We start from the raw sequence: 113,177 nt of genomic DNA on the forward strand, positions 1-113,177 counted from the left end.
TTCGATGGTCTGGGACAGCTCGACTTCCTTGGCGGCGTCGAGCAGCGGTGTGCGCGCGATCTCGTCGAGATACATGCCGACCAGGTCGCGATCGGCGATCTCGCCGCCTCCGGCGCGAACACTGCTTGCCGCGTCGGTCTCGCCGGCGGCGGACTTACGACGGGCGACGGCACGGGTTGCCATGCGTGCTCCCTTGCGGTGGTGGGCTGGCGGTCGTCCTGGACACTCGATTCACCCTCCCGGGTGCCCTGCATCCGAAGGAAACAACGACTGGAATCCGGACAGAATTCCCAAGCCGACCCCTTCTTTTTGTGATCATGCAGTACCCTGTGCCGCCACATGGGGAGGGCGGATGGGTCCGGAGTTCACAGAGGTGCAGGTCAGAACAGGAGTCGAGGCCGACCTCGGCGCTCTCACCGACCTCTACAACCACTACGTGCGCGAGACCCCGATCACGTTCGACACCGTCCCCTTCACCCCGGAGGAGCGCCGCCCGTGGCTGCTCTCCCACCCGGAAGACGGCCCGCACCGCCTGATGGTTGCCACGGCGGGCGGCTCACAGCGGATTCTGGGGTACGCCACATCCGGTCCCTTCCGCGCCAAGCCCGCGTACGCCACGTCGGTGGAGGTGACGGTCTACGTCGCCCCCGGCGCCGGTGGCCGCGGGATCGGCACTCTGCTGTACAACGCCCTCTTCGAGTCCCTCGCCGGCGAGGATCTACACCGGGCGTACGCCGGGATCGCGCAGCCGAACGAGGCGTCCGCGCGGCTGCACGAACGCTTCGGGTTCCGGCACGTGGGCACGTACCGCGAGGTCGGCCGCAAGTTCGGCCGCTACTGGGACGTGGCCTGGTACGAGAAGGAGCTGTGATTCCGTGCCGTCGCGGGGGGGGCCGGCCGGGTCCGCCGGAAAGCGGTGACCGCACGCCCGTCGCAGTCACGGGCCGGGTCCACCGGGGAGCGGTGACCGCTCGGTCGCCGGGCGGGTCAGCCGATCTGGAGTGAGCGCTTGGCGAGTCCCAGCCAGAAGCCGTCGATCACCGTGCGCTGCGAGGAGAGCTCCTCGTGCGCCGCGCCGAGGGTGACGAACAGGGGCGCGAAGTGCTCGGTGCGCGGGTGGGCCAGCCGGCCCGCCGGGGCCTTGTTCTCGAAGTCGAGCAGGGCGTCCAGGTCCTGGGCGTCCAGGGCGCGCCGGCCCCAGTCGTCGAACTCGGCCATGACCGAGGACACCCGGCCCTCCTGGCTGAGCGCCCGCAGGTTGTGCGTGAAGAAGCCGGAGCCCACGATCAGCACGCCCTCGTCGCGCAGCGGCGCAAGCCTGCGGCCGATCTCCATGAGCCGGACCGGGTCGAGCGTCGGCATGGAGATCTGCAGCACCGGGATGTCGGCGTCCGGGAACATCTCCACCAGCGGCACGTAGGCCCCGTGGTCGAGGCCGCGGTCCGGGATGTCCTGGACCGGCGTACCGGGGGCGCGCAGCAGCTTGCGTACGGACTCGGCGAGCGCGGGCGCGCCGGGGGCGTCGTACCGGACGCGGTAGTAGTGCTCCGGGAAGCCCCAGAAGTCGTACACCAGCGGGACGGTCTCCACCGCGCCGAGGGCGAGCGGGGCCTCCTCCCAGTGGGCGGAGACCATCAGGATCGCCTTGGGGCGCGGCAGGTCGGCGGACCAGGCGGCGAGCTGGCCGGGCCAGACGGGGTCGTCGGCGAGCGGCGGGGCGCCGTGGCTCAGGTAGAGAGCGGGCATGCGCTCACGCGTGGGGCGCTCATCGGTGGTGGCGGACATGGCGGCGGCTCCCTGACTGATACTTGAACTCTAAAGCTCTCCCTCGAGACTACTCCGCACTTGTTTAAGCTTCAAGCAGGAGCCTCGTACAGTGGAAGCATGAACACGGCACCCGCGGAAGAGCCGCGCTGGCTCAGTGACGAGGAACAGCGCATCTGGCGCGCGTACATGCACGCCACGACCCTGCTGGAGGACCACCTCGACCGCCAGCTCCAGCGTGACGCGGGCATGCCGCACATCTACTACGGCCTGCTCGTGCAGCTCGCCGAGGCGCCGCGCAGGCGGCTGCGGATGACCGAGCTGGCGATGAACGCGAAGATCACCCGCTCCCGGCTCTCGCACGCGGTCGCGCGGCTGGAGAAGAGCGGCTGGGTACGGCGCGAGGACTGCCCCTCCGACAAGCGGGGGCAGTTCGCGGTGCTGACGGACGAAGGGCGCGAGGTGCTCGCGCGGACCGCACCCGGCCATGTCGGCGCCGTCCGCCAGGCCCTCTTCGACCGGCTGACCCCGGAACAGCAGAAGTCCCTCGGCGACATCATGCGGATCGTCGCCGAGGGACTCCAGCCGCAGGAGGCGGGCGCGGACCTGCCCTGGTTGCGGTAGGGGCTGCCTGCCGCTGCTCACCGGGCCGGCCGTGACCGGCGGGACGCACCGGTCGGGGCTCGCCGCGTCCGTACGCGGGTCCGCCGGGTCGGCTCAGGGGTGTCCGCGGGGGCTCGGCGAGCTTCGGCGGGTGGCCGCGGAGGCGGGTCCGCCCCGGTTCCGCTGAGCTCGGAACCGGGGCGGACCCCAGGACGCGTACGGGCGAGGCGTCCCCACCCCGCGCCCGTACGCGAGGCACTCACGGCGACCGGGTGCGAGCGGCATCCGGTCGTACGAGGTGTCAGTGGGCGATGACCGGGACCTTGAACTCGTCCTCGACGCCCTCGCCCGCACCCTCGCCCGACACGGACGTGGTGTCCGGACGGCCGGTGTTGATGAAGGTCGCGGCCACCGTCGCGGCGACCACGAGGATGCCGACGGCGAACCAGATCGCGTTGGTGTAGCCGTGCACCTGGCCCTGGAGCTGCACCAGCTGCTGCTGGGACTTCGAGCCGGCGCCCGCGATGTGGTCCTTGATGTAGGACGTCGTCGCCGACGCGGCGATCGTGTTCAGCAGGGCCGTACCGATCGCGCCGCCCACCTGCTGCGAGGTGTTGACCATCGCGGAGGCGACACCGGCGTCACGCGGCTCGACGCCGTGCGTGGACAGCGACATGGCGGGCATGAACGCCGTACCCATGCCGAGGCCGAGCAGGATCATCCCCGGCAGGATCGTGCTGGAGTAGTTGGAGCCGATCTCCAGCTGGGTCAGGATCAGCATGCCGAGCGCGGCGACCAGGAAGCCCGGCGCCATCAGGAAGCGCGGCGGGACCCGGGTCATCAGCCGGGTGCCGATCTGCGTGGAGCCCACCATCATGCCGCCGATCATCGGCAGGAAGGCGAAGCCGGTCTTGACCGGCGAGTAGCCCTTCACGATCTGCAGGTAGTAGGTCAGGAAGAGGAACAGGCCGAACATCGCGATGATCGCGAGGCCGAGCGAGAGGTAGACGCCTCCGCGGTTGCGCTCGGTGATGACGCGCAGCGGCAGCAGCGGTGCCTTGACCCGGGACTCGGTGATGACAAAGGCGGCCAGCAGCACGGCCGAGGCCACGAACAGGCCGACGGTCACGGAGTCGCCCCAGCCGTCGGACTCGGCGCGGGTGAAGGCGTAGACGAGCGTGACCAGACCGAGGATGGACAGGATGACGCCGGGGATGTCGAGCGGCGAGCGGTTGCGGCCGCCGGCCGGCTCACGGATGACGTAGTACGCGCCCGCGGCGGCGATGATCGCGAACGGGATGTTCACGAAGAACGTCCAGCGCCAGTCGAGGTACTCGGTGAGGACACCGCCGAGGATGAAGCCCACGGCGCCGCCGCCACCGGCGATCGCGCCGTAGATGCCGAACGCCTTGGCGCGCTCCTTGGGCTCCGTGAACATCACGGCGAGCAGGGAGAGCGCGGCGGGCGCGAGCAGCGCGCCGAACGCGCCCTGGAGGGCACGGGCGCCGAGCATCATCGCCTCGTTGGTGGCCGCGCCGCCGAGGGCGGACGCGCCTGCGAAACCGATCAGGCCGGCGACGAAGGTGCGCTTGCGGCCCCACAGGTCGGCGATGCGCCCGCCGAACAGCAGCAGACCGCCGAAGGCCAGCGCGTAGGCCGTGATGACCCACTGCCGGTTGCCGTCCGAGATCCCGAGGTCCTGCTGGGCGGAGGGCAGCGCGATGTTCACGATGGTGGCGTCGAGGACGACCATCAGCTGGGCCAGCGCGATGAAGCTGAGCGCCTTCCAGCGGTTGGAATGGGCGTCGGCCAGATCCGCCTTGGCGGTGGCCCGGACTGTTTCAGACATGGGGGTACCCACTTCGGTACTTCGTAGCGAAAAAAGGGATCGTCGAGCTGAGTAAGGGTCGGGGCGTCGCCGGTGACGGCCCCGGGGCGTTGTCAGGAGAGTCGGCTCATCGACGGTGACGGCCGAAAGCATGGTGTGAGGAGTGACCGGCGCCGGGCGCCGGACTCATCGGTCAGGCGCGTCGCAGATCCTCCACGGTCGCGGCCACCCCGGGCAGTACGGAACGGGCCGGCGCCCGCATACCGTCCAGGAAAAGCTGCAGATGACGGTGCACGAACCGGTCGATCCCCTGGCACGCGGTGCCGGGCAACGGCCGGGTGAGCTGGGTCAGGGCGATCATCAGGTCGCCGAACTCGACGTCGGGACGCAGGGTTCCGGCCTTGCGGCCGCGCTCCATGAGCAGCTCCACCAGTTCCGTGAAGCGGTCCCGGGCGGCGACCAGGTCCGGGTGGTCCTGGTCGAAGCCCCTGGAGAGCATGGGGCACAGGGCGCCGATGCGCTCGTCGGCGGCGGCGTGCACGAAGCGGCTCAGTGCCTCGAACGCGTCACCGTCCCCCGCGAGCGCGGTCTCGATCTGTTCCGAGGTGCGGTCCATGACCGAGCAGACGACCTCACGCACCAGTGCGTCGCGGTCGGGAAAGTTGCGGTACACCGTGGCGTTGCCGACGCCGGCCCTGCGGGCGATCTCGTCGAACGGCACTTCCGGGCCGAACTCGACGAACATCTCCCGGGCGGCGCCGACGATCCGCTCCCGGTTGCGCAGGGCATCGGCACGCGGCCGGGTCGCTCGGCGCTGCGTGGGGGTGGCGGTCTCCACGGCGTACTCCTCCAGTAGGTCCAGTGCTCCGGATGGGCTCCGGAGGTGCTGCTCGCCCGGATGACTCCGGGTGGTGCGTCCGGCGGGTGCCGGGTGGTCCGTGTGGTGCTTTCCGGCGGGTGCCGGGGTCGTGCCCCTCCCGGACGACTCCGGGTGGTGCTCGCCCGGCGGGTGCCGGGGTGGTGCTCGCCGCGGTGACTCCGGGCCGGGGTTGCCGGCTCCGGAAGGGACTCCGGGTCTCGCGCGTCCGTCGCGGCGGGTTCCGTCGCGGTCCGGGTACCCGGCGCGGCGGTGATCCGACGCCCCTCCGGGTGCCCGGGGCGATCCGGGGACGCGTTCCCCGTTTCGCTTGGACACACAGCTAAACGGGGAAACGATCCCCGGTTATTTCCCAGGTCCAGTGTGACCTGCGTCACATGTCCTGCGGGACGGAAACCCACGTTCGGTCCCCTCCGGCGAGCGCCCCCGCACCCCGCGAACGAGGGTGATCGCAAGGGTGCAGCCGGAGCCGGCGGCTGCCGGGGAGCGAAGGGGCCCATGCATGCAGCCGACCAGCCGTCGGATACGCCCGCGCCGTGTGGCCGCCTTCGCCTCGGTGACCGCCCTGACGCTGGCGGTCAGCACCTCCGCCGGCACCGGGCACCTCACGGCGGGCTCGACCGCGTCGGGCTCCATCGCGCTGGCCCGCTCCACGGCGCTCGGCCCCTGCATGATCACCGGCGCCGCCGGCGTCCAGATGTCGGAGGGCATCCCCACCCCGGCAGGCTACGCCCGCTCCACCGGCACCGTCCGCGCCCTCAACCTCATGGTCGACTTCTCCGACGCCCCCGGCCAGGGCAGCGCGCTCGACCGGCTGGCGGAGTTCTTCCCCAAGACCCGGGAGTGGTTCCGCACCAGCTCCTACGGCCGCCTCGACTACCGCCCCGAGGCCCCCGTCCGTGACTGGCTGCGGATGCCGAGATCCTTCAAGGACTACGGCATAGAACGCGGCGCCCCCTTCGACCCCGGCTACCGCGACCTCGTCCAGGACATCGTGGCCGTCGCAGACCCCAGGGTGGACTTTCGCGCGTACGACATCCTGAACGTCCTGGTCACCCCGAACGCGGGCCCCTCCGCTCTGGACACCGTCCTGTCGGTGACCTTCGCGGGCAACACCGAGGCACCCGTCGCCGACGGCGTCCCCGTCGCCAACGCGTCCTTCGTCTACAGCCGCCAGGACGACGGCTCCGGCTCCTACGGCGACACCGGCTACCGCGTCCTGCCGCACGAGAACGGCCACACCTTCGGCCTGCCCGACCTCTACACACAGGACGGCGGCGGCGCGGTCGGCCACTGGGACATCATGAGCGAGGACTGGGGCGCCGACAACGACCTGCTCGGCTGGCACAAGTGGAAGCTGGGCTGGCTCGACGAGTCCCAGGTCCGCTGCGCCGCGACGCCCGGCACCAGCGAGTACACCCTCACCCCGCTCGCCAGGCCCGGCGGCACCAAGCTGGTCGTCGTCCCCCTGAGCGCGAAGACCGGGTACGCGCTGGAGCTGCGTACCCGCGCGGGCAACGACGAGACCGTGTGCCGCCCCGGCATCCTCATCTACAAGGTCGACGCCGACGTGGACACCGGCAACGGCCCCGTCAACGTCTTCGACTCCCAGCGCGACAGCGGCGGCTGCACCCGCAGCCCCAACGTCCACGCCGAACTCTCCGACGCCCCCTTCACCCCCGGCGAGTCCTTCCAGGACCCGAAGACGGGCGTCCGGATCACGGTCGCGGGAGCGGACCTGACGGGAAACCACCGGGTGTACGTGACGCGGCGGTGAGGGGGACGGGAGCGGTGACAGCAGGCGTGGGGGCGGCGGCCGTAGGGACGGCAGCCGTGGAGGCGGTGGCCGTAGGGAGGGCATCCGTGGAGGGGGCAGCCGTGAGGAGGGGAGCCGTAGGGAGGGCAGCCGTGGGGGCGGCGACTGAAACCCGTGGCCGGGCGTCTTCGACCTGCTGGGGCGACCGGGCAAGCATTACGGTGTCTCATCCGAGATCCGCAACGGAGAGCTTCCATGCCATCGAACGTCTCGCCGGCACTCGACACCCCCGTACCCGCCGAGGCCGTCGCCCCCCTGATGCGCGGCATCGCCGTACTGCGGCGGCTGACCGATGCCGACGGGGCGTCCAGTCTCAGCGGTCTGGAACGGGCCACGGGGCTCGCCCGGTCCACCGTCGACCGGATCACGGCCACCCTCGCGCGCATGGGATACGTACGCCTCGACGGCCGTGACGCCGTCCTCGCGCCACGCCTCATGGAGCTCGGCAACGCCTACCTCGCCGCGCTGCGCCTCCCCCGCCTGCTCGGCGCCCACGCGGACGCGCTCGCCGACGAACTCGACGAGTCGGTGTCGCTGGCCGTCGGCGACCTCGACGGCATCCGGTTCATCCACCAGGCCACCCGCCGCCGCGCGATGTCCCTCAGCTTCCGCATCGGCGACCTGCTCCCGGTGGAGCGCACCGCGCCGGGCCCGCTCTTCGCCACCGAGTGGGGCCCCGCGGAATGGGCCCACTGGCACGCCCGCCGGGCCGCCGACCCGGAGGACCGCGGCTTCCCGGCGGTACCGGCCAGGAGCCGCCCGATCGTCGACGCCGACGACGACGACCGCGACGGCACGGACCACCGGGCGGCACAAGCGCCCACCGACACCCCGGTGAACGGCACCGCGCCCCGGCGCGACCCCGCCCTCGGGGACGACTTCGAACGGCGTACGGCGGCGGCCCGGGAGTCCGGCTGGTCCCTGGACGACCAGCTCATCGAGCAGGGCCTGGTCGCCCTCTCCGTGCCGGTGTGCGATCCGGGCTCCGGCCGTATCGCCTGCGTCGTCAGCGTGGTCAGCCACACCAGTCGGCACACCGCCGCGGACCTGCGGGACACGCTGCTCCCCCGGCTGCGGACCGCCGTGGAGGCGATGGAACGGGAGCTGCGGATCGCCGCCGAGGCGGGGGAACGGGGCCTGCGGACCGCCGTCGAGCCCGAGGAACGGGGGCCGCGGACCGGCGTGGAGGCCGGGGAACAGGAGCTGCGGACCGCCGCCGAGGCCGGGGAACAGGGGGCGCGGACCGGCGTGGAGGCCGGGGAACAGGAGCTGCGGCACACCCCGTCCGCCGGGCCGGCCGCACGCACCGGACTCGCCACGTGGACGGGGGCCTCGAAGCAGGAGCTGGGCCGCGACTTCATCGAGTCGCTGGCCCGCGGGCTGACGGTGTTCACGGCGTTCGGGGACGGCCGCGCGGAGCTGACGCTCTCGGAGGTCGCGCAGGCTACGGGGCTCGCCCGGGCCACGGCCCGCCGCGCCCTCATCACCCTGGAACACCTCGGCTACGTCACCGCCCGCGACCGCTTCTTCGGGCTGACCCCGCGCGTCCTCGGCCTCGGCTATCCCCCGCTGTCCCGGCTGTCCCTCCCCCAGATCGCGACGCCTCACCTCACCGCCCTGTCCCAGCACCTCCAGGACTCGGCGTCGCTGGCGATCCTGGCGGGCGACGACATCCAGTACACGGCACGGGTCGCCACCCGCCGCGTGATGAGCGTCAACGTCACCGTCGGCACCCGGCTGCCCGCGTACGCGACCTCGCTGGGCCGGGCGATGCTGGCGGACCTCCCGGACCCGGTGCTCCCGGAGGCAGCCCGCCTGACCCCGCGCACGATCACCGAGCCCGCGCAGCTACGGGCGGCCCTGGACCGCGTACGCGCCGAGGGGTACGCCCTGGTCGACGAGGAACTGGAGGAGGGCCTGCGCTCCATCGCCGTACCGGTACGCGACGGCGGGGGCCGGGTCGTGGCCGCCGTGAACGTCGCGATGCACAGCAGCCGCCGCACGGCGGAGCAGTGCGTGACGGAGGTACTCCCCGAACTCCACACGGCGGCAACCCGAATCGAGACGGACCTGCGGGTGGCGGGGAGGTTCCGGCGGGTGTCTCGGGTTTAAGGGGGTGTGGGTGTGGGGGTGCGCGTCCGTGGCCGGGGGCGGACGCCCGGGTGGGGACGCGCATCGGGCGGGCGGGGCGCCGGGCGGGGGCGCGCCGGGCGGGCGGGGGCACGCCAGGTGCGTGAGGCTGACGGTCCGGCGGTAGGCACCGGCGGACGGGGCCTCATTCCGTAGATGCCGTCGATTCCGTTGATGCCGTGGATTCCGCCGACTTTGTGGATTCCGCCGACTCTGTGGATTCCGTCGCGCCGATGTCCTGTCGGGTGGTTATAAGGGTCCGTTGCCGGGGGTGCCGCGGTAGGGGCGTCCTGTGGGGTCGTTCGGTGGGGCGGGGGTGCCATGGGCACCGGGGCTGCCGGGGGCGCCGGAGTTGCCGGCCGGGGACCGCCCGGAGGCGTCCAACCCCGCGAGGACGGCCGAGGCGGCGAGCCGGGGCAGCAGCAGCGTCCAGAACCGGGTGAGGGTGTTCCGGGAGAGCCACCGCTCGTCGCGGGCGCCGAGGGTCTCGAAGCCGACGACGGCGGCGACGATGGTGGACGCGGCATCCCGCGCGGACACGTCCTTGGCCAGCACGCTCTCGCGGTCGGCGCGGCCGAGTATGTCGATGACGTACTCGTGCCAATGGCGATGCAGATGATCGCCACCGGTGACGGAATCCGCCCCTCCGGTCAATGCGAACCCTGCTCGGAGCACGACGTCGTGACTCAGCCCGTGGAGCAGGGCGTGGGAGGCGTCGACCAGAACCTGAAGGGACCCGCCGCCAGGGGAATCGGTTCCGCCCCCTCGCGGCGGGCCGGCCGACCCGGCCGTATGCGGTGCTCCCCCGCCTCCGGAGCCCTCACCTACTCCCGTGATGCGTTCGAGGCGTTGGGCGGCGGCCCGGCCCACGGCGTCGGCGAGGGCCGCCTTGCTGGCGAAATGGAAGTGCAGCGCGCCGTTGCTGACTCCGGCCCGGGCACTGATGGCGGCCAGGGTGACCACCTCGAAACCCTCCTGGTCGAAGAGCTGGGCGGCGGACTCGATCAACGCGTTGCGGGTACGGACCGCGCGCTCCTGCTTGGCCATCGGGGCTCCCATTCTCACCGGAGACTCGATGAGGGTAACAAACCGTCCATGCGGTTTAGGCTGCGGGGCCTCAATCTCCACTCGAAGGTCGATGGGCCTCCACTGGACCCCCGCAGAAAACGCCCCGCTCAGCGCCGCGAAGGACAGGCGGCGACACGGAAGGAACAGACTTGGACATGGCTCAGGGTGGGGAGGAGGGCGCGGGGCCCGGGGCGCGGGAGAGCGGCGGTGCAGCGGAGGCTGGTGGGGCGATTGGGGCTTGCGTCGTGGATCCCGTAGTGGCCCCGGCGGTGGTGCGGCACGACGACTACCGGCGGCACGCGCGCACCAAGGCACCCCGCCGGCTCGGTCGATGCACCGCATGGCCCCGCCCAAGTCAGGGGGTCTTCAACGACCTTGGCGTCAGCGGCGCACACGCCTCGGACTGCCCCCTCGACCGGAGCCGCCATCCGCTAGGCTAGTCGCCGGGTCTCCACGGAGATCCGCACGCCTTCGTAGCTCAGGGGATAGAGCACCGCTCTCCTAAAGCGGGTGTCGCAGGTTCGAATCCTGCCGGGGGCACATGGGTGATGGCCCCGGGCCGATCATGGTCCGGGGCCATCACCATTTCCCTTTGGCATCAAAGAGGGCGGTCACGCGCAACCGGCCGTCGGCATGAGCAAGCGATCCGTGTGGCTGATCATCTCGCGCTGAGTGTCCTGTACGACGTGCGTGTACGCGTCCATGGTTATGCCGTTCTGACCGTTCCCAGGAATCTGCATCACGACGCTGCATCGGCTCGGTCCTGCGTGCCACGACTGACGCCACTTGGGCGCTCGCGGCCGGTGATCTTCCTGCCATTCGTACACCTTGAGGGCGCCGAACTACCGCCCTGTGCATACGACTTTGAGCCCCTCCACGGCGGTCACCCTCAGAGACGCCAGCCCCACTAAGGTTGACTTATGACGGAGGCAGGGGAAGTCGCGCGCAGGCCCAGACAGCTCAACGAGTTGACGGATTTGTACGGCTTTCTGGATGAGGTCAGGCTGCGTCCAAGCATGTGGGTGCGAGGCCAGTCGCTTCTTCATCTGGAGTCCATGCTGATCGGCTACACAGCGGCCCTCGGAGTGCACGCCATCAACGAGGATTGCAACCTTGAAACCGGGAGCCTAGGGCCGTTCGCCCAGTGGGTCTGGAAGTGTCTGGAGATGGCCTACCCCAGCGCGCTGGGTTGGGCGGTCGAGATCGAGCGCAGGGCAGAGGAGATCGACGTGCCTGCCATGGAGCTGTTCTTCGAGTTGCTGGACGAGTTCCGCGCCGCCGACCACAGTGCCCCCCAAGGTGAAGCAGGACAGACAGGTCTCGACCAAGTCTGACTCGAAGTAGGGCAACCAGGCAGCGATCACCGAGCAGTGCAGGCTGAAGCAAGCCCCCGGCCTGGCGATTGAGATCATCTAGGGATGGCAGAGGCACGGCTCCCCCGATGGACTCTTCAGCAGATCCGCGAGGTATCGGGGGACCGAGAGGCTGTCGCCCTGGATCCCGATCGGCCGGTGATGTGGGTCGGCTGTAGCAAGGCCCACGAGATGCCACACCCAGAGATCGTTATCGGGTTTCGCAGCCTGTGTCTGGTGAAGCCTACCGATGACGACGACTGGTACATGGGCAGCCTGTACGACGACAGCAGCATCGACTGTTGGCAAGCCTACGACGACCTCTACGAGGCACTACGCGGCCTCTGAGGAGCTTGCATCACAGCAACACTCAGCTCGGCGTGCTGCCCAGGCTGAGGGTGCTCTGCGGTAGTGATTACCTCTGGTGAGAGGTCGCGCCGTGCTTTCGTGTCGGGCAGTACCTCGCGCTTTCGTCGGCGAAAGCGCAGAGCATCTCGATGAACTCACGGTATTCGTCGGGGGTGCCGCGTTCGTTGCTGGGTGGTCCATCGATCCACTGCTGCCAGAGTCCGTCCGGGGCAAGGAACCTGGCCGCGTGGTCGGTCTGGAGTCTGGCGTCGAGCAGCAAGAGCGCGCCGAGAGCGTCCGTCTGGTCGTAGGAGAGGTCAGGGCGAAGCAGGTAGCGGTCGAGGTAGGCGCTCAGGATGTCGGCGTCGGCCGAGGTACCGAAGGAGGCCAGGGCGACGCAGTACGCCTGGCCCGCCCAGGGCCCTTGACTGGCGAGCAGGAGTTCGCCGAGACGTTCCCGAAACTCGGTTCTGCCGGCGACGGCGATGAGCCAGGCCGCCGTCGTGCACTCGCGCCATCCTCGGTCGAGCAGCACACCCAGCTCACGATGGCTGATGTCACCAGCAGCCCTGCCCAGCTTCCGCATGAACTTGTCCCGCTCACGCCCACTCATAGCGAGAAGAGCGCCACCGAGCTTGAGATACCGAAGGCCGGGCGTGACATACCGGCGGATCAGCTTGAGTTGCTCACGCTCCTCACCGGTGCGACGCATACCGGCATCCTCGTACTGACGAAGCTCCCAGACCAGTGATCCGGCCGACGCGGTCGAGTTGACAGCAGCCCGGTCAGGTATCGAAGCCCTGGCTCAGCGGCACCGACACCCCGACAAGAGACGACACCAGATGTCAGAGACCCCGGTCTTGGTTCCAACGATTCACGTGCATCGCGTAAAAGACGTTGCCGATGCCGGCGGTGAGAATGAGGAGCCAGAAGTGGACCCACAGCGACTGACGCCGGCGTCTGAAGCCCGTACCGCCGACGACTGCTGCGGAAGACGCCACGGCGGAGTTGTTGTTGTGGATGATGATCGTCGGAGGCTGCCCGTAGGGCTGGGGCTGGGCAGGTTGCTGGTCCGGCGCTGTCGCCATTGGCGTCGTCTCCTCGATGTGCTGGGCGTGCAAACGTGAGACGCACCGTAAGGGTGCCGAAGTGATCACCGACGGGGAACCAGCAGCCCATCACCCTGTTGGGGGATGTGGGCCACGGCCCGTCTCGGTTTCCCTCTCATCCAGCACGGTTCACGACCGGTCGGCCCAGGAGGCTGAAGTGGGCTGCACGCCCAGGTCGATTACGTGAAGCAGAGCCGTTCCGGCGTGTGGGCGTCATGTCATCATCGGGTGATGTTGACCGAGGAGGATGCGCGTCGGCTGGTGCTTGCCGAGGTCGAAGTCGTAACAGGGAGCGTGGAGTTCGAGCTTGGGATTCTGCGGGTGGAAGACCTGCCGTTCGGGTGGATCTTCTACTGGGGCGCGGTCCGGGACGGTGAGAACGGAAGGCGCCCCCGGCTGGGAGGCAACGGTCCCTTCCTGGTGGACAGGGAGAACGAGCGGCTGGTCCGAACCGCCACCTGCGCCCCCGTGAGTCGTCAGATCGCCGACTACGAACGCCGGCTGCGACGCGAAGCCCACGCCCGGAACATGGCAGCGAAGCGAGCCGCGCGGCAGCGTGAGGCCGAAAACGCCGAGAGCGACTGAGCCTCAGTTGTCCTGTCCCGGTGGAGTGTCCACTGCGCTGCGCAGCGTCATTACGGCGTCGTCCGAACGTAGTTGAGGAGCGCGGTGGCCCTCTCCCGCGTCCTTCGGATCGGCCGTTCCCCCGCCCGGTTGTCCCCGGGCCTCTGCGGGATTGTGCGCGATCTGTAACGGGGGGATCCCTTCGGCTTCTTCTGTCGTCCTGGGTGGTGGCGCCTGGTCATTCAGGGGCGGCTAGGGACTGCGGGAATCGGGGGCGGACATGGCACGGCATGGCAACGCGCGGGGCTGGTACGGCAAGGTCGTCGGGGCGGCGCTCGGGGTGACCCTGCTCGCCGCCGGTGCCTCGGTGTGGACCGCGCAGGCCGGTGCGGTCGGCGGTTCCCCGCGCAAGCCCGCCGCGTCGGACACCGCGGGCAACCACGGCAAGCCGGTCGCGGTGAGCATCGTGCACGCCTCCGACAAGGGGGCCCGCGGCGTCAACATCACCATCGACGACGGCCCCGACCCCGAGTGGACCCCCCAAATGCTGGACGTGCTGCGGGAGTACGGGGTCAAGGCCACGTTCTGCATGGTGGGGACGCAGGCGCAGGCCCACCCGGACCTGGTGAAGAAGGTGGTCGCGGCGGGGCACCGGCTGTGCGACCACTCCGTCTCCCACGACACCTCCATGGACAAGCGGTCCCAGACCTACCAGTCCCAGCAGATCCTCGACGCCGAGCGCATGATCACCAAGGCGTCCGGCGGTGTGCGGCCGATGTACTACCGGGCGCCCGGCGGCGCGTTCACCCCGTACAGCCGCAAGCTGGCCGCCTCCCGGGGGATGCGCCCACTGGGCTGGAACGTGGACACCAAGGACTTCGAGCGGCCCGGTACCGACGCCATCGTGGCCACCGTCGAGCGGGAGTTGCCCAATGGGCCGACGCTCCTCTTCCACGACGCGGGCGGCGACCGTTCCCAGACCGTCGAGGCCCTGCGCCGGATCCTCCCCCGGCTCAAGGAGCAGGGGTACTCCTTCGGCTTCCCCGTCCGCTGAGCCCCCGGCCCGCCGGCCGTCCGGCCTCCCTCCGTACGGCGTCCGCGCGGTGCGGCCTGCTCCGCGCCGGTCCCGGTTCCGTGCCGGTTATCCTGCGTCGTCCTGGCCGGGTCAGAGAGGTCCCCATCATGAGCAGCAGCACGTCGCCCTTTCCCGCGCGGATCGAGTTGGCCGGGGAGGGGCTCGTCCTGCGTGACTGGACGGAGGGCGACATCGCCGCGATGCCGGGGCTGTTCGACCATCCCGACATCGCCTACTGGACGCCCATCGTCTCGCCCTTCGACGAGGTGGCCGCCCGGACGCGGCTGGCGAAGGACCGGCAGCTGCGTGCGGAGGGTACGGCGATCCTGCTCGCCATCACCCTCGACGGTGGCGCGCCGCTCGGCGAGGTGATGCTGCGGCGGGCCCCCGAGGGTACGGAGATCGGCTACGCCGTCGGACCCGCCCACCGCGGGCAGGGGCTGGCCGTGCGGGCGGTGCGGGTGATGGCCGCGTACGCCTTCGAGCAGCTCGGTTCGGAGCGGGTGATCCTGGAGCTGGAGGCCGAGAACGACGCCAGTGTCGCCGTGGCCACCAAGGCGGGGTTCCGCCTGCTCGACGTTCCGCTCATCACGGGCGAGGAGAAGGGGCGGCCCTTCGCCCTCCAGACGTGGGGCCTCGACCGGCAGTCGTTTGAGGACGGCGGTCCGGGCTCCCGCCGAGGGTGACGGCCGGTTCCGTTGTCGTAGGCGGGCAGTACCGTCCTGGCATGGCGGTCACCATCGATCTCACCCTCGACTGCGCCGACGCGCAGCTCCTGCGGCGTTTCTGGAAGACGGCTATCGGGTACGTCGACGAGCCGCCGCCCGCGCCCTTCGCGACCCGTGAGGAGTGGCACGCGGGTTTCGGGCTGCCCGCCGACGACTCGGTGGACGACGGGGCCTGGCTCTGCGACCCCGACGGCGTCGGGCCCCGGCTCTGCATCCTCAAGGTCCCTGAGCCGAAGACGGCCAAGAACCGGCTCCACATCGACGTCCGGGTGCCGGGGCACGGCGGTCCCGAGGAGCGGTGGGCGCGGATCAGGGGCGAGTCCGAGCGTCTGGTGGGCGCGGGCGCCTCCGTCCTGGAGGAGTTCGACGGGCATCACGTCGTGATGGCCGACCCCGAGGGCAACGAGTTCTGCGTCGGCGCCACCCCGGCGTGACGCCCCGCACGCCGGGGTGAGCGTGCCAAGCCGCACGCCGGGGGGCCTGCCGCCCCGTACGCCGGGTGAGCGTGCCACGCCCTACGCGCCCTCACGGGGCGTTTCCCGCAAGGTCGCGTGCGTCCGGCTGAGGGAGCAGTCTCAGGCACCTGTCGAAGGCGCGCGGGTAGAGCCACGGGCTGTGGTCGTCCGCCGTGAGGGCGTCGAGGGCGGCCAAGGTGTCCTTGGCTGTCTTGCACCCGGGGTGAGCCGCGGCGAAGGCTGCCACGCGGGGGCCTTGGGCGGGCAGCCAGGTGGCGATCGTCCGGGGGTCGCCGTCGTACCACCAGGAGAACCTGAACTCGTCCCAGAGCAGATCGGTCGCCCAGTCGAAGGCGAGGCGGACCAGGCCGGCGTCCGTGCCGGGGCCCGAGAGGCCGGAGATGTGTGCCAGCCAGGGGTCCAGGTCGCCGGTCGCGTGCGCGATGCCTTCGAGGAGACCGGTGATGTCCCCGGCCGCGCCGCCGTCGGTCAGCGCGATGCCCAGCAGGGCCCCGAAGGCCCGCAGTGTCACGGCGCGCTCGGGCACCGGCCAGTGCGCGAACCCGGCGCCGTCCGCACCGAGATGGCCGATCTCCGCGGCCGGGTCGACGGCCTCGCCGTCCGGTCCCCAGTGACGCAGCGCGCGGGGCATGAGGCGCCGCCACAGTACGGAGTACTGGTCCGGGTCCCAATGGCTGGGGACCTCGCGCATGAAGCAACCGAGGAGGTCGTCCGGTACGGCGTCGGGGTCACCGCCGAGGAGGTGCAGCTCCGACTCGGGGTAACAGTGGGTGCAGCCGTCAACCGGGGCTTCCAGCAGGGGCGTTGCGGCGAAGATCCGGTCCGCCTCGGTGAGCGCCCGGCGCCATGCCGCGAGTGGATCGGGGGTGTGGGGAACGGTCATCGGGCGACCTGCCGTGGGACTCCGTCCGGGCGCGCCCGGCGAAGAGCGGGACTCTAGCAGCCACCGGGCCGACCGGTGCCGTACGCCCTGGGGGGCTCCGGTGACCGGAGCTGCCGAGCCGGTGACCCGGCGTCCTCCGAACGGCGTGAATCGGCCATCGCCGACAACGCGGAGTCCCGGTCGTCCGTGGCCGGACGCCGGGGCTCCGCGCGGGGGAGATCAGGCCGCCAGCGACACGCCGGCGCCGGGCTCGACGCCCGGGTACGCGGCGGTGATCAGGTTGAGCTGGCGCTGCATGTACCAGGTGTTCAGGCCGAAGACGAAGGCCAGCCACATGCTCGCGGCGGGGCTGCACGTCACCGGCAGGCCGGCCGCGCGCTGGGCCTTGGCTATGGCCTTGCCGGTGTTGTGGAAGGAGACCAGCGGGGCGATGAGGGTCCAGCCCAGGAAGATCATGACCAGCACGCTGCCGGCGGGGTTGAGGGCCTGGCGGTTGTCGAACTCCTTCAGCTCCTTGTGGATCTTGTAGTACCAGACCAGCTGGTAGATGCCGAGGGTGATCAGCGGCAGGCCGAGCCACGCGGCGACGGGGCCCCGGCGCTTCATGGCCAGGCCGGTCAGGTGCGCGACGGGCGCGGGGGCGGCGGGGGCGACAGTGCCACCGGCCGGGTTCGCGGCACTCAGGCCGGCGTCGGTGGTGGGCTGGATGTCACTCATGTGGCGGGCTCCATTGGCTGGTGCTGGGATCAGCTGGAGCAGCATGCCAGGGGCGTGAAGATGGCGTGAAGTAGTTGTGGCTTCAAGTGACGGTTCGTCACCCGATCGTGATCAAGCTCGACGCATGCCCGGCCGGGCGCCGGACGGGTCGTGCGGCGGCCGGAGGGCACCGGAGAACTCGCACCACACGATCTTGCCGGGATTCCGGTGCGCCACACCCCACTTGTCCGCCAGCGCCGCGACCAGGAGCAGCCCCCGCCCCGACTCCCCCGCCGGCGCCGTCACCCTCGGCTCGCCGCCGCCGCTGTCGTGGACCTCGACGCGCAGCAGGTCGCCGCACGGAACTAGCCTCAGCCGCAGGCCCCGGCCGGGCGGTACGCCGTGCACCAGGGCGTTCGTGGTCAGCTCGCCCGCGCAGAGCAGGATGTCGTCGTACGCGCCCGGCGGCACTCCCCAGTCCGACAGCGCGGCCCTCGTGAACTCCCGTGCGGCCGGCACCGATCGGCGTTCACGCCGGTAGAAGCGCTCGCGAGGGCTGTGAGCGGTTTCGTTGTTCACGTGACGAGAGTGACGCTCCGTGGTCATGATGGAGCAGTGAGTGGACCCGTACAGATTTCTTGTACGGGTTCCCCGCGGTGGACGTACGTGCCGTGAGGGGGAGTTGGACCGTATGAACTCCAGGAAGCGTTCGCGCAAGAACGCGTCAGCGATGAAGATGGTCGGCGCGCAATTGGGTGTCCTGCGGCGGGCCGCCGGTTTCACCCAGCGTTCGCTCGCCGAGCGGGCCCTCGTGGACGAGGAGACCATCGCCTCCATCGAGCAGGGCAGGCGCCCGCTCAAGGAGGACTTCGCCGGTCTGCTCGACCAAGTCCTCGACACGAAGGGCGTCTTGTCGGCCGCCCTGGAGCACATGCCCGAGGTGGACCTGTTCCCCCGCTGGGCCGAGGAGTACATGGATCTGGAGCGGGAGGCCATCGCCATCTCGTCTTACGAGAACCAGGCGTTCCCCGGCCTTCTGCAGTGCCCGGCCTACGCCCGAGCGATCTTTCGGAACGAGGTGCCGCCCCTCACCGAGGACGAGGTCACTCAGCGCGTCACAGCTCGCGTCGCCCGCCAGGAGATCCTCGAACGCGCGGACCCGCCGACTGCTTGCTTCATCATCTCCGAGGCGACCTTGATGGACCGGCTCGGTGGCGCCCCCGTATACACCGAGCAGTTGCGGCGCCTCCGCGAGTCCGCCGCACTGTCGGCCGTCACGCTCCAAGTGATGCCGCTCGGGAGGGACTTCCACGCCGGGCTTTCCGGGCCCTTCGTCCTCATCGAGACCCCAGACCACCAGCGCATCGCGTACGTCGAAGGCCAGCGCAGGGGATGGCTGATCGCTCAGCCCGACGAGGTGTCCCTCCTGGAGCGCAAATATGCGATGCTGCGGACACAGGCACTCAACCCGGCGGAGTCCATGGGCCTGTTGGACCGATTGCTAGGAGAGCGATGAGCACCGCACTGCAGTGGGTCAAGTCCAGCTACAGCACAGAGCAGGGCGGCAACTGCATCGAGGTCGCCACCCTCCCCTCAGCCGTCCACGTCCGCGACTCGAAGACCCCCGACGGTCCGGTCTTCCGGGTCGCGCCCGCCACCTGGACGGCGTTCCTCACGCTTGCCCGCGGCTGACAGGGCGAGCGTCACCGCGACCGACGCGGCGGCCATCACCGTCATCCCCGTGGCCGCCGAGGTCAGTTGGGCAACCGTGCCCGCCAGCGCCGCGCTCACTCCCTGCATCGTGACCATGCCCGAGGAGTGCAGTCCGAGGGCGTGACCGCTCAGTTCGTCCGGCGTGAGCGCCATCAGCCGTTCCTGCTGGATCAGGCTCGCGCCGAAGCCCACGGAGGCCACGGCGACACAGGCCGCCGCCACCGCCGTCCCCGGGCGCAGTACGAAGAGCAGGTACGGGCCCGCGAGCAGGAGCAGGAACGGGATGCCGAGCCGCGCGCGCACCCGGGGCGGCAGGAAGCGGCCGACCGTCACGTCCCCGACGAGCATGCCGAGGGCCCCCATGGCGAACAGCAGGCCCGCGTGGGCCGGGGCGTACGGGACGAAGAGGGATTCGCAGCCGACGACCAGGCCGTTGGGGATCCACAGGAGCAGGTAGACGCGCCGGCGCGGGCCGGACGACCAGAGCCGGGCGTTGGTGCGCCAGGTCTCCCGCACGGAGGGGCGGCCCGCGGTCCGGGGCTCGCGGCGGCTCAGCCCGAGGCGGGAGACGAGCGCCGTCACCAGGTACAGCCCGGCGGCGACGGCCAGCGTGCTGCGCGGCGAGAGCACGGCCACCAGGACTCCGCCGGTCGCGTACCCCAGGATCTGGGTGAGGCCGTTCATCATGTTGAAGACGGAGCGGCCCAGCAGGTAGCCGTCCCTGGTCAGGATCTCGTTCAGCAGGCCCCAGGTGACGCCGCCGCCGAGCGAGGCGACCAGGCCGAGGCCGAAGACCAGCACGAGGGCGCCCCACACCGGGAGTCCGGGGATCGCCAGGACCGCCGTACCGGCCGCGAAGGCGAGTGCGATGCCGGTCAGGGTGGCGCGGGGCCGCAGCCGGTCCGCCGCCGAGAGCAGCGTGGTCGCGCCGAGCACCTGGGCCAGCGACGGGCCGAACATGCTGAGGGCGGAGAGCAGCGGCGAGTCGGTGGCCTCGTACACGAGTGTGCCGAGGGCCAGTCCGCTGACCGTCTGGCCCGCCGACCTGAGCGCGGAGGCCAGGAAGAGCGGGGTGAACTCCGGGGTGCGGAAGAGGTCGGAGTAGGTGCGCATGGGCGGAGTCTGGGACGGGCCCCGGGCAGGCCGTTACTGTTTCGCGCCTGGGCGAAACCGACGGGACGGGGGCGGGCGTGGGCTGGTGGCAGGTGAACGCCGACACCCTGGCCGGGAGCCGTTTCGTGCTGTCGCCGCTGGCCGAGACCTTCGGCTCCCTGAAGGTCCTGCACGCGGGCGTGGGGGCGCACCCCGGTGAGCACGCCTGGCTGGACGCCCATCTGCCCGCGTACCGGGAGCGGCTGGCCGCCGATCCCGTCACCGCGCTGCTCGTCCGCTCCGGACTCGGCCCGGAGTGGATCGCCGACTTCCTGACGCCGACGCCCCGGGGGCGGGCCGCCGGGCGCTCCCCAGCGTCCGGGGCGGGCACGGCGAGGGCGGGCGGGCTGTCCGGGGACGCCGAGGACTTCGAGGACGAGGTCGTACGGGTGCGGGAGGCGTCGCCGGTGGCGGCGCGCGCCCACCTCCGGACGGCGCTGCGCGGTCCGCTGCCGGCCGCGCTGGAGCGGGACGACCTGCCCGCGCGCGCGGCCGACCTGCTCACCTACGTGTGGACCGAGGCCGTACGCCCGTACTGGGAGCGTCGCCGGCGCGTCCTGGAGGCCGACGTCGTCTCCCGCACGGCGCAGCTCGGCCAGGGCGGGTGGGCCGCGGCGCTGGACACGCTGCGGCCCGGGACGCGCTGGCTCGGCGAGAACCGGCTCCAGGTCAACCGCCACGAGTACCCGCCCCGCGAGATCTCCGGCGCCGAGCTGTTCTTCGTGCCCATCACGGCGCAGCGGCACGGCTGGGTGTCGTGGGAGGAGCCGCACCGGTACGCCGTCGTGTACCCGTGCTCTGGGGCGCTCGTGCGGACGGGGTCCGCGTCGGTGCCGGAGAGCCTGGGCGGGCTGCTCGGTCCGGCCCGGGCGGGTGTCCTCGTCCTGCTCGGCTCCCCGATGAGCACGAGCCAGCTGGTCGCGGTGACCGGGCAGGGCCTCGGTTCGGTCGGGCGCCATCTGCGGGTGCTGCTGGACGCGCGGCTGGTCGAGCGGCGGCGGGCGGGGCGGTCGGTGCTCTACTACCGGACGCCCGCGGGCGAGGTCCTCGTGCGGGCCCAGCGAGAGGGCTGACCCCCGGCGGGTGCGGACGTGTCACCTGGCGGGGCTAGCATCCCAGGATGACTACTCCTGACACTTTCGATTCTGTGTTCGACGTGGAGATCGGCGCCCTCCAGGGCGGTTCCGCGGACCTCTCCCAGTACCGCGGCAAGGCCGTCCTCGTCGTGAACGTCGCCTCCAAGTGCGGGCTCACCCCGCAGTACGCGGGTCTGGAGCGGCTGCACGAGCGGTACGCGGACCAGGGGTTCACCGTGCTCGGCGTGCCCTGCAACCAGTTCCTCGGGCAGGAGCCCGGGTCCTCCGAGGAGATCGCCGAGTTCTGCTCGGCCACGTACGGCGTGACCTTCCCGATGACCGAGAAGGCCGAGGTGAACGGCGACGGCAGGCACCCGCTGTACGGGCTGCTGGTGGACACCGCGGACGCCGAGGGCCACACCGGGGACATCCGCTGGAACTTCGAGAAGTTCCTGGTCGGGCCCGGCGGCGAGGTGCTCGCGCGGTTCTCGCCGCAGACCGAGCCGGAGTCGCCCGAGCTGGTGGCCGCGGTGGAGAAGGCCCTGCCGTAGCCCTAGTGGCCCGCGTAGCCCTCGCGCCCTCCGTCGTGTCCGCCGTGTCGACCTTGCCCCTGGGGCAGGGGTCATCGTGCTCCCACCGGGCGGAGGGCGCCCGGTGACGGAGGACAGGCCCGTGCCCCAGGAACTGCTCACGATCGGCGCGTTCGCCGCCCGCGCGCGGCTCTCGCCGAAGGCGCTGCGGCTGTACGACCGGCTCGGACTGCTGACCCCGGCGCACGTCGACGAGGTCAGCGGCTACCGCTACTACCGCGCCGACCAGGCCGAGCGGGCCCGTACGGTCGCGCTGCTGCGCCGCCTCGACATGCCGCTCGCGCGCATCGCGGAGGTCGTCGAGGCGGACGGGGCCGAGGGGTCGGAGCGGCTCGCCGCGTACTGGGCCGACGCCGAGGAGCGGTTCGCCTCGCAGCGGACGCTCGCCGCGTACCTCCGTGGACGGCTGTCGGGAAGGGATTCCGAGATGTACGGAACGTTCGTGGTCGAGACGGTGGAGGTACCCGAGCGGGTGGTGCTCACGCAGACGCGGCACACGCTCGCCGACGAGTTGCCCGCGTGGATCGGGGCGTCGCTCGGGCGGCTGGAGGAGGGGGCGCGCGCGTGCGGCGGGGTGGTCGCGGCGCCGTTCGTCGTCTACCACTCCGAGGTGTCGCAGGAGAGCGACGGGCCCGTCGAGTCCTGCGTGCCCGTGGCGGACGAGGGGGCCGCTCGGGAGTGGGCGGAGCTGCACGGGCGGGCTTGGGGGACGCGGGTGCGGGTCGAGCCCGCCCGGCGGCTCGCGTACGCCCGGATCACCAAGGCGCAGGTCGCCTATCCGCAGATTCTCGCCGCGTTCGAGGCGGTCGAGGTGTGGATGCGGGAGCGGGGGCTGGAGTACGGGGGTCCCTGCCGGGAGGTGTATTTCGCCGACTGGGACTCGGCGGGGCCCGAGGACGCGGTGTGTGACGTGGCGTTTCCTGTCATTCCCCGTGGGGACGGTGGGACCGGTGCCGGTGACTCCGTCGCCCCGTGACGTCCGGTGACCCCGGGGTGACGTGACGCCGGAGTTCTTCGCCCCCTCCGCCCCTGCCCGTCCCGACACGGGGCTCCGCCCCGGAACCCGCTCCTCAAACGCTGGAGGGGCTGAATTTCGGCCCCGGGGCTCCGCTCCCCGAACCGCGGAAAGGCGATTCGGGTCAGCGGAGTTCCTCCGGGCACGGGGTGCCTCGGGGGAGCTGGTAAGGGGCCGCCAGGCGGTAGGTGCCCGGGGACGGGGCCAGGAGTTCCGTCCACTTGTCGCCGGCGGCGTCCTCCTCTGCCTCCATGAGGCAGCCGTGGACGTTGTCGAAGGACTTCGGCGTCCCTTCCTCCCGGTGCTTGGACTCCTCCGTCTCCTTGGGCGCCTTGATGCTCCGTCCCTCGGCGTCGACGAGCCCCAGCCACGGGGAGTACGGGATCCGGATGAGCACCCGGCCCGGCTTGCGCACCTCGATCGTCAGCTCGCCCTGCTCGGCCCGGTCCACGACGGCCGGCGGGTCGGCCAGCGGCGTCGGGTCGGTCACCTCGAAAAGCTGCCAGTTCGCGTCGCCCCAGATCTGCTTCAGGTAGGGCATGCCCCGCTGGACCAGTTCCCGCTCGCGCTCGCCGCCGTCGCCGTCCGGCTCGTCCTTGGGCAGCACCACGTAGTGGACGGCCCAGCGCTGTAGCCACTCGTGGTAGTTCGCCGAGTTGAGGGTGTCGTCGTAGAAGAGCGGGTTGCGCTCCATGTCCGCCTGCCGGTTCCAGCCGCGGGCGAGGTTCACGTACGGGGCGAGCGCCGAGGCCTCGCGGTGCGAGCGCGCCGGGACGACCTCGACGCGGCCCCGCTCGGCGCCGACCTCCTGGAGCTCGTTCACCAGGGGCGCCAGTTCGCGGGCCCAGGACGCCGTGGGCGTGGTGTGCACGATGTCGTCGACCGACTTGAAGCCGATCCAGCCGGTGAACACCGCGGAGGCCAGGACGATCGCGTACCACTTGCGGCTGCGCGGTGCCGTGAACGGCAGCGCGGCGATCAGCGCGACCCCGGTGAAGAGCATCGCGAGACGCGTGATGTTGGAGCCGATCTGGGAGTTGATCAGCCAGACCAGCAGCACGGAGAGCCCGTACACCGCCGAGGTGATCCGTACCGTCTTCCACTCCTTCGGCACCAGCGCGAAGACGCCGACGGCGGAGAGGAACGGCAGCACGACCGAGCCGAAGCCCATCGGCTGGGTCCCGGAGAACGGGAACAGCCAGGCGGACACCGCCACCACGAGGGCCGGGGCGATGCCCAGCGCCCACGCGCCGGGGCGCCGCTTCTGGAGGAAGAGGGCGACGGCGACCAGTCCGACGAAGAGACCGGCGACGGGCGAGGCGGCGGTCGCGAGAGCGGCGAGCGGAGCCGCGCAGAGCGCCTTCGCCCAGCGCTTGTAGCGCCAGCGATGGGGCCAGCAGAAGACGACGGCGGTGGCGCCGAGGCCGAACACCATGCCGAGGCCGAAGGTCACCCGGCCCGACGCGGCGTTGCACAGCAGCGCGAAGACGCCCGCCAGCGCGGGCCACAGCGGGTTCCGTACCGCCCGGCTGCGGATCAGGATCATCGTGAGCAGCGCGGCCGAGACCGTCCCGGCGATCATCATCGTCGTCCGCACACCGAGCACGGACATCAGATACGGCGACACCACGCTGTACGACACCGGGTGCATGCCGCCGTACCAGGCCAGGTTGTACGCCGAGTCGGGGTGCCGGCCCACGAACTCGGCCCACGCGTCCTGGGCCGCGAGGTCCCCGCCACTGTTGGCGAACGTGAAGAACCAGACGAGATGGAGGACCCCGGCGAGCAGGGTCATGAGGGCGACGGGGTGCCGCAGTGCGAAGTCGAGACGGCCGCCGGACGGGCCGGCCGGAGCGGACCCGGGGTCCGGGTCGGAGGCCGCCTCGGGAGCGGGCTCGGGGGTCGCGGGAGCGGTGTCCCGGGTGGGACCGGCGTCCGCGCCGGGCCGGTCCTGACGGTCGGCGGACAGCGGTATTCGCGGGCCGGAGTCTGGGTCCGGCTTGGCGTCGTCGGCGTGTGTCGGCTCCGCTGTGGCCACCTGAAGGCACTCCCCGTGTCCCGTTCCGCATTCTCGGCCGGGACCCCACGGCCCACGACCCGCCCCGGTTCGCGACGCTAGCACGCACCCCGCCGGGGAGCGCCCGGGTGGGCCGCTGCCCGGCGGGCACGGTGCGTGCGCGGTGCTGCGCGGACCTCACCCCGGCGTACGTCCGCCCGTGCTCGGGCCCGGGCGCCGGGCAGGCCCGGACGGGTGAACGTCCGGGCCGTCCGACCGTGTCAGGTCACCCGCGTCAGCTTGGCGCCGAAGCCCGGTTCGGCGAGGTCCGACTGCAGTGCGACCGGGATGTCCACCGCGTGGTCGGAACCGTCGCCCACCGTCAGCTCGCCGACGACCGTGCCGGCCTTCCCGGTGTGCGGGACGCTCTCCTTGCCGGGGCCGATCGACAGCTTCGTGCGCAGCCCCGGCCAGCCGACCGCCTTGAGGTTCTTGGTGGCGACCACAGGGGTCCTGCCGCCGAGCCGGTCGTCCACGTACCCGACGACGTCGCCCTTCTTCACCACCGTGGCGGAGGTCAGGCCCTGCTGGACCTTGTCGATGAGCTTCTGGCTGTTGGTGAGGGCCAGTTGGAGGCTGTCCCAGACCCGGCCCGTACCGGCGTTCTGGCCGAGGACCGCGCCGTACACGGTCTGCGTCCTGCCGTCGACCGTCTTGGTGGCCGCCCACACCAGGTTGCCGCCCGCGGGGGTCGACGAGCCGGTCTTGAGGCCGATCACGCCGACCTGCTTCACCAGCAGGTCGTTGTTGTTGTAGATCGGTTTGTCCAGGCCGGGGATGTCGGCCCTGGCCATGCCGACGATGGTCCGGAAGACGTCCTTCTGCATGACCGCCTTGGCCAGCTTGAGCTGGTCGGTGGCGGTGCTCACCGTCGTCTTCTCCAGACCGCTCGGGTCCGTGTACGTCGACTTCGACATGCCCAGCTTCTTCGCCGCGGCGTTCATCTTGCCGACGAAGGTCTCGCTGTCGGAGTCCCAACGGGCGAGCAGCCGGGCCGCGTTGTTCCCGGACGGGATCATCAGCATCTGGAGCAGCTGGCGCTCGGTGAACTTCTGGCCCTTGGAGACCGCGGCCGTCGACTCGTCCTCGTTCTTGGACTCGTCCTCGGCCTTCTGGTCGACGGTGATCTGCGGGCCGCCCTCGTTCCCCTTGAGGGGGTGCTCCTCCAGGATCACGTACGCCGTCATGATCTTGGCGACGCTCGCGATGGGGGCGGGCTTCTGCTTGCCGTCGGTGCCGAGGCTGCCGACGCCCTCGACCTCGATCGCCGACTGGCCCTGACCCGGCCACGGCAGGTCGAGGTCGCCACCCTCGAAGGTGTGCGTCTCGTCGGCGGTGAGCGCGAGGCCCGGCGCCGGGAGCGGCCGTACGGCCTGTGCTACCGCAAAGACGACGGCGAGCAGCAGGACCAGCGGGGTCCAGATCTTGAACCGCCGCACGATCGTGCGGACCGGGGTCTCCGGGGGCGGCGGCGTGTTCGTCAGCTCGGCGAGCAGGTCCAGCGGGGGCTTGGGCGGCAGCGGCTGCTGCGTGGTCCGCTCCGGGCCCACCTGCGGGACGGCCGCGGTGGCCTCCGCCGGGGCGACCGGGGGCTTCGCCGTCGCCGGTGCGGACGCCGCGCGGGGCTTCGCGGCCGGGGGCTCGTCCAGCGGCTTCAGCGCCACGAACTTGCTGGTCCGCTCGGCCGGGGGCTCCCCCGAGGGGGCACCACCCGGCTTGCCGCCGGGTTCGGTGGCGGGCTTGGCGCCGGGTTCGGTGGCGGGCTTCGTGCCGGACGCGGTCTCCGGCTTCGTACCGGGTTCGGTGGCGGGCTTGGCGCCCGCTGCCGCGGCGGGCTTCGCCCCGGACGCGGTCTCCGGCTTCGCACCGGACTTGCCGGTCGGGGTTCCCGGCCTGGCGTCGCCCAGCTTCAGCATGGTCGTGGGCTGGTCCACGGGCGGGGCGGTCGGGCGTACGGCCTTGAAGACGGCGGTGGCCTGGTCGACCCGGGGCCCGTCGTCCCCGCCCTCCCCGGCACCCTTGGCGTCCTCGGGGGCCTTGGCGTCTCCGGGGACCTTCGCGTCCTCGGTGGCCACGGCGGTCCCGGCACCCTTGGGAGCCTCGGCGTCCCGGGGAGCCTTCGGGTCTCCGGAGACCTTCGCGTCCTCGGGGACTACAGCCGTCCCGGCGGCCTTCGGACCCTTGGCGTCCTCGGGAGCCTTTGCGTCTCCGGGAGCCTTCGCATCCGCAGAGCCCTTGGCGTCCTCGGGAGCCTCGGCGTCCTCGGGCGTCTCGGCGCCCTTGGCGTCCTGCGGAGCGACGGGCGTCGCCGCACTCCTCGGGTCCTTGGCGGGTCCGGGAGCCTTGGTGCCCTTCGCGTCCGCAGGCGCGACGGCGGCCTCGGCGTCCCCGGATGCCTTCGCGTCCTCGGGCGTGTCGGTGTCCTCGACGTCCCCCGGGGCGACGGCGGTCTTCGCGTCCGCGACGGCCGCCTCCGCGGCACGGGCGGCGGCGGTCTTGTCGGCACCGCGCTCGTCGGCGGCGGGCTCGGCGGAGGTGTCCTCGCCGGAGGCGTCCTCGCCGAAGGCATCCGTGTCGGGGGTCTCCGGGGTCTCCGGGGTGTCCGCGTCCGCGGGGTCGTCCGCGGTCGCCACCCACGCGGCGACCGCGGCCCGCAGCCGCGCGTCGCCCGAGGGGCCCTTCTCGCCGGCCTCCGCCGGAGCCGCGGACTCCGCGGGCCCCGCCGGCTCCGGAACCGCCTCAGAGGCGCTCTCCGGGGCTCCGGGCGCCTCCGAAGCGCCCTCGGACCGCTCGGCCTCCTTCAGCGCCCGGGTCGAGAAGACCGCCGTCGCCTGGTCGACCCGTACCGTGGCGGCCCGTTCGCGGGCCACCGCCATCCGCGGGTCGGCCGGGGTCGACGCCGACCCCCGCGTCGGACCCGGAACCGCGGCCGGGGTCCCCGACGTCGCTTCTGCCGACGACGCCGACGACTCGTGCTGCTTCGACCTGTCGGGGGACTCGCCCGCCACCGATGCCTCCTCCGTGCGCCGCCCAGCGACGCCCAACCGAACCGTGAACCCTCGAACCGCCCGCCGGACACCGCTGTCCGAACCATGTACCAGTGTCCTGTGTGCGGGCCCGCCCACACCGGTAGACGAGAACGACATATCTACCGGTTCCACTACGAAGCGGTCACGCACCCTCGACAGACCAATGTGAGAGGGGTCACCCTGTCATTCATCCACGCGGGGAGGCATGGATGGGCAGGAGCCGCAGAACACTTCCGGAGGAGCTTCTGTTGCTGGCGCTGGACCCGACCACGGGTACCACCGCACAGCCGCAGTCGCTCGACCTCGGTCTGGCCGGAGCACAGCTAGTGGAGCTGGCGCTGGCCGGACGGATAGCCCCAGACGGGGATCGTATCGCCGTGGTGGCACCACGGCCGACTGGAGATCCGACACTGGACTGTGCGTTGGAACTGCTTCGCCGACGCGGAGCACCCGTACGCGCGGTCAACTGGATTGGCGGACCCCGCCTGGGGCTGCGCCAGACCTATCTCTCGCATCTGGAGAGGTGCGGCATGGTCCATGCCGTGGCCGGCCAGATGTGCGGGGTGCTTCCGACGACTCGCTACCAGGCGACGGACACGGAGATCAGCCGGGAGATCAGGGCCCGGCTGGACAGTGCGATCCGCACCGGCGTACCGCCGGACCCGCGGACCGCGGCGCTCGCCGCACTGGCCCACGCGGTCGGTCTCGGCAAGCACCTCTACCCGGGGAACGAGGGACGATCGTCCCGATCCAGGCTCCGGGACCTGATCAGGCACGACCCCATGGGCGGCCTCGTGGCACACGCGGTCATGGACGTCCAGAACGGCGTGGGCGCACAACCACGCCGCAGCCCGGCACCGGCAGGCCGTCCGGCCACCGCCGGCGTCAGGTCCGCACCGGAGCCCGCCAGGGGCGTCCCGATGCAACCGCGCCACGGTTCCATGGCGCGCGCCGTGGTCCACTGAGCCGCAGTACCCCGGCACCCGGCACGACCAGCACCACCTCCGCACGTCCAGCACGTCAGCGCCGCACCGCAGTCCCCACACGACCCGGTTCGGGAGCCGCCGGTCCGCGCGGGGCGGTGAGGCCGTACGTCCGTCCGCCAGGACGCCCGTCACGGCCCCACCGCCCCGCGCGGCCGCATGTACGGGTGCCGCGGGGACCGGGCTCGTCCCGAACTGTCGTGTACGCAGCGCATATCCACTGTTTCCCAGCGGTAGAAAGCACCTTGGTGGCAGTCTGCTCAACAGCAGATACGCAAAGTAGAGGCACGCAGCCGGAGGTGCACGTCCCGTGGCGTCCAATGTCAATCCCACCGTCCGGCGCCGCCGGCTGGGCCAGGAGCTGCGGCGGCTCCGCGAGCTCAAGGGCATGACCGCCGAAGAGGTGGCCGAGCGGCTGCTCGTCTCGCAGTCGAAGATCAGCCGCCTGGAGAACGGGCGGCGCAGCATCAGCCAGCGCGACGTCCGCGACCTGTGCGGGGTCTACGAGGTGGACGACCACCGGATCGTCGACTCGCTGATGCAGATGGCCAAGGACTCGCGCCAGCAGGGCTGGTGGCACTCCTTCGGCGACATCCCCTACAGCGTCTACATCGGCCTGGAGACCGACGCCGCGTCCCTGCGCGTCTACGACCCCCAGGTCGTCCCCGGCCTGCTCCAGACCCGGCCGTACGCGGAGGCGCTGATCGCCGGCGCGCTGCCGGAGACCGCCCCGGCCGACATCGACAAGCGCGTACAGGTGCGCCTGCGCAGGCAGGAACGAATCTCCGCGCCGGACAACCCGCTGCGCCTGTGGACCGTGCTGGACGAGGCGGCGCTGCGCCGGACCGTCGGCAACCGCTCCCTGATGCGGGACCAGTTGGAGTACCTGGTCGAGCAGTCGCAGCTGCCGCACGTCACCGTGCAGGTGATCCCCTTCGACATGGGCGCGCATCCCGGTCTCAACGGGCAGTACGCGATCCTGGAGTTCCCGGACGCGGCGGACTCCAGCGTCGTCTACATCGAGGGCGTCACGAGCGACCTGTACCTGGAGAAGGCGAACGACGTCCAGAAGTACAGCGTCATGTACGAGCACCTGCGCGCGCAGGCGCTGAACGTGGAGCAGTCCCGTCAGTTCATCGCGGACATCGCGAAGGACTACGCGCGCTGAGTCCGGCGCCGGGGCCGCGGAGGCGGTCCGGGACGCCCTGAGAGGGGTCCTCCGGCGTGAAGGTGCGGAACAGTACACCTTCGCCGGACCGGGATGGAAGACCCCCCTGGAATATGCCATCCAGTCGAGTGAATAGTCGCTTCGCCAACCGATGTTGGCGAGTAGCGTCGATCACGCCATCGAGCAACAACGTTGGCGCAAACCGGCCCGCGGGTTCCGCCAGGACCCCGCAGCCCGGTGACAGCAACTCAACGACTGGCTACCGGAGCAAAAATGGCAATCCAGCAAGGCGCCACGGACACCTGGACGAAGTCCTCGTACTCCACGGGCAACGGCGCGTGCGTCGAGGTCAAGTCCCCGCTCGTCGCGGCGATGGCCGTCCGGGACTCCAAGGTCCCCGAGGGTCCCACCCTGGCGTTCCCCGCGAACTCGTGGAGCGCGTTCGTGACGGAGGTCGGACGGGGAGCCTTCGACCTCACCTGATGCACCGACACCCACAACCGCACCGACCAACTGGATACGCACCACCGACAGAGCCCTCTCGTCCGGCCCGCCGTCCTGGCCGAGGGGGCTCGGCCTTTCCCGAGGCCGCGGCGGCTACCTGAGCCGGTCGACGTAGGTGTCCGTGCCGGGCACCGTGGGGACGAAGGGGGCGAGCAGCTCCACCCGTCCCAGCCCGGACGCGGCCACCTCGTCGTCCAGCCCCGTGAACCATGCCTCCCAGCACTCCCGTGGGTCGGCTTCGAGGAACCACAGCAGGGTCAGCCGGGTGTCGACGCCCTCGACCTGCTTGACGTAGGTCATGCGGTCGCCGGGCAGCGGGGTCGGCCGGAAGACGGTGACGAGGGCGGCCGGGGAGCCGGCCAGCCGCCCGGGGAGGTGGCGGACGCGCAGCCAGTCCAGCAACTCGGCGCGCTGCTCGGCGGATTCGGCGTCGACGACCTGAAGGACCAGGCCCGCGTACGGGTGGTCGAGGGCGTGGAAGTCGCGGGGGCCCGAGGCGCCGTCGCGGTAGACCGTGGCCTCGTGGTCCTGGAACGCGGTGAAGACGTGGGTGCGCTCCCGGTAGACCCGGTGGTCGCGGTTCAGGCGCTTGTTGATGCCGACGGTCCACCGCATGTGGTCGTCGTAGCGGCCCTCGGTGACCCAGTACGTGGACAGGTAGCAGCCGGCGGTGACGGGCTGGGCGACGGCGGACTTCTCGGGTCGGCGCAGGAGTTGGAGGTCGCGGGTCGCCACCCAGCGGCGTCCCGCGAACATCCAGGGCATCGCCATCGCGCCGGCGTAGTAGTGGTCGTCCTCGTACCAGCGGTTGTAGGCGTGCTCGTGGCCCGGGTGCGGTTCGACCATCGTGATCAGGGCGTGGCCCGGGTGGACGCCGTACGGGCCGAGGGCGGCCAGTTCCGCGTACACCTCGCTGCGGGTGTCCTCGCTCATGTCGCTCCCCTTTCCTGCGCCGGTCCCGCGCGGGACTTCCTTCCTCGGTCGGCAGCCCATACTCTGACGCCCCGTCAGACAATGCGCCAGAGCCGGGAGGCCTCCGATGCCGCTGCTCGCGGGCAGGACCGTCGTCGTCTCGGGAGTCGGCGCCGGGCTCGGACACCAGGTCGCGGCGGCGGTGGTGCGCGACGGGGGCAACGCGGTGCTCGGCGCACGCACGGAGGCGAACCTCGCCAAGACGGCCGCCGCGCTCGACCCGGACGGCGCCCACACGGCGTACCGGGCGACGGACATCACCGACGAGACGAGCTGTGAGGCGCTGGCGGCGCTGGCCCGGGAGCGGTTCGGGCGGATCGACGCCGTGGTCCATGTGGCCGCCTGGGACAGCTACTTCGGGGGGCTGGAGGACGCCGACTTCACCACCTGGCAGTCGGTCATCGACGTGAACCTGCTCGGCACCCTGCGGATGACCCGCGCCTGCCTGCCCGCGCTGAAGGAGGGCGGCGGCTCGGTCGTCGTCATCGGCACCCAGTCGTCGGTGGCCGCCCCCACGCAGGTGCGCCAGGCCGCGTACGCGGCGTCCAAGGGCGCCCTGACGAGCGCGATGTACTCGCTCGCCCGGGAGCTCGGCCCGTACCGGATCCGGGTCAACACCGTGCTGCCGGGCTGGATGTGGGGACCGCCCGTGGAGGCGTACGTCCGGTTCACCGCGCACACCGAGGGCGTGCCGGAGTCGGTCGTGCGCGAGCGGCTGACCGAGCGGATGGCGCTGCCCGAGCTGGCCACGGACGGGGACGTGGCGGACGCCGTGGTGTTCCTGGCGTCCGACAGGGCGCGGGCGATCACTGGGCAGTCCCTGCTCGTGAACGCCGGCGAACTCATGCGCTGATCGCGGCTGTCGGCTCCTGTTCCGGCCGCACGGGACCCGCATCCCGTACGCCTGTCTCCTTGTCGCTGGTCCGTCTGGCGAAGTGCCCGCTCATCGTGTGGTTCACGTCACGAGCACGACAACATCCCTACAGGTCAAGAGCAAGTAAAATCGTTCTGCTTTCTGATCTGTGTTCATATCCATGACCAACTAGGGCTTGACCGGCCGGTCGAACCGGCGGTTCAATCCCCCAAGTCCCCGCACCCGCACGGGGGCTCCGCCCGCCCCCCGACGATCCCGGCTCCGCCCGGGCGGGGGACCCATGCGTACTGGCGAAGTGCCGTCCGGTATCTGCAGATTCAAAGGCGGACCCCTGGAGGGGGCACATGAACGGTCTCGACTGGGCCGTCCTGGTCGCGTACTTCGGCGTGATGACCGCGATCGGCATCTGGTCCCACAAGCGCGTGGACGACGTCAGCGACTTCTTCACCGCGGGCGGCAAGATGCCGTGGTGGCTGTCCGGCATCTCGCACCACATGTCGGGCTACAGCGCGGTCATGTTCACCGGGTACGCCGGCATCGCGTACACCTACGGCATCACCTCGTACGTCACCTGGTCGCTGCCCATCGCCATCGGCATCGCGATCGGCGCCAAGGCCTTCGCGCCGCGGCTCAACCGGCTGCGCTCACGACTGCACGTCGCCTCGCCGCTGGAGTACCTGAAGGACCGCTACAACCTGCCGACCCAGCAGGCGCTCGCCTGGTCCGGCATCCTGCTGAAGATCGTGGACGTCGGCGCCAAGTGGGCCGCCATCGCCACGCTGCTGAGCGTCTTCACCGGGGTCTCGCTCACCCAGGGCATCCTCATCACCGGCGGCATCACGGCCGTCTACTGCACGATCGGCGGGCTGTGGGCCGACGCGCTGACCGAACTCGGCCAGTTCGTCATCCAGTTGCTGGCCGGCGTCGCGATGCTGGTCATCGCGCTGAACAAGATCTCCGACCAGGGAGGTCTGTCCAAGGCGCTCGACTCGCCGAAGCTGGACGGTCACGCGAACGGCTTCGCGGGCCCGTACATGACCGTCTTCTTCATCGCGTACCTCTTCATCAAGCTGTTCGAGTACAACGGCGGCATGTGGAACCAGGCCCAGCGCTACATGGCGACGGGCAGCGCCAAGGAGGCCACGCGGTCCGCGTTCCTCTCCGCCGCGCTCTGGTTCGTGTGGCCCCTCATCCTCTTCATCCCGATGTGGCTGTCCCCGCTTCTGGTGACGGCCGAGAAGCCGGACGGCTCCGACGCCTACGGGCTGATGACCGAACAGCTGCTGCCGCACGGCCTGCTGGGCCTCGTGGTCGTCGGGTTCTTCTCGCACACGATGGCCATGTGCTCCTCGGACGCGAACGCGATCGCCGCCGTGTTCACGCGGGACATCATGCCGGTGCTGTCCAAGGCGGCGCGGGCCTGGGACACCCGGGCCGGACTGATCGCCGGGCGCGTCACCACGGTCGCCTTCCTCGGCCTGTCCATGGCGGTGGCCACACAGGTCAACTCCCCCACGTTCAAGGACATCATCACGGTCGTCATCAAGTGGGTGGCCGGCCTCATGGGGCCGATCGCGATCCCCTTCATCCTCGGCCTGCTCCGGCCGTTCCGTAAGTCCGGTCCGACGGCGGCGCTCACCAGCTGGGCCTGCGGACTGATCGCGTTCTTCCTGATGAACTACCACCTGGACTTCTCGCAGCGCACCGACGTGAAGCTGGAGTACCAGGTCTCCGTGCCGATGGCGATCTCCCTCGTCCTCTACGTCCTCATCGGCTTCCTCAAGCCCGAGGACACCCCCGAGCGCGACGCCCTCATCGAGATCATCAACACGGACGACGACGGCTCCGGAGCGGCGGCGGCCGCCGTTCCCGCCCCGGCACAGGCGGCGGACGGGGTGGTGGGCACGCCCGTCAAGGACTGACCGGGCGCCCGGCCGGCGGTCGTCCGGTCAGGCGCGCGGATAGCGGGCTAGCCAGCCCGGCGACGAACCGGCGGGCCCGTGCAGCGCGGGCCCCTGGGTCATCTCCATGGCGAAGTCGTCCGCCAGCACCAGCATCGTGGGACGGCCCTCCAGCTCGGCCAGCCAGGCCGGCGGGAGGGCCGTCTCGCCGTGCAGGGCGCCGAGCAGCCCCCCGGTCAGCGCGCCGGCCGCGCCCGAGTGCCCGCCGTGGTTCACGGCGAGGGACAGCCCGTGCCGCACGTCCTCGCCGACCAGCGCGCTGTACACGGCCACCGCGAGCAGCCCCTCGGCCGTCCCCTCACCCGCGAGCTCCTCGACCCTGCCCGGGGACGGCATCCCCTGCCGTACGGCGCCCAGGGCGTGCTGGAGCGCGTCGGTGACGGGCTGCTGACCCGGGCGCGCGGCGAGCAGCGCCAGGGCCCGCTGCACGGCGGCGTCCAGGCTCTCGCCGCGGGCCAGGGCGTGCACCACGACCGCGTACGCCCCCGCCGACAGGTAGGCCACGGGGTGCCCGTGCGTCTGCGCCGCGCACTCCACGGCCAGCTGCATCACGAGCTGCGGCTCCCAGCCGACGAGCAGCCCGAAGGGCGCGGACCGCGCCGCGGCCTCGGCCCCCCGCTCCCCCGGGTTCTTGGGCGCGTCCAGCGTGCCCATGGTGTCGTCGCCCAGGCCGAGCAGGCAGGCGCGGGCCGGAGCGCGCCGGGCGTACAGCCACTCCTCGCGGGCCAGCCAGCCGTCGTCCTTGCGGCGCTCGTCGGGACCCCAGTCGCTCTGCGTCGCGGCCCAGCGGCGGTAGGCCCGGTGCAGGTCGGTCGGCGGGTGCCAGGCGCCGGTGTCGCGGCGGACCTGCGCGCGGATCAGGCCGTCGAAGGTGAAGAGCGTGAGCTGGGTGAGATGCGTGACCGAGCCGCGTCGGCCGTACGCGGGGGCGAGATCGACGGCTCCGGCCGCGCCGTGCGCCGTCCGGATCTCCTCCAGGCTCAGCGCGTCGAGGGGAGCGCCCAGGGCGTCCCCGAGGGCCGCCCCCAGCAGGGTCCCGCGCACCCGGCTCCGGAAGTCCTGCTGCTCCCTGCGGCCCCAGACGGCACCGGATGTCGCACCCACCACGCCCTCCTCCGGTCCGCATCGCTCAGCACTGTAATCGAACGGGAACGGTCGGTTCAGGGCAGAGCCGATCGATCGGTCACCCGCACCACAACCGTTCGGGTCCCTCGCGGGTCCAGATGAACGACAGACCTATCCGGACCGAACTTTCGGAGTCATTCGTGCCTCACCCCAAGAGCCGTCGCGGCGTCGCACGGTGCGCGGCGCTGGCCGCTTTGCTGACCGCGCCCCTGGTCCTGTCCGCCGGTCCGGCCGCCGCCGCCGCGCCGAAGACCCCCGTGGTGGACTTCAACGGCGACGGCTTCGCCGACCTCGCGGTCAGCGCCCCGTACGCCACCGTGTCGGGCGTCTACCAGGCCGGCTCCGTCTCCGTCGTGTACGGCTCCTCGGCGGGCAGCGACACCGCGCACCCGCAGCTGATCACGCAGGCCACCGACGGTGTGCCCGGCGACCTCATGGAGTACGGGACCTTCGGCACCAGCACCGCCGCCCGCGACTTCGACGGGGACGGCTACACCGATCTGGCCGTGGGCAGCTATTACGCCCCGATGGTGCTCTGGGGCTCCGCCCACGGGCTCGGCGACGCCGTGGCGCTCCCCGACCCCTCCTACCGGGTCGCCGCCGGTGACATCGACGGGGACGGCCACGCCGACCTGATCGTCAACGCCAACGGCAACCTGGAGGTCCGCTTCGGCCCGATCACCCGGGCCGGCGTCCCCGCCCGCACCGACACGCTGGAGATCGCGGACGAGTCGGGCCCCCAGGACGTGGCCGTCGGTGACATGAACGGCGACGGCAAGGACGACGTCGTCACCACGAACGGCTTCGAGGAGATGCAGTTCCAGTCCCGCTACTACAAGGGGACCTCGACCGGGCTCAGCTCGACGTTCAAGAGCACCGGCTTCTACACCGTCGGCGGTGTCGTGGCCGACGTGAACCAGGACGGCTACGGGGACTTCGTGACCCGCCAGGTCGACCAGGTGTCGGAGATGATGGACTACGACGCGGGCGCGGTCCGCGTCGTCTACGGCTCGGCGAACGGGCCCTCCACGCGCACCACCAAGATCACGCAGAACACGGCGGGCGTCCCGGGCACCGACGAGGCCGGCGACAACTACCGCAACCTCGGGGACCAGTTCGGCTACTCGCTGGCCGCGGGCGACGTGACCGGCGACGGCTACCCGGACATCGCGGTCGGCGTCCCCGGCGAGGACATCGGCTCGGTCCGCGAGGCGGGCGCGGTGGTCCTGCTCAAGGGCGGCGCGTCCGGTCTGACCGGTTCGGGCGCCCAGGCCTTCAACCAGTCCACGTCCGGCGTCCCCGGCGTGTCCGAGACGAGCGACAACTTCGGCCGTACGGTCCTGCTCGTCGACGTCAACGCCAACAACCGGGCCGACCTCGTCGCGGCCGCCCCGCTGGAGGACGGCACCTACAAGGACTCCGGCGCGGTCTGGGTGCTGCGCGGCTCGAAGTCCGGCACGACGACCACCAACATCGCCTCGTTCAGCCCCGGTTCGCTCGGCGCCCCGGAGAAGGAGGCCCTGTTCGGACAGCGGCTCGCCCGCTGACCGGCCCGCCCTCGGGGACGGGCGGCTCGCGTGACCTCCCCCCGGGCCGGGGGGGTCACCTCGCGTCGTCGGCCAGACGGTCGCGGACGGCTTCGCGCCGCTCCAGCGCCCACGCGTACCCCGGTCTGAGCTCCAGCGCCCGGTCCAGGTCCGCGAGGGCCTCCGCGTGCCGTCCGAGGGCACTCAGGCAGGCACCGCGGCTCGCGTACGCCGACGCGTACGCGTCGTCCAGGGCGAGCGCCCGGTCGTAGTCCGCGAGCGCCTCCTCGTGGCGCCCGGCGACGCGCAGGGCGTCGCCGCGCTCGCAGGCGCCCCACGCCCAGTCCGGCTGGAGCCGGACGGCCCGGTCGAGGTCCGCCAGCTGCCGGTCGTGCTCGCCCCGGGCGCGCCACACCCGCGCCCGGCGGGCCAGTGCCCAGCCGTACTCCGGGCTCAGCTCCAGCGCCCGGTCCAGGTCCGCGAGCGCCTCGTCCAGCTCGCCCATGCCCAGCCGAGTGGCGCCCCGCGACGCCCACGCGAAGGCCCGGGCCGGGTCCAGGGCGATCCCCCGGTCCAGGTCGCGGACCGCGGCGTCGTACGCGTGCAGGATCCGCCGGTACTCGCCGCGCATCGCGTAGGCCCGGCCGTCGTCCGGCGCCAGCGCCAGGGCGCGGTCCAGGTCCGCGACCGCGCCCTCGTAGTCGCCCAGTTCGCCCCGGCTCAGGGCGCGGCCCCGGTGGGCGCGGGCCAGCGCCGGATCGAGGGCGACCGCCCGGTCGTACTCGGCCAGCGCCCGGGCGTGGGCCCCCGCCCGCCGCAGCGCCGCACCGCGTGCCGTGCGGGCGAGCGCCTGCTCCGCCGGGCCGAGACCGGCCCGGTTCAGCAGCAGCCCCAGTGCGGCGACGACACCGGCGTCCGGACGCTCCTCGCCGCCGGCCGCCGCCTCGCCCGTACCCTCCGGCTCCCCGGGTCCGGCGAGGGCCTCGGTGAGGTCGCGTCCCCAGCGGGCCACGTCCACGGCGTCCGCGTCCTCGCCCGCGTCGGCCAGGGCCCGGGCCCAGCGCGCGGCCACCGCCTCGCCCTGGTCGCACGCGCGGACCGTGTCCGCCAGCACCTCGGGGAGCGCGGCCCGGGGGCGGGCGCACAGCAGGTGGTAGGACTCCGCGAGGCGCAGCTCCCGCCACTCCTCGTCGGCCCACGGCGGCCCGGCGTCCGGGCCCGCCTCCAGCTCACCGCGCCACCGCCCGAACGTCCCGGCCAGCCGCGTGTGCCGCTCGGTCCAGCCGCGCGGTGAACGGCGGCGCTCCAGGCGGAGCATCGGGGCCCGTACGACGTCGTGGTACCGCACGCCGTTCCCGCCGTCGCCGACGAACGGCAGCTCCCGCAGCCACGCGAACAGGGCGTCCGCCTCGGCGTCCGCGCAGCCCGACGCCGCCCGGAACACGTCCGCGTCCAGCCGCCGGGGCAGCGCGCAGGCCAGCACCACGGCCCGGCGTACGGGGTCCCGCTCCCACTTCAGGAAGCGGTCGACGGCGGTGACGCTGGGGTCGCCCACCTCGTCCGGCGCGGCGGGCCGGTTCGCGGCCAGGGTGGAGACCAGCACCGGCAGCCGCCCGGTGAGCCGCAGCACCTCCCGCACGACCGGTTCGGCGACGACGTCCCGCCCGGCGAGCAGCAGGCGCGCCTCGGTCTCGGTGAACGGCCCGAGCGGCACGTCCCTGACGGAGTCCGCGAGCCCGCTCCAGCGTGCGGTGTCCAGGGGGCGCTGCCCGGCCGTGACGACCACGACGTTGTCCGGCAGGGCTCCGCCGTGGCGGTCCGTGCCGAGCATGTCGTGCAGCCAGCCGTCGAGGAAGGGCGCGGTGCGCTCGTAGGTGTCGAAGAAGAGGACGATCCAGGGCACCCGGGCCGCGGTCCCGGCCAGTTCGTCCAGCAGCACGGGGGTGAGGACCTGCTCGGGGGCGAGGACCAGCCGCAGGTCCTCCTGGTTGCGCGGCCTGCCGCCCATCGACGTCCGCAACCGGTCGGCGCTCTGGGCGAGTTGGACCGGGTCGACGGCTCCGGCGAAGGCGCCGACGCCGGGCAGGAGGCCGAGGCCGACGAGTCCGGCCCGGGTCGCCGCGAGGGTCAGCTGCGACGGCTGGGCCGCCGCGTCCGGGCCCTGCGTGTCCGCGGTCCGGCCGGCCTGTGGTCCGAGGGCCGCCGCGACCGCCGTCTCCGCCTCGTGGCGCCGCTCGCGGTGGGCGGCCAGCAGGCGGTCGAGGTCCTTGAGGCGGTGCCCCTCCCGGGCGCACCGGTCGCTGATCGCCGCGATCGCCTCGGGCACGCTGCCCACGGCCTCGTCGACGTACACGGTGAGCGCCCCGCACTCCCGCGCGATCCGCTCCCACTCCCGCACGAGGCACGTCTTCCCGACGCCCGCGTTGCCGTGCACGTGGAAGAGGAACGTGTGCCGCTCGTCCTGCGGCGGGTGCTCCAAGTTGTCCCGGAACAGAGCGCGTTCGGCGTCCCGTCCGACGAACGCGCGCCGGCTGCGCTCGCTGATCACCTGCTGCGTCGAGGACCGCGCCCGCGCCATGAGCCGTTCCCTCCCCCGGTCACCGGTCAGGCCGACCACCAGTGTGACCCGACGCGCCGGAAACCGGGGTGGCTTCCGGCGCGTCGGACGGTCAGTCGAGGAAGACGTCCGTTCCCGTACCGAGGGCGACGATCCGGTCGTCCTTCAACGCGCCTGAGAACGCCTGGACTTCGTCCACGTCTCCGTGCAGGTACTCTCCCCAGCCGTCACCGGCCTTGGAGCGGCCGACCTGGAGGGCCCCCGAGCTGTGCCAGCCGTCGGGAAGAGTGCCGGTGGCGTCGGCGTTGGTCACGCCGTCCAGGAACAGCTTGACCGTGTCGGCCGCGTCGTCGTAGACCACGGCAAGGCGATGCCCCTGGCCCTCGCCACCGTCCGCGGCCTCGATCTGGGAAACCACGACCTCGCGCGCATCCGCCTCGTCACGCACGGGCACGACCAACTGCCAGGCGTGCTCGCTCGGTTCGTAGCGCACCTTGAAGGCGTCGGTGTTCTCCCCGGCCTGCGACAGCACCGTCATCGGGTGGGCCGGTTCGGAGTCCGCCAGCCGGACGACCACACCCAGGGTGAAGCTGTCCCCGGTGTCCACCACCGGGCCCTCGGCGACGGCGTGTCCGGTCTCGCCGTCCAGCCGCAGGTGTCCGTCGCCGACCAGCGCGGGCGGGACGTAGGGGCAGTCGGGGTCCAGTTCCGGGATGCAGGAGTCACCGGTGGCGCGGTGGATCGTCGCGCCCGCACCCAGCCTCAGCGGGGTCCCGCCGCCCTGCTCCGGGCTCGCGCCGTCTGTCGCGTTCTCCAGCGCCCAGCGGCCGAGCAGCGCGGGCTTCCGGTAGGCAAGTGCCTCCGCCTCCTCGGGCACCACCACCCGGTCGTGCACCCTCACCTCACCGACGCTGCCGTGCCACCGCGCGTGGTAGCCCGACGTGCCACGGGCACGGCCGATCTGGAACGCCCCGCTCGTCGCGGAGGGCGTGGCCTTCACCGCGTCACCGACGGGGCGCCCGTTCACGTACAGCCGCGCGGTGCCCGTCTCCTGGTCGTAGAGTCCCAGCAGGTGCGCCCACTCACCGGTCTCCGGGGCGCCGCCCGACAGCCGCGTGCCGCCGATCGCGAAGGACCAGACGGGACCGGAGTCGCGGCTGGCCAGCCCGAGCCGGAAGGCCGCCGTGTCGCCCGCGTCCTGGCTGGCGACCGTCATGTTCCGGCCGGTCCGCGCGGGTCGCGCCCAGGCGCTGACCGCGAAGGTCTTCCCGGGCGTGACGGCCGGTACGTCCGGGGTGAGGAAGCCGTGGCCGCTGCCGTCGAGGGCGGCGGTGGCGGTCACTCCGGTACCGGCGGGAGCGGCACCCCCGAAGGTCACCCCGGTGCCCGCACGGGCAGCGGTGCCCGTCTCTGCGGCCGCGGAACGGGAGCCCGCCGGGTCGTCGAGCTTCCAGTGCGCGACGGGGGCGCGGCCCGCCTTCACATTGAAGCGGTACGTCGTCTCCGCGCTGCTGCGGCCCGCCCGGTCGACGGCGCGGACCTGTACGGAGGCGGGTCCCGACGAGAGCGGAAGGTAGGGAACGGTCACGGCCGCTCCCGGTCTCTCGGCGGCGGCCGTTCCGGACGGGCCGCCCAGGAAGTGGTAGGTGTACGACACGACGTCGTCCGACGGCGAGTCCATCGTGAAGTGACCGTAGACACCGACGCCGTCGACCCAGAAGACCTCCTCGGGGTTCGGGTACTCGGGTGAGGTGACCGCGGGCTTCTCGGGGCTGACGTCGTCGTACACGAACTCGCATGCCGAGCCGGTGCCTTCGTCGCTCCAGGCGGACACCGCCTTGCCGTCGTTCGCGCGGACGTGCCAGGACACCACCGTGTTGGCCGGGACGCCCTCAGGCATCCGCCACTGCTGCGCCGTCCCGGGGAGCGTCGGGGACGAGGTGTACGTACGGCGCTGCTCGAGCCCCGCCTCGTCCGTCCACCACGCCTCGAACTCGCCCTTGACCAGGTCGGCACCCGCGGGCAGGTCGTCTTCCTGCGGGTCGTGAAGGACCGCCCAGAGCGTCGGCGGCCCCGAGACGTACGCTTTGTCCTCACCGGTCGCGCACGCCTTGCTGCCCGTCTTCAGGTCCTGCACGAGCGGCTGCTTCGGCGGCAGGTTGTCCGCCGCGAACGCCGTGCCGGACAGGACCGACCCGGCCGTGGCCACCACCGTCGCGCAGGAAACCGCCGCCAGCCGGCGGACCCCGGTGCGCGTGGCCCCGGATCTTCTCCTCGTACCCAACTTCCCCTCCCCTGTGGACTTCCGGCCCGTGGATCACACGAGCCGCCTGAAGCTAACAGGGGGCACCGACAGGACCGAACTGTTTTCCCCAGCGCGGGCCCGGAAGCGCCGAAAATCCCCTGGGCCCCGCGGGGCACCCCCGCCATAGTTGCCACATGGCCGCCACCCGACCCTCCCGTGGGACCTCCGCCCTTCCCCTCGCCGCCGCGCTTCTCACCGGTACCGTCGCGCTCTACATGGCGCTCGTCGCGTTCGGGAACATCACCGACTTCGGGACCAACCAGCAGTTCGTGCGGCATGTGCTCGCGATGGACACCACGTTCAAGGACGACGACCTGATGTGGCGGGCCGTCGAGTCCGAGGCGTTGCAGGACACGGCCTACGTGGTGATCATCGTGTGGGAGACGCTCTCCGCGCTCGTGCTGGTCGCCGCCACCTGGCTGTGGGCGCGGCGCAGGCACACCGAGGCGCGGCGGCTGTCGACGTACGGGCTGCTGATGGTGATGCTGCTGTTCGGCGCCGGGTTCATCGGCGTCGGCGGCGAGTGGTTCGCGATGTGGCAGTCGGACACCTGGAACGGCCTCGACGCCGCGACCCGCGTCTTCACGCTGAGCGGGGTCGTGCTGCTGGTCGTGCACCTGCCGTTCGGCGGCCGGGCATCCTCGCCTGCGGACGGCGGGGCGTAGCGCACCGCGGGGCCGCCTCCGGCGGGAGGCGGCCCCGCGGCCCTCACTCCAGGACGGGCAGCAGCTCGGGCAGGTGGCCGTCGGATGCCGCGGCGGCCCGCTGCCGTTCCTCCGGCACCTCGCCGTAGAGCGTCGTGCGCGGCTTCGCCGGACGGCCCGCCGCCTCGGCCACGGCGATCAGGTCGGCGACGGACTTGTAGGACCCGTAACTCGATCCGGCCATCCGGGAGATGGTCTCCTCCATCAGCGTGCCGCCGAGGTCGTTGGCGCCCGAGCGGAGCATCTCGGCCGCGCCCTCCGTGCCCAGCTTCACCCAGCTGGTCTGGATGTTGGGGATGTGGGGGTGCAGGAGCAGGCGGGCCATCGCGGTGACCGCGCGGTTGTCGCGGACGGTGGGGCCGGGGCGGGCGATGCCGGCCAGGTACACCGGCGCGTTGGTGTGGATGAAGGGCAGGGTCACGAACTCCGTGAAGCCGCCGGTCTGTTGCTGGATGCGGGACAGGGTGCGGAAGTGGCCGAGCCAGTGCCGGGGCTGGTCCACGTGGCCGTACATCATCGTCGAGGACGAGCGGATGCCGAGTTCGTGGGCCGTGGTGACGACGTCGATCCAGGTCGCGGTGGGCAGCTTCCCCTTGGTGAGGACCCAGCGGACCTCGTCGTCGAGGATCTCGGCGGCGGTGCCGGGGATCGAGTCGAGGCCCGCCTCCTTGGCGGCGGTCAGCCACTCGCGGACGGACATGCCGGTGCGGGTGGCGCCGTTCACCACCTCCATCGGGGAGAAGGCGTGGACGTGCATGCCGGGGACGCGTTCCTTGACGGCCTTCGCGATGTCGAAGTAGGCCGTGCCGGGCAGGTCGGGGTGGATGCCGCCCTGCATGCAGACCTCCACCGCGCCGACCTCCCACGCCTGCTGGGCGCGGTCGGCGACCTGGTCCAGGGAGAGCGTGTAGGCGTCTGCGTCGGTGCGGCGCTGGGCGAAGGCGCAGAACCGGCAGCCGGTGTAGCAGACGTTCGTGAAGTTGATGTTCCGCGTGACGATGTAGGTGACGTCGTCGCCGACGGCAGAGCGGCGGACGTCGTCCGCGATGCGGGTCAGGGCGTCCAGGGCCGGGCCGTCCGCGTGCAGCAGGGCGAGGGCCTCGTCGTCGGTGAGCCTCGTCGGGTCGTCGGCGGCGGTCGCGAGCGCCTGGCGGACGTCGGTGTCGATGCGCGAGGGCACCATCCCGGGCGCCGCCGCCTCGCGCAGGGACTCCCAGTCGCCGTAGACGAGGTCGAAGTCCTCCCGCCGGTCGCCGGTGCGGCCCTCGGTGTCGATGGTGTGGTGCAGGTCGGTGCGGCCGGACGCGGTGAACGCCTCGTCGGGCTCCTGCCACGGGTGCCCCTCGACCACCGCGTCCTCGCGGGCGAGGCCGGTCTCCGGGTCCGCCAGCGCCCGTACGTGCGGCAGCAGCCGCGGGTCCAGCCACGGCTCGCCGCGCCGCACGAACTCCGGGTAGACGCACAGCCGTTCGCGCAGCTCGAAGCCGGCCGCCGCCGACTGCCCGGCGAGGGCGTCGATCTGCGGCCAGGGGCGCTCGGGGTTGACGTGGTCGATGGTGAGCGGCGAGACCCCGCCCCAGTCGTCGATGCCGGCGCCGATGAGCCGCCCGTACTCGGCGTCCACCAGGTTGGGCGGCGCCTGGAGGCAGGCGGCGGGGCCCATGATGTGCCGGGCGACGGCGACGGTGGCGATGAGTTCGTCGAGTTCCGCGTCCGGCATGCCGCGCATCGCGGTGTCCGGCTTGGCGCGGAAGTTCTGGATGATCAGTTCCTGGATGCCGTGGTAGGCGCGGGAGATCCGGCGCAGGGCGAACAGGGAGTCCGCGCGCTCCTCGTACGTCTCGCCGATCCCGATGAGCAGCCCGCTGGTGAAGGGGACCGAGGAGCGGCCCGCGTCCTCCAGGACCCGCAGCCGTACGGCGGGCTCCTTGTCGGGCGATCCGTGGTGGGGGCCGCCGGGCTCGGACCACAGCCGGGTGGCGGTGGTCTCCAGCATCATGCCCATCGACGGGGCGACCGGCTTGAGCCGCTGGAAGTCGGTCCACGACAGGACGCCCGGGTTGAGGTGCGGCAGCAGGCCGGTCTCCTCCAGGATGCGGATCGAGATGGCCCGCACGTAGGCGATCGTGTCGTCGTAGCCGTGCGCGTCCAGCCACTCGCGGGCCTCGGGCCAGCGGTCCTCGGGCTTGTCGCCGAGGGTGATGAGGGCTTCCTTGCAGCCGAGTTCGGCGCCCCTGCGGGCGATGTCCAGCACCTCGTCGGGGGACATGAACATCCCGTGCCCGGCCCGGCGCAGCTTGCCCGGCACGGTGACGAAGGTGCAGTAGTGGCACTTGTCGCGGCACAGCCGGGTGAGCGGGATGAACACGCTCTTGGAGTACGTGATGACGCCGGGCCGGCCGGCCGCCTCCAGTCCGGCGTCCCGCACCCGGGCAGCGGACGCCGTCAGGTCGTCCAGGTCCGCGCCGCGGGCCTGGAGCAGCACGGCCGCCTCGTTGACGTCGAGCGCGACGCCGTCCCGCGCGCGTTTGAGCGCACGCCGCATGGAGTTCGCGGTCGGCCCGGTCCCGGAGGTCTCGGAAGTCGCGGAAGTCGTCATCCGTCGAGCATACGATCGTCGTGATCAGGCGAAACAGGCGCTGTCCGGTTCGTACCCCGGGGCCGGGCGCCCCCGGGCGCCGCCGGCCGGGGGCCGCTCACCTGGGGGCCGCCGCCGTGTACGGGGCGTACGCGTCCAGCGTCCGCAGCACCTCCGCCTCCCCGGCGGGCGGCAGCTGCACGACGACCTCCTCGACGCCCAGGTCCGCGTAGTGGGCGAGTTTGCCCGGGGTGGGCCGCACGGCGGACGGCACCACGTGCAGTGCAGCAGGATCGCGCCCGGCGCCGGCCCAGGCGGCCCGCAGCGCGGGGACGGACTCGGCGAGGCCGCGGCCCCCGATGGGCATCCAGCCGTCGGCGTACTCGCTGATGTGCGCGAAGAGTCTCGGTCCCGCCGCTCCGCCGAGGAGCGTGCGCGGCCCGGTCACGGGCCCGCGGGGCGCGCGCAGGGGCTTGGGGTGGGCGTGGCTCGCCCGTACGCCGCCGTACTCCCCCGTGTACGCGGTCGGTTCGGCCGCCCACAGCGCGCGCATCACCGCCATCCGGTCGCGGACCAGCTCGCGCCGCGTGCTCCACCGCACCCCGTGGTCGGCGGCCTCCTCCACGTTCCAGCCGAAGCCGACGCCGAGGGTGAACCGGCCGCCCGAGAGGTGGTCGAGCGTGGCGGCCTGCTTGGCGAGGCCGATCGGATCGTGCTGGGCGACGAGCGTGATCCCGGTGCCGAGGCCGAGGTCCCGGGTCACGGCCGCCGCCTGGGCGAGCGCGACGAAGGGGTCCAGGGTGCGGCCGTACTCGCGTGGCAGCTCCCCGCCGGAGGGGTTCGGGGTGGTGCGCTCGACCGGGATGTGCGTGTGCTCGGGCAGGTACAGCCCGGCGAATCCGCGCTCCTCCAGCGCGCGGGCGAGCCGGACGGGGGTGATGGTCTCGTCGGTGAGGAAGATCGTGGTGGCGATCCGCATGAGCACTTCCTAGCACTCGCGCCGCCAACCCGATAGGCGCGGATCCCCTTCCCTTGCACCGGAGTTCACGGGTGAATACCAAGGTGGACCGCGCCACCCCTGTCCCTCACCACCCCCTGGGAGCAGCTGTATGTGCGAGGACGACCACGGCATCGGCAGACGCGCGCTGTTCGTGACGGGAGCCGCCGCCGCGCTTACGTTGGGAAGCGTGAGCTTCGCGAGCGGCGCCGCGGCGGCGGACGGCCAGGAGACGAGAACCGTGCGGGGCACCCTGCCCACCGGTTCGCCCGACTTCGTGTACCTGCCGGTCGAAGTGCCGCACGGCGTACGGGAGATCAGGGTCGCGTACCGCTACGACAAGCCCGCCGTCCCGGCCGGCACCCCGGGCAACGCCCTGGACATCGGCCTCTTCGACGAACGGGGCACAGCCCTCGGCGGCGAGGGCTTCCGCGGCTGGTCGGGCGGCGCCCGCTCGGAGTTCTTCGTCCGCGCGGACGACGCGACGCCGGGCTACCTCCCGGGGCCGGTGCGCGCCGGCACCTGGCACATCGCGCTCGGCCCGTACACGGTGGCGCCGCAGGGCCTGCCGTACGAGGTCACGGTGACGCTCACGTACGGCGAGCCGGGCGCCGCGGTCAGGCCGGCGTACCCGCCCGCGCGCGCCAAGGGGCGCGGCCGGGCCTGGTACCGCGGCGACTGCCACCTGCACTCCTGGTACTCCGACGGGCGCCGCACGCCGGCCGAGATCGCCGCCCTGGCCCGGGCCGCGGGCCTGGACTTCATCAACACCTCGGAGCACAACACCCACTCCTCGCACGCCCACTGGGCGGACCTGGCGGGCGACGACCTGCTGATCATGCTCGGCGAGGAGGTGACGACCCGCAACGGGCACGTGCTCGCCCTCGGCACCGATCCGGGCACCTTCGTCGACTGGCGCTACCGGGCCCGCGACAACCGCTTCGGCCGGTTCGCGCGGCAGATCCGGCGGGCCGGCGGGCTCGTGGTGCCCGCCCATCCGCACGCCACCTGCATCGGCTGCAACTGGAAGTTCGGGTTCGGGGAGGCGGACGCGGTCGAGGTGTGGAACGGCGCCTACACCCCGGACGACGAGATCGCGCTGGCGGACTGGGACGGCATGCTGGTCGCCTCGGTGCGGTCCGGCGGCGGGTGGATCCCGGCGATGGGCAACAGCGACGCGCACCGCGATCCCGACCCGGTCGGCCTGCCGCAGACCGTCGTCCTCGCCGACGACCTGTCCCGCGAGGCGATCCAGGACGGCATCCGGGCGGGCCGCTGCTACGTCGCCGAGTCCTCGTCGGTGTCGCTCGCCTTCACGGCGTCCGGCCCGAAGGGCGAGCACGCCGGGATCGGCGAGCGGTTGCGCGTGGACCCGGACGCGCCGGTCACCGTGCGCCTGGAGGTGACGGGCGCCCCGGGCCGCACGGTCCGCTTCGTCACCGACCAGGGCGGGCTGTTCACCTCGGTGCTGCCGGACTCGGGTACCGGTACCGCCGAGTGGCGCACGACCGCCGCCTACGCCGCCTACGTACGGGCCGAGGTGCGGCACGCGCCGGCGACGCCGGGCCTGCCGGGAGCGCTGGCCGCGTTCACCAATCCGGTGTTCCTGGGGCGGACGCGGGCGTAGGGCACACGGGTCGGCCCCTCGCGCCGGGCGGGGGCGCCAGCCGCCGGCCGGGGCGGGCCGGGCTACTGCCGCGGGCTGTTGGCGAGGCGGTCGAGCCACTCGGTGAGCAGGCCCCCCTCGGCCGGGGTGAGGGACGGGTGCGGGGTCCGGCGGAGCACGGCGCCGAGCCGGGCGGCGGTGGCGGGCACGTCCGGCGCGTCCGGTCGGGGCTCACCGGGGGCGTCGGCCATGACGTCCGGGGTGAAGACGGCCGCGTGCACGGCGTCCCGTACCCGCCGGGAGATGCCGTGGTCGTCGAAGGTCGCCGGCCGGGACACCAGCATCAGCGCCACCCCGACGTTCGCGGACATGATCATCTGGGCCGCGAGTTCCGGTGCGAGCCGCAGCCTGCCCTGCTCGGCGGCCCGCTGGAGGTCCGAGGTGAGGATCCGGTGGGACTCCAGGGCGGCGGCCGGGGGTGTGCGCATCGCCGGGGAGTTCATGAGCCGGTACAGGCTCGGGTTGCGCAGGGCGAAGTCGGTGTGGGTGTCCCAGCCGTCGCGCAGGTCCTGGACGGGGTCCGTGCCGGGGACGCGCTCCCGCTTGGTCGCCAGGTACCGGCCGAAGCCGTGGTCGACGACGGCGGACAGCAGTCCCTCCTTGTCGCCGAAGTGGCGGTAGAGCGCGGGGGCGCCGACGCCCGCCGCCTCGCACACGGCCCGGGTCGAGACGTCCCCGTCCGAGGACTCGGCGACCAGGGCGGCCGCCACTTCGAGGATGCGCGCTCTCGTACTCACGGGAGCGACGCTACCCGTCCCCGGGAGGGCGGTAGCGACGCTACCCCCGGGCGGTCCGGTGGCCCGCCTCACGAAGCGGGCGCCGTCCGCCGCCCGCCCTTGTGGGGCGCCAGCAGGTCTTCGAGGCCGATGCGGGTGAGGAACTCGGCGCGGATGCGGTCAGCGACCCGGCTGACCTCCTCCGACCCGTCGTTCGCGGGGTCGACGTGGACCCGGAAGGGCCGCTCGCCGTGCGGCGTGTCCACGACGGCGACGATCGCGTCGGCGACCTGCGAGACGTCGGCGTCGGCCGGAGCCAGCGCGGCCAGCCGCCGGGCGACCTGGTCCATCATCCCGGCGTACCGCTCCTCGTAGGCGGGCACGACCGCCTGCTCCGCGGGGTGGCCGCCGGTGGCGAAGTGCTCGGTGCCGGAGGTGAAGGCGCCCGGCACGACGATGGTGGTCTCGATGTCGAAGCGGGCCAGCTCGGCGGCGTACGACACGGCGAGCGCGTCCATGGCGGCCTTGGCGGCGAAGTACGGCGCGAGGTAGGGCGGGGTGCCGCCCCGGCTGGACGAGGAGCCGACCCACACGACGAGGCCGTGCTCCCGGGCCCGCAGATGCGGCAGCGCGGCCCGGTTGACGCGCTGGGTGCCGAGGACGTTGGTGTCGTAGACGGCGGCCAGCTCCTCGGGGGTGAAGGCCTCCGTGGGGCCGGTCACCATGTGGCCCGCGTTGTGGACGACGACGTCCAGCCGGCCGCTCTCGGCGAGGACCGTGGCGACGGCGGCGTCCGCGGACTCCTGGGAGAGGACGTCCAGCTCGACGGTCCGCAGGTCGACGCCGTGTTCGGCGGCGTAGGCGCGGGCGTCGGCGACCCGGGCGGCGTTGCGGCCGCGGGTGTCCCGCATCGCCGCGTAGACGGTGTGGCCGGCCCGGGCCAGTGCGCGCGCGGTCAGCGCGCCGAACCCGGAACCCGCGCCGGTGATGACGATGGTGCTGCCCATGACGGGACTCCTCGGAGAAGGCGGGAGGGATGGGGTGGGAGGGGTGGGGACTGCGGCCCCTGGGTCAGACGATGCCGCCGTTGGCGCGCAGGACCTGGCCGTTGACCCAGCGCGCGGGGCCGGCGAGGAAGGCGACGACCTCGGCGATGTCCCGCGGGGTGCCGAGGCGCTCCAGCGGGGGCTGGGCGGCCATGCGCGCGATGGTCTCCTCGTCCTTGCCGTCCAGGAACAGCGCGGTGGCCGTCGGTCCGGGGGCCACCGCGTTGACGGTGATGTCCCGGCCGCGCAGCTCGCGGGCCAGGATCAGGGTCATGGCCTCGACGGCGCCCTTGGAGGCGGCGTACGCGCTGTAGCCGGGGAGGGCGAGGGCCGGTACGGAGCTGGAGAAGTTGATGATGGCGCCGCCCGCGCGCAGGCGGCGCGCGGCCTGCTGGTCCACGACGAACGTCCCACGGATGTTGGTGCGGTGCATCCGGTCCAGGACGTCGAGGTCGGTGTCGACCAGCGGGGCGACGCTCATGACGCCCGCCGCGTGGACGACCACGTCGACGCCGCCGAAGGCGGATTCGGCGGCGTCGAAGAGGGCCGCGACCTCGCTCTCCTCGGCCACGTCGGCGCGGACGGCGACGGCCCGGCCGCCGCTGCCGGTGATGGCGGCGACGGCCTTGTCCGCCTCGGCCGCGTTGCCCGCGTAGGTGACGACGACGGCGTACCCGTCGGCGCCCAGGCGTTCCGCGGTCTCCCGGCCGATGCCGCGCGAACCGCCGGTGACGATCGCGACCCGGGTGCCGGGGGTGGGGGTGGGCTGCTCGCTCATGACGTGCTCCTCGTCTCGATGGAGTAGCGGTGTTCACGTACTGACGAGAGCAACGCTAACACTCAAGCGTTAGCGACGCTACCCCTCGTTGATAGCGGCGCTACGGACGACGGGCAGGGGTACGGTCACGGCATCGGTGGCCGGGTGCGGAAGGGAACGGGATGGCGCGGTATCACGAGGTGAAGTACCGGGCGGTGACGTCGTTCCAGCGGCGGATCGCCAACCCGCTGATGCGGCGGCTGCCGTTCCAGACCCTGCTGGAGACCACCGGGCGCGTCTCGGGGCTGCCGCGCCGCACGCCGGTCGGCGGGCGCCGGACCGGGGGGACGTTCTGGCTGGTCTCCGAGTACGGGGAGAAGTCGCAGTACGTGCGCAACATCCGGGCGGACCCGCGGGTCAGGGTGCGCGTCCGGGGCCGGTGGCACCACGGCGTCGCCCGTCCGCTGCCGGGTGACGACGCCCGGGCGCGGCTGCGGTCCCTGCCCCGCGTGAACAGCGCCGGGGTGCGCGCCCTGGGCACGGACCTGCTGACCGTCCGGGTCGACCTGACCGACTGAGCCGGGACCTCACCGGGCCCGCGCACCGCCGGGAACACGGACGGTCGTCAGTCACCGCGGGCGGCCACCGGTCCCGTACCGCCGGGACCGGCGGCCGTCAGCCGGTCCCCCCGGGGGCCCGGCGGTCACCCCGCCCAGACGATCGACTGCACCTCGCTGTACGCGTGCAGGGCGTACGAGCCGACGTCGCGGCCCACCCCGCTCTTCCTGAAGCCGCCGAACGGCGCCTCCATGTTGCGGCCCACGGTGTTGACGCCGACCCCGCCGGCCCGCAGCCTGCGCGCCACCCGGAAGGCCCGCGCCACGTCGCCCGACCAGACGTAGTCGATCAGGCCGTAGTCGCTGTCGTTGGCCAGCTCGACCCCCTCGTCCTCGTCGTCGAAGGGGACCACCACGACCACCGGCCCGAAGATCTCCTCGCGGACCACCCGCATGTCGGGGGTGCAGTCGGCGAGCAGCGCCGGAGCCACGTAGAAACCGCGCTCGTACGGCGGCCGGCGGCCCCCGGTGACGACCCGCGCCCCCTCCTTGCGCCCGAGTTCGACGTAGGACTCCACCCGGTCCCGGTGCGCCGCCGAGATCACCGGCCCGACGACCGTGCCGGACTCGCGCGGATCGCCCACCCTCAAGTGCCCGGCGTAGGCGGCCAGTCGCGCGACGAGCCGGTCGTGCACCGGCCGCTGCACCAGCACCCGCGTCGGCGCCGTGCAGATCTGCCCGCTGTAGAACGAGAACGTCGTGCCGATCCCGGCCACCGCCGACTCCAGGTCCGCGTCCTCGAAGACGAGCGCCGCGCCCTTGCCGCCCAGCTCCATCAGCTGCCGCTTCATCCCGCGCCCGCACACCTCGGCGATGCGCTGCCCGACGGCGGTCGAACCGGTGAAGCTCACCATGTCCACGTCGGGCGAGTCCACGGCGGCCTCGCCGACCTCCGTGCGCGAACCGCCGACGACGTTCACGACACCCGGCGGCACGCCCGCCGCCTCCAGCGCCTCGGCCATCCGGTAGACCGAGAGCGGGTCCTGCGGGGCGGGCTTCACGACCACCGTGTTGCCCATGGCCAGGGCGGGGGCGACCTTGCCCGCCGGGTTCGCCCAGGGGTTGTTGTACGAGGTGACGCAGGTGACCACGCCGACGGGCTGGCGCACGGCCAGCGCGCCCATCACCGCCGCCGGGCCGAACGGCCCGGCCTCGTTGACCTGCGGCGGCAGCGGCTGCTCCACGGGCTCGACGCGCGCGTACCGCTGGAAGCGGGCCGCCGCGACGCCGACCTGCATGGCGCGCGCCGTGCCCGTCGTGGCGCCGCTCTCCGCCTGCGCGAGCTCCGCGCAGGACACGAGGTCGCGCCGAATGAGCCCGGCGGCCCGGGCGAGGACGGCGGCCCGCTCCCCTGCGGGCGTGCGGGACCAGGGGCCGAAGGCCTCGCGGGCGGCGGCCGCCGCCGCGTACACCTGCTCCCGCGACGCCTCCGGGGCGAGCCCGACGACGCCCTCGGTCGCCGGGTCGGTCACCTCGTAGAACCCGTCGTCGGGCGGCACCCAGGCGCCCCCGACGAACAGCCGCTGCCCCTCGCTCACCCGCCCTCCCCGAACCGCTCCGGTCCGCCGCCGCTCACCGGGTGCTCACCGTGCGGGTGTCGCGACCCGAGCGCAGCACCCGGCCCGGCACGGCGCCGGTGACGACGTCGTCGCGGATCGACTCGACGCCGTTGACCCACACGGCCGTGATCCCGATCGCCCGGGAGTCGAGCCGCGGGCTGTCGCCCGGCAGGTCGTGCACCAGGGTGGCCTTGCCCGCGTCGATCCGCGCCGGGTCGAAGAGCACGAGGTCGGCGTGGAAGCCCTCCGCGACCCGGCCCCGCTCCCGCAGCCCGAAGAGCCGCGCCGGGTCGTCGGTCAGCATCTTCACCGCCTGCTCCAGCGGGACCAGCTTCCGGCCGCGCAGGCAGTCCCCGAGGAAGCGGGTCGTGTACGGCGCCCCGCACATGCGGTCCAGGTGGGCGCCCGCGTCGGAGCCGCCGAGCAGGACGTCCTCGTGCTGCCAGGTCTCGGCCCGCAGGGCCCAGGAGTCGGGGTCGTTGTCGCTGGGCATCGGCCACAGCACCGTGCGCAGACGGTCGTTGGCGCAGATCTCGACCAGGCACTCGAAGGGCTCCTGGCCGCGTTCCGCCGCGATGTCCCGCACGACCCGGCCGGTGAGGCCCTCGTTCGCCGGGCTGTAGGTGTCCCCGATGACGTACCGCCCGAAGTGGGCGAGCCGCCGGAAGACGCCGGCCTCCTTGCTGTCCGCGCGCCGCAGCATCTCCGCCCGGACCGCCGGGTCGCGCAGCCGTGCGATGCGCTCCGGCACGGGCAGGCCGAGCACCTCGCCCCAGCCGGGGATCAGGTTCAGCGCGCAGAAGGTGCCCAGCGACATGTTCATCGGGGTGAGGATCGGCATGGTGAGGGCGACGACCCGGCCGCCGGCCCGGCGGGCGCGCGCGCTCGCCTCCAGCTGGCGCGGGACGCGTTCCGGCACGGCTGCGTCGATCGTCAGGACGTTCCAGTTCAGGGGCCGTCCCGCCGCCGCGCTCATCTCCGCGAGCAGGTCGATCTCGGCGTCGCTGAACTGGTCGAGGCAGCCGGCCACGATCGCCTCGATCTGGGTGCCCTCGTGCTCGGCCACGGCCCGTGCGAGCGCGAGGAGTTCGGCGGGCCGGGCATGCCGGGAGGCGACCGGTTTCCCGTCGCCGTCCGAGTGCGTGGAGGACTGCGTGGTCGACAGGCCCCAGGCCCCGGCGTCCATCGCCTCATGGAAGAGCGCGAGCATCCGCGCCAGTTGCTCCTCGGTCGGCTGCCCGCCCACCGCGTCCGGCCCCATGACGTACCGGCGCAGCGCGCAGTGCCCCACCATGAACCCGGCGTTGACGGCGATCCGCCCCTCCAGGGCGTCCAGGTACTCGCCGAAGGTGTGCCAGGTCCACGGCGCGCCCTCCTCCAGGGCGACCAGTGACATGCCCTCGACCTTGGACATCATGCGGCGCGTGTAGTCGGCGTCGCCGGGGCGGGCGGGGTTGAGCGGCGCGAGCGTGAAGCCGCAGTTGCCGCCCGCGACGGTGGTCACCCCGTGGTTCAGGGACGGGGTCGCGTACGGGTCCCAGAACAGCTGGGCGTCGTAGTGGGTGTGCGGGTCGACGAAGCCGGGGGCGAGCACGAGTCCGTGCGCGTCCTCGGCCGTCCTCGCCTCCTCGGTGATCCGTCCGAGGGCGGCGATGCGACCGTCCCGGATGCCGACGTCGGCGGTGTACGCGGGGGCGCCCGTCCCGTCCACGACGGTGGCGCCCCTGATCAGATGGTCGAGCATGCCTGCGCCCCTTCCTCGCCCGTCGGCGTCACGCGGACCGGCGGAACCGGGTCGTGCGGTGCACCGGATCCGTGTCGATCTTCGGGATCACGTGCTCGCCGACCAGCCTGATCGTCTGGAGCGTCTCCTCGCGCGAGATGCCGATGGGCAGCCCGAAGGAGAGCTGGTCCGCCCCGGCCTGCTCCCACCGCTTGCACTGGGTCAGCACCTCGTCGGGGTCGCCGCAGATCAACAGCTCCTCGGCGATGAGGAGTTCGATGATCTCCTCGTTGAACTCGGGCAGCGTCTCGGGCCACACCGGGAAGCCCTCGGGGCGCGGGAAGGTGTCGTGGTAGCGGAAGACGAGCGACTGGAGGTAGTGCAGCCCGCCGCCCGCCGCGATCCGTACGGCCTCCTTGTGGGTGGGCGCGCAGACCGCCGTCGACGTCACCATCACGTTGTCGTTGACGAAGTCCCCGACCGGCCGCGCCTCCACGATCGCCGTCTTGTACTGCTCCAGGACCCACTCCATGTCGGAGACCTTCTGCACGCTGAAGCCGAGCACGCCGAGGCCCTTGCGGGCGGCCATGGCGTACGAGGGCGGCGAACCGGCGGCGTACCACATGGCGGGGTGCGACTTCCCGTACGGCTTCGGCAGGACCTTGCGCGGCGGGAGCTGCCAGTGCTTGCCCTGGAAGCCGGCGTACTCGTCCTGGAGCCACATCTTCGGGAACTCGGCGATGGTCTCCTCCCAGATCTCCTTCGTGTAGTTCATGTCGGTGACGCCGGGGATGAAGCCGAGGATCTCGTGGGAGCCGGCGCCGCGGCCGGACCCGAACTCGAAGCGCCCCTCGGAGAGGTGGTCGAGCATCGCGACCTTCTCGGCGACCTTCACCGGGTGGTTGACCTGGGCGAGCGGGTTGAAGATGCCGGAGCCGAGGTGGATGCGCTCGGTGGCGTGGGCCAGATAGCCGAGGAAGACATCGCTGGCGGAGAGGTGCGAGTACTCCTCCAGGAAGTGGTGCTCGGAGGCCCAGGCGTACTTGAAGCCGGACTTGTCCGCCTGGATGACGTACTCGGTCTCCTCCATCAGCGCCTTGTGCTCGGCGAGCGGGTCGGTCTCGGCGCGCTTGCCCACGTATCCCTGTACAAAGAGCCCGAATTCCAAGGCGGTTCACCGTCCCTGCGATGACGACGGTGTTTCTGACGCACCGTCAGATGTGTTGAGGCGACTGTTCCACCGGGCACCTGGACCGTCAATAGCTGACGTACTGTCAGCTGGCGTCCTCATGCTCGTCAGATGACGCTGACCCCCGCCAGCCAGCCGCCGTCGATCACGAAGGGCTGGCCGGTGATGTACGAGGAGTCCTCGCAGCTCAGGAAGAGGGCGAGCCGGGCGACCTCCTCGGGCCGCCCGATCCGGCCGAGGGGCACGAGCTTGCTGTAGACCGCGTCGAGCGCCTCGGCGCCGGCCACGACGTCCCCACCGGGGTCGAGCTGGGCCGGATTGCTCATGGCGGTGTCGATGGCCCCCGGGCAGACGGCGTTGACCCGGATGTTCCGGGCGGCCAGCTCCAGGGCGGCAACCCGGGTCAGCCCGACGATGGCGTGCTTCGTCGCCGCGTACGCGCCCACGTACGCCATGCCGGTCAGGCCCGCGAACGACGCCGTGTTGACGATGGTGCCGCCGCCCGCCGCCGCGATCTCGGGCGCCACGGTCCTGATCCCGAGGAAGACGCCCGTCTGGTTGACCCGCACGACCTCCTCGAACTCCTCCAGGGGGGTGCCCACCAGCTCGTTGAAGCGCAGGATGCCGGCGTTGTTGACCAGCCCGTCGACGTGCCCGTACGCCGTCCTCGCGGCGTCCACCGCGGCGCGCCAGTCGTCCTCCCGGCTCACGTCGAGATGGACGTACCGGGCGCCGATCTCCTTGGCGAGAGCCTCCCCCTGGTCGTCCAGCACGTCCGCGACGACGACGCCCGCGCCCTCCGCGACGAAGAGCCGCGCCTCCTGCTCGCCCTGCCCGCGTGCCGCGCCGGTGACGATCACGACGCGTCCGTCCAGCTTGCCCATGGCTCTCCCTAGTCGAGGTGGGGCGCGACGTCCGCGCCGAAGGCGGCCATCTGGTCGAGGAGTTCGGACCGGCTCCGGGACCGGAAGCGCACCTGGATCTGGTGCACCCCCATCGCCCGGTACGCGCGCAGCGACTCGGCGAGCGCGTCCGGCGCCCCCCGCAGCGTCCGCCGCCCCACGTCCCACGCCGGCTCCCCCACGTACAGCGGCTCGGTGATGGCCCCTACGACCAGGGGCTCGCCGACGCCCGCCTCCGCCCGGAGCCGGTGCAGCCGCGCGATCTGCTCCGGGAGCCGCTCGCGCGGGTCCCCCTGCGGCAGCCAGCCGTCCCCGCGGACGGCCGCCCGGCGCACCGCGGCCGCGGAGGACCCGCCGACCCAGACCGGGACCCGGTCCTGCGCGGGCCGCGGGCGCTGTCCGAGTCCCCCGAAGTCGTAGAGCCTGCCGTGGTGTTCGGGGTACTCGTCGGGGCCGAGCGCGGCCCGCAGGGCGTCGATGGACTCGTCGAGGACCGCGCCCCGCCGCTCGAAGTCCACGCCGAGCGCCTCGAACTCCTCCCGTACGTGCCCGGCGCCGACACCGAGGACCAGCCGGCCTCCCGAGAGGTGGTCGAGGGTCGCGTACTGCTTCGCGGTGACGAGGGGGTGGCGCAGCCCGACCACGGCGACGTGGCTGAGCAGCCGGACGCGCTCGGTCACGCCCGCCAGGAAGGCGAGCGTCGCGACGGGGTCGTACCAGACGGTGCTCATGGCGTCCGCGAGGCGGCGCGGGACGCCGACGTGGTCGCAGCTCGCGAGGTAGGCGAAGCCGGAGCGGTCGGCGGTGCGGGCGATCTCGACCAGGTCGCCGGGGCCCGCCTCCGCCTCCCACGGCTCGGCGTAGATGGTGCTCTGCGACTGGACGGGAAGCTGCATCCCGTACGCCAGTCGTCCGTGCTGCGGCATCTCCATGGCGCACCCCTCAACCCACGGTCGTCGTGTCCGTGCCGTGCCCGTGGCCCGCTGCGCCCGGAAGGCGGGGCGGACCGGCCCTCAGACCGCCCCTCACGCCCTCCAGAGCCCGTCCTGCGTCAGCCCCAGCAGCTCGATCGCGTTGCGCCGCACGATCCGGTCGACCACGTCCGGCGCCAGGTGGCCCATCTGCGCCTCGCCCACCTCGCGGGACTTCGGCCAGGTCGAGTCGGAGTGCGGGTAGTCGGTCTCGTACAGGACGTTGCCGACGCCGATCGCGTCCAGGTTCCGCAGGCCGAAGGCGTCGTCGAAGAAGCAGCCGTAGACGTGGTCCGCGAAGAGTTCGGACGGCGGCCGGTGCACCTTGTCGGCCACGCCGCCCCAGCCGCGGTTCTCCTCCCACACGACGTCGGCGCGTTCGAGGATGTAGGGGATCCAGCCGATCTGGCCCTCGGCGTACATCACCTTCAGGTCCGGGAAGCGCTCGAACTTGCCGCTCATCAGCCAGTCGACCATCGAGAAGCAGCAGTTGGCGAAGGTGATGGTGGAGCCGACGGCGGGCGGGGCGTCGGCGGAGGTGGAGGGCATGCGGCTGCTGGAGCCGATGTGCATGGCGATGACCGTGCCGGTCTCGTCGCAGGCCGCGAGGAAGGGGTCCCAGTCGTCGGTGTGCACGGAGGGCAGCCCGAGGTGCGGCGGGATCTCGGAGAAGGCCACCGCGCGCACGCCCCGGGCGGCGTTGCGCCGCACCTCCTCGGCGGCGAGTTCCGCGTCCCACAGCGGGATGAGCGTCAGCGGTATCAGGCGCCCCCCGGCCGCGGGGCCGCACCACTCCTCCACCATCCAGTCGTTGTAGGCGCGCACCCCGAGCAGCCCCAGCTCGCGGTCCTCGGCCTCGGTGAACGTCTGCCCGCAGAACCGGGGGAAGGTGGGGAAACACAGCGCCGACTGGACGTGGTTGACGTCCATGTCGGCCAGGCGCTGCGGCACGTCGTAGGACCCGGGCCGCATCTGCTCGTACGTGATGATCTCCAGCTTGATCTCGTCCCGCGCGTAGCCGACGGCGGTGTCGAGCCGGGTCAGCGGGCGGCGCAGGTCCTCGTACACCCACCAGTCACCGATCGGCCCGTCGTCGCCCGGGGCGCCCATCACGGGCGCGAACCTGCCGCCCAGGAAGGTCATCTCCTTGAGCGGCGCGCGGACCACGCGCGGACCCCGGTCCCGGTACTTCGCCGGGAGCCGGTCCTGCCAGACGCCCGGCGGCTCCACCGTGTGGTCGTCCACCGAGATGATCTTCGGGAAGGGCTGCGCGGGACTCTCCGTGGTTTCCGTGGTCTCCATACGAGTCACCGTAGCGCCGATCTGACGACCCGTCAGCTCCCTGTCGGGCACCCGCTTCCGCCGTCCGCGCCGGGCCGCTCCGGGCGCAACTGTGAGGAGAGCGTGTGAGGACTGTGTGCCGTCCCGTGCGGCCCCCTGTGATCGCTGTCTCCCACGGCTGACGCATCCGCCATGAACAAGGCAAACTGGCCTCGTTGTCATGACGGTCGGCAGGGGGACAGCGATGGACGGTGTACCGCGAGTGCCGGAGCAGCGGAGCCCCGAGGACTCGGTGGCGCTGCGCTTCGGCGTGCTCGGCCCGGTGCGCGCCTGGCGCGGGGCGGAGCCCCTGCCCATGGGGTCCCCGCAGCAACGCGCCCTGCTCGCCGCGCTGTTGCTGCGCGAAGGGCGTACGGCGACGGCCTCCGAGCTGATCGACGCGCTGTGGGGCGAGGAGCCCCCCTCCCAGGCGCTGGCAGCCGTCCGCACCTACGCGTCCCGGCTCCGCAAGGTCCTCAACCCCGGCACGCTGGTCAGCGAGTCCGGCGGCTACGCCATCCGCCTCGCGGACCCGGGCTCCCTGGACCTGGCCCGCGCCCAGCAGCTGGCCGCCGACGCCGAGAAGGCCAAGGCCGCGGCCGACCTGTGCCGGGCCCGCGCCCTGCTCAACGAGGCGCTGGCCCTGTGGGACGGGGAGCCGCTCGCGAGCGTCCCCGGCCCCTACGCCGACACCCAGCGCACCCGCCTGGAGGAGTGGCGGCTCCAACTCCTCGAAACCCGCCTCGACATGGACCTGGAACAGGGCTGCCACGCGGAGGCCGTGTCCGAGCTGACCGCCCTGACGGCGGCCCACCCGCTGCGGGAACGCCTGCGTGAACTCCTGATGCTGGCGCTGTACCGCTCCGGCAGGCAGGCCGAGGCCCTCGCGGTCTTCGCCGACACCCGGCGGCTGCTCGCCGACGAGCTGGGCGTCGACCCCCGGGCGGGCCTCCGGGAGCTCCAGCAGCGCATCCTGCGGGCGGACCCCGGGCTCGCGGAACCCTCGGCGCCGCCCGCGGAACCCGTGGCCACCCCCGTACGGCCCGCGCAACTCCCGGCCACCGTCACCGACTTCACCGGGCGCGCGGCCTTCGTCCAGGAACTGAGCGACGTCCTGGCCGCCGCGTCGACCGCCGAGGGCCGGGTGATGGCCGTCTCCGCCCTCGCGGGCATCGGTGGCGTCGGCAAGACCACCCTGGCCGTGCACGTGGCCCACCAGGCGCGCGGCGCCTTCCCCGACGGGCAGCTCTACGTCGACCTCCAGGGCGCCGGGGCCCGCGCAGCGGAACCCGAGACGGTGCTCGGCGCCTTCCTGCGCGCCCTCGGCACCGCGGAATCCGCCATCCCCGACTCCCTGGAGGAGCGCGCCGCGCTGTACCGGTCCGCCCTGGACGGCCGCCGCGTCCTGGTGCTGCTGGACAACGCCCGCGACGCCGCGCAGGTACGTCCGCTGCTCCCCGGGATGGAGGGGTGCGCGGCGCTCGTCACCTCCCGGGTGCGCATGGTGGACCTCGCCGGGGCGCACCTGGTCGACCTGGACGTGATGTCCCCGGAGGAGGCCCTCCAGCTCTTCACCAGGATCGTCGGGGCGGAGCGGGTGGCGTCGGAGCGGGAGGCCGCGCTGGACGTGGTCGCCGCGTGCGGGTTCCTGCCGCTCGCCATCCGGATCGCCGCGTCCCGGCTGGCCGCCCGGCGCACCTGGACCGTCTCGGTGCTGGCCGCGAAGCTCGCCGACGAGCGGCGCCGGCTCGACGAGCTCCAGGCGGGCGACCTCGCCGTCAAGGCGACGTTCGAGCTCGGCTACGGCCAGCTGGAACCGGCCCAGGCCCGCGCCTTCCGCCTCCTCGGCCTCGCCGACGGCCCCGACATCTCGCTGGCCGCCGCGGCCGCGGTCCTGGACCTCCCCGTCGAGGAGACGGAGGACCTCCTGGAGTCCCTGGTCGACACGTCCCTCCTGGAATCCGCCGCGCCCGGCCGCTACCGCTACCACGACCTGGTCCGGCTCTACGCGCGTGCCTGCGCCGAACGCGACGAACACCCCCCGACGGAACGGGACGCGGCGATGTCGCGGCTCCTGGACTTCTATCTGGCGACGGCCGCGGGGGTGTACGCGATCGAGCGGCCGGGGGACCGGCTGGTGGATCATCTGGAGCCGACCGAGTACCCGGGGCTGCGGTTCGCCGACCGCCACGCGGCGCTGGACTGGCTGTACGCGGAGGCCAACTGCCTGCTGGCCTGCGTCCACCAGTCCCTCGGCGACGACCGGCTCAGCAGGGCGGTGGACCTCCTGTGGGCGGCGAAGGACCTGGCGGAGTCCGGCGCCAACGCCCGTGACTACGGCGGCAACGCGGTGGGCGCGCGCGACGCCGCCGAGCGGGCCGGCGATCCGCGGGCGGAGGCCCGGGCCCGGACGGCCCTCACCGAGGCCCATCTGGCCGGCGGCCGCTTCGACCGGGCGGCGGAGGAGGCGGAACGGGCCGCGGCGCTCGCGCGCGAGATCGACGACGCCGCCCTCAACTGCTGGGTGCCCAACCACCTCGGGGTCATCGCGGTCTACCGCAGTCAGCACGCCGAGGGGGCCGCGTACCTCCAGCAGGCCATCACCTGCTTCCGGGCCGACGGGAACCTGGCGGGTGAGGCCAGTGCCCTGTGCAACCTCTCGCGGGCGCAGCTGGCCATGGGCCAGACGGCCAGCGCCATCGCGCTCGCCGAACAGGGCATCGGCATCTACGACCATCTCGGGCACACCCTGCGCGGCGCCAACGGACGCTACGCGCTCGGCCTCGCGCTGGCCCAGGCGGGCGATCCCGGCAAGGCCGTCGCGGAACTGACCGAGGCGCTCGACGTCTTCCGGGACAGCCGCCAGCGGCTCTGGGAGGGCATGGCCATCTTCCGTATGGCGGAGATCCGGCTGACGGAGGGCAAACCCGCGCGGGCGGCCGCCCTCGCCGAGCAGTCGCTCGCGGTGCTGCGCGGGATCGGCGGCGACTGGCGCCGCGGGAACGTGCTGACCGTCCTCGGACGGGCGCTGAGCGCGATCGGCCAGACAGACCGCGGCCAGGCCTGCTGGCGTGAGGCGCTGTCCATCTACGAGGAGCTGGGGTCGTCCGAGTCCACGGAGGTACGGGCGCTGCTCTCGCCGTTGGCCGCGGCGTAGGGGCGGTCCGCGGCTTTCCGGTACCGCTGCCCGCTCGTTCATCGTTCGTTTATCGCGCTGCGCCACTCTGAGGTCGTCGAAACGTCGCGTCGGGGGGCAGACGAATCGGCGAGAGGCCCATCACATATGGTGAACGGCCCTTGCACAGCCCGCCCGGCGGCCCTCGGGGGAGTCGCCGGGCGGGCTGTCTCACCAACATCCAACGGGGAGTAGGAACCATGGCCGAGAAGAAGACCGACGGCACCGTCAAGCCGCTCGACACGCACATCACCGACGCCGACGCGGGCACGATCAGGCCGCTCGACACCCACATCACGGACGCCGACGCGGGCACGGTCAAGCCGCTCGACACCCACATCACGGACGCCGACGCGGGCACCGTGAAGCCGCTCGACACGCACATCACCGACGAGAAGGCCTGAGAAGCCACCCGTCACGGGGGATCGGCCGCGGCGGCGCGGAGGGGGAGCCGTCGCGGCCGAAGTGTGTCCGGGCCCGTCTTCAGCCGTCGTAGCCGGGCCAGTTGGCCTTGCCGATGGCCGGGACGGAGTCCGGGAGACCGGTGTCGTTCTCGCAGCCGGCCCGGTCGGCGAGGTCGTGCGCCAGCTGGAGCATGATGTCGAGCCCCACCTTGCGGGCCTCGACCGCGGACAGTCCGGTGCCTTTCATCGGGCGGGCGTAGATGTAGACGCCGACGTACCTGTCCCGCTTCACGTACGCGGGCGCCCCGGCGGGGAGATCGACGTCGCACTCGAAGTACACCGCCTGCGACGCCCGGACGTAGAACGCGTGGGCGCCCATGTCCAGCGGGGCACGTGTGTCACCCCTGCGCCCGTCGATGGTGGAGATCTCCTCGACCGGTGGAAGGTCCCGCTGCCACGTGGCGGAGACGTTCAGCACCGGCGCCCGCCCGTCTTCGTCACTGAGCGCTTCGTACCTGCAACTGCTCGGCCAGTGCTCCTTGACGAACCTGAACTTGTCCGTGTCGCTGGTGAGTTCCGTGCCGGGACCGAGCAGCTTCTGCAGCGTGGCCCGACGCGGTATCCCGTTCCAGCACGGCTCGGCCGGGGCCCGAAGCGCCACGGCGTCCCCGTCGGAGCGGGTCGACCAGAGGGCGACACCCGCCCCGAGGACGACCAGCACCACCACGAGACAGAGCACCTTCACTCTGCCGGACATCTTGCCGCCGCTCATGTCTGCCCTGTTCGGTCGCTCGCTCCGCGGACACGGTGGCGGAGGTCTTCAGCCGCGCCGAGGCCGGCCGGCCGGAAGCGTCCTCGCCCTTGATGGCCGCCTACTCAGGCCGTTCCCGCTGAACACGCCGACGAACTCCCCGATACGGCAAGCGAACCTAGTCGCGCCCAGGAGCGGGTCGCAAGCGGCGCAGGGGGCCGCCGGGGTCCCTCAGGGGTGTTCATCCGCCACTCGCCCGTGCCCCCTCAACTCCCCCTTCAGCACCTTCCCGCTCGCGTTGCGCGGGAGGGCGGGGACGAACTCGACCGTTCTCGGGACCTTGTAGTTGGCCATTTCCCGGCGGGACCAGGCGATCAGGTCGTCCGCGGTGAGGGTGGCGTGCGGGCGGCGTACGACGTAGGCCTTGCCGACCTCGCCGAGGCGGGCGTCGGGGACTCCGACGACCGCGACGTCCGCCACGTCCGGGTGCAGGCCGAGGAGTTGCTCGATCTCTGCCGGGTACGCGTTGAAGCCGCCGACGATGAACATGTCCTTGATGCGGTCCGTGATGCGGAGGTTGCCGTCGGGGTCGAGGACGCCGACGTCGCCCGTGCGGAGCCAGCCGTCCGGGGTGAGGACGGCCTCCGTGGCGGCGGCGTCCTCGAAGTAGCCCCGCATGACGTTGAATCCGCGGACCAGGACCTCGCCGGGTGAGCCGGGCCCGACCACGGCACCGGACGCGTCCACCACGCGTACCTCCGTGCCGGGGATGGCCCGCCCCGACGTCGAGGCGATCACCGGCGCCGGGTCGCCGCGCCGGCACATGGTGACGATGCCGCTCGCCTCGGAGAGCCCGTACGCGGTGAGGACCGTGCCGATCCCCAGCTCGGTCCGCAGCCGCTCCACCAGCCGCAGCGGGACCACCGCGGCGCCCGTCACCACCAGGCGCAGCGCCGACAGGTCGTGGGCGTCGCGGGACGGGTGGTCCAGGAGCGACTGGTGGAGGGTGGGCGGCCCCGGCAGCACCGAGACGCGCTCCGCGGCGACGTTCGCGAGGACGGTGCCGACGTCGAAGACGGGCTGCGGAACCATCGTCGCGCCCCGCATGAGGCAGGCGACGATGCCCGCCTTGTAGCCGAAGGTGTGGAAGAACGGGTTCACGATCAGATAGCGGTCGCCCTCGCGCAGGCCGGACAGCTCGCACCAGACGGCGTAGGCCCGCAGCGTCTGGGCGTGGGTGATCACCGCGCCCTTGGGCCGGCCGGTCGTCCCGGACGTGTAGACGATGTCGGAGGGCGAGGAGCCGTCGAGGGCGTCACCGCGCGCCCGCACCTCCGCCGCCCCGACACCCTCCCCGCTCGCCAGGAAGTCCTTGAGCGTACGGAAGTCGGCGGGGGCGTCGTCGGCCAGCACCACGACCTGCTCCAGGTCGGGCAGCCCCGGCAGCGGGCCCCTTCCCTCCCCCCGGCCGGCGGCCCGCCGAAGCGAGGCCACGTACGACGTCCCGAGGAAGGTGCCCGTCACGAACAGCAGCCTCGCCCGGCTCCGGGACAGCACGTACGCCGCCTCCGCCCCCTTGAAGCGGGTGTTCAGCGGGACCAGCACCGCCCCGGCGCACACCGCCCCGAGCGCCGAGACGATCCAGTCCAGGGTGTTGGGCGCCCAGACCGCCACCCGGTCGCCGGTCCGCACCCCGCCCGCCAGGCACGCCGCCGCGGCCCGCTCCACGCGCGCCCCCAACTCCGCGTACGACACCCGCGTACGGCCCTCCACGACGGCCTCGGTGTCGCCGTACCGCTCGGCCGCCGCCCGTACCAGCCCCGGGATGCTGCCCCACTCCAGGTCCCCGCGCATCGCACGCCTCCCCTGACCGGACGACCGGACGTACCGCTAGCTGACTGACCGTCAGATTAGCTGTAACCTGACGCCCTGTCAGCAGTCGTGGACCGCGTGCGGAGGTGTGCCCATGTCGGGAAACGGGCCCGGGAGCACGGCCGGGATCAAGGACGCCACCGCCGTCGTCGGCATCGGACAGACGGCCTTCGCCAAGCAACTCCCCGAATCCGAGAAGGCCCTGGCGTGCCGGGCCGTACTCGCCGCCCTCGACGACGCCGGCATCGCACCGAGCGAGGTCGACGGACTGGCCTCCTACACCATGGAGGAGACCGACGAGGTGGAGATCGCCAAGGCGGTCGGGTTCGGCGACCTGACCCACTTCAGCAAGGTCGGCTTCGGCGGCGGCGGTTCGTGTGCCACGGTCGCCCACCTCGCCGCCGCCGTCGCCACCGGCCAGGCCACCGTCGGCGTCGCCTGGCGCTCACGCAAGCGGGGCAGCGGACCCCGGCCGTGGCGCAACACGGACGTCCAACTCCCCACGCCCGCCCAGTGGACGCGGCCCTTCGGGCTGCTCAGACCGGCCGACGAGATCGCCGTGCTGGCCCGCCGCTACATGCACGAGTACGGCGCCACCCGCGACCACCTGTTCAACGTCGCCCTCGCCTGCCGGAACCGGGCCAACCAGAACCCGGCCGCCATGATGTACGAACGCCCGCTGACCCGCGAGATGTACATGAACTCCCGCTGGATCAGCGAACCCCTGTGCCTGTTCGACAACTGCCTGGAGACCGACGGGGCGCTGGCCTGCGTGATCGTGTCGGCCGCGCGGGCCCGCGACTGCCGCCACCGGCCCGTGTACGTCCACTCGGCCGCCCAGGGCCTGCCCGCCCAGCACCACGGCATGGTCAACTACTGGACCGACGACCCGCTGACCGGCCCCGCCTGGACCGCCGCCCGGCACCTGTGGAAGCACGCCGACCTCACCCCCGAGGACGTCGACGTCGCCCAGATCTACGACGCCTTCACCCCCCTCATCCCGCTGTCGCTTGAGGGCTACGGCTTCTGCGGGCGGGGCGAGGGCGGCGCCTTCACCGAGGGCGGCGCGCTGGAGATCGGCGGCCGGCTGCCCCTCAACACCGGCGGCGGCGGCCTGAGCGAGGCGTACGTGCACGGCTTCAACCTCATCAACGAGGGCGTGAAGCAGCTGCGCGGCACCAGCACCGCCCAGGTCCCGGGGGCCGCCACCTGCCTGGTCACGGCCGGCGAAGGCGTCCCCACCTCCGCCCTCCTGCTCAGGACCTGAGGAGCCCGCATGCCCCTGCTGTCCCCCGTCCCCGACGACGACGGCGCCCCCTTCTGGCGGTACGCCGCCCGGGGCGAACTGCGCGTCCAGGCCTGCGCCGCACCGGACTGCGGCGAGCTGCGCTTCCCGCCGCGCCCCTGCTGCCCGCACTGCCACTCCTTCGATTCCGAGTGGCGCAGGATGAGCGGGCGCGGACGGATCTGGTCCTACGTCGTGCCGCATCCGCCCCTGCTGCCGGGCTACGCGGAGCAGGCGCCGTACAACGCGATCGTGGTGGAGCTGGCGGAGGCGCCGCGGATCCGGCTCGTCGGGAACCTCGTCACCGGACCCGACGCGCCGCTCGGCTCCGTCGATCCGGGGCGCCTGCGGATCGGCGCGCGGGTGCAGGTCGTCTTCGGCCCCGCCGACCCGCTGGACCGGTCGGGGACCGCGGGCACGACCGTGCCCCGCTGGGTACTGGAGCGGCCGTGAGCGGCGGCCTGCGCACCAGCACCGACAAGGACACCGGCGTCGCCGTCGTCACCCTCGACCGGCCCGAGCGGCTGAACGCCGTCGACCTCGCGCTTGCCGCCGAACTGGCCGGCGCCTGGCGGGGTTTCCGCTTCGACGACTCCGTACGGGCCGTCGTCCTCACCGGCGCCGGCGGGCGCGCCTTCTGCACGGGCATCGACCGGAGCGCGGCCGTTCCCCAGCCCGGCTCGCCGTACATGATGGACGATCCGCTGCTCACGGCGGGCCCGAAGGCGAACGATCTGTGGAAGCCGGTGATCGCCGCGGTCGCGGGAATGGCCTGCGGCGGCGCCTTCTACCTGCTGGGCGAGGCCGATTTCGTCGTCGCGGACGAGACCGCGACGTTCTTCGACCCGCACACGACGTACGGCATGGTCAGCGCCTACGAGTCCGTCCACATGGTGCAGCGGATGCCGTACGGGGAAGCCGCCCGAACCGCGCTCATGGGCACCGCCGAGCGCCTCTCGGCCCGCAGGGCGTACGAGATCGGGCTGGTCTCCGAACTCACGCCGCCCGGCGAGGCGTTGGCGGCGGCCGTGCGGTGCGCCGCCGTCATCGCCTCCTACCCGGCCGAGGCCGTGCAGGGCACCGTGCGCGCCCTGTGGAGCGCGCGGGAGGCGGCGAACGCCCACGCGTTCGCGCAGGCGCCGCACCTCATCGCGCTCGGCAACCAGCCGCCGCGACGGCAGGCGGAACTGTTCGCCGCCCGCCGTCCGGACGGGTTCCGGCTGCGGTAGTCCGGGATGGGCCGCCGCTGCGGGCGGGCCCTCTCCGGTCCCGGGCCGTCAGTCCTCCGCCGGGGCGGTCCGGGAGACCTCGCAGTGGTCCACCGAGGCGGCCAGCCCCGAACCGCCCACCTCCACGCGGACGGTGTCCTTGCCGTTCGCGGGCACCGTGACGCGCCCGTACCCGCGCGTGACGGGGATGGGGAGGTCGTTCTCGTCGTAGAAGGTGACGTCGGCCCTGAACGTCACCTTGCGGGAGTTCGGGTTGGTGACCTCGACGGTCGCGTACGGGGCCCGCTCGGTCGCGCAGCTCACCAGCCGCGCCGTGCCGTCCTTTGGCCCCTTGGAGCCGCTGCCGGAGGTGGAGCGGTGGGTCGGACGCCGGTTGTAGCCACCGGTGCTGCTGCTGCCGGTGCTGCCGCTCCCGTACGCGTCGTCGTCATCGTCGCTGTCGTAGTAATCGTCATCGCCGCCGGAGCCCGAGGTCGTCGAGCCGGAGCTGTACGAGCCTCCGCCCGAGGTGGACGACGAGCTGTCGTGGTTCTGGCTGGAGCTGCTGCAACCGCCGCCCCCGCCGCCGCTGTGACGGCTGCCGCCGTGACCGCGCCCCGTCGAGAAGCCGGTCAGTGCGAGCACGACCATGGCCAGAACCGCTGTGAACTTGAGTGTGCGCCCCCGTGAATGCATGTGATCAGCCTACTCACGGCACGCGTCCGGTCACACCGCATGACTGAGTCGTCCCCCACTTCTCCCCACAGCATGGCGGGTGCGGGGCGTGCGGCGTAGCGTCGGTTGGTAGAGCAGTGAGGAGGCCCGCGTATGGTCCGCAACGTACTCGGGTCGGTGCTCGCCCTCCTCGGAGCGGCGGCCGCCGTCTGGAGCCCATTCCGCGCCTGGTACGACGGCCGTCACGGCCGGTACTACCGCCTGGGCGACCTCTTCTTGGGGTCCGGGGTCACCGACGCCCGGGCGGATCTGTTCACCTCCCTCTTCCTGCCGTTCGCGATCGCGGCGGTGGTGACGGTCGTCGGAGTGCTGCTCCGCTCGCGGCTGCTGGTCGCGCTGGCGGGGATCGCCGTGCTCGCGTTCGCCGTGCTGTGGATGGTGCGCGTCGGGCAGGCCGAGTCCGGGCTGACGGTCGACTCCGACGGCAACGGCCTCGGGGCGGGCGTCGCGGGCGCGCTGGGCGGCGGGGTGCTGCTGCTGATCGGCGCGGCCCTGATGCGGGGGCGCGGCGGTCGTCGCGAGCGGATGGCGACGCTGCCGCCGTCGGAGCCCGCCGAGCCGTCCTGGCAGTCGGACCCGGCCTGGAACACCGGGGCGGGCGGCCAGCATGGAGGCCGGTCCGAGCCCACCTGGCAGCAGGGCCACGGAGACCAGTCCGAGGCCACCTGGCAGCACGGCCACGGGGAACCGTCCGAGCCCACCTGGCAGCACGGGCCCGCCGGGACCTCCGGTCAGGACGGGCCCTACGGGCCGACGGATCCGACGCCGGACCGGCCGCCGCCGCGGGAGCCCGGCGGCACGGGTTCGGGGGAGGACGCGCCGACGGCCACGTGGCGGCGACCGCCGGACCAGCGGTGACGCGGGCTACGTGACACCCGACGGGCGCCGGTCGTCCTCCTGACGCCTCGGGGGCAGCGCCGACGGCCACGCGCGTGGCCTCGGACGCCGGGCACGGTCCGCGCCCCCGCCGAGGGCGCCGCCGGACGTGTCACGCCGTACGTGCCGTGCCCGTGCCCTTCTCGGCGTCGAGGGCGTAGACGCAGCGGTCCTTGCTGCAGGCGTAGACGACGCCGTCCCTGACGACCGGGGCGCCGGTGATCTCGCCGCCGGTGGCCAGCTTCCAGCGGAGGCGGCCGTCGTCGGCCTTCAGGGTGTAGAGGAGGTGGTCGGTGGAGCCGAAGTGGATGCGGCCCTCGGCCACCGCGGGGGCGCCGACGATGTCGCCGCCCGCCTGGAAGCGCCACTTCGGGGTGCCGGTCACGGCGTCCAGGGTGTAGAGGCCCTTGCCGCTGCCGACGTGGACGTGACCGGCGGCGACCAGGACCGGTTCGACGGAGGCGCGGGACTCGGTCGCGATGCGCCAGCGGTCGCGGCCGTCTGTGGCGTCCAGGGCGTACACGGTGCCCAGGTAGTCGGCGAGGTAGACGCCGCCGCCGGTCACCGCCGGGCCGGGCGCGAAGGTGGGCGGGCAGAGGAAGACCGCGGGGGCCTCGAAGTGCCAGCGGACGTGGCCGCTCGTCACGTCGATGGCCAGGACGCGGGTGCCGGCGGACACGTACACGTATCCGTCGGGTGCCTGGGTCAGCCGGACGGGGACGCCGCCGCAGGAGGCCGCGTCGCCGATGGGGTACGACCAGCGCTCCTCGCCGGTGCGGGACTCCAGGGCGCGCAGGCGCGCGTCCTTCCACACGTAGACCGTGCCGTCGTGGACGGCGGGTCCGGCCTCGGGGGACTCGAAGTCCGTCTGGGCGCCGGTGATCTCCCACAGCTTCTGGCCGTTGGCCGCCTCCCACGCCTGTACGCCGCCGCCGCGGGTGCCGGTGACGACGGTGCCGCGGTCGGCCTTCAGGGAGTACACCCAGGCGTCGGTGGACACGCGCCAGATGTCGCCCCCCTCACGGGCGTCCAGGGCGAAGAGGGTGGGGCCGTCGGAGGCGTGGATACGGCCGTCCGCGACCGCCATCGACCAGGCGACGTCGCGGGTCTTGAAGCGGCGTCTGCCGGTGGCCACGTCCAGCGCGTGCACCTCGAAGGAGGTGACGTAGACGAGGTCGTCGGCCACGGCGGGCGTGCCCCACACGTCGTTCGACATGCGGAAACGCCAGGGGCGCCAGCCGGCCGGGGACTCCGGGGCGCGGGCGGGCGGTGCGACGGCGGGCACCGGGTCGGCGCCGTTGACGCCGGGGCGCGGACGGGACCAGGACGCGGCGAGGCCGGCCTCCGGAGGGGGTGCCTTCACGGCGGCGGCGCGGGCGTCGGCGACCCGGGGTCCGGGACCGATGGGCACCTTGGCGCCGGCCAGCCGCACCGGGCCGGTGTCGGGCGCGCCGGCGGCAGGCCGGGGCGGGGCGTGCTGCGGCACCGGCGGTGCGGTGACGACACCCCGGCCGCCGCCGCTGCGGGCCGACGACGCGGCGGGCTGCACGGGGGGACGGCCGCCGCGGCGCGTCTCGATCAAGCCCACCGCCCGCTCGGGCAGCCACGCCGACGCCGTACCGCTGTCGTCCGATCCGGAGCCGAAGAGGTGCGGGGCCAGCTGCGCCTGGAGGTCGGCCGGGTTGGGCCGGGCCGTCGCGTCCATCTGCATGCAGGACTCGATGAGGGGGCGCAGCTCGTCCGGGAGTCCTTCGAGGTCGGGGCCCTCGCGGAGGAGCATGAAGACCGTCTCAACCGGGTTCGCGCCGTGGAAGGGGGCGTGGCCGGTGGCGGCGAAGACGAGCATGGAGCCGAGCGAGAAGACGTCGCTGGCGCCGGTGACGCTGCGCGAGTCCTTGGCCTGCTCGGGCGACATGTACGCGGGGGTGCCCACCGCGACGTTCGTCATGGTCAGCCGGGTGTTCGAGACGCCGGAGGCGATCCCGAAGTCGATCACGCGGGGGCCGTCCTCGACGACGAGGACGTTCGAGGGCTTCAGGTCGCGGTGGACGAGACCGGCGCCGTGGATGGACTGCAGCGCCTCCGCGACACCGGCGGCCAGCCAGCGCACCGCCTGGGCCGGCAGCGGCCCGCACTCGTTCACTATTTCCTCGAGCGAGGGCGCGGGGACGTACGCGGTGGCCAGCCACGGGACCGCGGCGCGCGGGTCGGCGTCGACCACGGCGGCGGTGTAGAAGCCGGACACGGCTCGCGCCGCCTCCACCTCGCGGGTGAAGCGGACCCGGAACAGCTGGTCCTCGGCGAGCTCCGTCCTGACCGTCTTGATCGCCACGCGCCGGCCGGACGCCGAGCGCGCGAGATAGACCAGCCCCATGCCGCCCGCACCCAGCCGTCCCAGCACCTCGAACGGCCCGATCCGCCGCGGATCGTGCTGCGTCAGCTGATCCACCACTTGCCTGCCACCTCCCCGTACGGGCCGCGTCATCCACGTATGAACGCGGCCCCGTGCAGCGTCTCACCACCGAACCGCCACAGCGGCACGCACCCTGATTCTTCCTGTCCGGGCCACCGGTTGCGAACCCGGGTGCGGATCGGGGTGTCTCAGGACAAAACCACGTCGGGCGGTTTCTGCAAAGCGGCGGCCGGATGGTGGAACGCGGACGGATGCCCGGTTCAGCGCTGCATCACCGCGAACGACGCCCCCTGATTGTCCGTGACGACGGCCACCCGTCCGTACGAGGTGTCGAACGGGGGTGCCTGTACCCGGCCGCCGAGCCGGCGGACGGTCTCCAGGGCCTCCTCGCAGTCCCGGACGCCGAAGTGGACGAGGAAGTGCGGGGGCATCTCGGCCGGGAAGATGTCGGACACGGCGGTGCGGCCCACGTCGGGCTGGTCGGGGGTGCCGAAGAGGTCCGCGTAGAAGGAGCCGGAGGGGTCCCTGGCGTACAGCTCGGCCCAGCAGAAGGAGCCCTGCCGGTGGCGGCGGCCGAAGCCGGGGTGCGAGTCCGCCTGCCAGAGCCCGAAGACGGCGCCCTCGGGGTCGGCGGCGAGCACGGTCGTGCCGAGGGAGTCCACGGGCAGCGCGTCGGTGATCACCTGTCCGCCGGCCGCCGTGATCCGCCGGGCGAGCGCGGCGGCGTCGGGGGTGGCGAAGTACACCGTCCAGACGGTGGGCATCCGGCCGTCCCGCTTGGGCGTGAGGGCGGCCACGGGCTCGCCCTCACGGTGCGCCCAGACGGAGGTGCCGCGCCGTGGGGAGGTGGTACGGGGGGTGCGCGGGGTGCTGTACGCCTCCTCGAAGGTCCACCCGAAGAGCTCACCGTAGAAGCGCTTGCCCGCCTCCACGTCGGAGAGCTGGGCGTCCGTCCAGCAGGGGACGCCCTCCGCGAAAGCGGCGGACGCGGCGGATGACGCGGATTCGGCCATGCCGCCAAGCTAACGGCCGCTCACGCACCGCGCACGGCGGAGGCACCCCCTCGGAGGCCCCGGAAATGGGCGTACTCCCCATTTGCAGTCGGCCGAATCGCGCTCCGATCACCCCTCGGTAAGCTGACGGCATGACAGGACAAGTGCGTACCGTCGACGGCCGTGTGGCCGGACGGCGTGGGCAGGCGACCAGGCAGAAACTGCTCGACTGCCTCAGCGAAATGCTCAGCTCCTCGCCCTACCGGGACGTCAAAGTCATTGATGTCGCCCGGAAGGCGGGCACGTCACCGGCGACTTTCTACCAGTACTTTCCGGACGTCGAAGGCGCCGTCCTGGAGATCGCCGAGCAAATGGCCGCGGAGGGCGCCGGGTTGACCCGGCTGCTCGAAGGCCGCTCCTGGGTCGGCAAGGCAGGCTGGCAGACCGCGCAGGAACTCGTGGACGGTTTCCTGGAGTTCTGGCGCAAGAACGACGCGATTCTGCGTGTCGTCGACCTGGGTGCAGCCGAGGGCGACAAGCGGTTCTACAAGATCCGGATGAAGATCCTGAACTCGGTGAACAACTCCCTTACGGACACGGTCACCGAGCTCCAGTCCAAGGGCAAGGTCGACAAGGACGTCAACCCGGCGGCGATGGCGGGTTCCCTCGTCGCCATGCTCGCGGCGGTCGCCTCGCATCAGCGGGGCTTCCAGACGTGGGGCGTCAAGCAGGCTGAACTCAAGCCGAACCTGGCGATGTTGGTGCACCTCGGCGTCACGGGCAAGAAGCCGACGAAGTAGCACCTCTCCCTTTCCTCGACACAATTCCTGTCATGCGGGCGGCGGTCCACCGGTGTGGGCTGCCGCCCGCTGCGCTGTACGGGACCGGCGGATACGGCGACCCGGTGCCGCACGGGCGGCACGGCCCTACGCGGGCAGTGGATGCGGCGGCCCGGTGCCGCACGGGTTCCGCGGCCCTACGCGGGCAGCGGGCGGTCGGCGACGACGTGCTTCATGACCAGCGTGGAGGTCAGCCGCTGCACGCCCGGCAGCGTCGCGAGCCGCTCGTCGTAGAGCCGCCGGAAGGCCGCGAGGTCGGCGGTGGCGATCCGCAGGAGGTAGTCGGGCTCGCCGAAGAGGCGCTGCGCGTCCAGCACGTGCGGGATGCCGGCGACGGCCTCCTCGAAGCCGGCGATCGTGTCCCGGTCCTCCTGGCGCATCGACACGAAGACCAGCGCCTCGAAGGTCAGCCCCACGGCTGCGGGGTCCACGACCGCGCGATAGCCCTTGACGGCGCCGGACCGCTCCAGCTCCCGCAGCCGCCGGTGGCACGGGGAGACGCTCAGCCGCACCCGCGCCGCCAGCTCCGTCACGGTCAGCCGCCCGTCCCGCTGGAGCTCGGCAAGAATCCTCTGGTCCACGGCGTCCATGCGGCGGATCCTGCCCCGGGACCCGCCCCCACGCGCAAACCCGGGCAGCACATTCGGGCCAGCCGGCACCGCACACGCCCCACCGGGCTCACACGGCCTTGGAAGGCCGGGGGGGCCGGGCGCCCAGGGGACCCGAGGGGCAACCGGGTGTTCCGGGGTCACCGGGGCGTGATGCGGAACAGCCGGATCTCGCGGGTGATCCGGCGCTGGTACGCGGCGTACGGCGGCCAGAACTCCAGTGCCGCCCGCCAGGCCGCCGCCCGCTCCTCCCCTTCCAGGAGCCGGGCCGTGACGGGCACGTCCCGCCCCTTCCAGCTGATCTCGGCGTCCGGATGGGCCAGCAGGTTGGCGGTCCAGGCGGGGTGGCCCGCACGGCCGAAGTTGGACCCGACGAGCAACCAGCCGGCGGGCAGCGCGCCGTCGGTGCCGCCCTCCGGCATGCAGGCCAGCGGCGTGCGCCGGGGCAGCCCGCTCCGCGCGCCGCGCGCGGTGAGGACGACACCGGGCAGCATCCGCGCGCTCGGCAGCACCCTGCCCCGCGTCATCCGGTGCACGGCGCGGTCGAGGGCCGGGATCACGTGCGGCGCGACGCGGGCGAAGGTCCTGGTCGAGGACACCTTCTGCACCAGCCGGACACCCCGGGTCATCACACCGCCACCTCTCCCGCGTCGAACAGCCGCGCCGCGTCGGCGGCCCGCGCCCGCAGCCGGTGCACCGGCCCGAACAGCAGCGCGTCGCCGGTCGCGCGCTTGAAGTACAGGTGCGCCTCGTGCTCCCAGGTGAAACCGATGCCGCCGTGCAGCTGGATGCCCTCGGAGGCGGCGGACCGCAGTGCCTCCAGCGCCTGCGCGAGCGCCAGCCCGCCCACCCGCTCGGCTCCGGTGCCGCACGCCCGGGCCGCGTAGTACGCCGCCGACCGCGCCGCCTGGACCCGCACGTAGACGTCCGCGAGGCGGTGTTTGACCGCCTGGAAGGAGCCGATGGGCCGCCCGAACTGGTGCCGCTGCCGCACGTACTCGACGGTGCGCTCCAGCGCGCGGTCCGCGGCTCCGACGGCCTCGGCGGCCAGTACGGCGGCTGCGCCGTCCCCGGCGGCGGCGAGCGGTCCGAGCACGTCGGCGTCCTCGTCCCCGAGCAACTCGGCCTTCACGTCGCGCAGTTCGACGCGTGCCTGCGGCCGTGTGACGTCCAGCGCGGTCTGCCGTACGCGCACCAGTCCGCCGTCCAGATCCTCGGGCCGTACGAGGAACAGCAGGGTCCGCGACCGGGCGAACCCTCCGGTGTGCGCGGGCACCACCAGGAGCCCGGCGCTGTGCCCGTCGAGCACCTGGGCCGCCTCCCCGTACAGGCGCCACCGCCCGTCGACGCGCCTGGCCTGGACGCCCCCCGCCCGTCCGCCGCCCGCCCAGCCTCCCCGGTGGTCGCCGACCAGGCCCAGCGCGGTGGCGAGCGCGGCTCCCGGTACGGCGAGGGCCGCGGTCAGCTCCCCGGCCGCGATCCGGGGCAGCAGGTCGGCGCGCTGGGCCGCGGTGCCGAGGGCGAGGATCAGCGGGGCGGCCAGCACGGCCGAGGAGAGCAGCGGCGAGGGGGCGAGGAAACGCCCCGACTCCTCGCAGGCGAGCGCGAGTTCCGTGATCGAGCAGCCCACCCCGCCGTAGGTCTCGGGAAGGGCGAGGCCGGGCAGCCCGAGCCGGCCCGCGAGCGCCTCCCACAACGCGCCCTCGTACCCGGCGGGGGTCAGCCCGGCGGCCCGCCGCTCCTCGGGACCGCAGCGCTTGAGCAGCAACTCCCGGACCGTACGCCGGATCTCGTCCTGTTCGGCGGTGAAGCGGGCGTCCATGGGCGGGACTCCTCCCCGGGGCGGCTACCGGCCGAGGGCTCTCCCCGCGCCGGCCCCCGCCACGTATCTGACGGGCCGTCATGTTAGGGCGGTACCCGGCGGAAGCACAGGGGCGCGGACCACCGGACCCGGCGGCCGACCCCTCCCGGGAGGCAGCGCATCTGATGTACCGTCAGATTTGTGACGCCAACCCCACGGACTCCGGGGTCGTCCCGGCCTTCGACCGCCTCGGGACGACGCAAGGTCGCCGTCGTCGGGGCCGCACTCGCCGACTGCGGCCGGGTGGACGGGACGACCGCGTACGCGCTGCACGCCCAGGCGGCCCGCCGTGCCGTCGCCGACTCGGGGCTGGACCGCGAGGTGATCGACGGCTTCGCCTCCGCCGGCCTCGGCACGCTCGCCCCGGTCGAGGTGGCCGAGTACCTGGGCCTGAGACCCGTGTGGGTGGACTCCACCTCGGTCGGCGGCTCCACCTGGGAGGTGATGGCCGCCCACGCCGCGGACGCCATAGCGGCGGGCCACGCCAACGCCGTCCTGCTCGTCTACGGCTCCACCGCCCGCGCCGACATCAAAGCGGGCCGCCGCACCGGCGACCTCTCGTTCGGCGCCCGGGGCCCGCTCCAGTACGAGGTCCCCTACGGCCACACGCTCGTCGCCAAGTACGCGATGGCCGCCCGCCGCCACATGCACCAGTACGGCACCACCCTCGAACAGCTCGCCTCGGTCTCCGTGCAGGCCAGGGCGAACGCCGCCGCGAACCCCGAGGCGATGTTCCGCGACCCCGTCACGGTCGACGACGTCCTGTCGGGCCCGATGATCGCGGACCCCTTCACGAAGCTGCACTGCTGCATCCGCTCCGACGGCGGAGCGGCCGTCCTGCTCGCGGCCGAGGAGTACGTACGCGACTGCCGCACGGCACCGGTGTGGATCCTCGGCACCGGCGAACACGTCTCGCACACCACGATGTCCGAGTGGGCCGACTTCACGGTCTCCCCGGCCGCCGTGAGCGGACGGCTCGCCTTCCGGCGGGCGGGACTGCGCCCGGACGAGATGGACCTCGCCGAGATCTACGACGCCTTCACCTACATGACCCTCGTGACGCTGGAGGACCTCGGGTTCTGCGCGAAGGGCGAGGGCGGCGCCTTCGTGGAGAAGGGGCGGCTGACGTTGCGCGGGGACCTGCCCGTCAACACCGACGGGGGCGGGCTGTCGGCCCAACACCCGGGGATGCGGGGCCTGTTCCTGCTCGTGGAGGCGGTACGGCAGCTGCGCGGGGAGGCGGGCGAGGGGAGGCAGGTACGGCGCCCCGACGGCGGGCTGCCGCGCCTCGCGGTGGCCTCCGGCACCGGGGGCTGGTTCTGCTCAGCGGGAACGGTGGTCCTGGGGCGCGGGTGAGCCGGCGGTGCGCCGCACGTCCGCACACTCGCCCACGCGCTCCGGGGGCGGGCGCGCAGCTCCCCGGGGACCGGCACCGTCGCGTCGGCGCGTACCGGGAGCGGGCCTGCCGGGGCGGGGCGGCTCGGGCGCGCGGCGAAGACGTACAGGCGCAGCACCAGGAAGCGGCCGGCCCCGGCGAGCCCGGAGGCGCCGAGGTAGACGGCCTGCTCGGCCTGTACGCCGGGCGCCGACGTCACCAGGTGCAGGACGAGCACCGCGGCCGAGGTCACGGCGTACGCGGCGGTGGCCGACCCGGCGGACTGCCAGTGCCGGCGCCATCCGGCACGCCCGCCGGCCCCGAAGGTGAACCGTGCGTGCAGCTCCGTGCACAGGAGGGTCGAGACGACGGTGACCAGCGCGTTCGCCAGGAGCCACCCCAGCCCGTCGGCGAGCAGCGGCACCGCGGCACTGGAGAGGAGTCCGACTCCCCCGCCGCACACCACGAACCGGACGAAGGAGGCCAGCGGACCCGGTGCCGCCACGGCCGCCGGGGCCTTCCGTACGCCGTCGGTACGGGCCTCGACGGCTTCGGGAACCCGCGCCGCGCACGCCGTCTCCGGCTTCGGCGAGAGCAGCGAGTTCATGGGGTTTCCTTCCGGGCGGCGGGGCCGTGAACCTCTGGGGTTCGACCGGGTCCAACGATGCCGTCGCGCGCTCCCCGGCACGAGGAGGCGGGCTCCCGGACCGGGGGTATGGCCAGCCCTACCCAGGGCCGGGGGCCGCCCCCGGACGCGCCCTTGAACTGCCATGCGGGGAGAGTGAGTTCGGCGTAGGTGGTGGGGCCCCGGGGGCCACAGCAGAACACCGGCGCGGACGGTCCCGGCCCTCGTCGAGAGGACCTGGGCGGGCGTACCGAGGCCGGGCGGTGGGCCTGCGCGGGCGGTCCTGTTCAACCCGGGGTCACGCCGACACGTGCGCCCCGGTGCCGCGCGGAAGGCGTGGGTACGCGCGCACCCGTGGCGTCGTCGGTCACGCCGACGGCGGGATGCGCGGCCGTACGGGACGCCTACGCGGGCGGTCCCGGTGCCGTCGCGGGAGAATCGGGGCATGAGTGCCGACACGTCCTCCGCGTTCGCCCGCCTGCTGCGGTCCCAGCGGGTCTGGGACACCGAGCTGCCCGCCTTCGATCCGGACGCCGCGCCCGGGGAGCCGCTGCCGCTGTTCGAGGAGTGGTTCGCGGAGGCCGTGGCCGCCGGGCAGACGGAGCCGCACACCGTGTCCCTCGCCACGGCGGACGAGGACGGCCTGCCCGACGTCCGCACGGTGATGCTGCACGGCGCGGACGCGGACGGCTGGTCCTTCGCCACGCACGCCACGAGCCGCAAGGGCCGCCAGCTCGCCGCCCGCCCGTACGCCGCCCTCGGCTTCTACTGGCCCGCACAGGGCCGCCAGATCCGGCTGCGCGGCCCCGTCACGCTCGCGCCGCCGGAGGAGGGGCAGGCCGATCTGCACGCCCGTTCCACCGGCGCGCTGGCCGCCGCCCTGGTCGGCCGGCAGAGCGAAGTCCTGCCGTCGCGGGCGGAGTTGGCGCGGGCCTCGGAGGCCGCCTGGGCCCACGCCGAGCGTGAACCGGACGCTCCCGCCCCGACCTGGACCCTGTACCGGCTCCGGCCCGACGAGGCCGAGTTCTTCCAGGGAGACGCCCGCCGGCAGCACGTACGGCTGAACTACCGCCGTACGGAGGACGCCTGGCGCAAGGAACTGCTCTGGCCGTGACAGCCGGCTGTCGGCCGTGACTCCCGGTCGTCGCGCACACCGGAGGCCGGACACCGGGGTCGGGACGCGCCCCGGCGGTCAGGTCCGGCGGGACCTGCGGGACCTGCCGGAGCGGCGGGACCTGCGGGACCTGCCGGAGCGGCGGGACTGGCTGAACCAGTTGGACCGGACGGGCCGAGCAGTTCGACCGCCGGTCAGTCCGCCCGCAGCTCCGACTCCGGGTACGGGTCCGGGTCCCGATCCGGGTCCGGGTCCCGATCCGGCTCCGGGTCCGACTCCGGCTCCCGGCCCGGTTCCGGGTCCGGGTCCGTGGCGATCCGTGCGTGCAGGTGGACGTCCCGGTACGCGTCGTGCCGTCCCGCCTCGAACATCGCGTCCCGCAGCGTCCCCTCGTACCGGAACCCGCACCGCTCAGCGACCCGGCAGGAGGCGTCGTGCCCGAGCGCGTGGCCCAGTTCCAGGCGGTGCACTCCCAGCTCGGTGAAGGCGAAACCGGCCGCCGCCGCGAGCGCGCGCGAGGCGACCTTGCGGCCGCGTGCCTCTGGCAGCACCCAGTACCCGACGCGGGCGCAGCCCATGACGTGGTCGATCTCGTTGACGCCGATGTGCCCGAGGATCTCGCCGCTCTCCGCGTCCGTGACGCAGAAGGAGACCCCGGTGCCGTCCACGGCGCTCTCGGCCCGCGTCCGGAGCGACTCCCGCGCGCCGTCGATGTCCCGGACGGCCTTCAGCGGTGTGTTCCACCGCTGGAACTCCGGATCGGAGAGTCCGCGCAGCCAGGCGCCGGCGTCGGTGTCGGACGCGGCGTTCCAGGCGCGCAGCCGCAGACCGTGACCGTGCAGCTCGCGGTAGGGGTAGGTGGTGTACTGCTCGTCGACGTCGGCCATCCAGCCATTGAAACCCGAACCGGCGCCGGGCTCACCTCCGGGTCGCCCCGGCCGCCGGCCACCCTGGGACCCCGCCGTTCACCCCGGGAGTGCCCGGGTTCACCGTCAGCGGCCGAGCGCTCACCGCCGGGGCCGGAAGACCGGCACCCGCACCTCGGTGGCGGGGTCCGCTCCGGCCGCCCGGAAGGTGACCTCCAGCTCCATCCCGATCCGCAGCGCGCTCTCCTCGCACTCCACGATCTCGGTCATCATCCGCGGCCCCTCCGCGAGGTCGACCACGGCGGCCACGTAGGGCGTGCGGGCGCCGAACGGCGGGAGGTCGTTGCGGTGCACGACGGACCAGGTGTAGAGCGTCGCGCGTCCGCTCCCCTGCCGCCAGCCGACGTCCTCGCTCCAGCAGTGCGGGCAGAACTCGCGCGGGTAGTGGTGGTCACGTCCGCAGGCGGCGCAGTGCCGCAGCAGGAGCCACCCCTCGGCGGCGGCCTCCCAGTACGCGCGGCTGAACGCGTCGGCCTCCGGCACATCGAACCGCGCCCCGCCGGAGCCGCCCGCAGCTCCGCCCTGTCCCGTCCGCCCCGGCGCCCCGCCCTTCACCGGAACAGCCCGAGCGCGTCGTCCAGCGACCAGGTCTGCCACGACATGGCGAAGAGGGCGACGAGTGAGATGAGCGCCATCATCGCGTTCTGCCCCTGCTCGGCCCAGTCGTGGATCATCAGGACCAGGTAGAGGAGGTTGAGCAGCAGACCGCCGGCCAGCGCGACCGGGGTGAGGAAGCCGGCGACCAGGCCGAGACCGACGGCGAGTTCGGCGTAGACGACGACGTACGCCATCGTCCGCGGCCTCGGCGCGACGACCGCGTCGAAGCCGCTGCGGACCGCGTTCCAGCGGTGCTTCGAGGCGACGTCCGCCGCCCACGCGATGCCGGTCCCCCGCTCGAACCAGCCCTTCTTGTCCTTGTGCCGCCAGCTCTCCAGCCACCACAGGCCGAGTCCGATACGCAGCACGGCGAGCCATTGCGCACCGGTGAGCCAGATCGTGTCCATGGACACCCACGCCTTCGCCTCGATATCTGACGGTACGTCAGTTCAGCGCACGGGGAGCGCCCGCGCAAGGGGCACCGCACACGGCGGGCGACACGCGCCCCGGACCCCGTCCGACCTCCCCCCTCCGCACGCCACCCCCACAACCGGACGGCCTACGACACCGGCCCCACCCACGCCTCCTACAGCCGTGATCAATTCGCAACCGATTCCGGCCTTGACCGAGACCCATCAAGTCAGGACGTGATTACGCTCGCGCTCATGGCCGACTCGACAGCTTCCTCGACACCCCGCTCGGTGCCGTCCCACGAAGACCGCCCCGTGTACGTGATCGGCGGCGGTCCCGGTGGACTCGCCGCGGCGTACGCGCTGCGCAGCCGGGGTGTGCGGGCCGTCGTGCTGGAGAGGTCCGACCGGGTCGGAGCCTCCTGGCGGCGCCACTACGACCGGCTGCACCTGCACACCACCCGCAGGCTGTCCGCGCTGCCCGGGCTCGCGATGCCGCGCTCCTTCGGACGGTGGGTGTCACGTGACAACGTGGTGCGCTACCTGGAGAAGTACGCCGAGCACCACGAACTGGAGATCGTCACCGGGGTCGAGGTCTCCCGCGTCGAGCGGTCGGGGGACGACTGGCTGCTGCACGCCACCGGCGGCCGCCGCCTGACCGGCAGCGCGGTCGTCGTCGCCACCGGCCACAACCACACGCCCCGCCTGCCCGACTGGCCCGGCCGCGACGCCTACACCGGCGAACTCCTGCACGCCGGCGAGTACCGCAACGCCGGCCCCTACGCCGGCCGCGACGTCCTGGTCGTCGGCATCGGCAACACCGGCGCGGAGATCGCCGTGGACCTCGTCGAGGGTGGTGCGTCGCGGGTGCGGCTCGCGGTGCGGACGGCCCCGCACATCGTGCGGCGCTCGACGGCGGGCTGGGCCGCCCAGTTCACCGGCATCCTCGTACGGCGGCTGCCGGTCCGGCTGGTCGACCGGCTCGCGGGGCCGCTGGCCCGGGTCAGCGTGCCCGACCTGTCGGCGCACGGGCTGCCCCGCCCGGACACCGGGCTCTACTCGCGGGTGCGGGAAGGGGCGATCCCCGTCCAGGACGTCGGCCTGCTGGACGCCGTGCGCAAGGGGCGGGTCGAGATCGTCGGCGCCGTCGAGAGCTTCGAGGACGGCAAGGTCGTCCTCGCCGGCGGCGACCGCATCGGCCCCGACGTCGTCATCGCCGCCACGGGTTACCGGCGCGCGCTGGAGGGGCTCGTCGGTCACCTCGGGGTGCTCGACGAGCGCGGGCGTCCGGTCGTCCACGGCGCCCGTTCCCCGCGGGACGCCCCCGGCCTGTACTTCACCGGGTTCACCAATCCCATCAGCGGGATGTTCCGCGAACTCGCCCTGGACGCCCAGAAGATCGCCAAGGCGATAGCCCGAAGCAACGCCCGCCGATAACGTCCGCCTCCGGCAAGGGCCCCGTCGGCAGCGACGGGGCCCTTGTCCGCGCCCGGGGAGGCGCGCCGATCACACCCCGGAAGGGTGCCGTCACACCCCGGCCTCGGGAAGGGTGCCGGTCACACCCCGACTCCGGGAAGGGTGCCGTCACACCCCGGCCTCGGGAAGGGTGCCGGTGACACCCGGGCCTCGGGAGGCGTGCCGGTCACGCCCCGGCTCCGGGGAGGGTGCCGGTCACATCCCGACCTCGGAAAGGGTGCCGGTCACGCCCCGACCTCGGAAAGGGTGCCGGTCACGCCCCCGCTCCGGGAAGGGTGCCGATCGCACCGGGCCTCGGGAAGGGTGCCGTCACACCCCGACCTCGGAAAGGGTGCCGGTCACGCCCCCGCTTCGGGAAGGGTGCCGATCGCACCGGGCCTCGGGAAGGGTGCCGTCACACCCCGGCCTCGGGAAGGGTGCCGGTGACACCCGGGCCTCGGGAGGCGTGCCGGTCACGCCCCGGCTCCGGGGAGTGCGTCGACCCAACGCCAGGGCCACCCCCGGCGCGTCCCGGCCGACGAGGTGGTCCCTCCGCGCCACTTCTCCCCCGCCCGGTTCCCCTCCGGCGTGCGGCGGGTACGACCCCCTGTGCGCGCCGCCCCACACCGGCGCCCCGCGTCCCCCGCCTGCGCACAGCCTTTGCGTGCACGACTGTTCCTGACAGGGCGTCAGTTGCGTAATCTGACACAGCGTCAGTTAATTGGCTGTCACACAGGAGCGGGCGGACCGATGCTTGGATCAACCCACGGCACCCTCACCACCGACTCCCGCCGGGCCCGCGTCATCGCCTGCGGCGAGCAACCCTCACCGGTCGTCCACGGCAGACCCGCCGACGTCGACGACCTGGACGTCAGCGGCCGGCCGCTGTACGCCGCCGTACCCGATCTGGACCGCTTCTTCCGGCCCGAGTCGGTGGCCGTGATCGGCGCCTCCGACGCCGAGGGCCGGCCGAACACCGGGATCACCCGGCAACTGCTCGCGTGGGCCGAGCGGGTCGGCGCCCGCCTGTACCCCGTGCATCCCACCCGCCCCGCCGTCTTCGGCATCCCGTGCTTTTCCTCCGTCGCCGACCTGCCGGAACAGGTCGACCTCGCCGCGCTCCTGGTCGGCGACCCCGCCTCCGTGATCGACGAACTCACCGAGGCCAAGGTCAGGTTCGCGGTCGCCTTCGCCTCCGGGTTCGCCGAGACCGGACCGGAGGGCGCGGCGGCGCAGTCCCGTCTCGCCGCCGCCGTCTCGCGCTCCGGTCTGCGGCTCCTGGGCCCGAACACCAACCTCAACGCCTTCGAGCGGTTCCGCGACGACCTCGAAGGACCGGCGATCGCCCTCATCACCCAGTCCGGGCACCAGGGCCGCCCCGTCTTCGCGCTCCAGGAGCTGGGCATCCGACTCTCCCACTGGGCGCCCACCGGCAACGAGGCCGACCTGGAGACCGCCGACTTCATCTCCTACTTCGCCGAGCGGCCCGAGGTCGGCGCCATCGCCTGCTACATCGAGGGGCTGAAGGACGGCCGCTCCTTCCTGCTCGCCGCCGACCGCGCCGTCCGCCGCGGGGTGCCGGTCGTCGCGGTCAAGGTGGGCCGCACCGAGACCGGCGCCCGCACCGCCGCCTCACACACCGGCAAGCTGACCGGCTCGGACGCCGTGGTCGACGCGGCGATGCGGCAGTACGGCGTGATCCGCGTCGACGGACTCGACGAACTCCAGGACACCGCCGCCCTGCTGGCCCGGGCACGGGCCCCACGGGCCGACGGCGTCGCCGTGTATTCGATCTCGGGCGGCACCGGAGCGCACTTCGCCGACCTCGCCACCGCGGCCGGGCTCTCGCTGCCCACGCTGTCCGCCGCCAAGCAGGCGGAACTCCACACGTGGATACCGGAGTACCTGAACGTCGCCAATCCCGTCGACAACGGCGGCCACCCGGTCGGCGACCCGCGCGGCCGGAAGATCATCGACGCGATCCTCGCCGACCCGTCGGTCGGTGTGCTGGTCTGCCCCATCACCGGGCCGTTCCCGCCGATGAGCGACAAGCTGGCCCAGGACCTGGTGGACGCGGCGGAGCGGACGGACAAGCTGGTGTGCGTGGTGTGGGGATCGCCGGTCGGCACGGAGGCCGCGTACCGCGAGACGCTCCTCGGGTCGTCGCGGGTCGCCACCTTCCGTACGTTCGCGAACTGCGTCACCGCCGTCCGCGCCCACCTGGAGCACCACCGGTTCGCCGCCGCGTACCGCTCGCCCTTCGACGAGGCGCCCCGCACACCCTCGCCCTCCTTCCGAAAGGCGCAGGCGCTGATGCGTCCGGGGCAGCAGCTGAGCGAGCACGCGGCCAAGCAGCTGCTGCGGGCGTACGGCATACGCGTGCCGCGCGAGCAGCTGGTGACCAGTGCGGCGGCGTCGGTGCGGGCGGCGGGCCTGGTCGGCTACCCGGTCGTCATGAAGGCGTCCGGCGCGCAGATCGCCCACAAGACCGAACTGGGTCTGGTGAAGGTCGATCTGACCTCCGCCAGCCAGGTCAGGGACGCCTACCGCGAGCTGACCGACATCGCCCGCTACGAGGGGATCTCGCTGGACGGTGTACTGGTGTGCCAGATGGTCGAGCGGGGCGTCGAGATGGTCGTCGGCGTCGCGCACGACCCGCTCTTCGGGCCGACCGTCACCGTCGGCCTCGGCGGCGTCCTCGTGGAGGTGCTGCGGGACACGGCCGTGCGGGTGCCGCCGTTCGGCGAGGACCAGGCGCGGACCATGCTGACGGAGCTGCGGGGGCGGGCGCTCCTCGACGGTGTGCGCGGCGGTCCTCCCGTGGACGTCGACGCCCTCGTCGAGGTGATCCTGCGGGTGCAGCGGATGGCGCTGGAACTGGGGGACGACATCGCGGAGCTGGACATCAACCCGCTGATGGTGCTGCCGCGCGGGCAGGGCGCCGTGGCCCTGGACGCGCTGGCGGTCTGCCACTGAGCACGCCGGCGACCGGGCCCCCGCCCATCCTTTCGCGCGCCCTCGGGCGAACCGCCCCAGCACCGCCGCGACCCGTCGTACGAAACGGAGCTCCCCCATGGCGTCCTCCCCCGACGCTTCCTCCCCCGGCCGGCCCCCGCGCCACCGGACCGACGGTCCCGAAGGAACCGAAGGCCCCCGAGGACCCGGTGACGCGGAGGAAGCCCTCGACTCATTGGTACTGCACGCCACTGACAACGCCGTCTCGTGGATCACCCTCAACCGGCCCGAGGCGATGAACGCCGTCACCTGGGACCAGCGCGAACGCGTGATCGCGCTGCTCGCCGAGGCTTCCGCCGACCCCGGTGTCCGCGCAGTCGTCCTCACCGCCACCGGACGCGGGTTCTGCGCCGGCGCCGATCTGCGGGGCGCGCCGGCCGGCGGCGACCGCGTGCCGGGCGACGTGGCCCGCACCCTGCGGCTCGGCGCGCAGCGCCTCGTCGCCGCCGTCCTGGACTGCGAGAAACCGGTGATCGCGGCCGTGAACGGTACCGCCGCCGGTCTCGGCGCCCATCTCGCGCTCGCCTGCGACCTGGTCCTCGCTGCGGACTCCGCCACGTTCATCGAGGTGTTCGTACGCCGGGGACTCGTCCCGGACGGCGGCGGTGCCTATCTCCTGCCGCGCCTGATCGGGCCGCGGCGGGCCAAGGAGCTGATGTTCTTCGGCGACGCGCTCACCGCCCCGGACGCCGAACGGCTCGGGCTCGTCAACCGCGTCGTCCCCGCGGCCGACCTGGAGAAGACGGCCCGCGCCTGGTCGGAGCGGATCGCCGCGGGTCCGACCCGCGCGCTCGCCCTCACCAAGCAGCTCGTCAACGCCTCCCTCGACGCCGACCGAGCCACGGCGTTCGCCGCGGAGGCGGCGGCCCAGGAGATCAACATGACGACGGCGGACGCCCAGGAGGGCGTGGCGAGCTTCGTGGAACGACGGACTCCCCGATACCGGGGACGCTGACCGGCGAACCACCGATCACCGGGACACGCCCACGCCGGATGCCGGACGCGTGCCCCGCCGGGGACGCCTCCGCCGCCGGTGCCGAGCCTGCCGCGTCGGGCCCTGTCGCTCCGAGCGCACCGCCGACCACCAGGACGCTCCCACCGCCGGTGCCGGGGGCTTCCCATCTGACGGTCCGTCAGCTTCAATGGACGGTGTGATGGGACACGCAGGGATGGCGGCCGCCGCCGTCCGTTATCTCAGGTCCGCCGGGGCACCCACCGTCGCGGAGCCCGTGGAGGCGCTGCCGCGGCCCGGGTTGCGCGCGGTCGGCGACGACGAGCGGGCGCCGTTCGACCAGTCCGAGTTCCGGCGGGTCCTCGGGAACTTCGCGACCGGGGTGACCGTGGTGACGGCCCCCGCCGCCGACGGGGAGGGCGGCCCCGCCGGTTTCGCCTGCCAGTCCTTCTCGGCCCTCTCGCTCGACCCGCCGCTGATCGCCTTCATGGTCGGGCGTACGTCGACGACCTGGCCCCGCATCGCCCGCGCCGGCGTCTTCTGCGTCAACGTCCTGGGAGCCCACCAGGGCGAGCTGTGCCGCAGTTTCGCGGTGAGCGGCGCGGACAAGTTCGCCGGTGTCGGGTACGACGCCGCGCCCGTCTCCGGCTCCCCGCGCCTCACCGGCGCCCTCGCGTGGATCGACTGCACGATCCACGCGGTCCACACGGGCGGGGACCACCTCGTGGTGGTGGGGCGGGTGACCGCGCTCGGCGCGGCCGGCGGCGACCGGCCGCCGCTGCTCTTCCACCGCGGCCGCTTCCTCTGACCGCGTCCCCGAGACGGCTCACCGCCCCCGCGGGAGCTCAGGCGAGTGTCACCGCCGGGCGCTCCGGGCGCCGCCGGATCACCAGTGCCATCAGCGCCGCCGCCGCGCACAGCGCCCCGGAGGCCTGCCAGACGAGGTCGTACGAGCCGAACGCGTCCCGTGCCACACCGCCGAGGAAGGCGACGAGGGCGGCGCCCACCTGGTGGGAGGCGAGGACCCAGCCGAAGACGATCGCGCTGTCCTCGCCGTACTGCTCGCGGCACAGGGCCAGCGTGGGCGGCACCGTGGCGACCCAGTCGAGGCCGTAGAAGACGATGAAGAAGATCATCGGCGGGTGCACGCTCGGCGCCAGGAGCATGGGCAGGAACAGCAGCGAGACACCCCGCAGCGCGTAGTACACGGCCAGCAGCCTGCGCGGTTCGAAGCGGTCGGTGAACCAGCCGGAGGCGACCGTGCCGATCACGTCGAACACGCCGATGACCGCGAGGAGCGAGGCCGCCGCCGTGATCGGCATGCCGTGGTCGTGGGCCGCGGGCACGAAGTGGGTCTGGATCAGGCCGTTGGTGGAGGCGCCGCAGATCGCGAAGGTGCCGGCCAGCAGCCAGAACGGGCCCGTGCGGGCGGCGGAGAACAGCACCGTCACCGCCCGGCGCGCCGCACCCGGCACCGCCGGCGGCTTCTCCGCGAACTCCGTCGCGCCGTACGGCGTCAGGCCCACGTCCGCCGGGTGGTCCCGCAGCAGCAGCCAGACGAAGGGGACCACCGCGAGGGCGGCCAGGGAGACCGTGACGGCCGCCGGTCGCCAGTTGTGCTCCGAGATGATCCAGGACAGCAGCGGGAGGAAGATCAGCTGGCCCGAGGCCGAGGCGGCGGTGAGGATGCCGGTGACCAGGCCCCGGCGCTTCGTGAACCAGCGGTTGGTGACCGTCGCCGCGAAGGCGAGCGCCATCGACCCCGAGCCGAGGCCGACCAGCAGGCCCCAGCAGAGCATCAGCTGCCAGGGCGCCGTCATCCACACGGTGGCCCCGGCGCCGAGCGCGATCACCATCAGGGCGACCGCCACCACCCGGCGGATGCCGAAGCGGTCCATCAGCGCGGCGGCGAACGGCGCCGTCAGCCCGTACAGCGCGAGGTTGACCGACACCGCCGCGCCGATCGTGCCGCGCGACCAGCCGAAGTCCTCGTGCAGCGGGTCGATGAGCAGGCCGGGCAGGGAACGGAAGGCCGCCGCGCCGATGATCGTCACGAAGGTCACGGCGGCGACGAACCACGCGCGGTGGACGCGCGTACGACGGGGCGGGCGGGCGGTTCCTGATTCCGCCGCGGCGGCGGTGGCTGCGGATGTCTGGGTCACGTCATAGAGCTTCGGGGTCGCGCTTCCGGCGAACGAGTGGCCCGAAGGACAGCGTTCGCTAGGATCGGGCCATGGCTCTCATCCGTCCCGGCCACCGGGACAGCGCACCCGCCACGACGCCGGCCGCCCCGAGCCCGCCCGGCGCCACGGACGGCACCCCCGCGGCTCCGGCCACGGCGGCGGCCCCGGACGGTGCCGCGGCCCCGGGGACCGCCACCGCGCAGGCGGACGCCTCCGCGGGACCCCGTCGGCACCAGGATCCGGCCAGGGCGTCCGGGACCTCCCCGGCGGACCTCGAGGAGCGGGCCCCGGCGCGGCGGCACCGGGTCGTCGTCCTCGCGCTGGACGGGCTGCTGCCCTTCGAACTGGGCATCCCCCAGCGGATCTTCGGGCGGGCCAGGGACGCCGAGGGACGCGCGCTGTACGAGGTCGTCACCTGCTCGGTCCGCGCGCCCGGGCCCGTGGAGACGGACGCCGACTTCGCCGTACTCGTGGAGAACGGGCCGGAGGCGCTGGCCACCGCCGACACCGTCGTGATCCCCGCCTCCTACGAGCTGGGCCCGGTCCACGAGGAGGGCGTCCTGACGCCCGAACTGGCCGCAGCGCTGGCCCACGTCCGGCCGGGCACCCGGCTCGTCTCCATCTGCACCGGCGGATACGTGCTGGCCGCCGCGGGCCTGCTCGACGGCCGCGCCGCCACCACGCACTGGGCCTCAGCCGAGCACTTCCAGCGGCTCTTCCCGAGGATCAAGGTGGACGCGGACGTCCTGTTCATCGACGACGGCGACATCCTCACCTCAGCCGGGGTCGCCGCCGGGATCGACCTCTGCATCCACCTCGTGCGCCGCGACCACGGCACCGCCGTCGCCAACGACGTGGCCCGCCGCACCGTCGTGCCGCCGCACCGGGACGGCGGCCAGGCGCAGTACATCCACCGACCCGTCCCCGAGCCCCAGGTGGCGACCACCACGGCCGCCCGCGCCTGGGCCCTCGGCCGCCTCCACGAGCCCATCCAGCTCCGCGACATGGCGGAGCAGGAGAACATGTCCGTACGCACCTTCACGCGCCGCTTCCGCGAGGAGGCCGGCATCAGCCCCGGGCAGTGGCTCACCCAGCAGCGCGTGGAGCGGGCCCGCCATCTCCTGGAGTCCAGCGACCTGTCGATCGACCAGGTGGCCCGGGACGCCGGCTTCGGCACGGCCCAGTCGATGCGCCAGCACCTACAGTCCGCCCTCGGGGTCACCCCCACGACCTATCGCCGCACCTTCCGCGCCGGCAACGGAGGCGGGACCGGGGGCCGGAAGGACGCCAACGGCCGTGTCGCGAGCGCCGGTTGACGGTGTCGCCGCGGGCGCCCGGCGCCCGCTCCGGCCCTCCCCCAGCGCGCCGACCGCGGTGAGCGCCAGCGTCAGCGCGACGCCGGCCAGGATCGCGGTCGACGGAGCGACGAAGTGCAGCAGGGCACCCGCGAGGGAGCCGGTCGCCGCGTATCCCGCGCCGACCGCCGCGTACATCACCGAGTAGCCGGCGGCCAGCGCGCTCGGCGGAAGCACCTCGCGCAGCGACAGGTTGCGGGTGAGCATCGCGCCGGCCTGGAGCACGCCCGCGACGGCGAGGGCGGCGGCCGTCCAGCCGGGGGCCGGCAGCACCGCGACCAGCGCCACGCAGGCGGAGACGCCCGTCATGAGCACCACGCTCCGGGCCCGCAGGTCCCCCGGCCAGGACCGCAGCCCGTAGACGAACGCGCCCACGCCCGACCCGAGCGCGAACCCCGAGAGCAGCGGGCCCGACCAGCCCACGCCGACGGCGCGCTGCTCCAGGAGCGCGGGCAGGACCAGTTCGGCGAGGGCGAGCAGGGACAGGCTCGCCGCGCCCGTCACGTACACCGGCCAGGCGCGGGCCAGCAGGCGGGGCAGCGAGACGCCGTCCCGGTCCGCCGCGTCGGCCTCCCAGCCCGCGGGCAGCAGCCACAGCCCCGCGACGGACGCCGCCATCAGCGCGGCGGCCAGCACGAGGGGCACCGCGGGGGCGACGCCCAGCGCGAGGCCGGTGACCGCGGCCGGGGACAGCGCCCAGATGCCGGACATCAGCATCGACTCGGTCGACAGGGCCTGGGCGACGGCGTCCTTCGGGACGAGGCCGGTGAGCAGGGTGCGCAGGCCGCCGGGGGCCGCGGCGGGCGCGGCTCCGGCGAGGAACGCGAACGCCGCGAGTATCCCCGCGTGCGCGTGCGGGAACGCGCCGAGGCCCGCGAAGCCGAGCGCTCCGGCCGCCAGGCCCGCGGCCAGTTGGCGGCGGGCGCTGTGCGGGCGCATCCGCGTGCCGAGCAGGGGTGCGCCGGTGATCTCCCCGACCACGTAGGCCGCCGCGAGGACCGCGCCCAGGGCATAACCCCCGGGGCGCTCGCGGACCAGGAAGACCAGGGCCAGCGGGGCCATGGCCACCGGGAGGCGGGCGGCGACGGCCACGACGGCCCAGGCCAGGACCTGGCGGGAGGCGACGTCGCGATAGCTCATGCGACGACGTTAGGCGACCGCGCCGACACCGCCCACGGAATTCCCGCGCCCTGTGGACAACTTCGGCCACCGCCGCCCCGGGCCCGCGTACGGCGTCCCCGCCGTGCCGTGCTCACGGGGCCCGCCGGACGTCCGCTGGAGCGTGCGCTAGAACGTCAGCACCGCCCGCGCGACCCTGCCCTGGTGGGCGTCGTCCGCCGCCTTCTCGAAGTCCTCGACCGGGTAGGTCGCGGTCACCAGTTCGTCCAGCAGCAGCCGCCCGCTCCGGTACAGCTCGGCGTACCGGGCGATGTCGCGCTGGGGCCGCGAGGAACCGTACCGGCAGCCGAGGATCGACTTGTCCAGGTACATCGAGGAGACGAGGAAGGACGCCTCGGCGGTCGCCGGCGGGACGCCGAGGAGGATCGCCTGGCCGTGCCGGTCGAGCAGGTCGACGGCCTCGCGGACGAGTTCGACCCGGCCGACGCACTCGAAGGCGTGGTCGGCGCCCGTGGGCAGGAGGTCCCGCACGCCCCGGGTCGAGGTGAGGAAGTCCGTGGCGCCGAACCGGCGGGCCGCCGTCTCCTTGGCCGGGTTGGCGTCCACCGCCACGATCCGTACGGCACCGGCGAGCCGCGCCCCCTGGATCACGTTGAGCCCGACGCCGCCCGTGCCGATGACGAGGACCGTGTCGCCGTGCTCCACCCGCGCCCGGTTCAGCACGGCCCCGACGCCGGTCAGCACCCCGCACCCGATCAGCGCGGCGGACGGCATCGGGATGTCCGCGGGGACGGGCACCGCCTGCACCGCCTTGACGACCGTGCGCTCCGCGAAGGCCGAGTTGGAGGCGAACTGGTGGAGCGGGCGGCCGCCCCGGGTGAACGGTTGCCGCGGCATCCCGATCGCCGCACGGCACATGGTCGGCCGTCCGCGGTCGCACTGGGCGCAGGCACCGCAGTTGGCGAGCGTGGACAGCGACACGTGGTCGCCGGGCCGTACGTGGGTGACACCGGCGCCCACCGACTCGACGGTCCCCGCGCCCTCGTGCCCCAGCACCACGGGGACCGGGAAGGGGATGGTGCCGTCCACCACGGACAGGTCGCTGTGGCAGAGCCCGGCCGCCGCGATCGCGACCCGCACCTCGCCCGGTCCCGGATCGCGCACCTCGAGATCGTCCACGACCCGGGTCCGCTTCCCGTCGAAGATCACGCCTCGCATCGCACCGGCTCCCCTCCGCCCGGGTTCATCCCCGGGGTTCCTTCGGCAGGCCGAGCACGCGCTCGGCGATGATCGTGCGCTGGATCTCGTCGGAGCCGCCGTAGATTGTGTCGGCCCGGCCGAACAGGAACAGGTGCTGGAGCTCGTCGATCCGGTACGGCTCCTCGGGCGACCAGTCCGCGGGACCCACGGCCGCCCCGGCGCCCCGCACCTCCATCGCCAGCTCGCCGAGCCGCTGGTGCCAGCGGCCCCACAGCAGCTTCGCCACACTGGGCGCTCCCGGCGCCTCGGCGTCCGAGCTGCCCAGTGTGCGCAGGGCGTTCCAGCGCATCGCGCGCAACTGCGCCCACTGGTCCACGAGCCGGTCCCGGACGACGGGGTCGTCGGCGGCCCCGGTGGCGACGGCCGCCCGGATCACGGTGCCCAACTCCCGTGCGAAGCCGATCTGCTGGGCCAGGGTCGACACTCCGCGCTCGAAGCCGAGCAGGCTCATCGCCACGCGCCAGCCGTCGCCCTCGGCGCCGACGAGGTGCTCGGCGCGCGCCTCCGCGCCGTCGAAGAACACCTCGTTGAACTCGCTCGTCCCGGTGAGCTGGCGGATCGGCCGGACCTCGACGCGGCCGGGCTGGTCCATGGGGACGAGCAGGAACGACAGTCCGTGGTGGCGGACCGAACCGGGCCGCGTACGGGCGAGGACGAAGCACCAGTCGGCCTCGTGGGCGAGGGACGTCCAGATCTTCTGGCCGGTGACGCGGTACGTGTCCCCCTCCCGTACGGCGGCGGTGCGCACGCCCGCGAGGTCCGAACCGGCGCCGGGTTCGCTGTAGCCCTGGCACCACAGTTCCTCGCCGCGGGCGACCGGCGGCAGGAAGCGCGCCTTCTGCTCGGGTGTGCCGTGGGCGATGAGGGTGGGGGCGAGCAGCTTCTCGCCGATGTGGCCCGAGCGTGCCGGAGCGTCCGCGCGGGCGTACTCCTCGGCCCAGGCCACCTGTTGCGTCAGCGACGCGGTCCGGTTGCCGTACCCGTCCTCGCTCCAGCCGAGTCCGATCCAGCCGGCCGCGCCGAGTTCGCGCTCCCACTCCCGGCGGCCCGCCCCGGCCGGGAGGTGTTCCGCCAGCCACGCGCGCGCCTCGGCGCGGAACGCCTCGTCCCGCGCACCGGTTCCGAACTCCACGGTCACCGCCTCACGTCGGCCGCCCGCACGGCCGCTCACGCGTTCGGGCGTTGCTTCGCGGCGGCGGCCCGGGCCATCGCCTCGACCCGTTCCAGCAGCGGCATCGGGTCCACGCCCACCGTCCCGGGCAGGAAGTCCGCGATCCGTTCGGGGGTCCAGGAGCCCTCGGCGTAGCCGGCCCGCAGCTCCCGCGGCTGCGCCCAGACCGCGATCTTGGGACCGGCGATCGTGTAGACCTGCCCGGTGATCCGCTCCTGGCGGGCGCGGTCGGAGAGGAGGTAGACGACGAGGGCGGCCACGTCCTCGGGCTCGCCGATCTCGGCCAGTTCCATGGGGACGTTCGCCGACATCCGGGTCCGGGCGACCGGGGCGACCGCGTTGGCCGTGACCCCGTACTTGTGCAGGCCGAGGGCGGCGCTGCGCACCAGTGAGATGATCCCGCCCTTCGCCGCGCTGTAGTTGGCCTGGGCGACGGAGCCCTGGTGGTTGCCGCTGGTGAAGCCGATCAGCGTCCCGGAGCCCTGGGCGCGCATCACCGCGGAGGCGGCGCGGAAGACGGTGAACGTGCCCTTCAGGTGGGTGGCGACCACCGGGTCCCACTCCTCCTCGGTCATGTTGAAGAGCATCCGCTCGCGCAGGATCCCCGCCACGCACACGACTCCGTCGAGACGCCCGTACGACGTCAGGGCCGCGTCGACGACCCGCCGGCCGCCCGCCATGGTGGAGACGTCGTCGGCCACCGCGACGGCGTCGCCGCCCGCCGCCTCGATCTCCTTGACCACCGCCTCGGCCACCGCGCTCGTCGGGGACGCGCCCTCGACGGAGACGCCGTGGTCGTTGACGACGACGCGCGCCCCCTCGGCCGCCGAGGCGAGCGCGACGGCGCGGCCTATCCCGCGGCCCGCGCCGGTCACGGCGACGACCTTGCCTGCCAAGAAGTTCCCCACGCCCGGCCCCTTCCCGCGGTTTCTGACGGACCGTTAGATTTTATGACCCGGCAGACACCCGGAGACAAGCCCCGCGGAGGACCCATGTCAGCGACGACACCGCATCCGGCGTTCCACGACCTCGCCGAGCGCGTGAACAACTGGGGCCGCTGGGGCGCCGACGACGAGATCGGGACACTGAACCTCGTCACCGACGAGGTGGTGCGGGAGGCGGCGGCGGAGGTGCGCACGGGCCGCCGGATACCGCTCGCGCTCCCGCTGCGGCAGGACGGGGTGCAGACCGGCATGATCCCGGGGCGGGTGAACCCGCTGCACGTGATGGTGCAGATCAACCAGGAGCTGTTCGGGCCGGGCACGGTCGCGTGCAGCGACGACGTCGTGACCATGGGGCTCCAGGCGGCCACCCACTGGGACGCGCTGCCCCACGTCTCGCACTCGGGGCGGCTCTACAACGGCCGTCCGGCGGAGACGGTCACCGCGCACGGCGGGGCCGCGTTCGGGGGCATCGACAAGCCGCGGCACATCGTCTCGCGGGGTGTGCTGCTCGACGTCGCCCGGGCGCGCGGCGAGGACCGGCTGGCGGGCGGGCACGCCGTGACCCCCGAGGACCTCGACGCCGCCGAGGAGTTCGCGGGCACCCGGGTGCGGACGGGCGACATCGTCCTCGTACGCACCGGCCAGGTCCAGGTCTATCTGGCGGGCGACCGGGAGGCGTACGGCTATCCGTCCCCGGGTCTTTCGGTCCGCACCCCGGAGTGGTTCCACGCCCGCGATGTCGCCGCGGTCGCGAACGACACCCTCACCTTTGAGATATTTCCTCCCGAGATAGAGGACCTGTGGCTGCCCGTGCACGCGCTCGACCTCGTGGAGATGGGGATGCTTCAGGGCCAGAACTGGAATCTCGAAGAGTTGTCCACAGCCTGTGGACAAGAAAGGCGCTACAGCTTCCTGCTGTCGGCCACCCCCGAACCCTTCGTCGGCGGCACGGGCTCCCCGGTGGCACCGGTGGCCGTGCTGTAGCCGGCGAATCGGAGGGAAGAAAGGGGGTGTGTGTGCGGGCGGACGCCGACCGGCGGCGGCGCGGGGATGTCGGCTGGCGGCGCGGCGCTGCCCGCCCCGAGCACGGCACCGCGCGCCGCCATCCGGCTCCGGCGTTCCCGCCCTGCTCCCACTTGGCCCTCGAGGAGTCGACGCCGAATCGCGATCCGCACTCGCCGAGGGCTTCCGTCACCGAAACCCTCGTCGTCCCCTCGCGGCGAATCGCTGAACACAAGCGTGATCAAACGGACACGCCACGTCAACACCCGTACGGGGATTCATCACCTACACCCCATTTGTGACAGCGCGTACGGGAGCACTGCCCGGCGCATTCAGCCGTGGACCACGCGGGCGGACGCCGTGGACGTGCATGTATGCACGTTCCGCACGACGGGCCGCCACCGGGACGCCGGCGCGCTACACGGCCTCGTACGCGAAACCCTCGTACGCCGGGTACGCGACGGCCCTCGTGACACCCGGGGCGCAGCGGTCCACCTCGCACCAGATCCGCTTGCCGGCCCCTTCGGGGCTCCAGCCCCAGCGGTCGGCGAGACCGTCGACGAGCTCCAGACCGCGGCCGTTGGTGTCATCGCCCTGCGCGTGGCGCGGGGCCGGCGGGCAGGCACTGGAGTCGGCCACCTCCAGGCGGACCGTTCCGGCGGCGGCGCCGGAGGGTTCGCCGCGAACCCCCTGCAACTGGAGGCGCAGCACGGCCGGACAGCCCGTGTGCACCACCGCGTTGGTGACGAGCTCCGAGACGAGCAGGATCAACGTCTCGGCGAGCGGCTCGTCGGCCTCTATGCCGGACACCGCGAGCCGCGACCGAGCCCATCTCCGGGCGCGCCCCACCTCCGCGGGGTCGGGCCGGATCTCCAGCTGCACTTGAAGCACCTGCACCGCTCACACCATCCGAACCGGCGGACACATCGCCTCGCGCCTCACCAGGGCCACGATCGTGGCCATCGCCTGCATGGCCAGAACCAGGGTCACGGAACGTGATTCCCTTGAGAGACAGCATGGTTGACGTACAGTCACCCCAACAAGCGCTTCGGGCATATTCCAGCGCGAAGGAGTACGCATACGGCATACTGTGCGACGCTCGTAGCGGGGAGTCGAACAGGCGGGGACGACGGTCCGTCCCGCCCTGCGAGCGGCGCGCATCGCCCGGTCCGGCGCCACCTCGGGGGCAGCACCGGTATGGTCCGGCCTCAGAACCACTCGCATCCCACACAAGGTACCCGAGCACGGCTGTGACTCCAGGCCGTGACGAGTCACGCATAGGACACAACCCGGTCTCAACGCTCCGTGATTCCGGTGTGCCACGTTCCGCGACATTCCGTGAGCGTCCCGCGCGGGGCGCCCTGCGCAGGGCCTCACCACGCCGATCCGGACAGCAGATTCCCGGCCAGCATCTCCTCACTCTCCGTAGCGTCGCCAGCACGCCGGGTGCGGATCCAGGCGCGTTTCAGGTGCAGGTGGACGTCGGACTCCCAGGTGAAGCCCATGCCGCCGTGCACCTGGAGGCAGTCCCGGGCGCCCCGCACCGCGGCCTCGTCGGCGAGCAGCCGGGCGGCGGCGATGTCCGGCGGGTCGGCGGTCACGGCGGCCGCGTACACGGCCGCGCGCGCGGTCTCCACCCGGACCAGCATCCGGGCGCACAGGTGCTTGACCGCCTGGAAGGCCCCGATGGGCTGCCCGAACTGCTCACGCGCCCGGGCGTGTTGCACCGCCAGCTCGCAGGTGCGGGCCGCGCCGCCCAGTTGTTCGGCGGCGGTGAGCAGGACGACCAGGGGATCGGGCGCCGCCGGGACCGGCACCCGGTGCAGCGGGGTCAGCGGGTCGACGGACCGCACGGCCACGGCCTCGGGCATCAGGGACACCGGGCGGGCGGGCGAGCCGGGCGGTGCCGTCGGCCGTTCCGCGTTCCGGAGGGGCTCCGGGGGTGACCCGGGCGGTCCGGGGTCCCGTACGACGTCCGCCTCGTCCAGCCACTCCACGAGGCCGCCGTACGCGGCGGTCACGACCGTCTCCCCGGTGGCCGCCCCCGGCACGGTCCCGGCCGCCAGGTGTGTCGCCACCAGCGGCCCGGGGAGCAGCACGCGACCGGCCTCCTCGAAGGCCAGCACCGCCTCCGGGAGGCCGAGGCCGACCCCGCCCTCGGCCTCCGGCAGCCGCAGCGCGAAGAAGCCCGCCGCCCCCAGCTCGCGCCAGAGCGCGCGGTCGAGGCCGCCGCCGTCCACCGCCGCGCGCAGCGCACCCCGGCCGAAGCGCCCTTCGAGCAGCGTGCGCACACCCGCCCGCAACGCCTGCTGGTCGTCCGTGAGTTGGAAGTGCACGGGATGCCGTCACCGTCCCTTCGGGAGGCCCAGGATGCGTTCGGCCACGATGTTCGCCTGGATCTGCGAGGTGCCGGCCGCGATGGTGTACGACAGCGAGGAGAGCCGGTCGAGGGTCCACTCGTGCCCCAGGTCCAGCGCGCCGGGCCCGAGGACCTCGGCCGCCGCGTCGTACAGCTCCTGCCGCGCGTGCGAGTACCGCAGCTTGAAGACGGACCCGCCGGTGCCGGGCACCCCGCCCGTGCGCTGCGCCTCGCTGACGTTCCACTGCGTCAGCCGCCACAGCGCCCGGAACTCGGCGTTCAGCCGGCCGAGGCGGCGGCGCAGCACGGCGTCGTCCCAGTGGCCGTCGGCGCGGGCCGCGCGGGCGAGTTCGCGCAGCACCCGCCGGCAGGCGACGACCTCGCCGACGAAGGCCGTGCCGCGTTCGAAGGAGAGCGTCACCATGGTCACGCGCCAGCCGTCGTTCTCGGCGCCGACCCGGTTGGCGACCGGGACGCGCACCTCGTCGAGGAACACCTGCGCGAACTCGGCCGAGCCCGCGAGGGTGCGCAGCGGGCGGACCGTGACGCCCGGCGCGTCCATGGGCAGGGCCAGCCATGAGATGCCCCGGTGCTTCGGGGCGTCCGGATCGGTGCGCACGAGCAGCTCGCACCAGTCCGCGACCTCCGCGTGCGAGGTCCAGATCTTGGACCCGCTGACCACGTAGTGGTCGCCGTCGCGCCGCGCGCGTGTGCGCAGCGCCGCCAGGTCCGATCCCGCGTCGGGCTCGGAGAACCCCTGGCACCAGACCTCCTCGCCGCGCAGCACGGGCGGCAGCCAGCGCGCCCGCTGTTCGGCGGTGCCCTCGACGGCGATCGTGGGGCCCGCGTGCAGCAGTCCGACGAAGTTGGCGCCCACGTAGGGGGCGCCCGCCTTCTCGGTCTCCTCCAGGAAGATCAGGTGCTGGGTCGGGGTGGCTCCCCGGCCGCCCGCGTGGACGGGCCAGTGCAGTCCCGCGTACCCGGCGTCGTAGAGCCTGCGCTGCCAGCCGAGGTCGTAGGCGCGCCGTCCGGGCCAGTCGTCGGGCGAGGGCTTCGGGGGCAGGCCGGGCAGGGTCTCGCGGAGCCAGGCGCGCAGCCGGGCGCGGAAGTCCTCCTCCTCCGGGGTGCAGGCGAGGTCCATCAGCTGTCGAGGTCCAGGTCCAGCATCCGGATCGCGTTGCCGCGCATCAGCTTGTGGACGGTCTCGTCGTCGAGGCCCTTCACGTGGTCGAGGGCGACCTCCTTGGTGTGCGGGAAGGTCGAGTCGACGTGCGGGTAGTCCGTCTCGAAGGTGGCGTTGTCGCGGCCGACCGTGTCCAGGGAGGCCACGCCGTGCTTGTCGCGGAAGAAGCAGCAGAAGATCTGCCGGTAGTAGTACGTCGAGGGCGGTTCCGGGATCAGGTCCCTGACCCCGCCCCAGGCGCGGTGCTCCTCCCAGACGTCGTCGGCGCGCTCCAGGGCGTACGGGATCCAGCCCATCTGCCCTTCCGAGTAGGCGAGTTTGAGCCGGGGGAACTTCACGAGCACGCCGGAGAAGAGGAAGTCCATCATCGAGGCCATGGCGTTGTTGAAGCTGAGCGATGCCTGCACCGCGGGCGGCGCGTCCGGGGACGCGGCGGGCATCTGGGAGCTGGACCCGATGTGCATGTTCACGACGGTGCCGGTCTCCTGGCAGACCGCGAAGAAGGGGTCCCAGTAGCCGGAGTGGATCGAGGGGAGCCCCAGGTGGGTGGGGATCTCGGAGAAGGTCACGGCCTTGACGCCCCGGGCGGCGTTGTGCCGGATCTCGGCGACGGCCAGGTCGATGTCCCAGAGCGGGATCAGGCACAGCGGGATCAGCCGGCCGCCGCTGTCGCCGCACCACTCCTCGACCATCCAGTCGTTGTAGGCGCGCACGCAGGCCAGGGCGACCTCCTTGTCGTGCGCCTCGGCGAAGGTCTGCCCACAGAAGCGGGGGAAGGTAGGGAAGCAGAGGCTGGCCTCGACGTGGTTGAGGTCCATGTCCCTGAGGCGCTCGGCCGGGTCCCAGCAGCCGCGCCGCATCTCCGCGCGGGTGATGCCCTCCAGCGTCATCTCGTCGCGGTCGAAGCCGACGGCGGCGATGTTGCGCTTGTACGGGAACTTGAGGTCCTCGTAGATCCACCAGTCGGTCGGCGGGCCGTCGGGGTCCATCGTGATCTGGTACCTGCCCGCCACGTAGGCGAGTTCGCCGATGCCGGCGGTGAGCGGCTTGGGTCCACGGTCCCGGTACTTCTGCGGCAGCCAGGTCTCGAAGAGGTGCGCGGGCTCGATCACGTGGTCGTCGACGCTGACGATCCGCGGCAGTTCCGTCATGAGTCCCCTCCACCGTGGGGTGCACGTCCGCCGACGGATCTGATGACCCGTCAGATGTCAGGCTAGCCCCGCACCCCTGGACCGACAAGGCGGTGCGCCCTACGCTCTGCGCACTATCTGACTGTCCGTCAGTTAAGGTCCGCCGCGCCTCCGGAGCCACGGGCCGGGGCGCCGCCGGCAGCGAGGGGATCGCCGTGAACGACACCGCACACGCACTCGCCGCGTCGCCCACCCTCTGGGAACTGGTGCGCCGCCGCGCCGCGCTGACCCCCGACCGTCCGGTCCTGCTCCAAGGCGACCGCACCCTGACCTTCGGCGAGCTGCACGGGCGCGCGGAGCGGGTCGCGGCGGGCCTGTACGGCATGGGCGTACGCCCCGGCACGGTGGTCGCCTGGCAGTTGCCCACGCGGATCGAGACCGCGCTGCTGTCCTTCGCGCTGGCCCGGCTCGGCGCCGTCCAGTCGCCGGTGATCCCGTTCTACCGGGACCGCGAGGTCGGCTTCGCCCTGCGCGAGTCCAAGGCGGAGTTCTTCGCCGTCCCCGGGGTGTGGCGCGGCTTCGACCACACCGCGATGGCGCACGCACTGGGCGCGAAGGGCGTCTTCGAGGCGTACGACGCCCTGCCGGACGGCGATCCGTCCGTGCTGCCCGCCCCGCCCGCCGACGGCACCTCCGTTCGCTGGATCTACTGGACCTCGGGCACCACCTCCGACCCCAAGGGCGTGCTGCACACCGACCGTTCACTGATCGCGGGCGGCTCCTGCCTGGCGCACGCCCTGCGCCTGACGGATCGGGACGTGGGCTCGATGGCCTTCCCGTACGCGCACATCGCCGGGCCCGACTACACGGTGATGCTGCTGCTCTACGGCTTCCCGGCGGTGATGTTCGAGCACTTCGCGCTGCCCGGCGCCCTGGCGGAGTACCGGCGGCACGGGGTGACGGTGGCCGGCGGGTCCACGGCGTTCTACTCGATGTTCCTCGCCGAGCAGCGCGGGCGGCCGGGGCGGAAGGTGATCCCGACGCTGCGGCTTCTGGCGGGCGGCGGGGCGCCGAAGCCGCCCGAGATCTACCACGCCGTCGTCCGCGAGATGGGCGTCCAGCTCACCCATGGGTACGGGATGACCGAGGTGCCGATGATCACCATGGGCTCGCCCGACGACACGGCCGAGAACCTGGCGACGACGGAGGGACGGCCCCCCGAGGGCATGCGGATCCGGATCGTGGACGGGGAGGTGCGGCTGCGCGGCGAGGCCGTCTGCCAGGGGTATCTGGACCCGGCGCAGACCGCGGCGGCCTTCGACGAGGAGGGGTTCCTGCGCACCGGCGACCTGGGACGGCTGACGGGCAGCGGTCACCTGGTGCTGACCGGCCGCCTCAAGGACGTGATCATCCGCAAGGGCGAGAACATCTCGGCCCGGGAGATCGAGGACCTGCTGCACAGGCATCCCGGCGTCGGCGACGTCGCGGTGATCGGCCTGCCCGACGCGGAGCGCGGCGAACGGGTCTGCGCGGTGGTCGAACAGCCGCCGGAGGCACCGGAGTTGACCCTGGCGGCGGTGACCGCGTATCTGCGCGGGGAAGGGCTGTCCGTGCACAAGCTGCCGGAGCAGCTGGAGGTGGTGGACGCCCTTCCCCGCAACGAGACCCTGCGCAAGGTGCTCAAGTACCGGCTCAGGGAGCGGTTCTCGGCGTGAGCTCCCCGTACGCGCCCGCCGTGGACCTCACTCGGGCACCGTGAAGTAGCGGGCGAACGCGGTGACGACCTCCGTCTCGCCGATACGGCCGTCGGCGTCGGTGTCGAGGGCGCCGGCCGCGTAGGCGGCGACCTCCTCGCTCGCGCCGAGCGCCCGCAGGACACGCGCGGTCTCCTCGACCGTGGCCGCTCCGTCCCCGTCGGTGTCCGCGACGGCGAGCGCCGCGTGCAGGAAGGGGCGGGCGATCTCGGCGAAGCGGTCGGGGTTGTCGCGCAGCCGCTTGACCGCGCCGTTGACGAACTCCTCGCGCGTGATGCGCTGGTCGCCGTCCCGGTCCGCTATGCCCGCCATGCCCTGCCAGAAGGCCTCGGCCCCGCTGTAGAGGGCCTGGCCCTTGTCCGACCGGGCCGCCGTACCGAACTGGGCGAGGACCGATTTCGCCGCCGCGTTGAAGTCCTCCCGGTCGATGTAGCCGTTGCCGTCCTGGTCGAAGGTGGCGAACCGGGCGGCGATCCTCCGCTCGTACTCGGTGCTGACCATGGTGTTCGGACCGCCTTACATCTCAGCCGGACTCTCAGCCGGACTGCGGGTTCATCTGGCAGGGAGCGTACGACGCCGGAGGCCCCGGGGGAGCCGGAAAACGTCGCTTGTACCAAGACCGCGCGAATTCCGGGACAACCGTGTGGCACCGCGACGCCTCCGCTGTGACCTACGTCACGCGGACAGGGGGCGGGATTCCTCGTCGAGGGCGGTGTCGAGATCCGGGAAGACGTCGAACAGACGGCGCACCCCGAGTGCGGCGAGCACCCGGTTGACGTGCGAGCCGTCCTCGGCGCCCTCGGCGGGCAGTATCAGCCGCAGACGCCCCTGGCAGGAGCGGATGAGCCGACGGGTCGCGATGAGCACGCCGACCCCGCTGGAATCGCAGAAGAAGACCTCGGACAGGTCGAGGACGAGACTGTGGCGGCCGTCCGCCACCGCGTCGTGCACCCGCTGGCGGACCACCGGCGACGTCACCAGATCCATCTCGCCCGCCACTTGGAGCACGGCCCAGTCGCCTCGCTCCCCGTCGGTCACCTTGAGCGTCACGCCACGCCTCTCGTCGCCCTCCGGAAACGGAATACGCTCCCTCGGTTCTCCTGCGCGGCTGCCCGGCAGTCGTTTCCATGAAACACCTGCACGCGACCGAAAGCCCGCCCCTGTCGAGCCAAAAAAGTCATGGCCGATCTGCCCCGATCAGGGGTGATCGGGGTGGGGACGGGTAGGCGCCGCGGCGGCGGCGGTTCACTACCATCCGCCGCTCGTCAAGGGGCGCACATTGCCGCAAAGGGGCGTGCGCTGTCGGACGTGCCGACTACATTCGAGACAGCGACGCACACAGGCTGGACAGCGGACAGGCACTCGGGACGGGCAGGGGTGAGGGGCCGTATGGCGAAGAAGGACGCACCGCCCCGCTGGGACCGCAAGATGCAGCAGCGGCTCGCCCGCGGGGAGGCGGCGGCGCTCGGCGAGCTGTACGACCGGTTCGCCTCGCTCGTGCACGGCCTCGCCCACCGCGTACTGGGGGACGAGGACGCGGCCGACCGCATCACCCGCGAGGTGTTCGTCCACGTCTGGGAGAACCCCGACGCGTACGACCCCAAGCAGGGCCCGCTGCGTTCCTGGGTCGCCACGCTGACCCACCGGCTCGCCGTGCAGCGCCTGCGCGCCACCGAGACCGCCGCGCTGGCGTCCGGCGGCCGGGGCAGCGCGGAGGAGCTGGAGCGCCGGGTGCGCCGCGCCTCGGTGGCCGCCCGCGCGGACTACATCGTCACGTCCATGCCCATGCCGCTGCGGGCCGCCCTGGAGCGCGCCTACTTCCAGCGCCGGGACTACCGCCAGACCGCCGTGGACCTCGGCATCACCGAGGACGAGGCGCGCCGCCGGCTCCGCCTCGGCCTCCAGCTGCTGTCCACCGCCCACGACGGCCCCTCCGGGACGCCTCCCGAACCCGGGGGCACGCGGTGAGCGGCGACGCGGACCGCGCCGGGGACCTCGGCGCCGGGAGCCCGCACGAGGAGACCGGCGGCCACCGGGAGGACGTACCGGAGGACGCCGAGGGCAAATACGGAGACGGCTCCGGCGGTCACGGCGGCGGCCCGGACGGGCCGGGCACCGAGCACGGCGGCCCCGGGGAGGAGTCCGGACGCCCGCCGCGCATACCGCCGCCCCGGTCCTCCGTCGAGGACACCGGACGCCCGCTCCCCGGGCCGGACCCGGCCCTCGCGCCGCTCGTCCTGGAGCACCCCGTCCTGAAGTCGCTGCTCGGCGCCTGGGCGCTCGCCGCGTGCTCGGCGGACGAGACGCTGGCCGTCGAGGACCACCTCGGCGAGTGCGGCGCCTGCGCGGACGAGGCCCGCCGGCTGCGCGAGGCCGTCGGGCTGCTGCATCCGGCCGAGAGCCTCGACCTCGACCCGACGCTGCGCACCCGGGTTCTGGAGGGCTGCCTCGACCGGCGTCCGCCGCGCATCCCGGTGCCCGACTGGGCGGCCCCGTACGACGCCGAGACCGCGCGGCTCGACGCGCTGCTCCAGGACATCGGCGGCGCCGAGTGGCACGCGCCCGTGCGGCTGCGCTGGTTCGACGGGCAGGGGCCCGCGAGCCGCCGTACGACCGTCGCGGGGGTGATCGCCCATCTGCTCACCGTGGACGGGCTGGTCGCCGTCGCGCTGGGCCTGGACGATCCGCTCGGCAGGACCCGCGCCGACGAGGGGTCGCCGGCGGGGCGGACCGAGGCGTACTGGGCCGCGTCGCACTTCCCGCCCACCCGTGCGCTGCGCGGGCCGTGGCGGGAGCAGAGCCACAACCTGGTGCGGACGGTGTCGTTCGCCGGCGGCGGCTCGGGGCTGCTGCCGGTGCCGTACGGCGCCTTCGAACTGCCGCTGCGGGACTCGATGCTGGACCGCGCCTTCGAGTGCTGGGTGCACGCGGGCGACATAGCGGAGGCGGTGGACTACCCGTACGAGCCGCCCGCCCCGCGCCATCTGCACCGGATGATCGACCTGGCGGCCCGGATGCTGCCCACCTCGCTCGCCGAGCGGCGTCGCGCGGGCCTGTCGTCCCCGCCGCCCCGGCATCTCGTCGCGGCCGGCACGCCCGGCCGCAGCCTGCGGCTGGAGATCGAGGGGTCAGGCGGCGGGGAGTGGCTCATCCCGCTCGACTCGCCGGGAGCGGTCGCGTCCGCCGAGTTCGAGGTCGCCCATGTCGCCCTGGACGGCGTGGAGTTCTGCCGGCTGGCCGCCGGGCACGTGTCGCCGGAGGAGGCGGCCGCCGGTCAGGACGGGGACCGCGAGGCCATCCGGGACGTCCTGCTGGCGGCGGCGTCCCTCAGCCGGATGTGACAGCGGGCGCCTGCCGGGGGTGCGGTGGCGGGCGCCTTCCCGGCGGGGCGCGCCCGCGTCCCGTTCCCCGGGCGGCGCGTTCCCGCGCTCAGGGCAGTGCGCGTACCGGCCCCGCTGTGAGGCGCGGTCCCGTCTCAGCGCCCCGACGCCCTCCCCCGCAGCGAGGAAGGTCTCCCCTTCGGCGCCCCCGGACGCCTTCCCCAGGGTCGGCGGGACTGCGTTACGCGAAGACGACCGTGCGGCGGCCGTTCAGGAGGATGCGGCGCTCCGCGTGCCACTTGACCGCGCGGGCCAGCGCCTGGCACTCCACGTCGCGGCCGATGGCGACGAGCTGGTCGGGGGTCACGTCGTGGCCGACCCGCTCGACCTCCTGCTCGATGATCGGCCCCTCGTCGAGGTCCGCCGTCACGTAGTGCGCGGTGGCGCCGATGAGCTTCACGCCCCGGGCGTGCGCCTGGTGGTACGGCTTGGCGCCCTTGAAGCTCGGCAGGAACGAGTGGTGGATGTTGATGATCCGGCCGCTCAGCTGCTTGCACAGGTCGTCCGAGAGGACCTGCATGTAGCGGGCCAGGACGACCAGCTCCACGTCCTCGGCGCGCACCAGCTCCAGGAGCTGCGCCTCGGCCTCCGCCTTGGTGTCCCTCGTCACCGGGATGTGGTGGAAGGGGATGTCGTACGACGCCACGAGTTCGGCGAAGTCGGTGTGGTTGGAGACCACGGCGGCGATGTCGACGGGCAGCGCGCCGATCCGGGCGCGGAACAGCAGGTCGTTCAGGCAGTGCCCGAACTTGCTGACCATCAGGACGACCCGCATGCGGTCCTCGGCGCGGTGGATCTGCCAGTCCATGTGGAAGGCGTCACCGATCGCCGTGAAGCTGGCGCGGAGCTTGTCCACCGTGACCGGCGCCTCGGCCGAGAAGTGGACCCGCATGAAGAACAGGCCCGTGTCGTGGTCGCCGAACTGCTGGCTGTCCTCGATGTTGCAGCCCGTCATGAACAGGTAGCTCGACACGGCGTGCACGATCCCCTGCTTGTCCGGGCAGGAGAGGGTCAGGACGTACTGCTCGGCGGGCGCGGCGGCGCCGACGGACTGCTCGTTCATGCCCGCCAGGGTCCCATACATGGCGCCCGCGCCGGGCGGGCGTCCCGCTAGGCGGACCGGGTCAGGATCCTGAGCACCTCGAGCGTGCGGGGCGGCACGTCGGGGTCGTCGCCGTCGCTCGTCGCCAGCAGGACGTGCGCGTCACGGGCGGCGCGGACCGCCTCCGGCCACGCCTGGTGGTCGAGGTAGGCGGAGACCGGCGCGTCCGGGCCGACCTGGTGCATGATCCGCAGCACGCGCAGCACGGCGGAGTCGACGAGCGCCGCCTCCTGCGCGTCGCGGAAGATCGTGCCGACGTACTTCTCGGCGGACCAGTTGTCGAGCCAGGTGTCCTCGACGAGGCGGTACACGGCGTCGGTGACGTCCCCGTACCCGTCCACGCCGGCGAGCCAGACGTCCCGCTGGAACCCGGGGTCGGAGAGCATGTGCAGCGCGGAGCGCACATTGCTGCGCCAGCGCCACCACGGCATGTCGTTCAGTGGCATGCCGCCCATGGTGGATGAGCGGTGCCCGCGACGGGAAGACTTCTCCGAACCTTGCACGGTCATCGATCGTACGTTCCCCGTGCCGGTCCTCCGACCGCCCCCCGTTGTTCACCTGTGCGTCACCGCCGGTTGACCGGCGGTCACTCCCCGGTTGGCCGTGTGAGGGAATCGTGCGGGGACATGACCGGCAGGCGACGCACACGCAGCTCCTCCCCCTCCGCACTGTCCCGCCCACTCAAGGCCACGCTGCTGTCGGCGGGTGCTCTGGCGGTGTGCGCGTCGATCGCCGTCGGCTGTGGGGTCGTCCCCGGTGTCACAGGGGGTTCCGGGGGCGACTCCATCACCGTCATGACCTGGGCGCCCGAGGACACCCCGGCGACGAACAAGCCAGGCATGCCCGCCATGGCGCAGGCCTACGCCCGCTGGGTCAACTCCCGGGGCGGCATCAACGGCCGCGAGCTCAGGGTCCTGACCTGCAACGACCACAACGACTCCGTGGACGCCGCGAAGTGCGCCCGGCGCGCGGCCAAGGAGGACGCCGTGGCCGTCGTCGGCTCCTACAGCCAGCACGGCGACTCCTTCCTCTCCCCGCTCCAGGGCGCCGGCATCCCGTACATCGGCGGGTACGGCCTGACCGACGACGAGTTCCGCAGCCCGCTCTCCTACCCGGTGAACGGCGGCCAGCCCGCGCTGCTGGCCGGGCTCGGCGAGGAGCTCGGCCGCACCTGCGGCCCGGTCTCGCTCGTCCGCCCCGACACCATCGCCGGCGACGAGCTCCCGCTGCTCCTCGGCGCCGGTCTGGAGCGCGAGGGACACGCCCCCGCCACGGACGTGCGCGCCGCCGAGGACGCCACCGACTACTCGGCCCAGGTCACGCAGGCCCTCCAGCGGGCGTCCTCCGACCCCGCCGAGCGGGGATGCGTGGTGACCGCGCTCGGGGACCGCACGGACGCCTTCATGGACACCTTCCGCCACCGCCGGGAGGACTACCCGAAGGTGCGCACGGCCTCCGTGCTCGGCAGCGTCGACCAGACCGTGATCGACGCCACCGGCGGCAGGTCGGGCCCGTACGAGAACGCGTACGTCACCGGCTGGTACCCGGCGTCGAAGGACGGCCGGTGGAACGCCATGAAGGCGGTCATCCGCGAACAGGCCTTCGGCGACAACCGCATCGACCCCGCGGACGCCGGGGTGCAGACCACCTGGATCGCCTACACCGTCCTGCGGCAGGTCGTCGAGTCCCTGGGCGACGGCGAGGTGAGCGCGCGCACCATCCGGCGCGCGCTCGACGACGGCGTGAAGGTCGACACCGGCCGGCTCACGCCCACGCTGAGCTGGCGCTTCGGGGACCTGCTCGCGGTGGTCGACTTCCCGCGCCTGGTCAATGCCGACGTGACCTTCCAGGTCGTACGCGGGGGCCAACTGGTCACGTCCCGGCGCGGGTTCGTCAACGTGTCCAAGACCCTGGAGAGCGCCGCCTCCAACTCCCGCTGACGGCAACGCCCGTGGGGGCGGGCCCGGAGTCCGGGTCCGCCCCCACGGGCACCGTCCGTCAGAGCTGGGTCGGCTGACGCTGCGTCAGTCCGTACGTGGACGCTATGGAGTTCCACAGCTGCGCGGCCTTGGTCTTCTGCGCGCTGGCGGTGACGCTCGCGCGGTCGCCGGCCTGGGACTGCGGGGTGGTGCGGGCCCGGTGCTTGCGGCAGCCGTGCCTGCCCGCGGTCTGGTCGGCCCAGGCGGCGTAGTGGCTGTCGGCGGACGCGGACGCCTTCCAGGCGTTGGTCAGCGCGGTGGTCAGGTCCGCGTTGTTCGGCAGCTTGTCGACCTTCAGGCCGGAGAGCCGGGTGACGAGGTCGTTCCGCTGCTTGGCGGCGGCGCGCAGATCGGTGGCCGCCTGGCCGAGGTTGTCGCAGGCCCGTACGTTGCCGACGGCCGCGATCACGGAGGCCCGGCTGTCGTTGCTGTCCGCCAGCAGCTTGTCGAGCGCGACGGCCTGCTCCTTCGCCGGGTCGGCGGACGGGGAGGCCGACTGCGACCCGGTGGACGCCGCCGCCGAGACGGGCTTCCCGTCGGTGCCGCCGTCGCCGTCCGAACCGGTGCTGAGCAGGGCGCCCGCCCCGACACCGAGGACGGCGATGCCGAGGCCGACGGCGACGATCAGCGGGACGCGCGAACCGGTGCGCCGGCGCCCGCCCCCGTCGTCGGCGGCACCGCGCCGCGCGGCGGCCCGGCCGCCCGGGGCACCGGGGCCCGACCGCTGCGGGTGGCGCGGATCGACACGGGGCAGCTGCTGCGTGGACGCGGGGCCCTCCGCCTCGCTGCGGAAGAGGTTGTCGAACTCCGCGGGAGGCGTGCGCTCCTCCGAACCCCCCTGCGGTGTCCCGTAGGGCGCCGCGGCCGGTTCCGCGGGCACCGGGGCGATGTACTGGGTGGCCTGCGCGTCGGGGTCGGCGGCGGACGGCCCCGGGCCGGTCCCGCCCCGGGGCGCACGGCCCAGGTAGCGCGTCGCGTCGGCGGGCATCTCCGGCGGCAGCGCGCCGGGGCCCGCGGGGCCCGGACCGGAGCCCACCGGAGGCAGGAACTGGGTGGCGCCCTCGTCCGGCGCCGCCGGGACGGGCGGCAGGTACTGGGTCGCGCCCTCGTCGGGGTGCGCCGCCGCGGGCGGGACGGGCGGCAGGTACTGGGTGGCGCCCTCGTCGGCCGGCGGCAGCGGCGAGGCGGCCCCGGCGCGGTGCGAGGGCGCGTGACGGCCGTCGGGGGCCTGCGGGGGCAGCGGCGCCCCGTAACCGCCGGGCCCGTGCCCGGGCGCGTGGGCGCCGGTGCCGTAGGGGTCGTCCGGCCGCGCGCCCTCGGGCGGCAGCGGCTGCGGCTGGGCGGGAGCGCCGTCCCAGCCCTGCCCGGAGGCCGACGCGTGCCGGCCCCGGGACGCGCCCGGCTCGTAGCCGCCCTGCGCCGCGTGCGGCTCGTTCCAGCCCTGGCCGCCCGTACCGGACGCCTGCCAGTTCCCGGAGCCGCCGGTGGAGCCGCCCCAGTCCTGGGCGGGCGGGGACGGCTCTGAGGCACCCCATGCCGGGGGCGAGGAGACGGCGCCGTCCGCCCCGGACCGGGGTGCCCCCCAGCCGTGGCCGGGCGGCTGTCCGTGCCCGCCGTCCGGGGCCGCGCCCGGGCCGGGACCCTGCTCCGCCGGGGCCTCGGGCCCCCACGACCGGTTCCAGGCCTGACCGCCGGCGGGGGCCGTACGGTCGCCCGTCGTGCCCGGAAGAAGAGGTTCACCGCCGTCGGAGGGCAGCACGATGCCTTCGCGCGCGGGCCGCGCCGAGGGCTGATCGCCCTGTCCACTCTGCGTCACCGGGACTCCTACGAATGGGGGACCTTCGGAATCGTCGGCTCACGCTACCGGGTTACGCCGACCCGGTGCCACGCAGCACATGGCCCGGCCCCCCACCCCGGCGGACGGGACCCCCGAACCGCCCCGCGGCGCGCCCTACACGCCTCCTTCCGGCGCGCGCATCCCGGTTTCCCGCCTGTTCACGCCCTCGCACCCCGTACGTTCACCGGGTGCGCGCCGGTCCTCCACACGCGCCGGCCCCCGCCCGCTCAGGCCGCCGCCTGAAGGTCCATCCGGGCCCCGAACTCCCTTACCACGGGCTCGTCCCGGTACGGCTCCAGCCGCTGCTGGAAGTCCTCCAGGTACTCCGCCCCGCGGTTGGACCGCAGGGTGCCGAGGAGCTCGACGGCGCGCATGCCGGTGTGGCAGGCCTGCTCGATCTCGCGCTGCTGCACCTGCGCGGTGGCCAGCAGCACGAACCCGATCGCCCGGCGCCGCGCCCGCGACTCCGGGTGCCCGGCGAGGGACTCCTCGGCGCACCGCGCCGCCGCCTCGGCCTGGCCCAGGTCCCGGTGGCAGTGCGCCAGTTCGTCGGCCAGGTAGGCCTCGTCGAAGTGCGCGATCCACGTCGGGTCGTCCCCGGAGGCCGCGTCCGCCGACTCCAGGGCGGTGACCGCCCGCCCCGACGCCAGCTGGGCGGCCCGCGCGTCGCCCATGAGCGCGTGCCCGCGCGCCTCGGCGGCGTGGAACATCGACTCCGCGCGCGGGGTCACCCGGCCGCGGGCGCCCTCCTGGGCGGCGCGCGCCAACTGCGCGATCTCGCGCGGGTTCCCGAGCTGCGCGGCCAGGTGGCTCATGGACGCGGCCAGCACGTAGCCGCCGTACCCGCGGTCGCCCGCCGCCTGGGCGAGCCGCAGCGCCTGGATGTAGTACCGCTGCGCGAGCCCCGGCTGCCCGGTGTCCACCGCCATGTACCCGGCGAGTTCGGTCAGCCGCGAGACGGCGGCGAACAGCTCGCGTCCGACCGCCTCCCGGTAGGAGCCCGCGAGCAGCCCGGAGACCACGCTGTTCAGGTAGTGCACGACGACGGGCCGTACGTGGCCGCTGCCGTACTGGTGGTCAAGCTGCACGAGCGCCTGGGTCATCGCCCGGACCGCCGCCACGTCCGACAGCCCGACGCGCGGGCCCGCCGCGCGCGCGACCTGCGAGTCCGGCGCGGAGATCAGCCAGTCGCGACTCGGCTCCACCAGCGCGGAGGCGGCGACGGACGACCCCGACAGGAAGTCCCGGCGCCCCACGTCGCTGCGCCACAGCTCGCAGACCTGCTCGATGGCCCCCAGCACCGTCGGCGAGAACTGGAGACCGACGCCGGACGCGAGGTTCTTGCCGTTGGCCATGCCGATCTCGTCGATGGTGACCGTGCGCCCCAGCTTGCGGCCGAGCGCCTCCGCGATGATCGCCGGCGCCCGTCCCCGAGGCTGCTGGCCGCGCAGCCAGCGCGCGACGGACGTCTTGTCGTAGCGCAGGTCCAGTCCGTGTTCCGCGCCGCACATGTTGACGCGGCGGGCCAGTCCGGCGTTCGAGCAGCCGGCTTCCTGGATGAGCGCCTGCAGTCGTTCGTTCGGCTGCCGCGCGACGAGAGGCCTTGCGGCCATGGCGTACCCCCTGCTCTCCGGCAACTCCCCCGCCGGGACGCCCGGGTCGAAGACGAACGGGAGACCGCGGGCCCGGAAAGGGCCCTGGTCGTCCGCTCGCCTCCGGGGTGCCCCTTCGGCTCGTCGCCCTGCTGCGGTGCCTGCCCGCGCACCGGGTTGACGTGTCCTCGATGGCCGGCTCCGGCGAGGGATCCCGGCCAGGAAGATCAATGCCCCGTCGAGATACGGAAGATGCGAGGCATGTGAGGATTGCCGGGGTAAAGCCGATTGCCCGACCCCACAGGTGGTTACCCACCCCCCGCTGCCGCTGCCCGCGCGCGCCCCCGCCCGTGCATCCATGCGCCCCGGACGCGGGATCGATGCTCCTCCCCCGCGCGCGCGTCGCCCGTAACCCGAGGTGGGTGCGGGAGTTGAGTTCACCGTGGACGAGACCATCGCAGGCACCGAGACCGCTCAGATCCCCGTCCAGCGCGGCGAAGCGCTGCTGGACACCGCCGTGCGCTATGCCGAGGAGCGCCACTGGGACGTCTTCCCCGGCACCTGGCTGGAGGCCGTCGACGGGACCCAGCGCTGCTCCTGCGGCGAGCCCGCGTGCCCCCTGCCCGGCGCACACCCGGCGCGCGAGGACTGGGCGACCCAGGCGACGGGCAGCGCGACCGTCGCCCGCCGGATGTGGTCGAGGCAGCCCACCGCGTCGATCCTGCTCCCCACCGGGCGCACCTTCGACGCCATCGACGTGCCCGAGACGGCCGGGTTCCTCGCCCTCGCCCGGATGGAGCGCATGGAGCTGACGCTCGGCCCGGTGACCTGCACGCCGGACCGGCGCATGCAGTTCTTCGTCCTCCCCGGGGCCGCGGCCAAGCTCCCCGAGCTGATCCGCAAGCTCGGCTGGCCGCCCGCCTCCCTGGACCTGGTCGCACTCGGCGAGGGCACCTACGTGGCGGCCCCGCCCACCCGTTACGGGTCCCGGGGCGCCGTGCAGTGGGCCTGCCGGCCGACCCCGGCGAACCGCTGGCTGCCCGACGCGGAGGAGCTCATCTCGCCGCTCGCCTACGCCTGCGGACGAGACGGGCGCCGCTAGGCAGTGTCCGAAGCGGCGCGAGTGCGTGCCAGGCGCCGCGGGGCGGGCGGGACTTCGCGGACACGGCCCAGGGGTCCCGCCGTCCACGCGTCCCCTGCCCCGCGCGGCTGATCACGGGTTGCCCACACCCCCTCGCCGCCGGGGCGCCCGGCCGTAGGGTGCTGGCATGACCGAGGCAGCAGGGGCGCAAGTGCCGGCCGTACGCGTACGGGGGCTCTGGAAGCGGTTCGGGGAGCAGATCGCCGTCGCCGGGATCGATCTGGAGCTGCCCGCCGGGCGGTTCATCGGACTCGTCGGGCCGAACGGGGCGGGCAAGACCACCACCCTCTCGATGGTGACCGGGCTGCTCCGGCCCGACCAGGGCACCGTCGAGGTCGTCGGCCACGACGTGTGGCGCGACCCGGTGGAGGTGAAGGCCCGGATCGGGGTGCTGCCCGAGGGACTCAGGCTCTTCGAGCGCCTCTCGGGGCGCGAACTCCTGGCCTACACCGGCCGGTTGCGCGGGCTGCCCGGCGCCGAGGTGGACAAGCGGGCCACCCAGCTGCTGGACGTCCTGGACCTCGCGGGCG

General features: G+C 73.1%; 98 protein-coding genes, 1 tRNA gene and 1 pseudogene (2 of these 100 cut by a window edge). 45 read left to right on the forward strand and 55 right to left on the reverse strand.

Features of this window, described 5'->3' with window-relative positions; genetic code table 11:
- Window positions 1-183, reverse strand: partial view of a sigma-70 family RNA polymerase sigma factor gene (locus ACZ4VA_RS24080; RefSeq protein ID WP_355794124.1) — the 5' portion only. It extends 816 nt beyond the left edge of the window; 183 of the gene's 999 nt are visible here — the first part of the coding sequence; its start codon is at window positions 181-183; its stop codon lies beyond the left edge, outside the window.
- Between the two features lie 169 nt (window positions 184-352).
- On the opposite strand from ACZ4VA_RS24080, the gene ACZ4VA_RS24085 reads away from it, so the two are divergent.
- On the forward strand, window positions 353-871 hold the full coding sequence (locus tag ACZ4VA_RS24085; protein ID WP_355794123.1) for a GNAT family N-acetyltransferase: 519 nt from the start codon (window positions 353-355) through the stop codon (window positions 869-871).
- Between the two features lie 116 nt (window positions 872-987).
- Here the strand turns inward: ACZ4VA_RS24085 and ACZ4VA_RS24090 are convergent, their stop codons facing one another.
- Window positions 988-1,785, reverse strand: coding sequence for a dioxygenase family protein (locus ACZ4VA_RS24090; RefSeq protein WP_356163919.1), 798 nt, complete (start codon window positions 1,783-1,785; stop codon window positions 988-990).
- Window positions 1,786-1,884: 99 nt separating this feature from the next.
- On the opposite strand from ACZ4VA_RS24090, the gene ACZ4VA_RS24095 reads away from it, so the two are divergent.
- Window positions 1,885-2,388, forward strand: a complete 504-nt coding sequence (locus ACZ4VA_RS24095) for a MarR family winged helix-turn-helix transcriptional regulator (RefSeq protein ID WP_355794298.1) — start codon at window positions 1,885-1,887, stop codon at window positions 2,386-2,388.
- 280 nt (window positions 2,389-2,668) lie between these two features.
- Here the strand turns inward: ACZ4VA_RS24095 and ACZ4VA_RS24100 are convergent, their stop codons facing one another.
- Together ACZ4VA_RS24100 and ACZ4VA_RS24105 are read right to left on the reverse strand one after the other, a co-directional pair.
- Complete coding sequence (locus ACZ4VA_RS24100; protein ID WP_355789647.1) at window positions 2,669-4,216, reverse strand: MFS transporter; 1,548 nt, start codon at window positions 4,214-4,216, stop codon at window positions 2,669-2,671.
- A 172-nt stretch (window positions 4,217-4,388) separates the two neighbouring features.
- A complete protein-coding gene (locus ACZ4VA_RS24105) occupies window positions 4,389-5,033 on the reverse strand; it encodes a TetR/AcrR family transcriptional regulator (RefSeq protein WP_355789644.1) in 645 nt (214 codons plus the stop codon).
- Window positions 5,034-5,574: 541 nt separating this feature from the next.
- On the opposite strand from ACZ4VA_RS24105, the gene ACZ4VA_RS24110 reads away from it, so the two are divergent.
- Window positions 5,575-6,849, forward strand: a complete 1,275-nt coding sequence (locus tag ACZ4VA_RS24110; protein WP_355789641.1) for a M6 family metalloprotease domain-containing protein — start codon at window positions 5,575-5,577, stop codon at window positions 6,847-6,849.
- Window positions 6,850-7,083: 234 nt separating this feature from the next.
- On the forward strand, window positions 7,084-9,000 hold the full coding sequence (locus tag ACZ4VA_RS24115; protein ID WP_388905006.1) for an IclR family transcriptional regulator domain-containing protein: 1,917 nt from the start codon (window positions 7,084-7,086) through the stop codon (window positions 8,998-9,000).
- Between the two features lie 267 nt (window positions 9,001-9,267).
- On the opposite strand, the gene ACZ4VA_RS24120 is transcribed toward ACZ4VA_RS24115, so the two are convergent.
- Window positions 9,268-10,065 (reverse strand): TetR family transcriptional regulator, encoded by a 798-nt coding sequence (locus tag ACZ4VA_RS24120; RefSeq protein WP_468082490.1) that lies wholly within the window; start codon window positions 10,063-10,065, stop codon window positions 9,268-9,270.
- A 488-nt stretch (window positions 10,066-10,553) separates the two neighbouring features.
- Between ACZ4VA_RS24120 and ACZ4VA_RS24125 the strand changes: the two genes are divergently transcribed.
- Window positions 10,554-10,626 (forward strand) — tRNA-Arg (locus ACZ4VA_RS24125).
- Window positions 10,627-10,697: 71 nt separating this feature from the next.
- On the opposite strand, the pseudogene ACZ4VA_RS24130 reads toward ACZ4VA_RS24125, so the two are convergent.
- Window positions 10,698-10,832: pseudogene (locus tag ACZ4VA_RS24130) on the reverse strand (site-specific integrase); the annotation flags it as partial.
- Window positions 10,833-11,006: 174 nt separating this feature from the next.
- Between ACZ4VA_RS24130 and ACZ4VA_RS24135 the strand changes: the two are divergent.
- The gene (locus ACZ4VA_RS24135) at window positions 11,007-11,420 is read left to right on the forward strand and encodes a hypothetical protein (RefSeq protein WP_356163916.1); all 414 of its coding nucleotides are present in this window, start codon (window positions 11,007-11,009) and stop codon (window positions 11,418-11,420) included.
- 433 nt (window positions 11,421-11,853) lie between these two features.
- Here the strand turns inward: ACZ4VA_RS24135 and ACZ4VA_RS24140 are convergent, their stop codons facing one another.
- Window positions 11,854-12,498, reverse strand: coding sequence for a DUF6000 family protein (locus ACZ4VA_RS24140; RefSeq protein ID WP_452920750.1), 645 nt, complete (start codon window positions 12,496-12,498; stop codon window positions 11,854-11,856).
- A gap of 133 nt (window positions 12,499-12,631) precedes the next feature.
- Window positions 12,632-12,874: a hypothetical protein gene (locus ACZ4VA_RS24145; protein ID WP_468082491.1), complete on the reverse strand. Its 243-nt coding sequence runs from the start codon at window positions 12,872-12,874 to the stop codon at window positions 12,632-12,634.
- A gap of 252 nt (window positions 12,875-13,126) precedes the next feature.
- On the opposite strand from ACZ4VA_RS24145, the gene ACZ4VA_RS24150 reads away from it, so the two are divergent.
- From ACZ4VA_RS24150 to ACZ4VA_RS24165, 4 genes are all read left to right on the forward strand, one after another.
- The gene (locus tag ACZ4VA_RS24150; RefSeq protein ID WP_468082492.1) at window positions 13,127-13,480 is read left to right on the forward strand and encodes a hypothetical protein; all 354 of its coding nucleotides are present in this window, start codon (window positions 13,127-13,129) and stop codon (window positions 13,478-13,480) included.
- A gap of 259 nt (window positions 13,481-13,739) precedes the next feature.
- The gene (locus tag ACZ4VA_RS24155) at window positions 13,740-14,513 is read left to right on the forward strand and encodes a polysaccharide deacetylase family protein (RefSeq protein ID WP_468082493.1); all 774 of its coding nucleotides are present in this window, start codon (window positions 13,740-13,742) and stop codon (window positions 14,511-14,513) included.
- A gap of 128 nt (window positions 14,514-14,641) precedes the next feature.
- Entirely contained in the window at window positions 14,642-15,220 is a 579-nt protein-coding gene (locus tag ACZ4VA_RS24160) for a GNAT family N-acetyltransferase (RefSeq protein ID WP_468082494.1), read from the forward strand.
- A gap of 41 nt (window positions 15,221-15,261) precedes the next feature.
- On the forward strand, window positions 15,262-15,696 hold the full coding sequence (locus ACZ4VA_RS24165) for a VOC family protein (RefSeq protein ID WP_468082495.1): 435 nt from the start codon (window positions 15,262-15,264) through the stop codon (window positions 15,694-15,696).
- A gap of 91 nt (window positions 15,697-15,787) precedes the next feature.
- Here ACZ4VA_RS24165 and ACZ4VA_RS24170 read toward each other — a convergent pair whose 3' ends face one another.
- From ACZ4VA_RS24170 to ACZ4VA_RS24180, 3 genes are all read right to left on the reverse strand, one after another.
- Complete coding sequence (locus tag ACZ4VA_RS24170) at window positions 15,788-16,621, reverse strand: hypothetical protein (RefSeq protein WP_468082496.1); 834 nt, start codon at window positions 16,619-16,621, stop codon at window positions 15,788-15,790.
- 219 nt (window positions 16,622-16,840) lie between these two features.
- Window positions 16,841-17,338 (reverse strand): DUF4234 domain-containing protein, encoded by a 498-nt coding sequence (locus ACZ4VA_RS24175; protein ID WP_356163911.1) that lies wholly within the window; start codon window positions 17,336-17,338, stop codon window positions 16,841-16,843.
- A 111-nt stretch (window positions 17,339-17,449) separates the two neighbouring features.
- The gene (locus ACZ4VA_RS24180) at window positions 17,450-17,923 is read right to left on the reverse strand and encodes an ATP-binding protein (protein WP_389390832.1); all 474 of its coding nucleotides are present in this window, start codon (window positions 17,921-17,923) and stop codon (window positions 17,450-17,452) included.
- A gap of 85 nt (window positions 17,924-18,008) precedes the next feature.
- Between ACZ4VA_RS24180 and ACZ4VA_RS24185 the strand changes: the two genes are divergently transcribed.
- Window positions 18,009-18,833, forward strand: coding sequence for a helix-turn-helix domain-containing protein (locus ACZ4VA_RS24185; protein ID WP_468082497.1), 825 nt, complete (start codon window positions 18,009-18,011; stop codon window positions 18,831-18,833).
- Entirely contained in the window at window positions 18,755-19,009 is a 255-nt protein-coding gene (locus ACZ4VA_RS24190; RefSeq protein WP_468082547.1) for a DUF397 domain-containing protein, read from the forward strand. Before ACZ4VA_RS24185 ends, ACZ4VA_RS24190 begins: the two co-directional genes overlap by 79 nt.
- Here the strand turns inward: ACZ4VA_RS24190 and ACZ4VA_RS24195 are convergent.
- Window positions 18,911-20,143, reverse strand: a complete 1,233-nt coding sequence (locus tag ACZ4VA_RS24195) for an MFS transporter (protein WP_356239382.1) — start codon at window positions 20,141-20,143, stop codon at window positions 18,911-18,913. The genes ACZ4VA_RS24190 and ACZ4VA_RS24195 overlap by 99 nt on opposite strands.
- 77 nt (window positions 20,144-20,220) lie before the next feature.
- On the opposite strand from ACZ4VA_RS24195, the gene ACZ4VA_RS24200 reads away from it, so the two are divergent.
- From ACZ4VA_RS24200 to ACZ4VA_RS24210, 3 genes are all read left to right on the forward strand, one after another.
- Window positions 20,221-21,255 carry a helix-turn-helix domain-containing protein gene (locus tag ACZ4VA_RS24200; RefSeq protein WP_356163909.1) on the forward strand — a complete coding sequence of 345 codons (1,035 nt, stop codon included), beginning with the start codon at window positions 20,221-20,223 and terminating at the stop codon, window positions 21,253-21,255.
- A gap of 47 nt (window positions 21,256-21,302) precedes the next feature.
- Window positions 21,303-21,809, forward strand: coding sequence for a glutathione peroxidase (locus ACZ4VA_RS24205; protein ID WP_355783530.1), 507 nt, complete (start codon window positions 21,303-21,305; stop codon window positions 21,807-21,809).
- Between the two features lie 121 nt (window positions 21,810-21,930).
- Window positions 21,931-22,824 carry a MerR family transcriptional regulator gene (locus tag ACZ4VA_RS24210; RefSeq protein ID WP_452921375.1) on the forward strand — a complete coding sequence of 298 codons (894 nt, stop codon included), beginning with the start codon at window positions 21,931-21,933 and terminating at the stop codon, window positions 22,822-22,824.
- A gap of 163 nt (window positions 22,825-22,987) precedes the next feature.
- Here the strand turns inward: ACZ4VA_RS24210 and ACZ4VA_RS24215 are convergent, their stop codons facing one another.
- The gene (locus tag ACZ4VA_RS24215; RefSeq protein ID WP_468082498.1) at window positions 22,988-24,901 is read right to left on the reverse strand and encodes an MFS transporter; all 1,914 of its coding nucleotides are present in this window, start codon (window positions 24,899-24,901) and stop codon (window positions 22,988-22,990) included.
- 239 nt (window positions 24,902-25,140) lie between these two features.
- Window positions 25,141-27,927 carry a D-alanyl-D-alanine carboxypeptidase gene (locus ACZ4VA_RS24220; RefSeq protein WP_468082499.1) on the reverse strand — a complete coding sequence of 929 codons (2,787 nt, stop codon included), beginning with the start codon at window positions 27,925-27,927 and terminating at the stop codon, window positions 25,141-25,143.
- A 230-nt stretch (window positions 27,928-28,157) separates the two neighbouring features.
- Here ACZ4VA_RS24220 and ACZ4VA_RS24225 point away from each other — a divergent pair, with 230 nt between their 5' ends.
- The 3 genes from ACZ4VA_RS24225 to ACZ4VA_RS24235 all read left to right on the forward strand — a co-directional run bounded on the left by ACZ4VA_RS24225 (window position 28,158) and on the right by ACZ4VA_RS24235 (window position 30,582).
- Complete coding sequence (locus tag ACZ4VA_RS24225) at window positions 28,158-28,913, forward strand: GOLPH3/VPS74 family protein (RefSeq protein WP_355785452.1); 756 nt, start codon at window positions 28,158-28,160, stop codon at window positions 28,911-28,913.
- Window positions 28,914-29,241: 328 nt separating this feature from the next.
- Window positions 29,242-30,099 carry a helix-turn-helix domain-containing protein gene (locus ACZ4VA_RS24230; protein ID WP_355785456.1) on the forward strand — a complete coding sequence of 286 codons (858 nt, stop codon included), beginning with the start codon at window positions 29,242-29,244 and terminating at the stop codon, window positions 30,097-30,099.
- A gap of 273 nt (window positions 30,100-30,372) precedes the next feature.
- Window positions 30,373-30,582: a DUF397 domain-containing protein gene (locus ACZ4VA_RS24235; protein WP_468082500.1), complete on the forward strand. Its 210-nt coding sequence runs from the start codon at window positions 30,373-30,375 to the stop codon at window positions 30,580-30,582.
- Window positions 30,583-30,696: 114 nt separating this feature from the next.
- On the opposite strand, the gene ACZ4VA_RS24240 is transcribed toward ACZ4VA_RS24235, so the two are convergent.
- On the reverse strand, window positions 30,697-31,536 hold the full coding sequence (locus tag ACZ4VA_RS24240) for a hypothetical protein (protein ID WP_356163906.1): 840 nt from the start codon (window positions 31,534-31,536) through the stop codon (window positions 30,697-30,699).
- 106 nt (window positions 31,537-31,642) lie between these two features.
- Between ACZ4VA_RS24240 and ACZ4VA_RS24245 the strand changes: the two genes are divergently transcribed.
- Together ACZ4VA_RS24245 and ACZ4VA_RS24250 are read left to right on the forward strand one after the other, a co-directional pair.
- Window positions 31,643-32,428 carry an SDR family oxidoreductase gene (locus ACZ4VA_RS24245; protein ID WP_355785464.1) on the forward strand — a complete coding sequence of 262 codons (786 nt, stop codon included), beginning with the start codon at window positions 31,643-31,645 and terminating at the stop codon, window positions 32,426-32,428.
- Between the two features lie 365 nt (window positions 32,429-32,793).
- Entirely contained in the window at window positions 32,794-34,371 is a 1,578-nt protein-coding gene (locus tag ACZ4VA_RS24250; RefSeq protein WP_356163905.1) for a sodium:solute symporter family protein, read from the forward strand.
- A gap of 27 nt (window positions 34,372-34,398) precedes the next feature.
- Here ACZ4VA_RS24250 and ACZ4VA_RS24255 read toward each other — a convergent pair whose 3' ends face one another.
- On the reverse strand, window positions 34,399-35,514 hold the full coding sequence (locus ACZ4VA_RS24255; protein ID WP_356163904.1) for an ADP-ribosylglycohydrolase family protein: 1,116 nt from the start codon (window positions 35,512-35,514) through the stop codon (window positions 34,399-34,401).
- 161 nt (window positions 35,515-35,675) lie between these two features.
- On the opposite strand from ACZ4VA_RS24255, the gene ACZ4VA_RS24260 reads away from it, so the two are divergent.
- On the forward strand, window positions 35,676-37,082 hold the full coding sequence (locus tag ACZ4VA_RS24260; protein WP_468082501.1) for an FG-GAP-like repeat-containing protein: 1,407 nt from the start codon (window positions 35,676-35,678) through the stop codon (window positions 37,080-37,082).
- A 55-nt stretch (window positions 37,083-37,137) separates the two neighbouring features.
- Here ACZ4VA_RS24260 and ACZ4VA_RS24265 read toward each other — a convergent pair whose 3' ends face one another.
- Entirely contained in the window at window positions 37,138-39,639 is a 2,502-nt protein-coding gene (locus tag ACZ4VA_RS24265) for a tetratricopeptide repeat protein (protein WP_468082502.1), read from the reverse strand.
- A 91-nt stretch (window positions 39,640-39,730) separates the two neighbouring features.
- Window positions 39,731-41,299 carry a LamG domain-containing protein gene (locus ACZ4VA_RS24270; protein ID WP_468082548.1) on the reverse strand — a complete coding sequence of 523 codons (1,569 nt, stop codon included), beginning with the start codon at window positions 41,297-41,299 and terminating at the stop codon, window positions 39,731-39,733.
- A 758-nt stretch (window positions 41,300-42,057) separates the two neighbouring features.
- On the opposite strand from ACZ4VA_RS24270, the gene ACZ4VA_RS24275 reads away from it, so the two are divergent.
- A complete protein-coding gene (locus tag ACZ4VA_RS24275; RefSeq protein ID WP_355789022.1) occupies window positions 42,058-42,588 on the forward strand; it encodes a DUF2165 domain-containing protein in 531 nt (176 codons plus the stop codon).
- 43 nt (window positions 42,589-42,631) lie between these two features.
- Here the strand turns inward: ACZ4VA_RS24275 and ACZ4VA_RS24280 are convergent, their stop codons facing one another.
- Together ACZ4VA_RS24280 and ACZ4VA_RS24285 are read right to left on the reverse strand one after the other, a co-directional pair.
- Window positions 42,632-45,226, reverse strand: a complete 2,595-nt coding sequence (locus ACZ4VA_RS24280) for a bifunctional FO biosynthesis protein CofGH (protein ID WP_468082503.1) — start codon at window positions 45,224-45,226, stop codon at window positions 42,632-42,634.
- 97 nt (window positions 45,227-45,323) lie between these two features.
- Window positions 45,324-46,184, reverse strand: a complete 861-nt coding sequence (locus ACZ4VA_RS24285) for a TIGR03619 family F420-dependent LLM class oxidoreductase (RefSeq protein WP_356163900.1) — start codon at window positions 46,182-46,184, stop codon at window positions 45,324-45,326.
- A gap of 130 nt (window positions 46,185-46,314) precedes the next feature.
- Here ACZ4VA_RS24285 and ACZ4VA_RS24290 point away from each other — a divergent pair, with 130 nt between their 5' ends.
- Window positions 46,315-47,829, forward strand: a complete 1,515-nt coding sequence (locus ACZ4VA_RS24290) for a CehA/McbA family metallohydrolase (protein ID WP_468082504.1) — start codon at window positions 46,315-46,317, stop codon at window positions 47,827-47,829.
- A 62-nt stretch (window positions 47,830-47,891) separates the two neighbouring features.
- Here ACZ4VA_RS24290 and ACZ4VA_RS24295 read toward each other — a convergent pair whose 3' ends face one another.
- The 3 genes from ACZ4VA_RS24295 to ACZ4VA_RS24305 form a co-directional block, all read right to left on the reverse strand.
- Window positions 47,892-48,605, reverse strand: a complete 714-nt coding sequence (locus ACZ4VA_RS24295) for a TetR/AcrR family transcriptional regulator (protein ID WP_356163898.1) — start codon at window positions 48,603-48,605, stop codon at window positions 47,892-47,894.
- Between the two features lie 68 nt (window positions 48,606-48,673).
- Window positions 48,674-49,591, reverse strand: coding sequence for an SDR family NAD(P)-dependent oxidoreductase (locus tag ACZ4VA_RS24300; RefSeq protein ID WP_356163897.1), 918 nt, complete (start codon window positions 49,589-49,591; stop codon window positions 48,674-48,676).
- Between the two features lie 64 nt (window positions 49,592-49,655).
- Window positions 49,656-50,408, reverse strand: coding sequence for an SDR family oxidoreductase (locus tag ACZ4VA_RS24305; RefSeq protein WP_468082505.1), 753 nt, complete (start codon window positions 50,406-50,408; stop codon window positions 49,656-49,658).
- A gap of 161 nt (window positions 50,409-50,569) precedes the next feature.
- Between ACZ4VA_RS24305 and ACZ4VA_RS24310 the strand changes: the two genes are divergently transcribed.
- Entirely contained in the window at window positions 50,570-50,965 is a 396-nt protein-coding gene (locus tag ACZ4VA_RS24310) for a nitroreductase/quinone reductase family protein (protein WP_356163896.1), read from the forward strand.
- Between the two features lie 125 nt (window positions 50,966-51,090).
- Here the strand turns inward: ACZ4VA_RS24310 and ACZ4VA_RS24315 are convergent, their stop codons facing one another.
- From ACZ4VA_RS24315 to ACZ4VA_RS24340, 6 genes are all read right to left on the reverse strand, one after another.
- Window positions 51,091-52,542 (reverse strand): aldehyde dehydrogenase family protein, encoded by a 1,452-nt coding sequence (locus ACZ4VA_RS24315; RefSeq protein ID WP_356239367.1) that lies wholly within the window; start codon window positions 52,540-52,542, stop codon window positions 51,091-51,093.
- Window positions 52,543-52,576: 34 nt separating this feature from the next.
- Window positions 52,577-54,307, reverse strand: a complete 1,731-nt coding sequence (locus tag ACZ4VA_RS24320) for an N-acyl-D-amino-acid deacylase family protein (RefSeq protein WP_389390842.1) — start codon at window positions 54,305-54,307, stop codon at window positions 52,577-52,579.
- Between the two features lie 28 nt (window positions 54,308-54,335).
- Window positions 54,336-55,454, reverse strand: a complete 1,119-nt coding sequence (locus ACZ4VA_RS24325) for an LLM class flavin-dependent oxidoreductase (RefSeq protein WP_355784202.1) — start codon at window positions 55,452-55,454, stop codon at window positions 54,336-54,338.
- A gap of 128 nt (window positions 55,455-55,582) precedes the next feature.
- Window positions 55,583-56,359 carry an SDR family NAD(P)-dependent oxidoreductase gene (locus ACZ4VA_RS24330; protein WP_355784205.1) on the reverse strand — a complete coding sequence of 259 codons (777 nt, stop codon included), beginning with the start codon at window positions 56,357-56,359 and terminating at the stop codon, window positions 55,583-55,585.
- A gap of 8 nt (window positions 56,360-56,367) precedes the next feature.
- Window positions 56,368-57,309 carry a TIGR03619 family F420-dependent LLM class oxidoreductase gene (locus ACZ4VA_RS24335; protein ID WP_356163893.1) on the reverse strand — a complete coding sequence of 314 codons (942 nt, stop codon included), beginning with the start codon at window positions 57,307-57,309 and terminating at the stop codon, window positions 56,368-56,370.
- A 93-nt stretch (window positions 57,310-57,402) separates the two neighbouring features.
- A complete protein-coding gene (locus ACZ4VA_RS24340; RefSeq protein ID WP_356163892.1) occupies window positions 57,403-58,650 on the reverse strand; it encodes an amidohydrolase family protein in 1,248 nt (415 codons plus the stop codon).
- Window positions 58,651-58,873: 223 nt separating this feature from the next.
- On the opposite strand from ACZ4VA_RS24340, the gene afsR reads away from it, so the two are divergent.
- Together afsR and ACZ4VA_RS24350 are read left to right on the forward strand one after the other, a co-directional pair.
- Window positions 58,874-61,825, forward strand: coding sequence for an SARP-family global regulator AfsR (gene afsR, locus ACZ4VA_RS24345; RefSeq protein WP_356163891.1), 2,952 nt, complete (start codon window positions 58,874-58,876; stop codon window positions 61,823-61,825).
- Between the two features lie 218 nt (window positions 61,826-62,043).
- Window positions 62,044-62,247: a hypothetical protein gene (locus ACZ4VA_RS24350; RefSeq protein WP_356163890.1), complete on the forward strand. Its 204-nt coding sequence runs from the start codon at window positions 62,044-62,046 to the stop codon at window positions 62,245-62,247.
- Window positions 62,248-62,326: 79 nt separating this feature from the next.
- Here ACZ4VA_RS24350 and ACZ4VA_RS24355 read toward each other — a convergent pair whose 3' ends face one another.
- Both ACZ4VA_RS24355 and ACZ4VA_RS24360 read right to left on the reverse strand, forming a co-directional pair.
- Window positions 62,327-63,004 carry a hypothetical protein gene (locus tag ACZ4VA_RS24355; RefSeq protein WP_468082506.1) on the reverse strand — a complete coding sequence of 226 codons (678 nt, stop codon included), beginning with the start codon at window positions 63,002-63,004 and terminating at the stop codon, window positions 62,327-62,329.
- 225 nt (window positions 63,005-63,229) lie between these two features.
- On the reverse strand, window positions 63,230-64,852 hold the full coding sequence (locus ACZ4VA_RS24360) for a FadD3 family acyl-CoA ligase (RefSeq protein ID WP_468082507.1): 1,623 nt from the start codon (window positions 64,850-64,852) through the stop codon (window positions 63,230-63,232).
- Window positions 64,853-64,964: 112 nt separating this feature from the next.
- Between ACZ4VA_RS24360 and ACZ4VA_RS24365 the strand changes: the two genes are divergently transcribed.
- The 3 genes from ACZ4VA_RS24365 to ACZ4VA_RS24375 are packed head-to-tail and all read left to right on the forward strand — an operon-like array spanning window position 64,965 to window position 67,384.
- The gene (locus ACZ4VA_RS24365) at window positions 64,965-66,137 is read left to right on the forward strand and encodes a lipid-transfer protein (protein WP_355781426.1); all 1,173 of its coding nucleotides are present in this window, start codon (window positions 64,965-64,967) and stop codon (window positions 66,135-66,137) included.
- Between the two features lie 9 nt (window positions 66,138-66,146).
- Entirely contained in the window at window positions 66,147-66,608 is a 462-nt protein-coding gene (locus tag ACZ4VA_RS24370) for a Zn-ribbon domain-containing OB-fold protein (protein WP_468082508.1), read from the forward strand.
- Window positions 66,605-67,384, forward strand: a complete 780-nt coding sequence (locus ACZ4VA_RS24375; protein ID WP_355781430.1) for an enoyl-CoA hydratase/isomerase family protein — start codon at window positions 66,605-66,607, stop codon at window positions 67,382-67,384. The genes ACZ4VA_RS24370 and ACZ4VA_RS24375 overlap by 4 nt, the downstream gene beginning before the upstream one ends.
- A 48-nt stretch (window positions 67,385-67,432) precedes the next feature.
- On the opposite strand, the gene ACZ4VA_RS24380 is transcribed toward ACZ4VA_RS24375, so the two are convergent.
- A complete protein-coding gene (locus ACZ4VA_RS24380) occupies window positions 67,433-68,059 on the reverse strand; it encodes a putative periplasmic lipoprotein (protein WP_356163887.1) in 627 nt (208 codons plus the stop codon).
- Between the two features lie 132 nt (window positions 68,060-68,191).
- Here ACZ4VA_RS24380 and ACZ4VA_RS24385 point away from each other — a divergent pair, with 132 nt between their 5' ends.
- Window positions 68,192-68,956, forward strand: a complete 765-nt coding sequence (locus ACZ4VA_RS24385; protein ID WP_468082509.1) for a hypothetical protein — start codon at window positions 68,192-68,194, stop codon at window positions 68,954-68,956.
- A 130-nt stretch (window positions 68,957-69,086) separates the two neighbouring features.
- Here ACZ4VA_RS24385 and ACZ4VA_RS24390 read toward each other — a convergent pair whose 3' ends face one another.
- Both ACZ4VA_RS24390 and kbpA read right to left on the reverse strand, forming a co-directional pair.
- Window positions 69,087-71,426 carry a serine/threonine-protein kinase gene (locus ACZ4VA_RS24390; RefSeq protein WP_355781439.1) on the reverse strand — a complete coding sequence of 780 codons (2,340 nt, stop codon included), beginning with the start codon at window positions 71,424-71,426 and terminating at the stop codon, window positions 69,087-69,089.
- A 221-nt stretch (window positions 71,427-71,647) separates the two neighbouring features.
- The gene (gene kbpA, locus ACZ4VA_RS24395; protein WP_355781441.1) at window positions 71,648-72,400 is read right to left on the reverse strand and encodes an AfsK-binding protein KbpA; all 753 of its coding nucleotides are present in this window, start codon (window positions 72,398-72,400) and stop codon (window positions 71,648-71,650) included.
- Between the two features lie 143 nt (window positions 72,401-72,543).
- Here kbpA and ACZ4VA_RS24400 point away from each other — a divergent pair, with 143 nt between their 5' ends.
- A complete protein-coding gene (locus ACZ4VA_RS24400; protein WP_355781449.1) occupies window positions 72,544-73,179 on the forward strand; it encodes a TetR family transcriptional regulator in 636 nt (211 codons plus the stop codon).
- 176 nt (window positions 73,180-73,355) lie between these two features.
- On the opposite strand, the gene ACZ4VA_RS24405 is transcribed toward ACZ4VA_RS24400, so the two are convergent.
- The 3 genes from ACZ4VA_RS24405 to ACZ4VA_RS24415 all read right to left on the reverse strand — a co-directional run bounded on the left by ACZ4VA_RS24405 (window position 73,356) and on the right by ACZ4VA_RS24415 (window position 75,648).
- The gene (locus ACZ4VA_RS24405) at window positions 73,356-73,808 is read right to left on the reverse strand and encodes an Lrp/AsnC family transcriptional regulator (protein ID WP_355781444.1); all 453 of its coding nucleotides are present in this window, start codon (window positions 73,806-73,808) and stop codon (window positions 73,356-73,358) included.
- Window positions 73,809-73,966: 158 nt separating this feature from the next.
- Window positions 73,967-74,455, reverse strand: a complete 489-nt coding sequence (locus ACZ4VA_RS24410) for a nitroreductase family deazaflavin-dependent oxidoreductase (protein WP_389390849.1) — start codon at window positions 74,453-74,455, stop codon at window positions 73,967-73,969.
- A complete protein-coding gene (locus ACZ4VA_RS24415) occupies window positions 74,455-75,648 on the reverse strand; it encodes an acyl-CoA dehydrogenase family protein (protein WP_389390850.1) in 1,194 nt (397 codons plus the stop codon). The genes ACZ4VA_RS24410 and ACZ4VA_RS24415 overlap by 1 nt, the downstream gene beginning before the upstream one ends.
- Window positions 75,649-75,828: 180 nt before the next feature.
- On the opposite strand from ACZ4VA_RS24415, the gene ACZ4VA_RS24420 reads away from it, so the two are divergent.
- On the forward strand, window positions 75,829-77,043 hold the full coding sequence (locus ACZ4VA_RS24420) for a thiolase C-terminal domain-containing protein (protein ID WP_468082510.1): 1,215 nt from the start codon (window positions 75,829-75,831) through the stop codon (window positions 77,041-77,043).
- 1,089 nt (window positions 77,044-78,132) lie between these two features.
- Window positions 78,133-78,801 (forward strand): pyridoxine/pyridoxamine 5'-phosphate oxidase, encoded by a 669-nt coding sequence (locus tag ACZ4VA_RS24425; protein WP_468082511.1) that lies wholly within the window; start codon window positions 78,133-78,135, stop codon window positions 78,799-78,801.
- Between the two features lie 194 nt (window positions 78,802-78,995).
- Here ACZ4VA_RS24425 and ACZ4VA_RS24430 read toward each other — a convergent pair whose 3' ends face one another.
- The 3 genes from ACZ4VA_RS24430 to ACZ4VA_RS24440 form a co-directional block, all read right to left on the reverse strand.
- A complete protein-coding gene (locus tag ACZ4VA_RS24430; protein WP_356239341.1) occupies window positions 78,996-79,688 on the reverse strand; it encodes a GNAT family N-acetyltransferase in 693 nt (230 codons plus the stop codon).
- A gap of 120 nt (window positions 79,689-79,808) precedes the next feature.
- Entirely contained in the window at window positions 79,809-80,210 is a 402-nt protein-coding gene (locus tag ACZ4VA_RS24435) for a Zn-ribbon domain-containing OB-fold protein (RefSeq protein ID WP_356163883.1), read from the reverse strand.
- A gap of 68 nt (window positions 80,211-80,278) precedes the next feature.
- Window positions 80,279-80,731 carry a DoxX family protein gene (locus ACZ4VA_RS24440; protein WP_355782119.1) on the reverse strand — a complete coding sequence of 151 codons (453 nt, stop codon included), beginning with the start codon at window positions 80,729-80,731 and terminating at the stop codon, window positions 80,279-80,281.
- Window positions 80,732-80,989: 258 nt separating this feature from the next.
- Here ACZ4VA_RS24440 and ACZ4VA_RS24445 point away from each other — a divergent pair, with 258 nt between their 5' ends.
- From ACZ4VA_RS24445 to ACZ4VA_RS24460, 4 genes are all read left to right on the forward strand, one after another.
- Window positions 80,990-82,171, forward strand: coding sequence for a flavin-containing monooxygenase (locus tag ACZ4VA_RS24445; RefSeq protein ID WP_355782122.1), 1,182 nt, complete (start codon window positions 80,990-80,992; stop codon window positions 82,169-82,171).
- Window positions 82,172-82,939: 768 nt separating this feature from the next.
- On the forward strand, window positions 82,940-85,165 hold the full coding sequence (locus tag ACZ4VA_RS24450; protein ID WP_355782125.1) for an acetate--CoA ligase family protein: 2,226 nt from the start codon (window positions 82,940-82,942) through the stop codon (window positions 85,163-85,165).
- A 214-nt stretch (window positions 85,166-85,379) separates the two neighbouring features.
- Window positions 85,380-86,159, forward strand: coding sequence for an enoyl-CoA hydratase/isomerase family protein (locus ACZ4VA_RS24455; protein WP_468082549.1), 780 nt, complete (start codon window positions 85,380-85,382; stop codon window positions 86,157-86,159).
- Between the two features lie 199 nt (window positions 86,160-86,358).
- Window positions 86,359-86,964, forward strand: coding sequence for a flavin reductase family protein (locus tag ACZ4VA_RS24460; RefSeq protein WP_468082512.1), 606 nt, complete (start codon window positions 86,359-86,361; stop codon window positions 86,962-86,964).
- Between the two features lie 37 nt (window positions 86,965-87,001).
- Here the strand turns inward: ACZ4VA_RS24460 and ACZ4VA_RS24465 are convergent, their stop codons facing one another.
- Window positions 87,002-88,318, reverse strand: coding sequence for an MFS transporter (locus ACZ4VA_RS24465; RefSeq protein WP_468082513.1), 1,317 nt, complete (start codon window positions 88,316-88,318; stop codon window positions 87,002-87,004).
- 71 nt (window positions 88,319-88,389) lie between these two features.
- Here ACZ4VA_RS24465 and ACZ4VA_RS24470 point away from each other — a divergent pair, with 71 nt between their 5' ends.
- Entirely contained in the window at window positions 88,390-89,655 is a 1,266-nt protein-coding gene (locus ACZ4VA_RS24470; protein WP_468082514.1) for a GlxA family transcriptional regulator, read from the forward strand.
- Here the strand turns inward: ACZ4VA_RS24470 and ACZ4VA_RS24475 are convergent.
- The 4 genes from ACZ4VA_RS24475 to ACZ4VA_RS24490 all read right to left on the reverse strand — a co-directional run bounded on the left by ACZ4VA_RS24475 (window position 89,539) and on the right by ACZ4VA_RS24490 (window position 94,152).
- Complete coding sequence (locus tag ACZ4VA_RS24475; protein WP_356163881.1) at window positions 89,539-90,834, reverse strand: MFS transporter; 1,296 nt, start codon at window positions 90,832-90,834, stop codon at window positions 89,539-89,541. The two genes, ACZ4VA_RS24470 and ACZ4VA_RS24475, sit on opposite strands and share 117 nt — an antisense overlap.
- A 147-nt stretch (window positions 90,835-90,981) precedes the next feature.
- Window positions 90,982-92,031 carry a Zn-dependent alcohol dehydrogenase gene (locus ACZ4VA_RS24480; protein ID WP_355787798.1) on the reverse strand — a complete coding sequence of 350 codons (1,050 nt, stop codon included), beginning with the start codon at window positions 92,029-92,031 and terminating at the stop codon, window positions 90,982-90,984.
- A gap of 25 nt (window positions 92,032-92,056) precedes the next feature.
- Window positions 92,057-93,205: an acyl-CoA dehydrogenase family protein gene (locus ACZ4VA_RS24485; RefSeq protein WP_355787795.1), complete on the reverse strand. Its 1,149-nt coding sequence runs from the start codon at window positions 93,203-93,205 to the stop codon at window positions 92,057-92,059.
- A gap of 35 nt (window positions 93,206-93,240) precedes the next feature.
- The gene (locus ACZ4VA_RS24490; RefSeq protein WP_356163879.1) at window positions 93,241-94,152 is read right to left on the reverse strand and encodes an SDR family NAD(P)-dependent oxidoreductase; all 912 of its coding nucleotides are present in this window, start codon (window positions 94,150-94,152) and stop codon (window positions 93,241-93,243) included.
- A gap of 84 nt (window positions 94,153-94,236) precedes the next feature.
- Here ACZ4VA_RS24490 and ACZ4VA_RS24495 point away from each other — a divergent pair, with 84 nt between their 5' ends.
- Window positions 94,237-95,172: a cyclase family protein gene (locus tag ACZ4VA_RS24495; protein WP_355787789.1), complete on the forward strand. Its 936-nt coding sequence runs from the start codon at window positions 94,237-94,239 to the stop codon at window positions 95,170-95,172.
- Between the two features lie 435 nt (window positions 95,173-95,607).
- On the opposite strand, the gene ACZ4VA_RS24500 is transcribed toward ACZ4VA_RS24495, so the two are convergent.
- From ACZ4VA_RS24500 to ACZ4VA_RS24515, 4 genes are all read right to left on the reverse strand, one after another.
- Window positions 95,608-96,087, reverse strand: a complete 480-nt coding sequence (locus ACZ4VA_RS24500) for an ATP-binding protein (protein WP_355787786.1) — start codon at window positions 96,085-96,087, stop codon at window positions 95,608-95,610.
- A gap of 476 nt (window positions 96,088-96,563) precedes the next feature.
- Window positions 96,564-97,526 (reverse strand): acyl-CoA dehydrogenase family protein, encoded by a 963-nt coding sequence (locus tag ACZ4VA_RS24505; protein ID WP_468082515.1) that lies wholly within the window; start codon window positions 97,524-97,526, stop codon window positions 96,564-96,566.
- Between the two features lie 9 nt (window positions 97,527-97,535).
- Window positions 97,536-98,690: an acyl-CoA dehydrogenase gene (locus ACZ4VA_RS24510; RefSeq protein WP_468082516.1), complete on the reverse strand. Its 1,155-nt coding sequence runs from the start codon at window positions 98,688-98,690 to the stop codon at window positions 97,536-97,538.
- Window positions 98,690-99,883 (reverse strand): amidohydrolase family protein, encoded by a 1,194-nt coding sequence (locus ACZ4VA_RS24515; RefSeq protein ID WP_356163876.1) that lies wholly within the window; start codon window positions 99,881-99,883, stop codon window positions 98,690-98,692. The genes ACZ4VA_RS24510 and ACZ4VA_RS24515 overlap by 1 nt, the downstream gene beginning before the upstream one ends.
- Before the next feature lie 194 nt (window positions 99,884-100,077).
- Here ACZ4VA_RS24515 and ACZ4VA_RS24520 point away from each other — a divergent pair, with 194 nt between their 5' ends.
- Complete coding sequence (locus ACZ4VA_RS24520) at window positions 100,078-101,577, forward strand: class I adenylate-forming enzyme family protein (protein WP_468082517.1); 1,500 nt, start codon at window positions 100,078-100,080, stop codon at window positions 101,575-101,577.
- A gap of 27 nt (window positions 101,578-101,604) precedes the next feature.
- Here the strand turns inward: ACZ4VA_RS24520 and ACZ4VA_RS24525 are convergent, their stop codons facing one another.
- A complete protein-coding gene (locus ACZ4VA_RS24525; protein ID WP_355785543.1) occupies window positions 101,605-102,117 on the reverse strand; it encodes an EF-hand domain-containing protein in 513 nt (170 codons plus the stop codon).
- 174 nt (window positions 102,118-102,291) lie between these two features.
- Window positions 102,292-102,666, reverse strand: coding sequence for an STAS domain-containing protein (locus tag ACZ4VA_RS24530; protein ID WP_355785546.1), 375 nt, complete (start codon window positions 102,664-102,666; stop codon window positions 102,292-102,294).
- 339 nt (window positions 102,667-103,005) lie between these two features.
- Between ACZ4VA_RS24530 and ACZ4VA_RS24535 the strand changes: the two genes are divergently transcribed.
- Complete coding sequence (locus ACZ4VA_RS24535) at window positions 103,006-103,584, forward strand: sigma-70 family RNA polymerase sigma factor (RefSeq protein ID WP_468082518.1); 579 nt, start codon at window positions 103,006-103,008, stop codon at window positions 103,582-103,584.
- The gene (locus ACZ4VA_RS24540) at window positions 103,581-104,957 is read left to right on the forward strand and encodes a maleylpyruvate isomerase N-terminal domain-containing protein (protein WP_468082519.1); all 1,377 of its coding nucleotides are present in this window, start codon (window positions 103,581-103,583) and stop codon (window positions 104,955-104,957) included. Before ACZ4VA_RS24535 ends, ACZ4VA_RS24540 begins: the two co-directional genes overlap by 4 nt.
- A 220-nt stretch (window positions 104,958-105,177) precedes the next feature.
- Here the strand turns inward: ACZ4VA_RS24540 and purU are convergent, their stop codons facing one another.
- Window positions 105,178-106,059, reverse strand: a complete 882-nt coding sequence (purU, locus tag ACZ4VA_RS24545) for a formyltetrahydrofolate deformylase (protein WP_356163872.1) — start codon at window positions 106,057-106,059, stop codon at window positions 105,178-105,180.
- 47 nt (window positions 106,060-106,106) lie between these two features.
- A complete protein-coding gene (locus tag ACZ4VA_RS24550) occupies window positions 106,107-106,607 on the reverse strand; it encodes an SCO4402 family protein (protein WP_355786484.1) in 501 nt (166 codons plus the stop codon).
- A gap of 117 nt (window positions 106,608-106,724) precedes the next feature.
- Here ACZ4VA_RS24550 and ACZ4VA_RS24555 point away from each other — a divergent pair, with 117 nt between their 5' ends.
- Window positions 106,725-108,038, forward strand: coding sequence for an ABC transporter substrate-binding protein (locus ACZ4VA_RS24555; RefSeq protein WP_468082520.1), 1,314 nt, complete (start codon window positions 106,725-106,727; stop codon window positions 108,036-108,038).
- 58 nt (window positions 108,039-108,096) lie between these two features.
- On the opposite strand, the gene ACZ4VA_RS24560 is transcribed toward ACZ4VA_RS24555, so the two are convergent.
- Window positions 108,097-109,893, reverse strand: coding sequence for a hypothetical protein (locus ACZ4VA_RS24560; protein WP_356163871.1), 1,797 nt, complete (start codon window positions 109,891-109,893; stop codon window positions 108,097-108,099).
- A gap of 248 nt (window positions 109,894-110,141) precedes the next feature.
- The gene (locus tag ACZ4VA_RS24565; protein ID WP_355785813.1) at window positions 110,142-111,527 is read right to left on the reverse strand and encodes a transcriptional regulator; all 1,386 of its coding nucleotides are present in this window, start codon (window positions 111,525-111,527) and stop codon (window positions 110,142-110,144) included.
- 421 nt (window positions 111,528-111,948) lie between these two features.
- Here ACZ4VA_RS24565 and ACZ4VA_RS24570 point away from each other — a divergent pair, with 421 nt between their 5' ends.
- Both ACZ4VA_RS24570 and ACZ4VA_RS24575 read left to right on the forward strand, forming a co-directional pair.
- On the forward strand, window positions 111,949-112,608 hold the full coding sequence (locus ACZ4VA_RS24570) for a bifunctional DNA primase/polymerase (protein ID WP_355785816.1): 660 nt from the start codon (window positions 111,949-111,951) through the stop codon (window positions 112,606-112,608).
- 166 nt (window positions 112,609-112,774) lie between these two features.
- Window positions 112,775-113,177, forward strand: the 5' portion of a protein-coding gene (locus ACZ4VA_RS24575; protein ID WP_355785820.1) for an ABC transporter ATP-binding protein. The gene runs 389 nt beyond the window's last position; the window shows 403 of its 792 coding nt (coding positions 1-403); it begins with the start codon at window positions 112,775-112,777; its stop codon lies off the right edge, out of view.

The organism is Streptomyces sp. NPDC028308 (assembly GCF_055565855.1).

Coding starts and splice junctions, on each gene's coding strand:
- ACZ4VA_RS24085 (WP_355794123.1), top strand. CDS start 353: ATGGGTCCGGAGTTCACAGAGGTGCAGGTCAGAACAGGAGTCGAGGCC.
- ACZ4VA_RS24090 (WP_356163919.1), bottom strand. CDS start 1,785: ATGTCCGCCACCACCGATGAGCGCCCCACGCGTGAGCGCATGCCCGCT.
- ACZ4VA_RS24095 (WP_355794298.1), top strand. CDS start 1,885: ATGAACACGGCACCCGCGGAAGAGCCGCGCTGGCTCAGTGACGAGGAA.
- ACZ4VA_RS24100 (WP_355789647.1), bottom strand. CDS start 4,216: ATGTCTGAAACAGTCCGGGCCACCGCCAAGGCGGATCTGGCCGACGCC.
- ACZ4VA_RS24110 (WP_355789641.1), top strand. CDS start 5,575: ATGCAGCCGACCAGCCGTCGGATACGCCCGCGCCGTGTGGCCGCCTTC.
- ACZ4VA_RS24115 (WP_388905006.1), top strand. CDS start 7,084: ATGCCATCGAACGTCTCGCCGGCACTCGACACCCCCGTACCCGCCGAG.
- ACZ4VA_RS24120 (WP_468082490.1), bottom strand. CDS start 10,065: ATGGCCAAGCAGGAGCGCGCGGTCCGTACCCGCAACGCGTTGATCGAG.
- ACZ4VA_RS24135 (WP_356163916.1), top strand. CDS start 11,007: ATGACGGAGGCAGGGGAAGTCGCGCGCAGGCCCAGACAGCTCAACGAG.
- ACZ4VA_RS24140 (WP_452920750.1), bottom strand. CDS start 12,498: ATGCGTCGCACCGGTGAGGAGCGTGAGCAACTCAAGCTGATCCGCCGG.
- ACZ4VA_RS24145 (WP_468082491.1), bottom strand. CDS start 12,874: ATGGCGACAGCGCCGGACCAGCAACCTGCCCAGCCCCAGCCCTACGGG.
- ACZ4VA_RS24150 (WP_468082492.1), top strand. CDS start 13,127: ATGTTGACCGAGGAGGATGCGCGTCGGCTGGTGCTTGCCGAGGTCGAA.
- ACZ4VA_RS24155 (WP_468082493.1), top strand. CDS start 13,740: ATGGCACGGCATGGCAACGCGCGGGGCTGGTACGGCAAGGTCGTCGGG.
- ACZ4VA_RS24160 (WP_468082494.1), top strand. CDS start 14,642: ATGAGCAGCAGCACGTCGCCCTTTCCCGCGCGGATCGAGTTGGCCGGG.
- ACZ4VA_RS24165 (WP_468082495.1), top strand. CDS start 15,262: ATGGCGGTCACCATCGATCTCACCCTCGACTGCGCCGACGCGCAGCTC.
- ACZ4VA_RS24170 (WP_468082496.1), bottom strand. CDS start 16,621: ATGACCGTTCCCCACACCCCCGATCCACTCGCGGCATGGCGCCGGGCG.
- ACZ4VA_RS24175 (WP_356163911.1), bottom strand. CDS start 17,338: ATGAGTGACATCCAGCCCACCACCGACGCCGGCCTGAGTGCCGCGAAC.
- ACZ4VA_RS24180 (WP_389390832.1), bottom strand. CDS start 17,923: ATGACCACGGAGCGTCACTCTCGTCACGTGAACAACGAAACCGCTCAC.
- ACZ4VA_RS24185 (WP_468082497.1), top strand. CDS start 18,009: ATGAACTCCAGGAAGCGTTCGCGCAAGAACGCGTCAGCGATGAAGATG.
- ACZ4VA_RS24195 (WP_356239382.1), bottom strand. CDS start 20,143: ATGCGCACCTACTCCGACCTCTTCCGCACCCCGGAGTTCACCCCGCTC.
- ACZ4VA_RS24205 (WP_355783530.1), top strand. CDS start 21,303: ATGACTACTCCTGACACTTTCGATTCTGTGTTCGACGTGGAGATCGGC.
- ACZ4VA_RS24225 (WP_355785452.1), top strand. CDS start 28,158: ATGGGCAGGAGCCGCAGAACACTTCCGGAGGAGCTTCTGTTGCTGGCG.
- ACZ4VA_RS24235 (WP_468082500.1), top strand. CDS start 30,373: ATGGCAATCCAGCAAGGCGCCACGGACACCTGGACGAAGTCCTCGTAC.
- ACZ4VA_RS24240 (WP_356163906.1), bottom strand. CDS start 31,536: ATGAGCGAGGACACCCGCAGCGAGGTGTACGCGGAACTGGCCGCCCTC.
- ACZ4VA_RS24245 (WP_355785464.1), top strand. CDS start 31,643: ATGCCGCTGCTCGCGGGCAGGACCGTCGTCGTCTCGGGAGTCGGCGCC.
- ACZ4VA_RS24250 (WP_356163905.1), top strand. CDS start 32,794: ATGAACGGTCTCGACTGGGCCGTCCTGGTCGCGTACTTCGGCGTGATG.
- ACZ4VA_RS24265 (WP_468082502.1), bottom strand. CDS start 39,639: ATGGCGCGGGCGCGGTCCTCGACGCAGCAGGTGATCAGCGAGCGCAGC.
- ACZ4VA_RS24270 (WP_468082548.1), bottom strand. CDS start 41,299: ATGGACTCGCCGTCGGACGACGTCGTGTCGTACACCTACCACTTCCTG.
- ACZ4VA_RS24275 (WP_355789022.1), top strand. CDS start 42,058: ATGGCCGCCACCCGACCCTCCCGTGGGACCTCCGCCCTTCCCCTCGCC.
- ACZ4VA_RS24280 (WP_468082503.1), bottom strand. CDS start 45,226: ATGACGACTTCCGCGACTTCCGAGACCTCCGGGACCGGGCCGACCGCG.
- ACZ4VA_RS24285 (WP_356163900.1), bottom strand. CDS start 46,184: ATGCGGATCGCCACCACGATCTTCCTCACCGACGAGACCATCACCCCC.
- ACZ4VA_RS24290 (WP_468082504.1), top strand. CDS start 46,315: ATGTGCGAGGACGACCACGGCATCGGCAGACGCGCGCTGTTCGTGACG.
- ACZ4VA_RS24300 (WP_356163897.1), bottom strand. CDS start 49,591: ATGGGCAGCACCATCGTCATCACCGGCGCGGGTTCCGGGTTCGGCGCG.
- ACZ4VA_RS24305 (WP_468082505.1), bottom strand. CDS start 50,408: ATGAGCGAGCAGCCCACCCCCACCCCCGGCACCCGGGTCGCGATCGTC.
- ACZ4VA_RS24310 (WP_356163896.1), top strand. CDS start 50,570: ATGGCGCGGTATCACGAGGTGAAGTACCGGGCGGTGACGTCGTTCCAG.
- ACZ4VA_RS24320 (WP_389390842.1), bottom strand. CDS start 54,307: ATGCTCGACCATCTGATCAGGGGCGCCACCGTCGTGGACGGGACGGGC.
- ACZ4VA_RS24330 (WP_355784205.1), bottom strand. CDS start 56,359: ATGGGCAAGCTGGACGGACGCGTCGTGATCGTCACCGGCGCGGCACGC.
- ACZ4VA_RS24335 (WP_356163893.1), bottom strand. CDS start 57,309: ATGGAGATGCCGCAGCACGGACGACTGGCGTACGGGATGCAGCTTCCC.
- ACZ4VA_RS24340 (WP_356163892.1), bottom strand. CDS start 58,650: ATGGAGACCACGGAAACCACGGAGAGTCCCGCGCAGCCCTTCCCGAAG.
- afsR (WP_356163891.1), top strand. CDS start 58,874: ATGGACGGTGTACCGCGAGTGCCGGAGCAGCGGAGCCCCGAGGACTCG.
- ACZ4VA_RS24350 (WP_356163890.1), top strand. CDS start 62,044: ATGGCCGAGAAGAAGACCGACGGCACCGTCAAGCCGCTCGACACGCAC.
- ACZ4VA_RS24355 (WP_468082506.1), bottom strand. CDS start 63,004: ATGTCCGGCAGAGTGAAGGTGCTCTGTCTCGTGGTGGTGCTGGTCGTC.
- ACZ4VA_RS24360 (WP_468082507.1), bottom strand. CDS start 64,852: ATGCGCGGGGACCTGGAGTGGGGCAGCATCCCGGGGCTGGTACGGGCG.
- ACZ4VA_RS24365 (WP_355781426.1), top strand. CDS start 64,965: ATGTCGGGAAACGGGCCCGGGAGCACGGCCGGGATCAAGGACGCCACC.
- ACZ4VA_RS24370 (WP_468082508.1), top strand. CDS start 66,147: ATGCCCCTGCTGTCCCCCGTCCCCGACGACGACGGCGCCCCCTTCTGG.
- ACZ4VA_RS24380 (WP_356163887.1), bottom strand. CDS start 68,059: ATGCATTCACGGGGGCGCACACTCAAGTTCACAGCGGTTCTGGCCATG.
- ACZ4VA_RS24385 (WP_468082509.1), top strand. CDS start 68,192: ATGGTCCGCAACGTACTCGGGTCGGTGCTCGCCCTCCTCGGAGCGGCG.
- kbpA (WP_355781441.1), bottom strand. CDS start 72,400: ATGGCCGAATCCGCGTCATCCGCCGCGTCCGCCGCTTTCGCGGAGGGC.
- ACZ4VA_RS24405 (WP_355781444.1), bottom strand. CDS start 73,808: ATGGACGCCGTGGACCAGAGGATTCTTGCCGAGCTCCAGCGGGACGGG.
- ACZ4VA_RS24410 (WP_389390849.1), bottom strand. CDS start 74,455: ATGACCCGGGGTGTCCGGCTGGTGCAGAAGGTGTCCTCGACCAGGACC.
- ACZ4VA_RS24415 (WP_389390850.1), bottom strand. CDS start 75,648: ATGGACGCCCGCTTCACCGCCGAACAGGACGAGATCCGGCGTACGGTC.
- ACZ4VA_RS24425 (WP_468082511.1), top strand. CDS start 78,133: ATGAGTGCCGACACGTCCTCCGCGTTCGCCCGCCTGCTGCGGTCCCAG.
- ACZ4VA_RS24430 (WP_356239341.1), bottom strand. CDS start 79,688: ATGGCCGACGTCGACGAGCAGTACACCACCTACCCCTACCGCGAGCTG.
- ACZ4VA_RS24440 (WP_355782119.1), bottom strand. CDS start 80,731: ATGGACACGATCTGGCTCACCGGTGCGCAATGGCTCGCCGTGCTGCGT.
- ACZ4VA_RS24445 (WP_355782122.1), top strand. CDS start 80,990: ATGGCCGACTCGACAGCTTCCTCGACACCCCGCTCGGTGCCGTCCCAC.
- ACZ4VA_RS24450 (WP_355782125.1), top strand. CDS start 82,940: ATGCTTGGATCAACCCACGGCACCCTCACCACCGACTCCCGCCGGGCC.
- ACZ4VA_RS24460 (WP_468082512.1), top strand. CDS start 86,359: ATGGGACACGCAGGGATGGCGGCCGCCGCCGTCCGTTATCTCAGGTCC.
- ACZ4VA_RS24470 (WP_468082514.1), top strand. CDS start 88,390: ATGGCTCTCATCCGTCCCGGCCACCGGGACAGCGCACCCGCCACGACG.
- ACZ4VA_RS24475 (WP_356163881.1), bottom strand. CDS start 90,834: ATGAGCTATCGCGACGTCGCCTCCCGCCAGGTCCTGGCCTGGGCCGTC.
- ACZ4VA_RS24480 (WP_355787798.1), bottom strand. CDS start 92,031: ATGCGAGGCGTGATCTTCGACGGGAAGCGGACCCGGGTCGTGGACGAT.
- ACZ4VA_RS24495 (WP_355787789.1), top strand. CDS start 94,237: ATGTCAGCGACGACACCGCATCCGGCGTTCCACGACCTCGCCGAGCGC.
- ACZ4VA_RS24510 (WP_468082516.1), bottom strand. CDS start 98,690: ATGGACCTCGCCTGCACCCCGGAGGAGGAGGACTTCCGCGCCCGGCTG.
- ACZ4VA_RS24515 (WP_356163876.1), bottom strand. CDS start 99,883: ATGACGGAACTGCCGCGGATCGTCAGCGTCGACGACCACGTGATCGAG.
- ACZ4VA_RS24525 (WP_355785543.1), bottom strand. CDS start 102,117: ATGGTCAGCACCGAGTACGAGCGGAGGATCGCCGCCCGGTTCGCCACC.
- ACZ4VA_RS24535 (WP_468082518.1), top strand. CDS start 103,006: ATGGCGAAGAAGGACGCACCGCCCCGCTGGGACCGCAAGATGCAGCAG.
- purU (WP_356163872.1), bottom strand. CDS start 106,059: ATGAACGAGCAGTCCGTCGGCGCCGCCGCGCCCGCCGAGCAGTACGTC.
- ACZ4VA_RS24550 (WP_355786484.1), bottom strand. CDS start 106,607: ATGACCGTGCAAGGTTCGGAGAAGTCTTCCCGTCGCGGGCACCGCTCA.
- ACZ4VA_RS24555 (WP_468082520.1), top strand. CDS start 106,725: ATGACCGGCAGGCGACGCACACGCAGCTCCTCCCCCTCCGCACTGTCC.
- ACZ4VA_RS24565 (WP_355785813.1), bottom strand. CDS start 111,527: ATGGCCGCAAGGCCTCTCGTCGCGCGGCAGCCGAACGAACGACTGCAG.